Origin of the sequence: Nonomuraea salmonea (genome assembly GCF_042428605.1) — a bacterium.
GTDB lineage: Bacteria > Actinomycetota > Actinomycetes > Streptosporangiales > Streptosporangiaceae > Nonomuraea > Nonomuraea salmonea.
Genome location: NZ_JBHMCF010000011.1, coordinates 795,406 through 910,748, shown reverse-complemented (window position 1 = coordinate 910,748; position 115,343 = coordinate 795,406). Strand labels below are relative to the sequence as shown.

The following is a 115,343-nucleotide window of genomic DNA, read 5'->3' as shown; positions in this document are numbered from 1 at the left end:
ACCCGCCGCCCGGCGGCGTCCCCTGCCAGGAGGCGTGGGGTGGTGGGGTGGCGTGTGCTGGGCCTTCGGGGGGCGGCGTGGGTTGCCAGGTGGCGTGGGGTGGTGGCGTGGTGTGCCCGGAGCCGTCGGCGGGTGGGGTGGCGTGCCAGGGCGCGTCCGTGGTGGTCGTGGGGCGGGGCGGGGCGGTGGCGGCGAGGTCGTACAGGAGGCGGGCGGCCTCGGCGGCGGGCAGCCGCGCGCCCGGCTCGCGCCGCAGCAGCCCCATGACGATCGGCCCGAGCGCCCCGGCCCGCGCCGGCGGCTCGGGGTCGTCGCGCAGCACCGCCGCCACGGTCGCCGCCCACGAGTCGCGCTTGAACGGCGGCCGCCCCTCGACGGCCGTGTACAGCGTCGCGCCCAGCGACCACAGGTCGGACTCGGGCCGCGCGGGCTCGCCGTTGAGCCGCTCGGGCGGCATGTACGCGGGCGTGCCGACCAGCCCGCCCGTCGCGGTCAGCCCGGCCTCGGCCTCCATGGAGGCGATGCCGAAGTCGGTGAGCACCACCCGCCCGTCGTCGGCGAGCAGCACGTTCTCGGGCTTGACGTCGCGGTGCAGCACCCCGGTCGCGTGGGCGGCCCGCAGCGCGTCGAGCACCCGGCCGCCGATCACCGCCGCCTGCGCGGGACGCAGCGGGCCGTCCTCGGAGATCACCCTGGCCAGCGAGCGGGAGCGGACGAGCTGCATGACGATCCACGGCCGGCCGTCCTCCTCGACGACGTCGTGGATGACGACCACCGACGGATGGTCGAGCCGCCCGGCCGCCCTGGCCTCGCGGATGGTGCGGCGGTTGAGCTCGGCCCGCTTGGCGTCGCCGACCCCGGTGTAGCGGACCTCCTTGATCGCGACCGTACGGTCGAGCAACTCGTCGTAGGCCCGCCAGACCACCCCCATGCCGCCCTCGCCGATGGGCTCGACGAGGCGGTAACGATTGCTGACGTGCACGCCGCGCAGCCTACTTCGTCGGCGAGAACGTCGCGCAGAAGCCTTCGAAGAAGCGGAGGTCGTCCTCCCAGTGGCTGTTCAGGGTGTGCCAGTAGATCGCGTACGCCTTGCCGTCGTCGGCGATGAACCCCCGGTAGCGGATGCGGGACTTGCCCGTCTGCGTGGGCCAGATGAAGTCCCAGTCGGCCGCCGCCTTGCCGTACTTGACCTCCTTGATGCTGAGCTTCTTGTAGCCGCCGAAGCGGTTCTTCAGCCGCGACTCCAGCTTCTTCCAGCCCTTCAGCGGGTCCTTGCCCAGCTTGGAGGCCCGCTCGATGCGGACGTGCGCGTTGGGCGCCCCGCCGGGGCCCTTGTACTCGACGCCGCTGCCGACGATCCCAGAACGCTGCCACTCGTCCCAGCCCTTGGGCAGGCCGATGGAGAAGCCGAGCTTCTTGTCCGTGTGCATCTTCCAGCCGGACGGCAGCGCGGGTTTGGCCTCCTTGGTCTCCTCGGGCTCGGCCGTGGGGCTCTCCGCCTGGGTCGGGGACTGGCTCGGGGACGGGTCCTCCTCCTCGTCGGAGGGAGTGGCCGACGGGGACGCCGGGGGAGTCTGCGGAGCGGACTCGCTGGGCCCGGTCGGGACCGTGCTGGCGACCGCCGCCTGGGCGCCCTCGCCATCCGAGTCCTCGGGCGCGGAACGCAGGCCGAGATAGCCGCCCACGCCGGCGACCAGCAGCACGGCCACGGCCGCCGCGACGACCGTGATCATGCGCCGCGGCTCGCCCTTGGACGCGCTCAACGTCGACTCGCCGGTCGGCCCCGACGGCGGTTGCTGCGGCTCCACGGTCGGCGCCTGTGACAGGCGCACACCGGTCTCGGGAACGTTCTCAGCGGCGGGCGCGGCCTGCGAGCGGGCGCTCGCGAGGTTCGGGTCGGTGGGGGTGTCGTCCTCCACCGGCGCGTACGGCCGCCGCGCCTTGGCGGGGCCGGGCCGCTTCGGCTTCGAAGGCGCATGACCCTGCGCATGACCCTGCGCCTGACCCTGCGCCTGGCTCTGGGCAGGACGCTTGGCCGGCTCCGGCACCCGCAGCTCCTGCTCGGGCGGGAACTGCGCCGCGGGGAACTGGGCGGTGGGCGGCGCGCTCGGCTGCGAGAAGCCCGCGATGGCCGCCCGCAGCATGCGCTGCGTCTCCTCGTACGTCAGCCGCTGCACCGGCTCCTTGACCAGCAACCCCATGATCACGTCGGTCAGCGGCCCCACGTGCGTCGCGGGGTCGGGCTCGTCCGTCAGCACGGCGTGCATGGTCGCCAGCGCCATGCCGCGCTCGTGCGGCGAGCGGCCCTCGACCGCCGTGTAGAGGGTGGCGCCCAGCGACCACAGGTCCGACTCGCGCCGCGCGGGCAGGCCCTTGAGCCGCTCTGGCGCGATGAACGCCGGCGTGCCCGCCAGGCCCGTCACCGTGAGCTGCGTCTCGGTCTCCAGCGTGGCGATGCCGAAGTCGGTCAGCACCACCCTGCCGTCGTCGGCCAGCAACACGTTCTCGGGCTTGACGTCCCGATGCAGCACCCCCGCCTCATGGGCGCGGTGCAACGCGTCGAGCACGGCCAGCCCGATCTCCGCCACGCGCTTGGGCGGCAAGGGACCGTCCTGCTTGATCACCGCGCCCAGCGAGCGCGACTGGACCAGCTGCATGACGATCCAGGGCCGGTCGTCCTCCTCGATCACGTCGTGCACGACGATCACGTTGGGATGCTCGAACCTCGCCGCCGCCCTCGCCTCGCGCATCGTGCGCCGGTTCAGCAGCTGCACCTCCTCGCCCAGGGCGGCGGCGTACCTGACCTCCTTGACCGCCACCGTGCGGTCCAAGAGCTCGTCGTAGGCACGCCAGACGATGCCCATCCCGCCCCTGCCGATGGGTTCCTGCAGCTGGTAGCGGCCGGCGATGCGGCGTCCCTCCTGCTTGCGATCCGACATCAACGGCCTCAAACCCTCCTCTAGGCCAAGAAATACTCCCATAGGCAGGGATCATCGGCGACTCGCTCGAAGGCCAGTCCGTCCTGTGAGAAGTGCCGCCCAGCAGGTGGAGGCAGGGGTGTAAGGTTCAGATATGACTTGTCGTCGCTACGCGTTTACCGAGCCGGCTCCGGGAGAGCCGGTCGTCAGCTAGCGACCACCTGGAGTCGGCACGAGGCAGAGACCGTCGTCTCTGCCTTTTTTCGTTCCCCCGCCGGCTCCAGGGGCCGGCCGAATGAGGAGTCGGGATGTCATCGACTTTGGAGCGGCAGGCGCTCACGCTGGGCGGCCTGCCTGTGGGTGAAGGGCGCCCCGCGATCATCGCCACCCGCGTCAGCCTGCGCGGACGACAAACCCACGAGGCGACCTCGGCACTGCTCCGGGTTTCGCCCGCAGCGGGGCCTGACGGGCGGTCCGCCGGGCTGACTCCGGGGGTCACGCTCGTTGAGCCGGCCACCGCGGCGGACCTGCCGGCGATCGCCGCGCACGCCGATGCGGTCGTCGTGGGGGCGGCGTGGACGCGGGACATCCCCCTTGTCCGGGCGGCGGCCGGCACGGGGCTGCCGGTCGTCGTGGAGCGGCGGCCGGGGGCGTCACTCGAGGAGTGGCTGGGGCTGGCCGACTACTGCGCCGTCGAGGGCGACGGGCGGGTGATCCTGTGCGAGGGCGGGCGGCCCGATCTCGGCCTCGTACGCGCCGCGCGGACCGCGTCAGGGCGTCCCGTGCTCGTGGACGTCACCGGCGACCCGGAGCTCGCCGCCGCGGCCGTCGCCGCAGGGGCGGACGGGCTGGTGGCCGGCCCCGAGGGTCGCGCGCTCGCGGAGGAGGCCGTCACCGTCGCCGGCGGGCTGCTGCGCCCCGAGTCGCCCGCCACGCTGCCCGAGTGCCGCGCCGCTATCGACCGGGTGGACGCCGCCCTGGCCGCGCTGCTCGAACGCCGGGTGGAGCTGGCGGGCACCGTGCAGCGCATCAAGCCGGTGGGCGGCTTCGCAGGACGCGACATGGACCGCGAACGCGCCCTGGTCGCCAGAATGGCCAAGCGCGCCCCGTCACTCGGCGAACCCGGCCTCGCCCCGATCATGAACGCCGTCATCGAGGCCGGCCTCCACCTCGCGGAGCGCCGCACCGCCCCCCTGACCGCCCCCTGACCGCCCCCCGACCGACACGGTGACCCTGGTGGGTCAGCCGGGGGTGGGCTGGGAGAGCTGGAGGTTGTTCAGCGGGCGGCCGGGGCCGTCGGCGATCTGTTTGATGATCAGCTCGGCGAAGCGACGGTAGCCGTCGCCCGTCGGGTGGTAGCTGCGGGCGTTGACGCGCAGCTCGCCCACCTCCATGGCGAGCCCGTTCAGGTACGGCGCGGGCTGCCCGACCTCGTGCCCGCTGAACGCCTCGTAGGCGTCGACGTACTCGGCGCTGCCGGGGGCGCCGAACGCGGCGATCGTCCGGTCGAAGTCCTTCACCACGGACCCGACCGTGTCGTTGAGGCGCCGCGTCACGCCGTTGAGCCACCGCTGGTCGGCCGCGCTCAGGTTGTCGACGGTGTCCACCGGGTCCTGGGGGAACGGCCGCGGGTAGCCGAGCACGATCACCCGCGCCTGCGGGGCCCGCACGCGCAGCTCCCTGAGCACCCGCAGCACGCTCGTACGCAGCTCGTCGATGCGCCGGTTGACCGCGGTCTCCTGGTCGACGCAGGCCGACGACCACGGCAGCTTCACGATGCAGCCGGTCAGCACCTTGGTGAACCCGGCGTCGTTGCCGCCGATGCTGAGCGTGACCAGGCTGGCGCCCGGCCCGACCCGGCTGATCTGGGGCGGCTGGCCGTGCTGCCCGGCGAGGAGCTGGCGGGTGGTGGCGCCGCTGCAGGCGTAGAAGGCGGTGCCGCCGCCGAAGCGGTAGGTCTTGGCGACGAGCGGCACGTACGAGCCGGTGGCCCGGTGGCAGCGGTCGGCGCCCTCGTTGACCGGCTCCCTGTCGAGGTCGTAGACCCCCTCGCCGGAGGAGTAGGAGTCGCCCAGCGCCACGTAGGCGCCGCTCTGGGCGGCCTGTAAGGCGGTCAGGCGGGTCACCCGAGGCAGGTCGCCCGCGGGCGAGCCGGGCGGGCAGCCCGCGTCGAGCACCGCGCAGGCGAGCTTCGGATAGACCCCCAGGGGCAGGCAGGCCAGCGCGAGCGCCACGCCGATCGCGACCGCCGCTCCGGCCCTGATGAGCGACCCCCTGGTGCCGCGTTCAGCCTCGTCCAGCACGACCTCCCCGAGCGGCGACTCCTCACGACTGCGCCATCGAGACTACCCAGCCGATCACCGGGCCGGGTATGGCCCGGGCGGTCAGGCCCTGGGCACGGCGTCGCGACGGCGGCGTACCATCCGCCAGCCGAAGGCGATGCCGACGGCGAGCACCGGGATGAGGAAGAAGGCGACGAGCTGGTCCTCGTCGGCGAACGGCATCAGCAGCACCACCAGCGCGAGGAATCCGAGCGTCAGCCAGTTGGTGTAGGGGGAGCCGGGCATCGGGAAGGTGGAGCGGTGGCCGGAGCGGCGCAGGCGGATCTGGCACCACACCAGCACGCCCCACGTGGTGATGACGCCGAGCGAGGCGCAGGCGGTGGCGATGTTGAAGGCCCGCTCGGGCAGGAAGTAGAACAGCGCCACCCCGGCCAGCAGCATCGACGCGGTGAACACGATGCCGCCCATCGGCACGTGGCGGGAGCTGAGCACGCCGGTGAAGCCGGGCGCCTCCTCCTTCATGGCCATCGAGCGCAGGATGCGGCCGGTGGCGTACAGGCCGGAGTTGCAGGACGACAGGGCGGCGGTGATCACGACGAGGTTCATCGCGTCGGCCGCCCAGGGCACGCCGAGGCCGGCGAAGACGGTCACGAAGGGGGAGGTGCCCGCGCTGTAGGCGGTCCACGGCAGGACCATGCAGAGCAGCGCGACCGAGCCGACGTAGAAGATCGCGATGCGCCACACGACGCCGTTGATCGCGCGGGGCATGATCTCGTGCGGCCTGGCCGTCTCGCCGGCGGCGATGCCGACCAGCTCGATCGAGGCGTACGCGAACACGACCGACTGCAGGCTCATCAGCACCAGCGGGAACCCGGTCGGGAAGAACCCGCCGTGCGCGACCAGGTTGTGCGGCCCCGCGTCGCCCACCGCGAACACCACCAGCACCAGCCCCACGACCAGGAAGGCCGTGATGGCCAGCACCTTGAGCAGCGCGAACCAGAACTCCAGCTCGCCGAACAACCGCACCGACAGCAGGTTGACGGTCATGACGATGCCGAGCGCGATCAGCGCCGTCAGCCACTGTGGCCAGGCGGGCGCCCAGTAGTGGATGTACGCGGCGATCGCCGTCAGCTCGGCGATGCCGGTGAAGGCCCAGTTGATCCAGTACATCCAGCCGCTGGCGAACGCGGCCCATGGGCCGATGAACTCGCCGGCGTACTCGACGAAGGAGCCGGAGACCGGGCGGTAGAGCACCAGCTCGCCGAGGGCCCGCATGACGAAGAAGGCGGCCAGGCCGGCGGCGGCGTAGGAGAGCACGAGGCCGGGCCCTGCGGCGGCCAGGCGGCCGCCCGCGCCCAGGAACAGGCCGACGCCGATCGCCCCGCCGATGGCGATCATCTGGACCTGCCGGTTGCCCAGCGCCTTTCGGTATCCCTCGTCCGTCTCCGTGCGCACCGCGTCACTCCTCGACTACTTAAAGTGACTTCCGAGGGTATCGGGTGCGGCGGGTGCGGGCGGCTCCCGGCACGCCGTTCCCGAGGCCGCAGGACCTGTCGGTGGCGCGGATTAAAGTCGGATCCGCACGTCCGTTCAGCCGACTGGGAGGCGCGGTTTCATGTCGTCCAGTGACTCGTTCGTTCACCTGCACGTCCACACCGAATACTCGATGCTGGACGGAGCGGCGCGGCTCAAGCAGATGTTCGAGCTGGTCGGCGAGCTGGGCATGCCGGCGATCGCCATCACCGACCACGGCAACATGCACGGCGCCTACGACTTCTACAAGCAGGCCACGGCGGCCGGGGTCAAGCCGGTCATCGGCATCGAGGCCTATGTGGCGCCCGAGTCGCGCCACACCAAGCGGCCGGTGCTGTGGGGTGAGCCGCACCAGCGCAAGGACGACGTCTCGGCGGGCGGCCACTACACCCACATGACGATCTGGGCCCGCGACAAGACCGGCCTGCACAACCTCATGCGGCTGTCCTCGCGCTCCTACACCGAGGGCTTCGTGCGCAAGTGGCCCCGCATGGACGCCGAGCTGATCGCCGAGCACGCCGAGGGCCTCATGGCCACCACCGGCTGTCCCTCGGGCGAGGTGCAGACCAGGCTGCGGCTCGGCCAGGACGACGAGGCGCTCAAGGCCGCCGCGAAATATCAGGACATCTTCGGCAAGGACAACTTCTTTCTGGAGATCATGGACCACGGCCTCGACATCGAGCGCCGCGTCCGCGACGGCCTGACCCGCATCAGCCGGCAGCTCGGCATCCCGCCGCTGGTCACCAACGACTCCCACTACACCCACGAGTCCGACGCCGCCTCCCACGACGCGCTGCTCTGCGTCCAGACCGGCAGGCAGCTGTCCGACCCCGACCGCTTCCGCTTCGACGGCACCGGCTATTACCTCAAGAGCGCCGGCGAGATGCGCGCGGTCGACTCCTCCGAGCTGTGGGCGGAGGGCTGCCGTAACACGCTGCTGGTGGCCGAGAAGGTCGATCCAAGCGGGTTCTTCGAGCACAAGAACCTCATGCCGACGTTCCCCGTCCCCGACGGCATGACCGAGAGCGAGTTCTTCCGCAGGACCGTCTGGGAGGGCATGGCCCGCCGCTGGCCCGAGGGCTACGACGAGCAGCACCGCAGGCAGGCCGAGTACGAGATCGGCGTCATCGAGCAGATGGGCTTCCCGAGCTACTTCCTCGTGGTGGCCGACTTCATCATGTGGGCCAAGCGGCAGGGCATCCCGGTCGGGCCCGGGCGCGGCTCGGCGGCGGGGTCGCTGGTGGCGTACGCGATGGGCATCACCGACCTCGACCCGATCCCGCACGGCCTGATCTTCGAGCGGTTCCTCAACCCCGAGCGCGTGTCGATGCCCGACGTCGACATCGACTTCGACGAACGCCGGCGGGGCGACGTCATCCGCTACGTCACCGAGCGGTGGGGCGCCGACAAGGTGGCCATGATCGCCACGTTCGGCACCATCAAGGCCAAGGCCGCCATCAAAGACGCGGGGCGGGTGCTGGGCTACCCCTACGCGCTCGGCGACCGGGTCTCCAAGGCGTTCCCGCCCGCGGTCATGGGCAAGGACATCCCGCTGGCCGGCATCTTCGACCCCGACCACCCGCGCTACGCCGAGGCGGGCGAGCTGCGCCGCCTCTACGACGAGGACCCCGACGTCAAGGCCACGATGGACCTCGGCAGGGGCCTTGAGGGCCTGATCAGGCAGACCGGCGTGCACGCGGCCGGCGTGATCATGTCGCGCGAGGTGCTGACCGACCACGTCCCGATCATGCGCCGCGACTCCGACGGCGCGATCATCACGCAGTTCGACTATCCGACGTGTGAGACGCTCGGCCTGCTCAAGATGGACTTCCTGGGCCTGCGCAACCTCACCATCATGGACGACTGCCTCAAGCTGATCGAGTCCACGACGGGCGAGAAGGTCGACCTGACGGCGCTGCCGCTCGACGACCGCAAGACCTACGAGCTGCTGGCCAAGGGCGACACGCTGGGCGTCTTCCAGCTCGACGGCGGCGGCATGCGCTCGCTGCTGCGCCTCATGCGTCCCGACACCTTCGAGGACATCTCCGCCGCGCTCGCCCTCTACCGCCCCGGCCCGATGGGCGCCAACTCCCACACCAACTACGCGCTGCGCAAGAACGGCCAGCAGGAGATCACGCCCATCCACCCCGAGCTGGAGAAGCCGCTCGAGGACATCCTCGACACGACCTACGGCCTGATCATCTACCAGGAGCAGGTCATGGCCATCGCCCAGCGGGTGGCCGGCTACTCCCTGGGCGCCGCCGACCTGCTGCGCCGCGCGATGGGCAAGAAGAAGAAGGCGGAGCTCGACCAGCAGTACGCCTCCTTCGAGCAGGGCATGAAGGACAACGGCTTCTCCGGCGGGGCCGTCAAGGCGCTGTGGGACATCCTGCTGCCGTTCTCCGACTACGCCTTCAACAAGGCCCACACGGCCGCCTACGGCCTCATCGCCTACTGGACGGCCTACCTCAAGGCCAACCACCCGGCGGCCTACATGGCGGCGCTGCTGACCTCGGTCAAGGACGACAAGGACAAGTCGGCCCTCTATCTCCACGAGTGCCGCCGCATGGGCATCAAGGTCCTGCCGCCCGACGTCAACGACTCCGACTTCGACTTCACGCCGCGCGGCACCGACATCCGCTTCGGCCTGTCGGCCGTCCGCAACGTCGGCGCGAACGTGGTCGACGGCATCATCGCCGCGCGCAGGAGAAAGGGCCGCTTCACCGGCTTCTCCGACTTCCTGCGCAAGGTGCCCGCCGTGGTGTGCAACAAGCGGGTGATCGAGTCGCTGGTCAAGGCGGGCGCGTTCGACTCGCTCGGGCATCGGCGCAAGGGCCTGGTCATGGTGCACGAGCAGGCCGTCGACGCGATCATCGACATCAAGAAGAACGAGGCCATCGGCCAGGACTCGCTGTTCGGGGTGCTCGACGGGGGCGAGGACCAGACGTTCGACGTGCAGATCCCGCCGGGGGAGTGGGACAAGACCACGCTGCTGCAGTTCGAGCGGGAGATGCTCGGCCTCTACGTCTCCGACCATCCGCTGTTCGGCGTCGAGCACGTCCTGGCGGCGGGGGCCGACTGCTCGATCGCGGCCGTGCAGGACGACAGCCGCCCCGACGGGCAGGTGGTGACGGTGGGCGGCATCCTCAGCGGGGTGCAGCGCAAGATCACCAAGAAGGGCGACACCTGGGTGCTGACCCAGCTGGAGGACCTCGCGGGCTCGATCGAGGTGATGATCTTCCCGTCGGCCTACCAGCTGTGCTCGACGATCCTGGCCGAGGACGCGATCGTGTTCGTCAAGGGCCGCATCGACAAGCGGGAGGACGTCGCCAAGATCATCGCCATGGAGGTGACCGCGCCCGACCTCACCCAGGAGACGGGCGGTCCCGTGCTGGTCAGCCTGCCGCTGACGCGCTGCACGCCGCCCGTCGTGGGCCGGCTGAAAGAGATACTCACCACCCACCCCGGCACGTCCGAGGTGCACCTCCAGGTGCGCAACGGACCCAGGACGACGGTGCTGCGGGTGGACGACCGGCTGCGGGTCACGCCGTCGCCGGCGCTCATGGGCGAGCTCAAACAGCTCCTCGGCCCGGCCTGCCTCAACGCGTGAGCGGCCTTCGGCAACCCTCGCCGTCGCCCGCCCGCCACGCGTGGGGGAGGATCACCACGTGAGCGAACTGCACTACCTGACCGCGACCGAGCTGGCCCGACTGATCAAGACCAGGCAGGTGAGCGCCGTGGAGGTCCTGCGCGCCCATCTCGACCGCATCGACAAGGTCAACCCCGCCGTCAACGCCGTCGTCACCCTCGCCGCCGGCCACGCGCTCGAAGCCGCCGAGGCGGCCGACCGGGCACTCGCGGCCGGCGAGCCGACCGGGCCGCTGCACGGGGTGCCGGTCGCGCACAAGGACCTGCACGACACCGCCGGCATCCGCACGACGTACGGCTCGCCGCTGTTCGCCGAGCACGTGCCCGAGCAGGACGACCTGATGGTGCGCCGGCTGCGCGCGGCCGGCGCGATCACCGTGGGCAAGACCAACACCCCCGAGTTCGGCACCGGCTCCCACACGGTCAACGAGGTGTTCGGCGCCACCAGGAACCCCTACGACCTGTCGAAGTCGGCCGGAGGCAGCAGCGGGGGAGCGGCGGTCGCGCTGGCCACCGGCATGGTCGCGCTGGCCGACGGCTCCGACATGGGCGGCTCCCTGCGCAACCCGGCCTCGTTCTGCAACGTCGTCGGGCTGCGGCCGACGCCGGGGCGCGTGCCCGCGCCGTCCGACACGGCCGCCTGGTACACGCTGTCGGTGCCGGGGCCGATGGCGCGCACGGTCGAGGACGTCACGCTCATGCTCGGGGCCGTCGCCGGGTTCGACCGGCGCTCGCCGTACGCGATCAAGGAGGTGTTCGCGCCCGAGCCGGAGCAGGGCGTGGCCGGGCTGCGGGTGGCGTGGAGCCCCGACCTGGGCGGGCTGCCGGTCGATCCGCGCACGGCGGCGGTCACCGCGACGGCGCCCGCCGTGTTCGAGGGGCTCGGCGCCCGCGTCGAGCAGGTCGAGCTCGACCTGGAGGGCGCCGACGACGCGTTCAGGACCTACCGCGCCTGGTTCTACCTGCTGGCCCACGGCGACAAGAGCGGCCTCGGCCCCAACACCGCCTGGAACGTCGAGCAGGGCCGCAAGGTCACCGGCGCCGACCTGGCCGGGGCCGAGATCGCGCGCAGCCGCCTCTACCAGCGCATGGCCGCCTTCTTCGACACCTACGACGTGCTGATCGCGCCGGTCAGCCAGGTGCCGCCGTTCCCCGTCGAGCATCCGCACGTCAGCGAGATCAACGGTCACAAGCTGCCCGACTACCTGTCGTGGATGCGCTCGGCGTACTGGGTCAGCGTGCTGCACGCGCCGGCCGCGTCGGTGCCCGCCGGGTTCACCCCCGAGGGGCTGCCGGTGGGCGTGCAGATCATCGGGCGGCCGTTCGAGGACGCCAGGGTGCTGCGGGTGGCGCGGGCGTTCGAGCTCGCCACGGGCCACGGCAGGCGGCGGCCCGCGCTCTAGCGCCAGACGCCGGTGTGCGGGCCGCCCGGCTCGATCCCGCCGGGCTCGATCCCGTACGGCTGCCGCAGCGGCGACTCGCGGTAGCCGTGCATGCCTTCGAGCAGCGCGAAGAACCCCACGGCGAGCAGCGGCCAGCACACCAGCACGCCCTTGGCGGTCAGCTCCAGCGCGCCGGGGACGATCGACACCCCGGGCGCGGCGTTCGCCGCCACGGCGGCCTCCACCGTGACCGCCCCGATCGTGACGGAGGACCCGATCCAGAGCGTCAGGAACGCCGCCAGCACCCCGCCCGCGCAGAGCCCGAGCAGCACCGGCAGCATCCACCGCCGCGCGATGAACCAGGCGACGCCGCCGCACACCAGCCCGAGCCCGCCGGTGATCACCGCGAACCAGCCGTCGGCCGCGATCAGCGCCTGCGTGGTGGGGTCGGCGAGCACCGGCTCGCCCTGCCCGGCGACCTGGTAGGGGGCCCGGGGCGTCAGCCCTGACCAGAGCAGGCCGGCGGCGGCTCCGAGAGTGGCGAGAGTGAGGACAGTTACCGCGAATGCGCGTACTTCCCTCGCCACGCGACTCCCCCTCACATGTACGTCCGAATCAGCTTGATGGTATCTCCCGGTTAGGCTCACTTCGTGATTGCAGAAGAGGTCTGGCAGATAGAACCCTCCGGCCCGCTCCGGGGTGACGTCGAAGTACGCGGTTCCAAGAACGGCGTGTCCAAGCACATGGTCGCCGCCATGCTCGGCGACGGCGAGAGCAGCATCCACAACGCCCCCGAGGTCGGCGAGGTCGAGATCACCGCCGCCATGCTGCGCGCCCTGGGCATCGACGTCGAGATCTCCCGTACGGAGATCAGGATCGAGCGGGGCGCGGCGATCGAGCCCCGGGTGCCCGACGCGTTCACCGGCCTGAACCGCATCCCCATCCTCATGCTCGGCCCCCTGCTGCACCTGGCGGGTGAGGCATTTGTGCCGCTGGTCGGCGGCGACCCCATCGGGCGGCGGCCGGTCAACTTCCACGTGGACGCGCTGCGCGCCATGGGCGCCGAAGTGGAGGTGCAGGACGCCGGCATCTACGCCAAGGCGGGCCGGCTGCACGGCACCCGCATCGAGCTGCCGTACCCGAGCGTGGGCGCCACCGAGACCGTGCTGATGTCGGCGGTGCTGGCCGACGGCAAGACCGTGCTGAAGAACGCCGCCACCGAGCCGGAGGTGGTGGAGCTGGCGCTGTTCCTGCAGCGGATGGGGGCGCGGATCGAGCTGTCGCCCGACCGCAGGATCGTCATCGAGGGCGTCGAACGCCTGCGCGGCGCCTCCACCTGGCTGACCGGCGACCGCATCGAGGCGTTCTCCTACCTCGCGGCGGGGCTGATCACCCAGGGCGAGGTACGCGTGCACGGCTGCCCCCAGGATCGCCTGGTCACCGCCATCACCACGCTGGCCAGGATGGGCGCCAGGTTCGACATCAACGACGAGTACCTGTGCGCCACCGCGCCGCCCGAGGGCCTGCGCTCGGCGGCCGTGCAGACCGACACCCACCCCGGCTTCATGACCGACTGGCAGACGCCGCTCATGGTGCTGTTCACCCAGAGCCAGGGCATGTCCGTGCTGCACGAGACGGTCTTCGAGAACCGCCTGGTGTACGTGCCCGCGCTGCAGAAGATGGGCTGCGAGATCGAGGTGTTCGACCAGTGCCTCGGCGGCCCGGCCTGCCGCTACCACGACACCAACGCCCGCCACTCGGCGGTCGTGCGCGGCGTGTCCAAGCTCAGGGGCGCCGACGTGACGCTGCCCGACATCAGGGCCGGCTTCTCGGCCGTGCTGGCCGCCGCCGTCGCCGACGGGCCCTCCACGCTGCGCGGCGTGCACCACATCGAACGCGGCTACCACCGGCCGTTCGAGCAGTTCAGGTCCCTCGGTCTGAACATCCGCAGGCAACGGTAAAGAGCTCGCAGCCGGGCGTTTGCCGCTGATCGGGACGTCGTACACATCTGACGTGAGCGTACTCAGATCCATCGGGGCTCTCGGCCTGGCGGGGGCGCTGGGCGGGCTGCTGGCGGCCGCGCTGGCCGTCCCGGTGGTGAGCGGGGGCGGCCTCGCCGCGAAGAACGCCGTCAACACCTTCGTGGACCTGCCGCCCGCCCCGCGCGAGGAGCAGCTCGCCCAGGTGACCAGGCTGCTCGACAGGAACGGCCGGCCGTTCGCGCAGTTCTACGAGGCCAACAGGACGACCGTGCGGCTCGGCTCGGTCGCGCCCGTGATGCGCCAGGCCATCGTGGCGATCGAGGACGCCCGCTTCTACGAGCACGGCGGCCTCGACGTCAGGGGCACGCTGCGGGCGCTGCTCACCAACACCCAGGCGGGCGGCATCCGGCAGGGCGGCTCGTCCCTGACCCAGCAGCTCGTCAAGAACATCCTGGTGGAGAGCGCGCGCACCGACGCCGAGCGCGACAAGGCCCGCGCGCCCAACCTGGCCCGCAAGATCAACGAGCTGCGGCTGGCGCTCGCGCTGGAGCGCAAGTACCGCAAGGACGAGATCCTGGAGCGCTATCTCAACATCGCCTACTTCGGGGCGGGCGCCCACGGCGTGCAGGCGGCGGCCAGGCGCTTCTTCTCCACCTCCGCCGCCCGGCTCACGCTCACCCAGGCGGCCACGCTGGCGGGGGCGGTGCGCATGCCGTACTCGACCGATCCCTCGCTCGGGAGCGCGCACCGCGAGCGGCTCAAGGGGCGGCGCGACCTCGTGCTCGACCGCATGGCGGGGCTCAAGCTGATCAGCCAGCAGGAGGCGGCGCAGGCCAAGAGCTCGCCGCTCGGGCTGCGGCTGCGGCCCGAGCCAGGCGGCTGCGCCCAGTCCGAGTACCCCTTCTACTGCCTGTACGTCCAGCAGGAGCTGCTCACCAACCCCGTCTTCGGCAACACCGCCGCCGAGCGGCGCCGCCGCATGGCCAAGGGCGGCATGGTGATCAGGACCAGCCTCGACCCCGTCGCCCAGCGCGCCGCCGAGCAGGCCATCCGCCGGCACGTCGCGCCCGAGGACACCGAGGTGGCCGCCGAGGCCATGGTCGAGCCGGGGACCGGCCGCATCAGGGCGATGGCCGCGAGCAAGCGCTTCGGCCGCAACCCGGGCGACCGCAAGAACGGCCCCAGGACCACCTTCAACCTGCCGGCCGACGTCGCCCACGGGGGCGGGCAGGGCTTCCAGGCGGGCTCGACGTTCAAGGTGTTCACCCTGGCCACCGCCCTGCAGCAGGGCTGGCGCTTCGGCGACGGCTTCCAGACCCCTGGCGCCCTGTCGCCGTCGCAGGGCTACCGGAACTGTGACGGCCGCTCCGTCAACGACCCCGGCACGCGCATCACCAACGCCAGCGGCGAGGGCGACGGCGGGCCGCACAGCATCGAGACCGGCACCTGGAAGTCGGTCAACATCTTCTACATGATGCTGGAGCGCAAGGTCGGGCTCTGCAACGTCGTCAAGACCGCGAAGAAGCTCGGCGTCGTCAGGGCCGACGGGGCGCCGCTGCGGGAGGTGCCGACGTTCACGCTCGGCATCAACGAGATGGACCCGGTGACGGTGGCGGCCTCGTTCGCGGCCTTCGCGGCGCGCGGGCTCTACTGCCGGCCGCTCGCCATCGTGGAGATCACCGGCAGGGACGGGCGGCGTACGCACGTGCCGCCCTCGTGCGAGCAGGCCATCGAGCAGCGCGTCGCCGACGCCGTCAACCATGTGCTGACCGGCGTCTTCGACAAGGGCACCATGCAGGGGCAGAGCATCGGGCGGCCGGCCGCGGGCAAGACCGGCACCAACAACGGCTACACCTCCGCGTGGTTCGCCGGGCACACGCCCGACCTGGCGGCGGCGGTCAGCGTGGGGGACATCAGGGGGTCGTACAAGTTCCCGCTGCGGGGCGTGCAGATCGGTGACCGGCACTATGGGGCGGTGCAGGGGGCGTCGCTGCCGGGGCCGATCTGGGTGGAGTCGATGCGGCGGGCATTGCGCCGTACGGAGCCGCGCGGCTTCCCCAAACCCGACATGTCCCGCTTCGGCGGCGGCCACACGCCGGGCCTGGAGCAGGCCCTGGCCGACGAGGAACGCAGGGATCGCCGCACCCACCCGTTCCTGCGCCGCCACCGCCGCCTGTTCGAGTGGCTGATGGGCCAGGACGAAGTGATCTCCCCAAGGCAGGGCCGCACGGAGCTCACCTTCGACTGGCCCCCACGCGACCGCCACCGCCCGGCCACCCACACCCCGCCAGAGGTATCTCCGGGAAGGGCACCGGCTCCGGAACGGCCGCAGGCCCCTGAGAGGGCGCAGGCCCCGGCTCCCGCACGCCCGCCGGCCCGCTCCCAGCCGGCCCGCTCCCAGCCGGCCCGCCCCCAGCCGGCTGGGAGGGCGCAGGCTCCCGCGCGCCCGCCGGCTCGTCAGCCCGCCCGTCCCCAGCCGGCCCGGCAGGACGGCTCCGCCGGTCGCGTTCAACCGCGGGGGTCGGGGGAGGGCTCAAATCGTTCTCAGCCGTCTGGACGGTCACGCCCCGACGGTCAGGACGGCGCTCATCATCCAGGGCGTGATCGTCCCGGAGGGAACGGCGGGCCGCCGCACGCTCATCGGCCCGGGTGACGTGCTCTCACCCTAGGCGGGTTTGCCGATGGGGGCCGTCACGGCGCGGGTGAGGGTGATGAGGTTGGCGGGAGCGGTCTCGATCTGGAGGCCGCGTTTGCCGGCGGAGAAGTAGATCGTCTCGAAGTCGAGGGCTGAGGAGTCGACCACCGTGGGGAGCTGTTTGCGCTGGCCCAGCGGGCTGATGCCGCCGACGACGTAACCCGTGACGCGCTCGACCTTGGCGGCCTCGGCCATCGCGGCCCGCTTGCCGCCGAGCGCGCCGGCCAGCGCCTTGAGGTCGAGCTTGCCCGCGACGGGCACGACGGCCACGGCCAGCCCGCCCTCGACCTCGGCGACCAGCGTCTTGAAGATCCGCTCGTAGGGGACGCCGAGCGCGTCGGCGGCCTCCTCGCCGTAGGCCTGGGCGTCGGGGTCGTGGTCGTAGGGGTGGAGAGTGAACTCGGCCTTGGCCCTGGTCAGCGCCATGGTGGCCGGAGTGCCGCCCTTACCTTTGGGTTTGCTCACGACACCCCAGTGTAGCGAATCTACAATGTAAAGGCCCGGCCGGGGGTGTACCCGAACGCCTTCCTGAACACGTCGATGAACGCGCTCGCCGACCCCCACCCGCACCGGTGCGCGACCGCCGTCACCGGCACCCCGTCGGCCAGCAGCAGGAGCGCGTGGTGCAGCCGGAGCTGGGTGCGCCACTGGGGAAAGCTCATGCCGAGCTCGGCCCGGCACAGGCGGGCGAGCGTGCGCTCGCTGGTGCCGGCGCGGGCGGCGAGCCTGGCGAGGGTGCTGGTGTCGGCGGGGTCGCGGTGCAGGGCGGCGCAGACGGCGGCCAGCCGGGGGTCGCGCGCGGTGGGCAGGTGCAGGGGCTGCTCGGGGGCGCGCCGGAGCTGGTCGAGGAGGACGGCGAGGAGCCGGTCGCGCTCGGGCTCGGGCGAGGGAGGCTCGCCGGTGTAGGCGATGATCAGCTCGCGGAGGAGGGGCCCGACGGCGAGCACGGCGGGCCTGGCCAGGCGCAGCGGGTTGCCGGTGAGGCCGACGAGGCGCAGGTCGGTGTCGCCGTGGGCGCGGTGCTCGTGCACGGTTCCCGCGGGCACCCAGATGGCCCGGTTGGCGGGGGCGACCCAGGTGCCGGCGTCGGTGGTGACGGACAGGACGCCGCGGCAGGCGTACACGATCTGGTGGGTGTCGTGCCGGTGGGCGTCGATGCCGCCGCCCGAGGTCAGGGGACGGCGTCCGGTGGGGGCCTCGGGCAGGTGGCGGATTTCCGACATGATTTGGCATTTTATCGGAAGCGTGCCAGCGGCGTCCGCAGGAATCATCGAGGACGTGAAGCGGATCCCCATGCTCGCCGCCGGCCATGGCTGCGTGGACTTCTACCAGGGCGCGGTCCCGGCGCTCGTGCCGTTCCTGGTGGCCGGGCGCGGTTACGGGTACGTCGCGGTGTCCGGCATCGTGCTGGCCGCCACGCTGCTTTCGTCGATCGTGCAGCCGCTGTTCGGGGTGCTGACGGACCGGTGGCGGATGCCGTGGCTGATCCCCGTGAGCATGGTCGTGTCGGGGGTGGGGGTGGCGGCGGGCGGTTTGTCCGACTCGTACGCGCTGACCTGGCTGGCCGTGGCACTGTCCGGACTCGGCGTGGCCGCGTACCACCCGGAGGCGGCCCGCCTGGCGCGGATCGCGAGCGAGGGCGGCCACGTGCGGATGAGCTGGTTCTCCCTCGGCGGGACGCTGGGCTTCGCCTCGGCGCCGGTGCTGGTGACGCCGCTGCTGGCGGCGGGCGGCCTGGGCGCCTCGCCTTTCCTGGTGGTGCCGGCCGTGCTGGGCGCGCTGGTGACGTTGCCCGCGGTGCGTTCGCTGTCGGGCGGCGCGCGGACGCCGGGAGCGGCGGCGGCGGTGCGGGGGCGCGACGACTGGCCGGCGTTCGCCAGGCTGACGCTGGTGATCGTCTTCCGCTCGGTGGTGTACGTCGGGCTGAGCGCGTTCGTGGCCCTGCTGATGGGCGGGGGAGCGGCGGGGGCGGTGGCGCTGTTCGTGCTGTTCGCGGGCGGCGCGGTGGGCACGGTGCTGGGCGGCAGGCTGGCGGCGCGGTGGGGGCGGGTGCGGACGATGCGGCTGGCGTACGCGCTGGCCGTGCCGGCGGTCGCGGGCGCGGTGCTGGTGCCCGGCCCGGCCGCGTACGTCTTCGTGGCGGCCTCCTCGATCGCCCTGTACGCCCCGTTCTCCCTGCACGTCACGCTGGGCCAGGACCTGCTGCCGAGCCGGGTGGGCACGGCGGGCGGGGTGACGCTGGGCCTGGCGGTGAGCGTGGGCGGGCTGGCGAGCCCGCTGGTGGGCGCGATGGCGGAGGCGTCGTCGCTGCGGACGGCGCTGGCCTGCCTGATCGTCTTCCCGGTGCTGGCCTGGCTGCTGGCCCGCACGCTGAAGGAGCCCGTCGCCGAGGTCAGCCGTGGGTGAACAGCCGCAGCACGTCGGTGTTGTCGCGCTGCGTCGGGTCCAGCCTGGTCGAGGTGACGCGGGCGGCGAGCGCGAGGCGGCGCGGCGCGTCGGCGGCGACGTGCACGCGTGCCTTGATCCTGACCGGCCGCCCGGGACGGACGGCCGGGATGAGGCAGGTGGCCTGGCGGCGGGTGGGCGCGCAGGCGACGCCGTGCACGGCGGCCAGCGCGGCGCCGCGCGGCGCGGCGATCGTGACGGGCACCCGCATGGCGGCCATGAGCCCGCGCATGGTGACGGTGGCGGTGACGGTCGTGGTGCGGCCGCGCCTGACGGGCCTCCCGGGCCTGGCGGGGCGGCCCAGCCTGACCGACAGCGCGTCGTAGACGCCCTTGGGGTCGGCCTTGCCGACGATGGCGCCGTAGCCTTCGAGGTTGAGCGCGGTGGCGACGGAGTTGCCGTCGGCCTCGCCGTCTTCCTTGCCGGCCGAGAGCACGCCGACGAGGTCGCCGGTGTTCTTGAGGAACCAGGGGCCGCCGGAGTGGCCCTTGTGGAGGTGGCAGTTGTGCGTCTCCATGCGTCCGCTTCCTGCGGTCCGGCCGGTGGCGTTGGCGGCGAGCATGGTCTCCGTCCGGGCGACGCCGGCGGACTGCCGGGTCCTGCCGAGGCACCAGAGCTGGTCGCGCCCGTCGTACGGCTCCCTGCCGAGCAGCCCGGGATAACCGGTGGTGGCGATGGTGTGCCTGCCGCCCTGGTTGAGCATGGGGGTGAAGGCGCCGACGGCGTCCTGGAGGGTGCGCTCGCGCCTGCCGACCTCGATGAGGGCGATGTCGTAGCTGGAGTTCCAGTCGCCGCCGTGCAGGCCGGTGTAACCGTCGGGTTTCCAGGCGCGCCGGCCGCCCCACCGCCCGTACGGCTCGCGCCCCCGCAGGCCGGCGGCGCGCCCGTCGTAGGCGGGGATGAACAGGAAGTTGCGGTGCCACTGCCCGGTGGCGGTGCCTTCCGCGACGCTGTAGACGCAGTGGGCGGCGGTGGCGATGAGGAGCTCGCTGGCGGAGCGTACGACGGAGGCGGTGCAGGAGTCGGGCTGCCCTCCCGCGTTGACGAAGAAGAGCCGGCCGCTGATGCGGCTGTAGGGGACGGCGGTGTACGGCCTGCGGACGCGGGCGTAGCCGTTGACGTCGCCGCCGGGGGTGAGGCGCTTGGCGGCCGGGACGCTGAGGGGCGCGGCGGTGCGCGCGGCTCCCTTGGGGCTCTTCGGCAGGTCGGCGGCTCTGGCCTCGGCCTGTTTGGCGGCGGTCCAGTATTTGACGGCCTGTCGTGGACGCATGAGCGGCGAGGACGCGGCGCCCCAGACGGGCGGCGGGGCCTGGTGTTCGGTTTTCGCGGAGAAGAGGGGCGGCTGGTCGGCCGTGGCGGGCGGGGCGGCGAGCCCGGTGAATCCGGTGAGCCCGGCCAGCGTGGTGACGAAAGTTCTGCGCACTATGTCCCCCGAACCATTCGACATACCTTTTGGTCACTCTAAGTCACCATAAGGGGACGATGTGTGGCCAGGGGTGGCGTGTCGGGCATCAGCCCGCGGCGGCGTCGCCCTGGTGGGGGAGCAGTCCGGAGGTGCGGGCCTCGGCCGGCTCGCGGTCTGGGCGCAGCCCGCGCCACGAGGGGTGGCGCAGCCGGCCGTCACCGGTGACCTCGGCGTACTGGACCTCGCCGACCAGCTCCGGGCGTACCCAGTGGGCGTCGCGGGCGTGCTCGCGCGGCACCTCGTCGCCGAACGGGGGGCCGGGCAGCTCCAGCGGGGCCAGCCGGTCGCGCAGGTCGCGCAGCACCTGCTCGGTGAAGCCGGTGCCGACGTGGCCGACGAACCGCAGCCGGCCCGCGTCGTCGTACGCGCCGAGCAGCAGCGACCCGATCGTGCCCGAGCGCCGCCCGCTGCCCGGCTTCCACCCGCCGATGACCACCTCGGCGGTGCTGACGTTCTTGACCTTCGTCCATTCGCCGCTGCGCCGCCCCGGCCGGTACGGCGAGGCGAGCCGCTTGCACACGACCCCTTCGAGCCCGAGCTGCTGCGAGGACTCGAAGGCGCGCTGGGCGTGGTCGGGGAACCAGACGGGCACCTGCCACCGGTAGCCGGGCGTGAGCGTGCTCTCCAGCAGCTCGCGCCGCTCGGTGTAGGGCCGCGCGACGGTGGCGGCGTCGTCGAGGTGCAGGATGTCGAAGGCCATGTACGTCACCGGCACCGCCCTGGTCAGCGCGGCCACGGCGGCCGGGTTGCGCTGGTGCATGCGGGGCTGCAGGGCCTCGAAGCTGGGCCGCCCCGCGTCGTCGAAGGCGACGATCTCCCCGTCGATGACCGCGTCGTGGCCGCCGGTGGCGCCGGCCATGAGCTGGAGCTCGGGGTAGGCGGGGGTGATGTCCTTGGCGTTGCGCGACATCAGGCGGACGGCGCCGTCCTCGACGTAGGCGAGGGCGCGCACGCCGTCCCATTTCATCTCCACGGCCCAGCCGGGGCCCTGGACGGAGGTCAGGGTGCCGGCCTGGGCCAGCATGGGCGTGTAGACCGGCAGCCGGACCATGGTGCATGCCGTACCCCGCCCGCTTGATCGACAGTGGCGGGCAGGGGTCTACAGATGGTCAAGCGGCCTGTCTTCCGTGCGCTCCACGAGCTCGGCGAGGTCCACGCCGTGCTCGCCGAGCTCGGCGACGGTGGCGCAGTATCCGCGCAGGTAGGTGCGGCCGTTGACGCGGTGGGAGACACGCAGGAGCGGGCGATCGTCCAAGATGATCGCCTCGACGAGCAGGCCGTCGGGCCCGTGCCACTGTCCCATGCCGGTAAGGGTAAAGGTCCGGACATAATGGACAGATAATGTCGGACGCCGCCGCCGGCGGCCCGCTCCCGGCCCCGCGCCGCGCGGCAGCGGGATTTCGTGGGCAAAAATCACGCAACGTCACCTTGTGGTGCCCCAAAGTTTTTCTTGAAGAAGTGCGTTAGAGGGCGCGCCTGCGGGGCAGTGGAGTTTCCCCTGGCTTTCCCCGGCCGTGGCCGTACCCCCGTGACGGCCACGGCGCCGGCCCCGGCAGGCCCGGTCCGGGGTCATGACGGCCGCGAGGGGCGTGCGTCGGCGAGCGCCGCCCCCGCGGCCGTCGGCTCTTCCAGCGGGCGTCACTCGGGCGAGCAGCCTGTCCGCATGGTGGACACCGCCTGAATCGGAGCCCGGACTCCGTAGACTGTTGGGGTGATTTCCCGTATCGACATGCGCGGTTCCCTGCCGGCGAACCTGCGCGACGTGCTGCCCCGCGCCGAGCTCGACGTCGAGGCCGCCCTGGAGAAGGTGCGGCCCATCTGCGACGAGGTGCGCCATCGCGGGGCGGCAGCCGTACGGGAGCTGACCGCCAGGTTCGACGGTGTCGAGATCGCCTCCGCCCGCGTCCCCGCCGAGGCCCTGCGCGACGCGCTGGCCGGGCTCGACCCCCGCGTGCGCGCCGCGCTGGAGGAGTCGATCAGGCGGGCCAGGCTGGTCCACCGCGACCAGCGGCGCACCGACGCCACCACCCAGGTCGTGCCCGGCGGCACGGTCTCCGAGCGGTGGGTGCCCGTCGATCGGGTGGGCCTCTACGTCCCCGGCGGCCGCGCGGTCTATCCGTCGAGCGTCGTGATGAACGTCGTGCCCGCCCAGGAGGCGGGCGTCGGCTCCCTGGCGGTGACGAGCCCCGCGCAGAAGGAGTTCGGCGGCCTGCCGCACCCCACCATCCTGGCCGCGTGCGCGCTGCTCGGCGTGGACGAGGTCTACTCCGTGGGCGGGGCGCAGGCGGTGGCGATGTTCGCCTACGGCACCGAGGAGTGCGAGCCCGCGACCATGGTCACGGGTCCCGGCAACATCTGGGTGGCCGCGGCCAAGCGGCTGCTCAAGGGCCGCATCGGCATCGACTCCGAGGCCGGCCCCACCGAGATCGCGATCCTCGCCGACGAGAGCGCCGACCCCGTCCACGTCGCCGCCGACCTGATCAGCCAGGCCGAGCACGACACGATCGCCGCCGCCGTGCTGGTCACCACCAGCCCCGAGCTGGCCGACGCGGTCGAGAAGGAGCTGCCCGGCCAGGTCTCGGCCACCCGCCACTCCGAGCGCATCACCGAGGCGCTGAGCGGGCGGCAGTCCGGCATCGTGCTGGTGAGCTCGATCGACGACGGTCTCAAGGTCGTCGACGCCTACGCCGCCGAGCACCTGGAGATCCAGACCGCCGACGCGGCGGCCGTGGCGGCCCGGGTGCGCAACGCCGGCGCGATCTTCGTGGGCCCCTACTCGCCGGTCTCGCTCGGCGACTACCTCGCCGGGTCCAACCACGTGCTGCCCACCGGCGGTTGCGCCTGCCACTCCAGTGGCCTGTCGGTGCAGTCGTTCCTGCGCGGCATCCACGTCGTCGACTACACCCGCGAGGCGCTCGCCGGGGCGGCGGCCCACGTGTCGGTGCTGGCCGACGCCGAAGACCTGCCCGCACACGGCGCCGCGATCCGCGCCCGATTCGACTGGCGAGTGCCGACGGAGACCGCGTGAACCTCGACGACCTGCCCATCCGCGACGATCTGCGCGGCAAGACGCCCTACGGCGCGCCGCAGATCGACGTCCCCGTACGCCTCAACACCAACGAGAACCCCTACCCGCCCTCGCCCGCGCTGGTCGCCGACCTGGCCAGGGAGATCGGCGAGCGGGCCGGCGAGCTCAACCGCTACCCCGACAGAGACGCGACCGAGCTGCGCGCCGGCCTGGCCGCCTACCTCGGTCACGGCCTGACGCCCGCGCAGGTGTGGGCCGCCAACGGCTCCAACGAGGTGCTCCAGCAGATCCTCCAGGCATTCGGCGGCCACGGCCGCACCGCCATCGGGTTCGAGCCCTCCTACTCCATGCACCCGATCATCACCGGCGGCACCAGCACCGAGTGGATCAGGGCGACGCGCGAGGAGGACTTCTCGATCGACCCCGGCAAGGCGGTCGCCGCGATCGAGGAGCACCGCCCCGACGTGGTGTTCCTGACCTCGCCCAACAACCCGACGGGCACGGCGCAGCCGCTGGAGACCATCGAGGCTGTGCTGTCGGCGGCTCCCGGCATGGTGGTGGTCGACGAGGCCTACGCCGAGTTCGCCCGTGAGGGCACGCCGTCGGCGCTGACCCTGCTGCCCGCCCACCCGAGGCTGATCGTCACCAGGACGATGTCGAAGGCGTTCGCGATGGCCGGGACCCGCGTCGGCTACCTGGCGGCGCACCCGGCGGTGGTCGAGGCGCTGCTGCTGGTGCGGCTGCCGTACCACCTGTCCACGCTCACCCAGGCGGCGGCGCGGGTGGCGCTGCGCCACCGCGGCGAGCTGCTCGGCACGGTCGACGCGCTGCGCCGCGAGCGTGACGACACGGTGGCCTGGCTGCGCGGCAAGGGCCTTCAGGTGGCCGACTCCGACGCCAACTTCGTGCTGTTCGGGCGCTTCCCCGACCGGCGCGGGGTGTGGGAGGGGATGCTGGAGCGCGGCGTGCTCATCCGCGAGGTGGGCCCGCCCGAGTGGCTGCGTGTGTCGATCGGCACGGGCGAGGAGATGGCGGCCTTCCGCGCCGCCCTGGAAGGAGCAATGTGAGCCGCGTAGGTCGCGTCGAGCGTGTCACGAAGGAGACCTCGGTCCTGGTGGAGGTCGGCCTCGACGGCACCGGCCGGGTCGAGGTGGCCACCGGGGTCGGCTTCTACGACCACATGCTGGCGCAGCTCGGCAAGCACGGACTGTTCGACCTGACGGTCAAGACCGAGGGCGACCTCCACATCGACTCCCACCACACGATCGAGGACACCGCGCTGGCGCTGGGCGCCGCGTTCCGCGAGGCGCTGGGCGACAAGTCCGGCATCCGGCGGTTCGGCAGCGCATCGTGCCCGCTGGACGAGTCGCTCGCCCAGGTCACCGTCGACCTGTCGGGCCGCCCCTACCTCGTGCACACCGAGCCCGAGGGCATGGCGCCGATGATCGGCCCCGAATATGACACGACGATGACCCGCCACATCCTGGAGTCGTTCGTCGCGCAGGCGGCCATCTGCCTGCACGTCCACGTGCCCTACGGCCGCAACGCGCACCACATCGTCGAGGCCCAGTTCAAGGCGCTGGCCAGGGCGCTGCGCGAGGCGTCCGAGCTCGACCCGCGGGCCAGCGGGGTGCCGAGCACCAAGGGCGTGCTATGACCGACAACCTGCTCGCCGGGGTGATGGTGTTCATCGGGCTGTTCCTGGGCGGCGGTGTGTTCTCCCTGGCCAAACAGGGGCTGAAGATCGGCGCGGCGATCTGCGCGGTCGGCGCGGTGATGGCGATCACGGCGGGGGTGTTGTGGTGGTGAAGAAGAACGTCGTGGTGCTCGACTACGGCTCGGGCAACCTGCGCTCGGCCGAGCGTGCCCTGGCCAGGGCGGGCGCCGAGGTGACGGTGACGTCCGACGTGCGGGCCGCGCAGGAGTGCGACGGCCTGGTGGTGCCGGGCGTGGGCGCGTTCGCGGCCTGCATGGCGGGCCTCACGTCGGTGCGCGGCGAGCAGATCATCGGCCGCCGCCTGTCGGGCGGCCGGCCGGTGCTGGGCATCTGCGTCGGCATGCAGATCCTGTTCGCGCGCGGCGTCGAGCACGGCGTCGAGACCGAGGGCTGCGGCGAGTGGCCGGGCACGGTCGAGCGGCTGGAGGCGCCCGTGCTCCCGCACATGGGCTGGAACACGGTCAAGGCGCCCGCCGGCAGCGTGCTGTTCGAGGGGCTCGACGCCGACACCCGTTTCTACTTCGTGCACTCCTACGGCGTGCGCGACTGGGTGCTGCGGCCCGGCGACGGGTTCGCCGAGCCGGTCGTCACCTGGGCCGAGCACGGCGTGCCGTTCGTCGCCGCCGTGGAGAACGGCCCGCTCATGGCCACCCAGTTCCATCCGGAGAAGTCCGGCGACGCCGGAGCCGCCCTGCTGCGAAACTGGCTGAAGGCGCTGACGTGAGCAAGGAGCGTGCGCGCCGCAGGGCGGAGCGGGAGGCCGAGCGGGCGCGCGCGATCCGGGCCAACGAGGAGCGGCAGGCCCGCGCGGTCAGGCGCCGCGCCCTGCTGACCCGCCTGACGCCCCGTCCGATGGCACGGCCGGTGCGCTTCTACCGGCAGGGCGGCCTGCTCGCCCGCCGCCACCGTGCCCAGAACGCCGTGGTGGCGCTCGGCTTCCTGCTCGTCCAGGCGATCGCGTGGCTGGTGTGGGGGTCGTTCCCGATCAGCTTCGCGGTCCTGGTGCTGTCGGTGCTGTTCGTGCCCGTAGTCGTGACTCTCGCTTTCGACCGGAGGACCTGAATGTCTCTCACATTGCTGCCCGCCGTCGACGTCGCCGACGGCCAGGCCGTACGCCTGGTGCAGGGCGAGGCCGGCACCGAGACCGGCTACGGCGCGCCACTGGCCGCCGCGCTGGCCTGGCAGGAGGCGGGCGCGGAGTGGGTCCATCTCGTGGACCTCGACGCCGCGTTCGGCCGCGGGAGCAACCGGGAGCTGATCACCGAGGTGATCGGCAGGCTCGACGTCAACGTGGAACTGTCCGGCGGCATCCGCGACGACGACTCCCTGGCCGCGGCCCTGGCCACCGGCTGCAGGCGGGTCAACATCGGCACCGCCGCGCTGGAGAACCCGTCCTGGTGCAGCAAGATCATCGCCGAGCACGGTGACCGCATCGCGGTCGGCCTCGACGTGCGCGGCACCACGCTGGCCGCCCGCGGCTGGACCGAGGACGGCGGCGACCTGTGGGAGGTGCTCGACCGGCTCGAGGCCGACGGCTGCCCCCGCTACGTCGTCACCGACGTCACCAAGGACGGCATGCTCCAGGGCCCCAACCTCGACCTCTACCGCCGCATCCTGGCCCGCACCGACAAGCCCGTGGTGGCCAGCGGCGGCGTTTCCAGCCTGGATGACCTGGTCTCTCTCGCGTCCCTCGTCCCCGACGGACTGGAGGGCGCCATCGTGGGCAGGGCCCTGTACGCTCACGCGTTCACCCTGGAAGACGCGCTAGCCGCGGTACGCGTGTAGCTGTGCCGGGAGGGGGCGAGATGAGCATCAGCAGCATCGGCATGGAGAGCACCGGTTACCGGGTGTTCTCGGGCGGCATCTGGGAGGAGAAGTACGGTTACGCCCGCGCGGTGGTGGCGGGCGGGCGAGTGATCGTGTCCGGCTGCACGGCCACGGTCGACGGAGAGGTACGCCACGTCGGAGACCCGCATCGGCAGGCCCTGACCGCGATCGAGATCGCGCTCGAAGCCGTCCTGATGGGCGGCCTGACGCGTGAGGACGTCGTCATGGTCCGCTACTACGTGGTGGAGCAACGTCACTTCGACCCCGTGGGCAAGGCGATCCACGCGGTCTTCGCCAAGGTGCGCCCCGCGTGCACCGGCGTACGGGTGGCCGGGCTGGTCGACCCGAGAATGCTGGTAGAGATCGAGATCGAGGCACTGCGAACATGACCGTGGCGGTAAGAGTCATCCCCTGTCTCGACGTGGACGCCGGGCGCGTGGTCAAGGGCGTCAACTTCGAGAACCTGCGCGACGCGGGCGACCCCGTCGAGCTGGCCAGGCGCTACGACGAGGAGGGCGCCGACGAGCTGACCTTCCTCGACATCACCGCCTCCTCAGGGGAGCGCGAGACCATGCTCGACGTCGTGCGCAGGACGGCCGAGCAGGTCTTCATCCCGCTGACCGTGGGTGGCGGCGTGCGGTCGGCCGACGACGTCGACCGGCTGCTGCGGGCGGGCGCCGACAAGGTGTCGCTCAACACGGCCGCCATCGCCAGGCCCGAGCTGCTCACCGAGGCGTCCAGGCGGTTCGGCGCGCAGTGCGTCGTGCTGTCCGTGGACGCCAGGCGGGCGCCGGGGACGGCCAGCGGCTTCGAGGTGACCACCCACGGCGGGCGGCGCGGCACCGGCATCGACGCGGTGGAGTGGGCGGCCAGGGGCGAGGAGCTGGGCGCCGGCGAGATCCTGCTCAACTCCATGGACGGCGACGGCACGCTCGACGGCTACGACCTGGAGATGCTGCACGCGGTCAGGGCGGCCGTACGGGTACCGGTGATCGCCAGCGGCGGTGCCGGCCGCCTGGAGGACTTCCCTCCGGCCGTGGCGGCGGGCGCCGACGCGGTGCTGGCGGCCAGCGTGTTCCACTTCGGCACGCTGAAGATCTCCGAGGTCAAGGAGACGCTCAGGAACGCGGGCCACCCCGTCCGCTGAGCGGGCTCAGAACACCCGCAGGTGGTGGAAGAGCTCGTAGGAGGTGTCCTTGCCGGCGAACGCCGCGGCCTCGGACCGCTTGACGGCCAGATACGCGCTGCGCCGCAGCGGTCCGAGCGCCTCCATGAGCACCTCGTCGGCCTCCAGCGCGTCCAGCGCCTCGTCCAGTGAGGACGGCAGGCGCGGATAGCGGCCAGGCCGGGTGTCGGGGTCGACCTCCACCGCCTCGCCCGGGTCGAGCTTGCGCCTGATGCCGTCGAGGCCGGCGTGGATGACCGCGCCGAGCGACAGGTAGGGGTTGGCCGCCGAGTCGGACGGCTTCAGCTCCAGGTTGGGCTCGCCGCTCTCGCCCAGCGGGGAGCAGACGCGCACGGCGGCCTCGCGGTTGTCGGGGCCGTACACCGCGTACGCGCTCGCCCACATGCGCGGCGCCAGCCGGCGGAAGCCGTTGACGCTGCCGCAGGTCAGCGCCGTCAGGGCGGGCAGGTGGGCGAGCAGGCCGCCGATGAAGCCGTCACGCACCTCGTTGTCGGAGGCGAAGACGTTGCGCGTGTCGCTCCACAGCGACAGGTGCAGGTGGGCGCCGTTGCCGGCCTGGTCGGCCAGCGGTTTGGGGGCCAGCGAGGCCCACATCTGCATGCGCAGCGCCACGCCGCGCACGGTCTCGCGGTAGAGGACGTGGTTGTCGGCGGCGCGCAGCGCGGGCGCGTGGCGGATCGACAGCTCCTGCTGGCCGGGGCCGAGCTCGGGATGGTAGTGCTCGACGCGCAGCCCCTGTGTCTCCAGCGCGCGTACCAGCTTGATCGCGTAGTCGTGGGCGGTGTCGAAGCCGATCGCCGCGTAGCAGAGCGAGTCGTCGATCGGCACCAGCCGGTCGGGCCCGCCCGACGGGTCGGGCAGCCGGCGGCCGAGCGTGAACTCCGGCTCGAAGGCCGCCTCCAGCGTGTAGCCCTCGGCGCGCAGCTCCGCGACGGCGTCCTTCAGGAACGTGCGGGGGCAGGCCGCCCACGGGGAGCCGTCGGGCATGCGCAGGTCCGACAGCATCGCCGCGGCGCCGGGCGCGTACGGCAGCGGGACGTACGTGGTGGCGTCGGGCACGATGCGCACCTCACCCACCGGGCCCATGTGCTCGACCTCCTGCAACTGGTCGAGCATGTTCATCGCCATCATGGCCACCGTGTGGCCGATGCCCGAGCTGAGCCGCTCGGCCAGCCGGGACCGTGCCGCCGCCTTGCCGCGGATCACGCCTGCGTGGTCGGCGTACAGGAAACGGATCAGCTCGATGCCCTCGAGCTCGGCTCGTTCGAGGACGCGCCTGGCGGCGGCGTCGAGCTGATGAAGTCTGGTGCCGGTGAGGCGATCTGTCATCCTGTCTGCGTAACACGATTGGGCAGCGCGGGGAAGCACCTCACGCAGACAGAACCACCCGTCAGGTCAGCACACTCGAGAAGAACACCGCCAGCTGATTGGCTCCGTGGACGATTCCGTCGAACACACCGTTGACCGCGGCGGCGGCTTGGGCCGGCCGGGTGAACAGGTAGAAGACCACGAACGCGACAGCCACGTAGGTGATCACCTTCTTGACCTGCATGGGGGGCCTCCTGCAGTTCGTTCCCAGCCGTATATACCCGAGTCTGGGCGATCCTTAGGCATCTCTGAAGATGTACATGATCCTAACCGGGGGGCTTCTTTCCTATGCCATGGTAAGGGCAGCGGACGGCGCGCGAGCGCCTGCCCCGCCGGTTTTTCCGCGCATCCGAAACCCTCGGCCGCCCTGACCCGGGAAGGTCAGACGCCCAGGGTGGCCTCGCGCAGCGCGGCCACCGCGGCCGGATCCCCGGTGAGCTCCACCCGGGCGTGTTCCTGCCGCCCGAAGCAGAACATCAGCAGCTCCGCCGCCCTGCCGGTGACCTCGACCCGGGCGTGTCCCTTGGGGCCGCCGAGCACCACGCCGCCGCCGAGCCGGTGCAGCACCACGCCCACGGGCGACTTGCGCAGCATCAGCCGGGCGCCGGTGGAGACCCGCTTCCAGATGAGCCGCTCGAGGTCCTCGGGCAGCTCGCGCGGCTCCCAGCCCGGCTGGGCGCGGCGCACGTCCTCGTGGTGGACGAACATCTCCAGCGTGTTGACCGCCTCGTCGAGCGCGGGCAGCAGGCCGTAGACGCCGCCCGGCTTGCGGACCAGGCCGACCAGCTCGGGGTAGGGGTGGCGGTCCTTCAGCCGCCGCTGCACCGAGGCGGTGTAGCCGGCGAGCGGCTTGAGCGCGATGCCGCCCATGGCGTCGGGCCTGCGTTCGCGCAGCGCGAGGTGCGCGGCCAGGTCGTAGGTGGTCCAGCCCGTGCACAGGGTCGGCGCTTCGGGGCCGAGCCGGTCGAGCAGATCGCAGAGCGCGGTGCGTTCGCCACGAGCGTGAGTCACGTGATCAGCCTACCGCTGGGAATAACCGACTGATCGGGCGTGATAGTGACATACGTACAAACAACAGACATGAGAGGAAACCCACCGAGTGGCGAGCAAGGTCACCTCGGCCGTGATGCGTCAAGGACTCCGCGTCCTTGGGGTGGCCGTTCGCACCGAGAAGCTGGTTTTCACCCTTGCGGTGCTGGCCAGCGCCGTCTACGGCGGCATGACGGTCGCCTCCGCCTCCGCCCTCGGGTGGGCGTCCCAGAACGTGGTGCTGGCCGCGTTCGCCGACGGCGAGGTCGCCGCGGGCGCGATGTGGACCGGCGTGTTGCTCATCGTCGGCGCCGCGCTGCTCAAGGCGATCGGCGTGGCGGGGCGCCGCATCCTGGCCGGCGTCCTGCAGTACCGCATGCAGGCCCGCTCCCGCCGCGACGTCACCAAGCAGTACCTGCGGCTGCCGCTGGCCTGGCACCACCGGCACCCCACCGGGCAGCTGCTGTCGAACGCCAGCGCCGACGCCGAGGCCGCCTGGGCGCCGCTCGCGCCGCTGCCCATGGCCGTCGGCGTGATCGTCATGCTGGTCACCGCGGCGGTCGCGATGGTGGTGACCGACCCGGTGCTGGCGCTCGTGGGCTTCCTCATCTTCCCGGCCATCGCCGTGCTCAACCTGCTCTACCAGCGCAGGCTCAGCCCCCTGGCGACCCGCGCGCAGCAGCTGCGCGCCGAGGTCAGCGAGATCGCGCACGAGAGCTTCGACGGCGCGCTCGTCGTCAAGACGCTCGGCAGGGAGGAGCTGGAGACCGACCGGTTCCGGCGGCGCGCCCACGAGCTGCGCGACGCCAACATCGCCGTCGGCCGCGTACGCGGCCTGTTCGACCCCATGCTGGAGGCGCTGCCCACGCTCGGCGTGCTCGCCGTGCTGGCCGTCGGCGCGGCCCGGCTGTCCGCGGGCGCGATCGACCCCGGCGGCCTGGTGGAGGTGGCCTACCTGTTCACGCTGCTGGCCTTCCCCATCAGGGCGCTCGGCTGGGTGCTGGCCGAGCTGCCGCGCAGCGTCGTCGGCTGGCAGCGGGTGCAGGCCGTGCTCGACGCCGACGGCTCCATGGAGTACGGCACCGCCGCCGCCACGGCCTCCGACGCCCCCGCCGAGCTGAGCGTCAGCGGGGTCTCCTACGCCTACGGCGAGGCCCAGGTGCTGCACGACGTCACCTTCGACGTCCCCGCCGGGCGCACCGTCGCGCTGGTCGGCCCCACCGGGTCGGGCAAGTCCACGCTCGTGCAGCTCCTGGTGCGGCTGGTGGACCCCGACTCGGGGCGGGTGCTGCTCGACGGCGTGGACCTGCGCGAGCTGCCCTACGGCGCCGTGGCCGCCTCCGTGGCGCTGGTGCCGCAGCAGACGTTCCTGTTCGACGACACGGTACGCGGCAACGTCGCCCTCGGTGTCGAGGTCTCCGACGACGACGTCTGGGCCGCCCTGCGCCTGGCCCAGGCCGACGGCTTCGTCGGCCGGCTGCCCGACGGCCTCGCCACCCGCGTCGGCGAGCGCGGCGCCTCGCTGTCCGGCGGCCAGCGCCAGCGCCTGGCCCTGGCCCGCGCGGTGGCCCGCCGCCCTCGACTGCTCATCCTCGACGACGCCACCTCCAGCGTGGACCCGCAGGTCGAGGGCAAGATCCTGTACGGCCTGCGGGACGCCGCCGAGGCGTCCACCGTCGTGGTCGTCGCCTACCGGATGGCCACCATCGCCCTGGCCGACGAGGTCGTCTACCTCGACCACGGCCGCGTCGTCGACCGCGGCACCCACGACGAGCTGCTCAAGCGCTGCGACGGCTACCGCAACCTGGTGACCGCCTACGAGCGCGAGGAGGCCGAGCGCACCGCGATCGAGCTGTCGGACATCGACGCGGACATAGACATCGAGGAAGAAGGGGTCAGCGCATGACCGCGCAGAGCATCCACGGCAACGCCGAGCGCTCCGCGCTGGCCACGATCCGCCAGGGCCTGTCGCTGACGCCCGAGTTCCGCAAGGGCCTGCTCGGCACGCTGGCGCTGGCCGTGATCGCCACCCTGGGCAAGGTCATCGTGCCGGTCGCGGTGCAGCAGACCATCGACACCGGGCTCAAGAACGGCACTCCCGACGTCTCGTACATCACCAAGGCCGTGGTGATCTGCGCCGCCGCGGTGGTGCTGACGGCCCTTGCCGGGTACGTCATGAACGTCCGCCTCTACAAGGCCACCGAGTCCTCGCTCGCCACCCTGCGCGTCAGCGGCTTCCGCCACGTGCACGACCTGTCGGTGCTCACCCAGAACACCGAGCGCCGCGGCGCCCTGGTCTCCCGCGTCACCAACGACATCGACCAGATCAGCACGTTCATGCAGTGGGGCGGGTTGATGATCATCGTGTCGTTCGGCCAGCTCTTCGTGGCCACGGTGCTGATGTTCGTCTACTCCTGGCAGCTCACGCTGCTGGTGTGGGTCTGCTTCATCCCGCTGATGATCGCCCTGCCGCGCTTCCAGCGGCTGCTGTCGCGGGCGTACACGACCGTGCGCGAGCGCACCGGCGACATGCTGGCCGCGGTCAGCGAGTCGGTGGTCGGCGCCGCCGTCATCAGGGCCTACGCCTCCGAGCGGCGCACCGCCGAGCGCGTCGACCGGGCCGTGGACGCCAACAGGAAGGCCCAGGTTCGGGCGCAGACCATCGTCGGGTTCGTCTTCCCGCTGACCGAGATCGTGGCCGCGGTCGCCATCGCCGGCATCGTGCTGCTCGGCGTGCAGCTCGGCCTGTCGGGCGGCATCACGCAGGGCGAGCTGGTGGCGTTCCTGTTCCTCGTGACGCTGTTCGTCTCGCCGCTGCAGACCGCCACCGAGGTGCTGAACGAGGCCCAGAACGCGGTCGCGGGCTGGCGCCGCATCCTCGGCGTGCTCGACACCCCGCCCGACGTCGCCGACCCGGGCGAGCAGGGCGTGGTGCTGCCGCGCGGCCCCATCGAGGTGGCCTTCGAGGAGGTGCACTTCTCCTACCCCGGCGGCGCGCCCGTGCTGCGCGAGATCACGCTCGCCATCCCGCCGCGCTCGCGGGTGGCCGTGGTGGGGGAGACCGGCTCGGGCAAGACGACGTTCGCCAAGCTCCTGACCAGGCTCATGGACCCGGCGGCGGGCCGCGTCACCGTGGACGGCCACGACCTGCGGAACGTGCGCTTCTCCTCGCTGCGCGAGCGCATCGTCATGGTGCCGCAGGACGGCTTCCTGTTCGACGGCACGCTGGAGGACAACATCCGCTACGGCAAGCCGTCGGCCACCACCGAGGAGATCGAGCTGGCGCTGACCGAGCTGGGCCTGGCCGACTGGCTGGAGGGCCTGCCCGCGGGCCTGGCCACGCCGGTCGGGCAGCGCGGCGAGTCACTGTCGGCGGGGGAGCGGCAGCTCGTCGCGCTGGCCCGCGCCTACCTCGCCGACCCCGACCTGCTCCTGCTGGACGAGGCCACCTCCGCCGTCGACCCGGCCACCGAGGTACGCCTGGCCCGCGCGCTAGAAGGCGTCACCAGGGGACGCACCGCGATCTCCATCGCCCACCGGCTGTCCACCGCGGAGAACGCCGACGAGGTGCTGGTCTTCGACGCGGGCCGCCTGGTGCAGCGCGGCCCGCACGCCGAGCTGGTCGGCGCGCCCGGCGTGTACGCCGACCTGCACGCCTCCTGGGTGTCGGCGGCCCGCTCATAGGAGGGCGCTCCTATGAGGGCGGTCTGAGGAGGGCGTCAGAGGAGGGCGGTCAGAGGAGGGCGGCGGCCGGCTCGCGGTTCGGCGCGTCGCTCAGCAGCGCTGAGAACATCACCGTCGTGCCGGCCGGCCCCGACACGACCATCACCTGGTCGCACAGCATGCCGGTCAGCCACAGCCCCCGCCCGCGGAAGTCGAGCCCCTCGGGCGGGCGCCCGTCGCCCATCCACCCGGCGGGCAGCCCCGGGCCCTCGTCGCTGACCTCGCACCACAGCCGGCCGGCGTGCGACCACAGCCGCAGCCGGCCGTGACCGCCGCCGTGCAGGACCGCGTTCGTGACGATCTCGTTGGCCGCCAGCACGAAGTCCTCCAGGCCGCGGCCGGTCAGCCCCTCGGCCCTGGCGTGCTCGGTGACGGTCCTGCGCAGGAGCGTGATGCGGCCGCGGGCGAAAGCGGTGCAGAGCACCCGTCTACACATCGTCCGCCCGTCGTACGGCGATGTACTCGTCCGCCCCGATCAGCCGCAGCACCCGGGCCATCGGGTCGCGGCACAGCACCGTCGTCGTGCCGCGCGGCCTGGCCATCGCCGTCATCGTCAGCAGCTGGGCCGAGCCCGCGTCGATGAACTCGAGCCCGGCCGCGTCGATCACCACCTCGCCCGGCTCCTTCTCCAGCCGCTCGAGCAGGGAGGCGAACGCGGGCCTGTTGGTCAGGTCGACGTCGCCCCACACCCGCAGCCCCGACTCGGCGTGCGCGAAGCGCAGCAGCGCCTGCTCGGGGGAGATCGGGTGCACGGCGGCGGCGCGGTCGAGGGCGTCGCGGGGGAAGACGCCGCGGTCGTACTGGCAGACCGCCGCCAGCCAGCCCTCGCCGAACAGCTCGTTGACGGCCGCCTCGAACGCCTCGTGCCCCGGCACGTCGCCCAGCCCCCAGGAGGCGTCGACCAGCGCGTACACGCCGTGCCTGCCGTCCCTGCGCGCCTGGTCGCGGGCGTCGGCCAGCTCGGCGTGCAGCCGCGCGGGGTCGAGGAAGCCGTCGGTGAAGTGGGTGTCGGCGCAGGCCAGGATCTTGATCTGGCCGGCCTGCTCGGCGTCGGCGAACCCCGGCACCAGCGGCGCCAGCCACCCGCGCGTGCGCTCGGGGGTGTCGGTGTGGGTGATGATCACCACTTTGGTACGGCGGCGCAGGCCGTTCACCGTGAACGCCCGCGTGAGCGTCATCCGCTCCCGCTCGCCGTCGAACGGCAGGCAGACATGATCGCCCAGATCCGGATCCAGGACGGAGCCCGCGACGTGCACCACGATCCTGCCCTCCCCTAGCACGCGGTCGAGTCAGAAAGTACTCGCCCGGATGTGATCACGTACCGCATTCTCAGCAAAACGCACGGTGATCCGGTCCGGTCCGGTGTACGTTTTCGGCGGAGCCGCCCACGGGAGGGGTTATGAGGAGCATGGGCGTGGATGTGCTGGAGATGTCGCGACACCATCATGGGAGTTCGGTGGTGGTGAGACTGGCGGGGGAGATGGACGTCGACAATGTCTCCCAAGTGCGGAAATGTCTGGACGAAGCGGTCGCCGCTCACGACTCCAAACTCGTCGTGGATCTGACAGCGCTGACTTTCATCGACACCACCGGCCTCGGCGTGCTGGTGCGGCTGCTCGCCTCGCTGCGCGAGCGCGACCGTACGATGGCGCTCGTCGCCCCCGACGGCCAGGTGCTGCGCAGGCTCCGCAGGACGAACCTCGCACCGCTCTTCCCCATCTACGACACCCTCCCCGAGGCGCTCGCCTGACGGCGGGGGCGCGGCGGTGGCCTGGTTGAATGGCAGCATGTCCCTCGACCCGAAGATCGCCGCGCGGTTGAAGCGCAACCCCGACGGCCTGGTGCCCGCGATCACCCAGCAGTACGACACCGGCGAGGTGCTCATGCTGGCCTGGATGAACGACGAGGCCCTGCATCGGACGCTCACCACCGGCAGGGCCACCTACTGGTCGCGCAGCCGCCAGGAGCTGTGGGTCAAGGGCGGCACCTCGGGCAACGTCCAGCACGTCAAGTCCGTGGCGCTCGACTGCGACGGCGACACCCTGCTGGTCAAGGTCGACCAGGTCGGCGCGGCCTGTCACACCGGCGACCGCACCTGCTTCGACGCCGACCAGTTCGAGATCGTGATCGGCTGACACCATGCGCAGCGACAAGCGGGAGCTGTGGATCTGGGTCGCCGCGACCGCGCTCGGCTGCCTGCTGGTGCTCGTCGCGGCCGGGCAGGACTGGGCGCGGGTGCTCCAGAGCGGCGTGGCCGCGCCCACCGGCGGCGACCTCAGCCCCGTCCTCACCCCCGTGGCGCTGGCCGGGCTCGCCGGGGTGGTGGCCGTGCTCGCCAGCAAGGGCACCGGCCGCCGCGTCGTCGGCGCCGTGCTCGCCCTGTGCGGCGCGGGCGCCGCGGCGGCGACCTGGACGGCGCTCGGCGCGTCCAATGTCACCGGCTGGCTCGCCGAGCAGAACGCGCTGCGCGGCGCCACCGACGTGCCGTGGGAGACCGCGCCGCTGTGGCCCGCCGTCGCGGCGGCGGGCGCGCTGCTGATGCTCGCCGGCGGCGTCACCGCGATCGTGCGCGGCGCCCGGTGGGCGGGCATGTCCGCCCGCTACGACCGGGCCCAGGACACGCCCGGCGAGGCGAAGGCGCAGGTCACCGACGACAGGGCGCTCTGGGAGGCGCTCGACAGGGGCGACGACCCCACAGAAGGCCGCTGAACACGGCCCGATGTCGAAACCTCCACTGTTCTGAGTCCTTGTCTTCTTGGCAAAGAATTCCTCACTAAGCTGCCGTATCAACTCGCCACGAATGATTGAGGAGCCAGCTCATGAGCTACGGGGATCAGAGCGGTAGCGGCGGCTACGGCGCGCAACCACCGGGCGGCGGCTACGGGCAGCAGCCCGGCTACGGCCAGCAGCAGCCGGGCTACGACGGAGGCTATGGTCAGCAGGCCCAGAGCGGCGGCTACGGCCAGCAGCCCCCGAGCGGAGGTGGCGGGTACAACCAGCAGCCTCCCAGCGGCGGCGGAGGCTACGGTCAGCAGCCGCAGAGCGGGGGCGGCTATGGCCAGCAGCCGCAGAGCGGCGGCGGCTACGGTCAGCAGCCGCAGAGCGGCGGCGGCTACGGTCAGCAGCCACCCAGCTACCCGCAGGACCTCGGCTACGGCCAGATGCCCCCCAGCGGCGGCTACTCCCAGCAGCAGGGCTACGGCTACGACCAGCAGCAACAGGGCTACTACGGCGCGCCCCAGCAGCCCCGCTCCACCAACGGCATGGCGGTCGCCTCGCTCGTCCTCGGCATCATCGGCCTGGTCTTCTGCGGGCTCACCAGCATCCCCGGCGTGATCCTCGGCCACATCGCGCTCAACCGGATCAAGCGCACCGGCGAAGAGGGCTCGGGCATGGCCGTCGGCGGCCTGGTCACCTCCTACATCACCGTCGTGCTCTGGGTGCTGGGCTGGATCATCTTCGGCGGCATGCTGCTCTCGCTCATCGGGCTGAGCACCGCGGCCACCGCCACGTACGACTACTGAGCATCCAGGAAAGGCGGATACTGAGGACATGAGCCACGCGACAACCGAGCGGACCGGCACGCGGCGCCTGAAGGTCCTGCTCCCGCCGCTCGGCGTCGCGGCCGTCACCTGCTCGGCCTTCGTGGTCGCCGCCGTGGTCGACCCCAACGAGCCAGGCCACTACCCGACCTGCCCGTTCCTGTGGGTCACCGGCCTCTACTGCCCGGGTTGCGGCACGCTGCGCACCATGCACGCGCTGGCCCACCTCGACCCCGTGGCGGCGCTCGGCCTCAACCCCCTGCTGGTGGTCATGCTGCCGATCCTGCTGTTCTGGTGGGGGCGCTGGGTCGTGCGCGCGTGGCGGGGCAGGTCCATGAGCACCGCCGTGCCCCACCCGGCGTGGCTGTGGGCGTTCATCGTGGTCGTCATGGTCTACTGGGTAGTCCGTAATCTGCCTTTCGGGGCGTTCCTCGCCCCATAGGCGGGGACCGGTGGTGAGGGCGCCTCGCTGAGGCCGATACCATCGCAGGACAAGGCAGAGAGCGGACGCCGACGCGAACTCTCCGCCACACCCCCAGAAGCCGACCGGAGGGACCTCAGCGCGTGAGTGAGCGGACGGAAGGGCCGAGTGTCCTCGACGACATCCTCGACGGGGTGCGCGCCGACCTCGCCGCACGTCAGCAGGCCGTCTCGATTGACGAGCTCAAGCAGCGAGCCGAGCGGGCGCAGCCGCCCAGAGACGCCATGGCCGCGCTCGGGGGCGACCGCATCTCGGTGATCGCCGAGGTCAAGCGCTCCAGCCCGTCGAAGGGCGCGCTCGCCGCGATCGCCGACCCCGCCGCGCTGGCGGCCGACTACGAAGCGGGCGGCGCCCACGTCATCAGCGTGCTCACCGAGCGCCGCAAGTTCGGCGGCAGCCTCGACGACCTCGCCGCCGTCCGCGCCCGGGTCGACATCCCGATCCTGCGTAAAGACTTCATCCTCACCTCCTACCAGCTCTGGGAGGCCCGCGCCCACGGCGCCGACCTGGCCCTGCTCATGGTCGTCTGCCTGGAGCAGGAGGCGCTGGTCTCGCTCATCGAGCGCGCCGAGTCCATCGGGCTGACCCCGCTGGTCGAGGTGCACACAGAAGAGGAGCTCGAGCGGGCCGTCGCGGCCGGCGCGCGGGTCATCGGGGTCAACGCGAGAAATCTCAAGACACTCGAGGTCGACCGCGACGTCTTCGCGAAGATCGTGCCCAAGATCCCGGATAATGTCATCAAGATCGCGGAGTCGGGCGTGCGCGGCCCGCACGACCTGCTCGCCTACGCCAGGGCCGGCGCCGACGCCGTGCTGGTGGGCGAGAGCCTGGTCACCGGCAAGGATCCGCGCAAGGCAGTGGAGGCGCTGGTGACCGCCGGTGCTCATCCGTCGACGCGCCCCGACCACTCAGCAGAGGGATAGCAGTGGCAAACGAAGGCACCATCCTGACCGCCGCCGACCTGGCGGGCAACGGCGCGCACGGCGACGACCCCGACGTGCACGGCAAGTTCGGCATCTTCGGTGGCCGATACGTGCCCGAGGCGCTCATCCCGGCGCTCGACGAGGTGGCCGCGGTCTACGAGAAGGCCAAGAACGACGCGCAGTTCATCAAGGAGTTCGACCACCTGCTGCGCACCTACGCCGGCCGTCCCACCACGCTGACCGACGTGCCGCGCTTCAGCGAGCAGGCCGGCGGCGCGCGCGTCATACTCAAGCGCGAAGACCTCACCCACACCGGCGCCCACAAGATCAACAACGTGCTGGGCCAGGCGCTGCTGACCAAGCGGCTGGGCAAGAAGCGGGTCATCGCCGAGACCGGCGCCGGCCAGCACGGCGTGGCCACCGCCACCGCCGCCGCGCTGCTCGGCCTCGAGTGCGTCATCTACATGGGCGCCGTCGACTGCGAGCGCCAGGCGCTCAACGTCGCCAGGATGAAGCTGCTCGGCGCGACCGTGGTGCCCGTCACCAACGGCTCCCAGACACTCAAGGACGCCATCAACGAGGCGTTCCGCGACTGGGTGACCAACGTCGACACCACCCACTACCTGTTCGGCACCGTCGCGGGCCCGCACCCGTTCCCCGAGATCGTGCGCGACTTCGCGCGCATCATCGGCGTCGAGGCCCGCCGCCAGATGCTCGAGCTGACCGGCCGGCTGCCCGACGCGGTCTGCGCCGCCGTCGGCGGCGGCAGCAACGCCATCGGCGCCTTCCACGCCTTCATCGGCGACGAGGGCGTCCAGCTGCACGGCTACGAAGCCGCAGGCCACGGCCTGGAGAGCGGCGAGCACGCGCTCACCCTCACCGCCGGCTCGGTCGGCGTGCTGCACGGCTCGCGCACCTACGTCCTGCAGGACGACGAGGGCCAGACCATCGAGTCCCACTCGATCTCCGCCGGCCTCGACTACCCCGGCGTCGGCCCCGAGCACGCCTGGCTCAAGGACACCGGCCGCGCCACCTACCACGGCGTCACCGACGACCAGGCGATGGCCGCGTTCTCGCTGCTGGCCAGGACCGAGGGCATCATCCCCGCCATCGAGTCCTCCCACGCGCTCGCCGGCGCGCTCGAGCTGGGCCGCGAGCTCGGCCCCGAGGCGATCATCCTGGTCAACCTCTCCGGGCGCGGCGACAAGGACATGGGCACGGCCATGAAGTACTTCAACCTGTGACACCGCCGGCCCGCTGACGCCCGAAGGCTTCGGGCCGGGCGCCGAGCAGGGCATCATGGTGGGATTCGACCTTCGGAACGGACAGACATGACGACTCTTCAGACGGTCTTCGCCAAGGCGAAGGCGGACAACCGGGCCGCGCTCGTCGGCTACCTGCCCGCGGGCTTCCCGTCGAAAGACGGCGCCGTCGCCGCCGCCGCGGCCCTGGTGGAGGCCGGCTGCGACGTCATCGAGATCGGCCTGCCCTACTCCGACCCGCTCATGGACGGGCCGACCATCCAGGACGCGGTGCACCGCTCGCTCGTCAACGGCACCCGCATCGCCGACGTCATGCGCACCGTCGAAGGCGTGGCCGCCACCGGCGCCGCGACGCTCGTCATGACCTACTGGAACCCGATCGACAAATACGGCGCCGACCGGTTCGCCCGCGACCTCGCCAACGCCGGCGGCGTCGGCACCATCACGCCCGACCTGACGCCCGAGGAGTCCGAGCCCTGGCGCGCGGCCTCCGCCGCGGCCGGCATCGACACGGTGTTCCTCGTCGCGCCCAGTTCCACCGAGCAGCGCATCAAGGCCGTCGTCGACTGCTGCACCGGGTTCGTCTACGCCGCCTCGCTCATGGGCGTCACGGGCGCGAGGGAGACCGTCAACGTCGCAGCCCAGGGCCTGGTCGAGCGCACCCGCGCCCACACCGAGCTGCCCGTCTGCGTGGGCCTCGGCGTCGGCACCGGCGCCCAGGCGGCCGAGGTGGCCGGCTACGCCGACGGCGTGATCGTGGGCTCGGCCTTCATCCGCCGCATCCTCGACGCCCCCGACGAGGCGGCCGGCCGCGAGTCGATCGCCACCCTGGCCCGCGACATGGCGAAGGGCGTCCGCCGCTGACGCCTCGGCGCGGCCTGTACGGGGCCGCGCCGGGCCGATCGCTCCGCCACCCGGCTCTGGGCTGCGCGCGGCCGACCTGGCTCCGCCACCCGCGCCGGCACGCGTACCATCGGCTTGGCACGCCGCATCGGACGTGCGGCCACGGCCACCACCTTTGACGTGCGAGGGCCCGCCCCCACCGGTTGCGAGGTGCGGAGGCACCGGTCGGGCTCGTGCCGCTCGCGGTGGGGTGCGCTGTTGGCCTGCCTCCCGCCCCCCGGGCGAGGCTCGGCCGCCACCTCGCACGTGCTGACGCCCTGCGCGCCTTGCCGTCGTCCTTCGGTGCATGGCCGGCAGGGCTCGCCCTGCCCTCGCCCCAGGAGGGTGCGTTGCGCGCGCGTTCCTGACGTTCCGGACGGGGGATCGATCTTTGCCCGGTTGAGGGTGGGTTGCGGCGAACCTCCCAGTTCAGCGGCAGGATACGCGCTTAGCTGACGCTTATCCCGGACGTGATCGGATAGTCGCGGGTACTGTGCGCTTTCCGGCGCAGAGAAAGAGGAGAACACTAGTGGCCGCGTCACAATCGTCACTGATGGCGAGAACGGCGATACCCTGGGTGACGACCGTCGCCCGGCTGGTTCTGGGCGGGGTGCTGATCGCGGCGGGCGCGCTCAAGATCGGCAACCCGGCCGACTCCGTGGTCGCGGTCAAGGCGTACCAGCTGCTGCCGGAATCGATCGCCGTCGCGGTGGGCTACGCACTGCCCATCCTGGAGATCGTGGTCGGCGTGCTGCTGGTCGTCGGTCTGCTGACCAGGGCGGCCGCGGTGATCGCCGCACTGCTCATGTTCGCGTTCGTCTTCGGCATCGCCTGGGCGTGGGCGAACGGCCTGCGGATCGACTGCGGCTGCTTCGGCGGCGGCGGCCAGCTGGGTGCCGGACAGGAGCCGACCTACCTGCTCGACATCCTGCGCGACTTCGGCCTCGTGCTGCTCGGCGCGTGGGCCGTGCGCTTCCCGCCGGGCCGTTTCGCGCTCGACGGAGCTCTCGGTCTCGGGGGCGACAATGGTGTTGATGAGGGGGAGGACGAAGGATGAGCAAGGGCGAGCGCACCAAGACCAAGTCACAGTCCGCGCGCGACAAGATCAAGGCGCAGCAGGCCGCCCAGCGGGCCCGCGACAAGCGCCGCCGCATCGTGACGTACACCACCGCGGGCGTGGTCGCCGTGGCGGCCGTCGGCCTCGGTGCGTGGTACGCCGCGAGCACCTCGCGCTCCGAGGAGGCCCTCGGCGCCCTCGCGCCGATCACCGTGCAGTCCGACGGCACCGCGGTGATGGCCCAGAACGGCGTCACAGGGCCGGTCGTCGACATCTACGAGGACTTCCAGTGCCCGGCCTGCAAGGAGCTCGAGCGCGTCAGCGGCCAGACCTTCAAGAACCTCGCCGCCGAGGGCAAGGCCAAGGTCGTCTATCACCCGATCACGATCTTCTCGCAGGACCCGACGCGGGCCAACTCCGTACGCGCCGGCAGCGCGTCCCGCTGCGTCGCCGACGGCAAGCAGTGGATGGCCTTCCACGACCTGCTCTTCAAGAACCAGCCTCCGGAGACCGAGGAGGGCTTCCTGCCCGACCAGCTCAAGCAGTGGGGCAAGGACGCCGGCGTCGACACGCCCGGCTTCGACCAGTGCGTGACCAGCAACAAGAACGCCGACGCGCAGTTGGCGTACAGCAAGAAGGTCAGCGAAGAGCAGAAGCTCGATCACACGCCGACAGTGAAACTGAACGGAACAGAAATAGACAATCAGGTACTGTTCAGCCCGTCGCAGCTGCGTGATGAGATTACCGAGGCGGCCAAGTAGGCCCGCTTCCGCTACCCTCGCTTGACATGCCCCTAGCCTCGATTCCCAGCCCTTCAGAAGGGGTCTGGTATCTCGGAATCATCCCGATCCGGGCTTATGCGCTATGCATCGTGCTCGGCGTCATCGTCGCCGTCTGGCTGAGCGAGCGCCGCTGGCGCGCCCGCGGCGGCCAGGCGGGGACGATCGTGGACATCGCGGTTCCCGCGGTCATCTTCGGCCTGATCGGTGGCCGGCTCTACCACGTCATCACCGACTGGCAGACCTATTTCGGCAGCCGCGCGATCAAGGAGCCCTACCAGGCCCTGTTCATATGGGAGGGCGGCCTCGGCATCTGGGGCGCCGTCTCGCTGGGCGCGCTCGGCGTCTGGCTGGCCGTACGCAAACGCGGCCTGTCCATGAGCGCCGTCGCCGACACGGTCGCGCCCGGCATCGCCTTCGCGCAGGGCATCGGCCGCTGGGGCAACTGGTTCAACCAGGAGCTCTACGGCTCGCCGACCACCCTGCCGTGGGGGCTCGAGATCGACGTCGAGCACGGCGGCGAGCCCGGCGTGCTCTACCACCCGACCTTCCTGTACGAGTCGCTGTGGGACGTCGCGCTGGGTTTCCTGCTCATCTTCGCGGGGCGCCGCTTCGCGCTGCACCACGGCAGGCTGTTCGCCCTCTACGTCGCCGGCTACACGCTCGGCCGCTTCTGGATCGAGGGGCTGCGCATCGACCCGGTCGGCGGGGTCGATCACGCGGTCGAGTTCCTCGGGCTGCGCATCAACCAGTGGACCTCGATCGTGCTGTTCGTGCTCGCGCTGGTCTACTTCTTCGCCACCCGTAACAAGACGGGCGAGGAGATCGTGGCGCTGCCCGAGTCCGGCCCCGACGAGCCCGACCCGGCCCACGGCGCCGGCCAGGCCGACCCCGGCACGGGCGAGTCCTCGTCCACGACCACCGACTCTTCGTCCACGACCACCGAGGGCTCGTCCGGCGAGCCACCGTCCGGAGCCTCCTCGGCCGATGAGGCTGACGGCGACAAACCGTCCGGCACCGACAAGCCGGGCGCCGAAGCCTCCGCTTCCGACGCGTCGGGCTCTGACGCCTCCGCCTCTGACACGTCCGTTTCCGATGCTCCTGGCTCCTCCGCCGCTGGCGCGTCCGGCGCCTCCGCCTCGGTCGGCGCTGACCCGGCCGCGTCCGGGTCGTCGGCGCAGGGCGACGATGTCGTTTCTGCGGCGGCTCAGGAGGAGGGCGAGCAGGCGGGGCCCGTGGAGGCCGAGACCGTGACGAAGGAGAAGAACCCCCGATGAGCGATCGCGCGGAGGTCCACCACCACCATCGCGACGTCACCGGAGGCTGGCTACGGCCCTCGGTGTTCGGCGCGATGGACGGCCTGGTGTCGAACTTCGCGCTCATCGCAGGTGTGGCCGGCGGCAGCACCAACCCCAGGGTGGTCGCGCTCGGCGGCGTCGCCGGGCTGGCCGCCGGAGCCCTGTCCATGGCGGGCGGCGAATACGTCTCCGTCGCCAGCCAGCGCGAGCTGGCCCAGGCCGAGATCGCCGTCGAGCGGCGCGAGCTGGCCCACCACCCCGAGGACGAGCAGGCCGAGCTGGCCCAGACCTTCGTCGACAAGGGCGTGTCGCCCGCCCTGGCCGCCGAGGTCGCCCGCCAGATCTCCCGCAACCCCGAACGCGCGCTCGAGGTGCACTCCCGTAACGAGCTCGGCGTGGTGCCGGACGAGCTGCCGTCGCCGGTGGTGGCCGCCGTCTCGTCGTTCGTGTCGTTCGCGGTGGGGGCGGCGCTGCCGCTGCTGCCGTACCTGTTCGGGGCGCGCGAGCTGGTGATCTCCGCTGTGGTGTCCTGCTGCGCGCTGTTCGCCGCAGGGGCGCTGGTGTCGGCGGTGACCGCCCGCAGCTGGTGGTACTCCGGGCTGCGGCAACTCCTGGTGGGGGCGGTGGCGGCAGCGGTCACCTTCGCCCTCGGCAACGTCATCGAGGCGGCGGGGCTGTGATGGCCCGCCGACGCGCAAACCCTGGTTCCGGCCGCTCCGGCGGCGATGGCACCGGCCGCGGCCGCAACCGCTCCAACTCGCGCCGCTCTGCCACTGGCTCCGGCCCGGAGCCCGGCGTCGGCCCGGAGTTCGGGTCAGGATCTGAGTTCGGGTCCGGTTCCGAGTTCGGGTCTGGTTCTGGGTTCGGGTCCGGTTCTGGGTTCGGGTCAGGATCCGGATTCGGGTCCGAGTCCACGCCGGGGTACGGGCAGGGGCCCGGCGAAGGCGTCTGGCCCGGCGCAGGCGTTCCCGCCGACGGCCGTGACGGTGGCACCGGGGGCTTCGGGGGTTATGGCGTCGGCACGGACTACGTCGCCGGTGCGGGCGCGGGTCAGGGGGATGCCTACGGGGGCGCCGGGACGGGCGACGGCCGTGATGCTGGGGCACGAGGCAGGCGCAGCGCTGGAAGGCGCGGCAGCCGTGGCGCTCAAATGGAGGGCGGGCGCGGTGCTGAGGCGCGCGGCGGCGGTGCCGGGACGGGTGGCGGCGGTGCTGGGATGGGCGCCGACGGCGTTGGGACGGGTGCCGGGGGTGCTGGGATGGGCGCCGACGGCGTAGGGACCGGTGCCGGCGGCGCTCGGACAGGTGCTGGCGATGTCGGCCCTGGCGCTTGGTCGGATGCCGGTACGGTGAGCGGTCAGCGCAGCGACGGGTGGGAGGCCTTCGGCGACAGCCGGGGCCGAGGCCGTGGCCGTGGCAGGCGCGCCGCCGAAAACGCCCAACCCCTGAGCGATGCCCTGCCCGCCGGTGACGGCCGGTCGGGAACCGGCGGCTGGCCCGCCGACGACGCCCGGTCCAGTACTGGTGGTTGGCCTGCGAACGATGGCACCTCAGGCACCGGTGGTTGGCCTGCGGCCGATGGTGGTTCGGGTACTGGTGGTTGGCCCGCAGGTGACGGTGGTTCGGGCGCTGGTGGTTGGCCTGCGAGCGATGGCAGCTCGGGCACCGGTGGTTGGCCTGCGGGTGGTGGTTCGGGTGACAGTGGCGGTTGGTCCGCTGCTGATACAGGGGCCGGCACTGGCGGGTGGCGGGCCGGTGATGTGAGGTCTGTGAGTGATGGGCGCTCGGGTACCGGTGGTTGGTCGGCTGCGGACGGGCGGTCGGGTACCGGTGGGTGGCGGGCTGGTGATGTCGGGTCGGCGGGTGACGGCCGGCCCGTGTCCGATAGCTGGTTCGTTGATGACGGGCGGGCTGCTGGGGATGGTCGTTCCGTTGGTGAGGGGGTTCCGGAGGCGGGGGCTGAGGGTGGCAGGAGGTCGCGTTCGGGGGGTCGGCGGGCGCGTCGCCATGGGCAGTCTGCTGCGGGCGGCACCGATGCCGCTGGGTGGCCGATAGCGGGGGCGGGCACGCCTAGCGATGCCTGGTCGGCTGCCGGGACCGATCCCGGTAGGCATGGGGGTGGGGCTCGAAGTGGTGGCTGGGAGGCGGCCGACAGCGACAGGAAGGCGGCGTCCCGTGAGGAGAGCGGCCAGGCGGTAGCGGGGGCGGATGACATCTGGGGGTCGGCTCTTGAGGGCCGGGCCGAGGGTGAGGCGTCCAGGCGTTCTTGGAGTGGTCGTGGGCGCAGGGCCGCTCGCCGGGCCGAGCAGTCCGCGGCGTCGGCCGGCGGGGAATGGTCGGCGACCGGGCCGGACGAGGACGGGCGGGCTGCGTCCGGTCGTGGGCGGCGAGCGGCCACGGATGAGGGCGGCAGGTCTGCGGGTGGTGGTTCGTCGGCGCCAGGGCCGGAGGACGGTAGGCGTGCCGCTGCTGGTCGAGGACGCCGGCGTGCGAACGCGGACAGCGGTGCCCCGTCGGCGGCGGTCAGCGAAAGCCGGGGCCGGGGTGGTGTCGAAGGCGACCCCCTGGGCGGGGCTGGTGCCGGGAGTGACTCTTTCGGTCGGGCTGGTGCCGGGAGCGGCCCGCATGGTCGGGCTGGCGCTGGGAGTGACCCTCTTGGTTGGGCCGCCGGCGGGAGCGACTCCGTTGGTCGGGCTGGTGCTGGGAGCGATGCCGCTGTTGCTGAGGGTGATGGCCGGGCTGATGTCGACGGTGGTCGGGGGCGGGGTGCTGCCAAGGAAGGCCGCGGTCGGGGAGCTGCCAAGGGGCGGCGGGCGGCTGCGGCCGGTGAGGCGCCCGCTGATGAGGATGAGGACTTCTGGGGTGGTTCCGGCGCTGCGGATGATGAGGGTGGGCAGCGGCGGAGGCTGGGGTTCCGTGGCCGGGGGAAGGGTGATGGCGGGCGGGCCAAGGATGAGGTGGACTTCGGTTCGCGGGCGCGCGGTGGCCAGGATGACGAGAGTGGTCTTGGGTTGCCGCTGGAGGGGCTGTCCCGAGGTGGTAGGCGGGGGCGGGGCGCCGCGGCCGGGAGTGCGGCGAGTGGCGGCGAGGCGTCGGAGGGCGTGGCCCGTGGTGAGGATGACGGGAAGGGGCGGAAGCGGCGGCGGACGCCGCGTTCCGACTGGCAGTTCCCCGTCCTCACCGACATGGGCATGCGGCCTGAGCGGCAGCGGCTGCTGGTGATCATCTCCACGGTGGTCGCCGTGATCGTGGCGGGGGTCGGGTTCGTGACGGTGATCAGGTCGCTGGGCACGTACACGCCGGAGAGGCAGGCCACCGCGGCCGTGCTCGCACCGGACACGGTGCTGCCCAAGGTGTTCCACGGCTGGAACTCGCCCAAGCTGTTCGACCCCGTGGCCGAGCGTACGAAGGACGGGAAGGCGTTGACGGAGAAGGAGGTGTTCAGCCAGAAGGAGCTGACCGTCTCCAAGAAGCTCAAGCTGAAGCTCGCCGCCAAGAGACTCGACCGCGACTGCTCGCAGGCGTTGCAGGGCGCGGAGCTCGTCGAACTGGCCGCCGAAGCGGGCTGTACGCAGACCGCCCGCGGCCTCTACCTCAGCTCCGACGGCCGCTACGTGGGCCAGTACACGCTGCTCAACCTCAAGGACGCCCAGTCGGCGGGCGACCTGGTGGAGCAGCTGAAGGTGCTCTACCGGGGCGGCTGGGTGCAGCCCCTGACCTCCGGCAAGGCCGCCTTCCCGCCCGGCGGCTACTCCGAGGCGGGCGGCTACGCGCTCGGCCACTACGTCGGGCTGGTGTGGCTGGGCCGGGTGGACGGCGCCGAGCCCACCGCCAAGGACGACTACGTCTCGCTCACCCTCGCCCTGCGCGGGGCCGAGAAGGCGGTCTACCGTCGCGTCGTGTCGATCACGGGGCCGTCGTCCTGATGTCCCGGCGCGTGTTCCTGTCGCTGGTGGCCGCTGTGCTGGTCGTGGCCGTCGCCGTGGGCGGATGGATGTGGCTGGGCAGGGAGACGCCCCGGCCGTCCGCCCTGCGTACCGAAGCGACCTCCGCCTTCTACGCGGCCATCGACAGCCGCCAGAACGACGCCACCCCGCTCACCGCCGACGAGGTCTTTCCCTCCTCCGCCGAGACCCTGGGCACCCTGCGCCGGGTCGCGGCCGACACGTTCGCCGACTGCTCCGAGCTGCTCTCGGGCACCACGGCCGAGGGGTGCACGCAGGCGTTGCGGGCGACGTACCAGGGCGGGTCGGTGTCCGGTCAGTTCATCATCTTCAACCTGAGCGACGGGCAGGCGGCCGACGCGCTGGTGACAGACCTGCGCAAGGACGCGTTCGTACGGCAGGACATCCCCTTCGAGGTCGCCGGCAGCAGCGCGCAGGTTCGTGCGATGGGGCATTACGTGACGGTGAGCTGGGTGGGCGGCAAGGCGTCCGCGCAGGAACTGGTCACCGCCCTCATCGCTCTGGATGGGTTGGGACGGGTGGTCCAGAGCCGCATCGTGGCGGCGACGTAGGAGCTGCCGGTCCGCCCGCACGCGCGGCTTGGGTTCGCCTGCCCGCTGCGCAATGGGAGATGGACGGGCCAGGCGGAATCGAGGCGGGTGAGGCGGGTCACGGTGCCGCGCGATGAGGGCAGGGCATGGCTGGTGTTGATCCGGGGCGGACGGTGCCGGATGCTCAGGCCGGGCGTGGCGGGGTGCTCGTCTGCTGCGTGACGGGTGCCGGGCCGGGCGCGATGGTTGCCGGGCCAGACCCCACGGGCCGGGCCAGACCCGATGGGGGCGGGCGGGTCAGGTTGTGGTGGTGAGGGCGGTGACCGTGGTGGTGACGGCCGAGGGCAGCGCGGAGAGGTGGTGCAGCGGGGTTTCGAGGGGGGTCAGGGCGTCGGACCAGTCGGCGGCCTCGCGGATCAGGGCGCGGGCTTCGTTCTTGGTGAGGGTCGTACCTTGGGCGCGGGCGACGGCGATCAGTGCCTCCCGCCACGTGTTGGCGATCTTGGCGTGTCCGTTGTCGAGGATTCTGCGCAGCACCGCCTCGGCCTCCGCGGTGGGCTCGGGGCGGCGTACGGCGTCGTAGGCGGTCTCGGTCGCGTCGCGGACGTCGTACACGGTGGTGAGGACTTCCGGCAGGGGCGGCAGAGCCGCGCCTACGACGCGGACGTGAGCGGCGCGGGTGGCCAGCAGCAGGCGCGGGATCGCGGACTCCAGGCCGGGTGGCACGGAGACGGCCACCCGGGTCGGCGCGGTGGCGTGGGGCTTGGCCAGCCACGTCGAGAGCCTGACACGGGGCTGGGTGAGGTCCTTCGGCCACTCGCCGACCAGCAGGTCGGGCTCGAAACCGGCGAGTGACTCGGCCGGCGCCACCGACGGGCCCGCGCTCTCGATCGACTGCGGGCCCTGCGTGTAGATGGCGGTGGACTGGCGGGACAGGCGCGACTGCACGGCGGGGCGGGTCTTGCTGGTGGGGCGCAGGAGGTAGAGGTCGGCGGCCGAGCCGATGGCCTCCGCGCCGAAGTATCGGTTGAAGTCGGGGTAAACGGCCTCGTAGGCGAGGTTGAGCTCGGTCAGCTCCTGCTGGACCTTGAGCGCCAGCATCGGGGTACGCTCGCTCGCCCCGTACGCCAGCAGCACCCGCCCCTCGTCCCGCAGCCCCTCCACCGCGCGCGCCACGAACAGACCGATGCCCTCCGGCGTGTACGGCGGGTCGGTGAGCGCCAGGTCGTGGTCACGAGCCGAGGCGGGCAGGCCGAGCCGGAGGTCGGCCCAGCGCGTACGGACGCCGAGGCGCTGCTCGTCGATGTAGGCCAGGATGCGCTCGTCCACGTCGACCACCGTCACGTCCGTCTCCGGATGCACCAGCTTGACGGCCAGCGAGGTCAGGTCGTGGTCGCCCACGCACAGCAACCGGGTGCCGGGCAGCCAGAAGCGGGCGCCGAGCAGCAGCGCCCGCCGCAGCACGGTCTCGGGCGTGGCGGAGACGTGGTCGAGCACGTGGCGGGCGCGCGGCGCCTTGGCGATGAGGCCGGCGAGGCGGTCGAGCACGTGGGCGTAGTGAGGGACGAGATGCGCCACCGGGTCCTCCGGTGGCGGCGCCACGGCGATGAGGTCCTGGTAGGCGGGCGTGTCGATGAGAGGGACGCGCATCCGGTCACCGTCGTGCTCCAGCGTGAGCTCGCGGAGCAGGGCCTCGATGGTACGCCGCGACGTCGCGGTCTCCCTCACCAGGCCGGCCAGCGTCCACCACTGGCCGTCGCACAGCAGGGCCAGGGCGTGCCGCAGTCGCCTGCTGTCGGCCCTGGCCTCGGTGAGCAGCCGTTCCACCCCATCACGCTCCATGACCGAACCCTATCGGTGCCCCACCCCCAAGATCCCGCCCACGGCCGCCCGCCCGGTCGGAAAGGGGTCGATGACCGGTGGCCTCCGAACAAGGCGGCCCCCAGTGGCACGTGTGCTCCACCTGTGACGGTGGTGCCGGTGGGGTGTGGGTGACCGGTATCCAGGTTTCGGGCGTGGGTGAGGCCGGGGCCGGAAGCGGGGGAGAAGGGGCCGGTGGGGGGCTTGGGGCGGTGGGTGGGGGTGGGGGATGCGCGGGTGGGTAAGGGAAGTCGATCCGGGTGGCGGAAATCGGGGGGCTGAGCGGGAATTTCGCGGGCGGTGTCCGGGGTTTGGGATAGCGAGTTCGGATGTCGGGACGGCTGCCAAGGTTCGCAATGCGGACGCGGCGGGCACCATTCCGGCAGGGTGAGGTAACCTCTACCCACGATATGCAGCAGGGCCAACGTCGTCCCTCGCCTGTGCAGGAGTTTCAGACAGACGAAGACGACGGGAGGGATTCAATGCCTGCTGCCCACCTCGGGTTCCCCGAGCCTCAGGGTCTTTACCACCCCGCCAACGAGCACGATGCCTGCGGTGTCGCCATGGTCGCCGACGTCGCCGGTCGGCGTGATCACGGCATTGTGGTCAAGGCGCTGACGGCGCTGTGCAATCTCGATCACCGGGGGGCCAAGGGTAGCGAGCCGGACACCGGCGACGGAGCCGGGATCCTGACGCAGATCCCCGATGAGTTCTACCGGGCGAGCGTGCCGTTCACGCTGCCCGCGGCCGGTTCGTACGCGACCGGCATCGCCTTCCTGCCGTTCGACTCCGAGGCCAGGGCGGTCGCCGTCCGCCTGATCGAGGAGATCGCGGCCGAGGAGGGCCTGAGCGTGCTCGGCTGGCGTGAGCTGCCGGTCGACCGCGACCTGCCCGGCCCGAGCGCGCGGGCCGTGATGCCGCACTTCGCGCAGCTGTTCGTCGCCGACCAGGACGGCCGTGCCGGGCTCGAGCTCGACCGGCTGGCGTTCTGCCTGCGCAAGCGGGCCGAGCACGAGGCCGACGTCTACTTCCCCTCGCTGTCCTCGCGGACGATCGTCTACAAGGGCATGCTGACGCCCGACCAGGTCGAGCCGTTCTTCCCCGACCTGAGCGACGAGCGTTACGCGACGGCGATCGCGCTGGTCCACTCGCGTTTCTCCACCAACACGTTCCCGAGCTGGCCGCTGGCCCACCCCTACCGCTACATCGCCCACAACGGCGAGATCAACACGGTCAAGGGCAACCGCAACTGGATGCGGGCGCGCGAGGCGATGCTCGCCTCCGCCCACATTCCGGGCGATATTTCGCGACTTTTCCCCATCTGTGACCCGGATGGCAGCGACACCGCCAGCTTCGACGAGGCACTCGAGCTGCTCCACATGGGCGGCCGCAGCCTGCCCCACGCCGTGCTCATGATGATCCCGGAGGCGTGGGAGAACCACACGGAGATGGACCCGGCGCGGCGCGCGTTCTACGAGTTCCACTCCACGATGATGGAGGCCTGGGACGGCCCCGCCTCGATCACCTTCACCGACGGCACCGTCGCCGGCGCCGTGCTCGACCGCAACGGCCTGCGTCCAGGCCGCTTCTGGGTGACCGCCGACGGCCTGGTCGTGCTGGCCTCCGAGGCCGGCGTGCTGGACATCGCGCCGGAGGACGTCGTCCGCAAGGGCCGCCTGCAGCCGGGCCGGATGTTCCTCATCGACACCGCCCGCGGCAAGATCATCGAGGACGACGAGATCAAGGCCGAGCTCGCCGCCGAGCTCCCCTACGAAGACTGGCTGCACGCCGGGCTCGTCCGCTTCGAGGAGCTGCCCGCCCGCCAGCGCGAGATCCCCACCCACGAGGCGCTCGTCAAGCGGCAGCAGACCTTCGGCTACACCGAGGAAGAGCTGCGCATCATCCTGTCGCCGATGGCGCGCACCGGCCAGGAGCCGATCGGCTCCATGGGCACCGACACGCCCGTGGCCGTGCTGAGCGAGAAGCCGCGGCTGCTGTTCGACTACTTCACCCAGCTGTTCGCGCAGGTCACCAACCCGCCGCTGGACGCCATCAGGGAAGAGCTGGTCACCTCCCTGGCCAGCACGCTCGGGCCCGAGGGCAACCTGCTCGACCCGGGGCCCAGCTCCTGCCGGCAGCTCGTGCTGCCGTACCCGGTGATCGACAACGACGAGCTCGCCAAGATCATCCACATCAACGACGAGCACGACCTGCCGGGCTTCCACCCCTACGTGATCAGCGGCCTGTACGACGTCTCCGGCGGCGGCGAGGCCCTGCTGCGGCGGCTGGAGGAGATCAGGGCCGAGGCGTCCAGGGCGATCGCCGACGGCGCCCGCATCATCGTGCTGAGCGACCGCGGCTCCTCCGAGGAACGGGCGCCGATCCCGTCGCTGCTGCTGACGGGCGCGGTGCACCACCACCTCATCCAGGAGAAGACCCGCACCAAGATCGGCCTGGTCATCGAGACCGGCGAGGCCCGCGAGTGCCACCACATGGCGCTGCTCATCGGCTACGGCGCCGCCGCGATCAACCCCTACCTGGCGATCGAGACCATCGAGGATCTGGTCGACAGCGGTGCGCTCAAGGCCGACAAGCACAAGGCCGTGCGCAACTTGATCAAGGCGTACGGCAAGGGCGTCATCAAGGTCATGTCCAAGATGGGCGTCTCCACGGTGGCCTCCTACACGGGCGCGCAGATCTTCGAGGCACTCGGCCTGAGCCAGGAGGTCATCGACTCCTGCTTCACCGGCACCACCTCCCGTCTCGGCGGCGTCGGCTTCGACGTGCTGGCCGAGGAGGTCGCGCAGCGCCACCGCCACGCCTACCCGCGGGTGGAGAACCCGCACCGCAGGCTTCAGGTCGGCGGCGAATACCAGTGGCGGCGCGAGGGCGAGCCGCACCTGTTCAACCCCGAGACCGTCTTCAAGCTGCAACACGCCACCAGGACCCGCCGCTACGAGATCTTCAAGGAGTACACGAACCTCGTGGACTCCCAGGCGGAGCGGCTGATGACCCTGCGCGGCCTGTTCAAGCTGCGCAAGGGCACGCCGATCCCCATCGAGGAGGTCGAGCCGGTCGAGAGCATCGTCAAGCGCTTCTCCACCGGCGCGATGTCGTACGGATCCATCTCCATGGAGGCGCACGAGACGCTCGCCATCGCGATGAACCGGCTCGGCGGCAAGTCCAACACCGGCGAGGGCGGCGAGGACCCCGAGCGCCTGTACGACCCGGCCCGCAGGTCGGCGATCAAGCAGGTGGCATCGGGACGGTTCGGCGTCACCTCCGAATACCTGGTCAACGCCGACGACCTGCAGATCAAGATGGCGCAGGGCGCCAAGCCCGGCGAGGGCGGCCAGCTGCCCGGTCACAAGGTCTACCCGTGGATCGCGAAGACCCGCCACTCCACGCCCGGCGTCGGCCTCATCTCGCCGCCGCCGCACCACGACATCTACTCCATCGAGGACCTCGCCCAGCTCATCCACGACCTGAAGAACTCCAACCCGCGTTCCAGGGTCCACGTGAAGCTGGTCGCCGAGGTCGGGGTCGGCACGGTCGCGGCCGGCGTGTCGAAGGCGCACGCCGACGTGGTGCTCATCTCCGGCCACGACGGCGGCACCGGAGCCTCGCCGCTGACCTCGCTCAAGCACGCGGGCGCGCCGTGGGAGCTCGGCCTGGCCGAGACCCAGCAGACGCTGCTGCTCAACGACCTGCGCGACCGCATCGTGGTGCAGGTGGACGGCCAGCTCAAGACGGGCCGCGACGTCGTCATCGCCGCGCTGCTCGGCGCGGAGGAGTACGGCTTCGCCACCGCCCCGCTGGTGGTCTCCGGCTGCGTCATGATGCGGGTCTGCCACCTCGACACCTGCCCGGTGGGCGTCGCCACGCAGAACCCCGAGCTGCGCAAGCGCTTCACCGGCAAGCCGGAGTTCGTGGTCAACTTCTTCGAGTTCATCGCGGAGGAGATCCGCGAATACCTCGCCGAGCTGGGCTTCCGCTCGCTCGACGAGGCGATCGGGCACGTCGAGCTGCTCGACACGACGGCGGCCGAGGAGCACTGGAAGGCCAGCGGCCTCGACCTGTCGCCGATCCTGCACCGGCCCGAGCTGCCCGCCGGCACCGCGCTGCGCCGGCTCGTCGAGCAGGACCACGGGCTGGAGCACGCGCTCGACAACACGCTCATCCAGCTCGCCGAGGGCGCCATCGACGACGGCACCCCGGTGACGCTCGAGCTGCCCATCCGCAACGTCAACCGTACGGTCGGCACCATGCTCGGCTACCAGGTGACCAAGCGGCACGGCGGCAAGGGATTGCCCGACAACACCATCGACATCTCCTTCACCGGCTCGGCGGGCAACTCGTTCGGCGCGTTCATGCCGCGCGGGATCACGCTGCGGCTGACCGGCGACGCCAACGACTACGTCGGCAAGGGCCTGTCGGGCGGGCGCATCACGGTGCGGCCGCACGACGGGGCGCCGCTCGACGGCCACATCATCGCCGGCAACGTCGCCCTCTACGGCGCCACCTCCGGCGAGGTGTTCATCCGCGGCGTCGTGGGTGAGCGGTTCTGCGTGCGCAACTCCGGTGCGACGGCGGTCGTCGAGGGCGTGGGCGACCACGGCTGCGAGTACATGACGGGCGGCAAGGCCGTGGTGCTCGGCCCGACCGGGCGCAACTTCGCGGCCGGCATGTCGGGCGGCATCGCGTACCTGCTGGATCTCAAGCCCGAGCGGGTCAACCGCGAGATGGTCGCCATCGAGGCGCTCACCGAGGAGGACGCCGAGTTCCTCAAGGAGACCGTCGAGAAGCACTTCGCGGAGACCGGCTCGCCGGTCGCCAAGCAGCTGCTGGCCGACTGGGACGCGGCGCTGGCCAGGTTCGGCAAGATCATGCCGACCGACTACAAGAGGGTGCTGGAGGCCGCCGAGGCCGCCCGCATCGAAGGCAGGGACATCGACGAGGCCGTCATGGCGGCCGCGGTTCAGGGTTAAGGGAGGCGTACCGCATGGCTGACCCGAAGGGTTTTCTCACGCACGACCGGGAGCTGCCGGCGCGCCGTCCCGTGGACGTCCGCATCAGCGACTGGCGCGAGGTCTACCAGGACTTCTCCCAGGAGAAGCTGACCAAGCAGGCGGCCCGCTGCATGGACTGCGGCATCCCGTTCTGCCACAACGGCTGCCCGCTGGGCAACCTCATCCCCGAGTGGAACGACCTGGTCTACCGCACCGACTGGCAGGAGGCCATCGAGCGGCTGCACGCCACCAACAACTTCCCCGAGTTCACCGGCCGGCTCTGCCCGGCTCCGTGTGAGGCGGCGTGCGTGCTCGGCATCAACTCCGACCCGGTGGCGATCAAGCGGGTCGAGGTCGAGATCATCGACCGCGCGTTCGCCGAGGGCTGGGTGCGCCCGCAGCCGCCGGCCGTCAAGACCGGCAAGAAGGTCGCGGTCGTCGGCTCGGGCCCGGCGGGCCTGGCCGCCGCCCAGCAGCTCACCAGGGCGGGGCATGACGTGGTGGTGTTCGAGCGGGCCGACCGCATCGGCGGCCTGCTGCGCTACGGCATCCCCGAGTTCAAGATGGAGAAGCGGCACATCGAGCGCCGGCTCGAGCAGATGCGGGCCGAGGGCACCGAGTTCCGCACCTCCGTCAACGTCGGCGTCGACATCACCGCCGCCGAGCTGCGCGAGCAGTTCGACGCCGTGGTGCTGTCGGGCGGCGCCACCCAGTGGCGCGACCTGCCGGTGGCCGGGCGCCAGCTCAAGGGCATCTACCAGGCGATGGAATACCTGCCGCTGTCCAACAAGGTCCAGGAGGGCGACTTGCCCGCCTCGCCCATCTCGGCCGAGGGCAAGCACGTGGTGGTGATCGGCGGCGGCGACACCGGCGCCGACTGCATCGGCACCGCGATCAGGCAGGGCGCCGCGTCCGTCACACAGCTGGAGATCATGCCGCAGCCGCCCGCCACGCGGCCGGCCGGCCAGCCGTGGCCGACCTACCCGATGCTGTTCAAGATGGAGAGCGCCCACGAGGAGCTGGCCGAGGGCGGGGGAGCGCGCGTCTACGCGGTCTCCACCACCGAGTTCGTCGGCGACGACGACGGCAACGTGCGGGCCCTGCGCCTGGTCGAGGTCGAGGGGCCGCAGAACGGCTTCAAGCCGATCCCCGGCACCGAGCGGGAGATCCCGGCCGAGCTGGTCACGCTCTCCATGGGCTTCCTCGGGCCGGAGAAGGGCTCGCTGCTGCAGGACCTGGCCGAGGTCGCCGGTGACGGCTTCTACGACGCCAGGGGCAACGTGGCGCGCGACAAGACGTACATGTCGAAGGTCGACGGCGTCTTCGTGGCGGGCGACATGGGGCGCGGCCAGTCGCTCATCGTGTGGGCCATCGCCGAGGGTCGGGCCGCCGCCTCCGGCGTCGACCGGTTCCTGACCGGGGACACGGCGCTGCCGTACCCGATCCTGCCGACCGCGCGTCCGCTGGTCTGACCTGCTCGTTCTCCGGAGCGCCCGCCCTTGTGGCGGGCGCTCTGCTTTTTGCACACTCTGCATGCCTTGCAGGGTGTGCAAAAGGTGCGTACAGTGCAAGGCATGGAGAGTCCGCAGGAGCGGCGTGAGCGCCGCCGGGCCGAGAAGCGGCAGGCCATCAGGGTGGCCGCCGTCCGCATCGCGCTCGACCAGGGGCTCGAAGCCGCCACCGTGGAGGCGATCAGCGCGGCGGCCGACATCTCGCCGCGCACCTTCTTCAACTACTTCGCCTCCAAGGAGGAGGCGCTCGCCCCCGGCCCCATGTGGACGCCCGAGGAGTTCATCGGGCTGCTGCAGGAAAGGCCCGCGGACGAGCCCGCCTTCGAGTCGCTCAAGGTCGTGGCGCGTACGCTCGCCGCGCGGCTGCGGCCGATCATGGCCGACATGAAGCCGTTCGCCGAGCTGCGCAGGCGTCACCCCGAGCTGGCCGCCAAGGCCAGGGCCGTCGACGAGACGAAGCTGATGGAGAGCCTCTTCGGCGCCGTCAGCGGCCGTCCAGGCGTCACCAGCGCCGTGCACGCCAGGCTGCTCGTCATCGTCGCCTTCGGCGCGGCCATCTCGGCCGTGCAGGAGTCGCTGGCCGGCGGCGGCGCGGTGGAGGACCTGCTCGAGGAGGCGTTCACGCTGCTCGAAAACGGACTCTGACTCTCCTGAGGAAAGACAAGCGGCGACCGGGGTGGCACCCCCGATCGCCGCGGATCACTCCTGCCCTCTCGCGAAAAAGAAGCAAGGAGTCGACTCATGGTAGCGACAATCCCCCAGCAGTCCACCCCGAGGCGAACACTCTGGGTCAGCATGGGGTCACTCATCATCACCCTGTTCCTGGCCGCGCTCGACCAGACCGTCGTGGCCACCGCCATGCCCACCATCGTGGGGGAGCTGCACGGGCTTGAGAGCCTGTCCTGGCTGGTCACCGCGTTCGCCCTGACCTCCGGCATCGCCACCCCGCTGTTCGGCAAGCTCAGCGACATGTACGGCCGCCGCACCCTCTACCTCGCGGCCATCGTCCTGTTCGTCATCGGCTCGGCCCTGTGCGGCGTCGCCCAGTCGATGGGCCAGCTCATCGCCTTCCGCGCCTTCCAGGGCATCGGCGCGGGCGGCCTCATGGTGCTGACCATGACCATCGCCGCCGACCTCGCCACCCCCCGCGAGCGTGCCCGCTTCCAGGGCCTGTTCGGCGGCGTCTTCGGGCTGGCCTCCATCGCCGGGCCGCTCGTCGGCGGCTACCTCACCCAGCACATCTCCTGGCGCTGGATCTTCTACATCAACCTGCCGCTCGGCGCCGTCGCGCTGGCCGTCGCCTTCGCCGTGCTCAAGCTGCCCCGCCGCACCTCGCCGCACCGCGTCGACTGGCTCGGCGCCGCGCTCATCGCCGGCCTGCTGACCTGCCTGACCCTGCTCGCCTCCTGGGGCGGCACCGTGCACGCCTGGACCTCGCCCGTCATCATCGGGCTCGGCGCCGGCGCGGTGCTGCTGGCCGTGCTGTTCGTCCTCGCGGAACGCGCGGCGGAGGAGCCCATCCTGCCGCTGCGGCTGTTCCGCTCGGCCTCCTTCACCCTGCCCATCGTCACCGTCGTGCTCATGGCCACCGCGATGCTCGGCATGGCGACCTTCCTGCCCATGTTCCTGCAGCTCGCGCGCGGCGCCGGGGCGGCCGACTCGGGGCTGCTGCTGCTCCCGCTCATGGGCGGCATGATCGTCGCCTCCACGCTCGGCGGGCAGCTGGTGACCAGGCTCGGCCGGTACAAGTGGCTCATCGTGGGCGGGGCCGTCTGCGCCGGGATCTCCGGGCTGCTGTTCGCCACCATGGACCTCGGCACCGGGGCGGTCGCGTCGGGGGCGTACATGGTGCTGTGCGGGCTCGGGCTGGGCGTGATGGGGCAGAACCTGCTGCTCGCCGTCCAGACCACCACGCCCGCGGCCGACCGGGGCGCGGCCACCTCGGCCGTCACGTTCGCCCGTGGCGTCGGCGGCGCGGTGGGCGTGTCGGCGCTCGGCGGCGTCTTCGCCGCCGGCCTCGCGCCGGGGCAGGCCGCGCTCACCCCCGCCGCCGTCCAGGCGCTGCCCGAGGCCGTACGGCACGCCACGCAGCTGGCCTTCGCGGACGCGATCACCGGGGTGTTCGCGTGGACCGGGCCGATCATGCTGGCCGCCGCGGTGCTGCTGGCCTGGCTTCCTGACGTACGGCTGAGCCACCGCGACTGACACGCGCCTGAAGGGGCGAAGCGGGCTGGGGGATAGAGGTCCGCTTCGCCCACCATCAACCGAAATTTCACCACTCGGTTGCATCACTGGTTGACTGTCGGGAACATTCAGATTCTGCGGCATTCAGGCGTTGGGGGAACTATGCGGCGGCTCGCCTCTGGCATGACGGCGCTGGCCGCCGCGGTCACCCTCGCGGCCTGCTCCGCCACCGCCCCCCAGCCCGGCGAGGCCGCCCGCAAACCCACCCCGCAAGGCCAGGGACAGCCCGAATACCTCGTCTTCTACGAGCACGGCCGCGGGCGTGAGGCCAAGGCCGCCGTCGAACGCGCCGGCGGCACCACCGTCGCCGACAACACCAAGCTCGGCTACCTCCTCGCCGCCGGGGGCGACGGCGCCTTCCAGGCGGCCGTGGGCGGCGACCCCGCCGTCGTCGGGGTCAGCCCCGACCGCAGCATCGGGCGTACGGCATCGAAGCCCGTCACGCGAGCACTCCCCGACGAGCAGGCGTTCACCAAGCGGGCCGGCGAACCGCTCGCCCCCCGCCAGTGGGACATGCGCATGATCGGCGCCGACCGCGCCAACGCCAAGGTCCCCGGCAGCAAGAAGGTCCTCGTCGGCGTCATCGACACCGGCGTGGACGGCAAACACCCCGACATCGCCCCCAACTTCAACCGCGAGCTCAGCCGCAACTTCGTCACCGACCGCCCCAAGGACGACTACGGCGAGACCCTCGACGGCCCCTGCGAGGCCAAGAACTGCAAGGATCCCGTGGACGCCGACGACGACGGCCACGGCACCCACGTCGCCAGCACCATCGCCTCGCCCATCAACGGCATCGGCATCGCCGGCGTCGCGCCCGGCGTCCAGATCGTCAACATCAGGGCAGGCCAGGACTCCGGCTTCTTCTTCCTCAAGCCCAGCCTCGACGCCCTCACCTACGCCGCCGACATCGGCGTCGACGTCGTCAACATGAGCTACTACGTCGACCCCTGGCTGTTCAACTGCCGCGCCAACAAGTCCGACACCAAGAAACAGCAGCTCGAACAGCGCGCCATCATCACCGGCATGCAGCGCGCACTCGACTACGCGCGCAAGCGCGGCGTCACCCTCATCTCCGCCCTCGGCAACGGCTCCACCGACCTCGGCAACCCCAAGATCGACAAGCAGAGCCCCGGTTACCCCAAGGGCGACGAGAAGGAACGCACGATCGACAACTCCTGCATCAACGTGCCGGCCGAGTCCAAAGGCGTCATCTCCGTCTCCGCGCTCGGCCCCTCCGGCCGCAAGGCCGCCTACAGCGACTACGGCGTCGAGCAGACCGACGTCTCTGCCCCCGGCGGCGACGTGCTCGACGGGCAGGGCGTCAACGTCACCAGGTCCATCCTCGCCGCCGCGCCGGAACACGTGCTGCGCGCCGCGGGCCGCGTCGGCAAGGACGGCAAGCCCAAGGGCGCCGACGTCGTACGCGACTGCACCGGCGGCCCCTGCTCCTACTACCAGTACCTCGAAGGCACCTCCATGGCCGCGCCGCACGCCACCGGCGTCGCCGCCATCCTCATCAGCCGCTTCGGCAAGCCCGGCAAGGGCGGGCTCGAACTCGCCCCCGACACCGTCCAGGACCTGCTCTACAAGACCGCCACCCCCAAGGCCTGCCCCAGCCCGCGCGAGTACACCTACAACGCCTTCGGCACCAGCGAGAAACACCTGTGCCAGGGCGACACCGACGACAACGGCTTCTACGGTCACGGCATCGTGAACGCCTGGAAGGCGGCGACCGCGCAGCCATGATGTACCGCCTCCTCGCCGACGCCGCGATGGGGGTACATCTCGCTTCTCTCGCCTACCTGACCTTAGGCGGCTTCCTCGCCTGGCGCCGGCGCCGCACGATCTGATCCACCTCGCCGTCGCGGCCTGGGGAGTGCAGTCCGTCGTGACCGGCGTCGAATGCCCGCTCACACTCGTGGAAGACTGGGCACGTCGCCACGCGGGCGAGGCAGGTCTGCCCGCGAGCGGCTTCATCGACCACTACATCGAAGGCGTGATCTACCCGGAGGAGTACACGAACGTGGCGCGACCGGCGGTCGCCGTTCTCGTTCTGTTCTCATACGTCGGGTACGTTCTCCGTCGTCAGTGACTGCCAAGTGGTCTGTACCAATTAAGGTAGGACTCGTGACTCGTCGCGCGAAAATCGTCTGCACCCTAGGCCCCGCCACATCGTCCAAGGAACGCCTCCGCGAGCTCATCGCCGCGGGCATGGACGTAGCACGGTTCAACCTCAGCCATGGCAACCATGACATGCACAGAGAGGTGTACGACCGGGTCAGGGAGGTGGCGGCCGACCTCGGCCGCGGTGTAGGCGTCCTCGCCGACCTGCAGGGCCCCAAGATCCGTGTCGGCACCTTCGAGGAAGGCCCCGTCAGGCTCGGCTTCGGCGACGTCTTCACCATCACCGGCGAAGACGTCCCAGGAGACCGCGAACAGGTCTCCACCACCTACAAGGGACTGCCCAACGACGTCAGCCCCGGCGACACCATCCTCGTCGACGACGGCCGCCTCGTGCTCGAGGTCACCCGCGTCGACGGCGACCGCGTCATCACCCGGGTCGTCATCGGCGGCATGATCTCCGACAACAAGGGCCTCAACCTGCCCGGCGTCAACGTCAGCGCCCCCGCGCTGACCGACAAGGACGAAGCCGACCTGCGCTGGGCGCTGCGCACCGGCTTCGACATGATCGCCCTGTCGTTCGTCCGCCGCCCGTCCGACGCCGACGTGGTGCGCAACATCATGGAGCAGGAGGCCGTACGCCTGCCGCTGCTCGCCAAGATCGAGAAGCCGCAGGCCGTCGACCGCCTCCCCGAGATCGTCGACGCCTTCGACGGCATCATGGTCGCCCGCGGCGACCTCGGCGTCGAGCTGCCCCTGGAGCAGGTGCCGATCGTCCAGCGCCGCATCATCGAGCTGTGCCGCGAGAAGGCCCACCCCGTCATCGTGGCCACCCAGATGCTCGACTCCATGATGAACTCCCCGCGCCCCACCCGCGCCGAGACCTCCGACGTCGCCTACGCCGTCATGGACGGTGCCGACGCGGTCATGCTGTCCGGTGAGACCTCCGTCGGCAACTACCCGATCGAAGCCGTCTCCACGATGGACCGCATCGCCTGCGCCGCCGAGAAGTCCTCGCTGCACGCCACCCACACCCTCGAGCGCATGCCCGAGACCACCGGCGGCGCCATCGCCAGGGCCGCCGCCGAGGTGGGCGCCATCGTCGGCGCCAAGGCGCTCATCGCCTTCACCATGTCCGGCGAGACCGCGCGCCGCCTGGCCCGCTACCGCTCGCCCATCCCGCTGCTGGCCTTCACCAGCGCGCCCCACGTACGCGGGCAGCTCTCGCTGACCTGGGGCGTGGAGACCTTCCACGTGCCGTTCGTGCACCACACCGACGACATGGTGCGGCAGGTGGAGGCGTCGCTGCTGTCGCTCGGACGGCTGGAGAAGGGCGACAAGGTCGTCATCGTGGCCGGCTCGCCTCCCGGCACCCCCGGCTCCACCAACGCCCTGCGCGTCCACACCATCGGCTCAGCGGTCTCCCACGCCCACTGACCCCGCCCCGCCCAGCCTCTGGGCCTGCCGCCCGGGGCGGGGTTACGGCGGGCCCCGGGTGCCGACGCGCGGGGTCCGTGGCGAGGGCTTACGGCGGGCCCCCGGTGCCCGACGCGCGGGGTCCGTGGCGGGGGGGCTTACAGCGGGCCTCCGGTGCCCGACGCGGGGGTCCGTGGCGGGTGCTGGTGCGAAGGCCCGCGTGGGGCTCGGCGGGCGTCTTCGTGCCCGCCCGAAGAGGCCCGCGTGCGATTGGGCCGGCGGTTTTGCGCCCGCCCGATCAGCCTTACCGCGGTCCGGCGGCGCCTTCGCGCCCCGCTGGCCGGTCAGCGCGCAGCCGACCGGTCATCGGCCGCTCGGCGGAGTCTTGAGGCCGTTGCCGTCACGCATCGTGGCGGGCCGCCCGTTCGGCGGCCCACCAGGCATAGGCCGGGGTGTCAGTCGTTGGCGTGCAGGGCCGCGTTGAGCTCGACCTTGCCGCCCTGGCGCGGCAGCGCCTCCACCGCGCCCGTCTGTGAGTTACGCCGCAGCAGGATGCCGTTGGAGCCCGACAGCTCGGCCGCCTTCACCACGGTGCCGTCGGGCAGGGTCACCCGCGTGCCCGCCGTGACGTAGAGGCCGGCCTCCACCACGCAGTCGTCGCCCAGCGAGATGCCGAGCCCGGCGTTCGCGCCCAGCAGGCAGCGCTCACCGATCGAGATGACCTGCTTGCCGCCGCCCGACAGCGTCCCCATGATCGAGGCGCCGCCGCCCACGTCGGAGCCGTCACCGACCACCACACCGGCCGACACCCGGCCCTCGATCATCGACGCGCCCAGCGTGCCGGCGTTGAAGTTCACGAAGCCCTCGTGCATCACCGTCGTGCCGGACGCCAGATGCGCACCCAGCCGCACCCGGTCGGCGTCGGCGATGCGCACCCCGGAAGGCAGCACGTAGTCGACCATCCGCGGGAACTTGTCCACGCCGTAGACCGTCACCGGCCCCCGCCCGCGCAACCGCAGCCGCGTCCGCTCGAAGTCCGCCACCGGGCACGGCCCGAAGTTGGTCCACACCACGTTGGCCAGCAGGCCGAACAGGCCGTCGAGGTTCACCCCATGAGGGCGCACCAGACGCGCGGACAGCAGATGCAGGCGCAGGTAGACGTCGTGCGCGTCGGCCGGCGGCTCGGAGAGCTTGGCGATGCCGGTGCGCACCGCCACCACCTCCACGCCGCGCGCCGCGTCGGGGCCGGTCAGCTCGGCCAGCTCCCCGGCCTCATCGCCGGACAGCCGCCGCGTCCCCGCGGCCGGCGCGTCGCCCAGCTCGGGAGCGGGAAACCAGGTGTCGAGTACGGTGCCGTCAGCGGCGATGGTCGCCAGGCCGGTGCCGAAGGCACCGATCGAGGTCGGGTCGATAGCAGTCACGGGCCAAAAATACCGTTCTTGAGCTCAGCCCAGAGCGCCCAGGTCGGCCGACAGCCAATGTTCGGGCCGCATCCTGAACGTCACCAGCACATGGAGATCGGAACCCTGCACATATCCCGACACGGCGTCGGGCGGCAGATAACGGGACGAGATGCGGGTCAGATCCTCCAGCGTCGTCGGCCCCGACCGCACCACAGGGCCCTCCACCGACACGTACCGGTAGGTCGGGCTCGACCGCTGCACCAGCAGCGAGAACCGCCCCGCCTTCGCGATCAGCCTGGCCTTGATCGAGTCGCCGTCGGTCAGGAACCTGACCTCGCCGCCCGGGAGATAGTCGTACCACACGGGCACCGTCAGCGGCCCCCGCCCGTCACCCGACTCCACGGCCAGGCTCGCGATGTGCGGCTCCGCCAGGAACGCCTCCCGATCCGCCAGGCTCAACGGCATCCCACCCCACCCCCGTATTTCATCGATCGTGCAACGGCTATTCCCGCTGGGCGGGATCCCGAAAAGTCCCGACCCCACCATCCTTCACCCTTCCCTCCCTGACGCCTCCCACCCCACGAGCCCCACAGGAACGATCAGTATTTGGGCCCGACGTACCGATCGAGCACCTCCACCGCCTCCCGCCGCGCAACCGACAGCTCGTTGCGATTGTTGAACCGCCAGGCCACGCCGAGCAGGTCGAGTGCCTGGCAGCAGAGGGCCAGGATGTCGGCGGACTCGTTCTTGAAGTGGTAGCGGGGATAGGCGTACCAGCGGACGCCGCTGGGAAGCTCGCGCCGCACCCGGTTGAGGCCGCGGCAGCCGTCGGAGTGGATGAGCCCGCGCACGAACCGGCCCGGATGCGCCCGCACGATCTCCTCCTGCCAGCCGGCCAACCTGATCTCGCGCTCGTGCTTCCTGCCCGGGCCGTGCTGCGGGAAGAGACACGGCCAGTGCAGGGAGTAGCTGGTCACCTCCGTACACCCCTGGCGCTGTCGCCTACCTACCTTGGAGGCCGGCATGGTGTGCGCCATCGAACGGGCGGCTTCCTCGATCAGCCCTGGCCAGGTGTCGTCGCAGAAGATCGAGAGCCGGTGCACCGACCCGACGCGCACGATGTGCCCGTCGCCGAGATAGAGGCCCAGGAGGTGGGCGTAGGCGTGGGCGTCGAGCTCGCGGCCATGGCAGCGGGGACAGCCGTGGCCACTCGGGAAGTCGTCATAACGGGCGCGGCGCGCTCCGGTGCGCCACTTCTGGACGGCTCCGATCGACACGCCGCACGACTCCGCCACCTGACGGTCGGGCAGCCCTCGGGCCGACAGGCGCAGGGCACGGTCAACGGTTTCGCGAGGATGCACACGGCCAGTGTGGCGAACGTCACCGACAGTTTCGGTGCTGCTACGGTGGCGGCTGTGAGGGCCGGGGTGCCGGAAGCGGGATTCGAACCCGCACGCCCTTTCGAGCAGACGCTTTTGAGGCGTCCATGTCTGCCATTCCATCATTCCGGCTGGTATATCCGGACTTGTCCGGATCCGTGACGTACCTTACCGCCGATGCGATCGGTCGAGGGGCGCCAGCGTGGATCTAATCTACCGGACGTCTGTACTCTTCTGCTCGTGAGTACGCAGCGGCGAGTAGTGATCGCGGAAGACGAGGCCCTGATCCGCCTCGACCTCAAGGAGATGCTCCAGGAGGACGGCTACGTCGTCGTGGGCGAGGCCGGTGACGGTGAGCAGGCGATCCGGCTGGCCGACGAGCTGAAACCCGACCTCGTCATCCTCGACGTGAAGATGCCCGTGCTCGACGGCATCTCGGCGGCCGAGCGGATCACCGAGATGCGCATCGCCCCCTGTCTCATCCTGACCGCGTTCTCCCAGCGTGATCTGGTGGAGCGGGCCAGGGACGCCGGGGCGATGGCCTATCTGGTCAAACCGTTCACCAAGGCGGATCTGGTGCCGGCGATCGAGATGGCGGTCAGCAGGCATGACGAGATGGTGGCGCTGGCGGCCGAGGTGTCGAGCCTGTCCGAGCGGCTGGAGACGCGCAAACTGGTCGAGCGGGCCAAGGGCCAGTTGATGGCGCAGCACGGGTGGACGGAGCCGCAGGCGTTCCGGTGGATCCAGAAGGCGTCGATGGATCGGCGGCTGAGCATGCGTGAGGTCGCCCAGATCGTCATCGCGGACGCGGCGGACCGCTCCTGAGGCCGGAGCTCCTGAGGCCGGGACTCCCGAGGGGCGTCGGCCGGGCGCCGGCGTTCCTGAGCCGGGGCTTCCTGGTCCCGAGCGTCCAATGGGCCCGGGCCTTCGCGTGTCCGGTTTCATGCGTTCCTGAAGCCGGAGCGTGCGAGGGTCCCGGCCGGTGTCCGGCGAGGGTGTTCCGTGTGGGTTTCGGGGTGCTTCCGGGTGGGTTTCGGCCGGGCGAAGCGGGTGCCCGAGAATTGGGATGTAAGGGGCTCGTGGGGTGTTTTTTGGTCTGCGTCCGGAAATATCGTCGCTCGGACCTGCCTAGCGAGTCATGTCCGTAACTCTCCTGAAACAAACCATTACTATCAGTGTTTACGACATTACGAATTGGCATAAAAGTATCGGAAGAACTCCCCATTTCACCCCACAACGGGCATGCTGAGCCCGGTAAACCCAGCGAAGGCGATCGTCCCTTCGCTGAGATAGGGGGAGTCTCATCTTGATGAACCGCATTGCTCCGGCCGGCCGCGTCCTGGCGGTCGCGGCCGCGGCGAGCCTGGCACTGACGGCGTGTGGCAGTGACGGCGGCGACACGGCCGCGCAGGAGTCCGCCGCCCCCGCGACCTCGGCGGCCTCCTCGGCTCCGGCGGCGAAGGGCGACGGCACGCTGACGCTCGGCACGGTCCTGCCCCAGACCGGTTCGCTGGCCTTCCTCGGCCCGCCCGAGTTCGCGGGCGTGGACGCGGCGGTGAAGGAGATCAACGAGGCCGGCGGGGTGCTCGGCAAGCCGATCGACGTGGTGCACACGGACTCGGGCGACACCACCACGAACATCGCCTCGCAGTCGGTGGACAAGCTGATCGCGCAGAAGGCGGACGCCATCATCGGCGCCGCGTCCTCGTCGGTGTCGGAGTCGATCATCGACAAGATCACGGGTGCGGGCATGGTGCAGTTCTCGCCGGCCAACACCTCGGACAAGTTCACCACGATCAAGGACGACGGCCTGTACTTCCGTACGGCGCCGCCGGACAAGCTGCAGGGCCGGGTGCTCGGTGACCTGATCGCGGCCGACGGCAACGACACGGTCGGCATCCTCGCGATGCAGGACTCCTACGGCTCGGGCCTGGCCGACCAGGTGACGACGACGGCCGAGGAAGCGGGCGCGAGCGTGGTGGAGCGGGTCGACTACGACCCCAAGGCCGCGGACTTCTCGGCCGACGTCGCCAAGATCAAGGCGAAGAACCCGAAGGCGGTCGTGCTGATCGGCTTCGAGGAGGGCGCCAAGGTCGTCGCGGAGCTGGTCAAGCAGGGTCTGACCGCGGACAAGGTGAAGTGGTACATGGTGGACGGCAACATGTCGAACACCAACTACGAGAAGATGCCGAAGGGCACCCTGAAGGGCGTCAAGGGCACGATTCCGGGCGCCGAGGCGCCGGACGCGTTCAGGGACAAGCTCAAGGAGATCAACAAGGATCTCGACGACTTCACCTACGCCGCCGAGTCGTACGACGCCGCGACCCTGATCGCCCTGGCCGCGGAGGCCGCCAAGGACGACAGCGGCCGCTCCATCGCCGCGAAGCTGGCCGAGGTCAGCAAGGGCGGCGAGAAGTGCAAGAGCTTCAAGGAGTGCGTCGACCTGCTGAAGGCCGGCAAGGACATCGACTACGACGGCGTCAGCGGTCCCGTCGAGTTCGATGACAACGGTGACCCGCAGGTGGCCACGATCGGCGTCTACCAGTACGGGGACGACAACAAGTACCCGAGCAAGGCGATCGAGTACCGTACGGGCAATATCGCGGGCTGACCCCCCGGTTGACCGCCTCTCCCGCGCCGCGCCCGCGGGAGGGGCGGTTTTTCATTGCGGTTTCACTGCTGGTTTCACTGCTGGTTTCACTTGGTCTCAGTGCCGGTTCCGCTGCCGGTTCTCACCGTCGGTTCTCACTGCCGGTTTTCACTGCTGGGGCAGCCCGCAGGCGCGGGCGGCGTACTGGATGAGCCTGTCCTGCAGGGGTTTGGGCGGTGCGACGATGACGACGCGTTCGTCGCCGCCGTCGAGGGTGACGCGTACGGGGAACAGGAACGCCTTCTTGGCCTCGGCGAAGGCGTGGGCGTCGCAGCGGCCTGGGGTGAGGCGGACGGGCAGGCGTACCTGCCGCGCCTCCGCGTCGAGCGTGCCGAGCGGCTCTGCGTGTTCGACGATGTAGTGGGTGGTGCCGCCCATGGAGGTGAGGCGGACGACGCCGGGTCCGCGCCGGGTGACGACGAGGTCGCCGCGCATGACCGCGTCCGAGCCTGATCCGGTCTGTTTCCACTCGGGGCCGAACTCGATGGTCACGGCCTGCTTGACGAGGTGTTCCGAGCATTCGTCGCGCAGCAGCCTGGCCAGGAGGGGGTCGGGGTGCGGCACGGGGAAGGCGACGGCGCGCGGCGGCCGGTCGCCGGTGCTGACCCGGGCGATGACGGTGGCGGGCGCCACCTCGGGCAGGCCGGTGGGCAGGCAGTTGGCGGGGCCGTAGGTGAGGGGCAGGTCGGTGCGTGCGGTCTTGCGGATGGTGGCGTCGGCGCGCTGCGGTGGCAGGGTCTTGAAGGACGCCGTGACAAGTTGGACATCAGCGAAATAAACCGGTGTTTCATGAATATTTCGGACGGCCACTTGAAGGACGTGCACCGGCTCGTCCGAACGGTATTGGGCCAGCGAGACCGTGACCCCCGGCGGCGGTGCGGCCGGCCGCGGGGAAGCCGGCGCGGCGCCGGTGCAGCCCGCCGCGAGGAGCGCCGTCACGAGGGCGGGGGTTATGCGCTTCACCAGATGCACATTAAGCATCCTTACGCAGGTCCCGTAAGTTGAGGAGTGATTACGACTCCGCATCCAAGTGCCGACAGTTCCTCGGCGCATCTGGTTGGAGCATGCGACGATTTTGTACGTTTCCTGCATTCGATCGGGAACGCTCGGCGGTGCTGACGGATCCCGGCCTGGAATGAAGGAGACACTTCATGATCCGCATTGCTCCCGTGGGACGGGCGCTGGCTGTCGTGGCTGCCACCAGCCTGGCCCTGACAGCCTGCGGTGGTGGCGGTGACACCGCCACGCAGACTTCCGAGAGTGCCGCACCGGCCTCTTCCGCTCCCGCGGCGAAGGGCGATGGCACGCTCACCCTCGGCACGCTGCTGCCCCAGACCGGTTCGCTGGCGTTCCTCGGCCCTCCCGAGTTCGCAGGTGTCGACGCGGCGGTGAAGGAGATCAACGAGGCGGGTGGCGTGCTCGGCAAGCCCGTCGCCAAGTTCGACACCGACTCCGGCGACACGACCACGAACATCGCCTCGCAGTCGGTTGACAAGCTGCTTGCCCAGAAGGCCGACGCCATCATCGGCGCCGCGTCCTCGTCGGTGTCCGAGTCGGTCATCGACAAGATCACGGGTGCGGGCGTGGTGCACTTCTCGCCGGCCAACACCTCGGACAAGTTCACCACCATCCAGGACAACGGCCTGTACTTCCGTACGGCTCCGCCGGACAAGCTGCAGGGCCGCGTCCTCGGTGACCTGATCATCTCCGACGGCAACGACACCGTCGGCATCATGGCGATGCAGGACTCGTACGGCACCGGCCTGGCCGACCAGGTCCAGAAGACCGTCACCGACGGCGGCGGCGAGGTCGTCGAGCGCGTCGACTACGACCCGAAGGCGGCCGACTTCTCGGCCGACGTCGCCAAGCTCAAGGCCAAGAACCCCAAGGGCATCGTGCTCATCGGGTTCGAGGAGACCGCCAAGGTCGTCCAGGAGCTGGTCAAGCAGGGCATGCCGGCCAGCAAGCACAAGTGGTACATGGTGGACGGCAACATGTCGAACACCAACTACGAGAAGATGCCCAAGGGCACGCTGACCGGCGTCAAGGGCACCTACCCCGGCGCCGCCGCTCCCGACGAGTTCCGCGACAAGCTGCTCGCCGTCAACCCGAAGCTCGAGGACTACACCTACGCCCCCGAGTCGTACGACGCGGCGAACCTGATCGCGCTGGCCGCCGAGGCCGCCAAGAGCGACGCGGGCGTGGACATCGCCGCGAAGCTGGCCGAGGTCAGCAAGGGCGGCGAGAAGTGCACGAACTTCAAGGAGTGCGTGGACCTGCTGAAGGCCGGCAAGGACATCGACTACGAGGGCGTCAGCGGCCCGGTCGAGTTCAACGACGCCGGTGACCCGGCCGTCGCCACGATCGGCATCTACCAGTACGGCAACAACAACAAGTACCCGGTGAAGGCGCTGGAGTACCGCACCGGCAACATCGAGGGCTGAGCACCACCCGGCACTCGTCAGAGAAGGGCCCGGCCGTCACGGCCGGGCCCTTTCGCGTGCGCTCACGTGCAGCCGGCCACGATCTGGTCGGCGGCGGCGCGGTACTGCTTCAGCAGCGCCACCTGGCGCTCCCTGGGGACGTCGCTTTTGGACAGGCGGGCCGTGGTGAGCTCGACGGTCTCGGCGGCCGGCCGCAGCGAGCCGGGCAGCCGGTCGGCGAACTCCCGCGTGATGCCGTGGGCCTCGGCCAGGCGGCCGATGACGGCGTCCTCGAAGTCCTGCCGGTCCTCCTGGCCTCTGGGCTCCAGCATGAGGCCGGCGTACCCGATGGCCGAGACCACGCGCGCGCACGGGTCGTCGGTTGGGTCACCGCCGGTGCTGTACTTGGCCGAGGAGGACGCCGACTCCTGGCAGCCGACGAGGACGAGGGGCAGGACGAGCGCGACTGTCGCTAAACGGTTCACATGGCACATTGAAAGACGGGGAAGGGCTCCCGTGGGAGTCCCTTCCCCGTCTCGAAAGTGATCCGTTACGCCTTCGCGAGCGTGCCGAGGTACAGCTCGATGACCTTGGGGTCGTCGGCGAGCTGCCGCCCGGTGCCGGTGTAGGCGTTGCGGCCCTGGTCGAGGACGTAGCCGCGGTGGCAGATCTGCAGGCAGCGCCGCGCGTTCTGCTCCACCATGATCACGGTCACGCCCGCCTTGTTGATCTGCTGGGCCTGGATGAAGACCAGGTCCTGCAGCTTGGGCGACAGGCCCGCGGACGGCTCGTCCAGCAGCAGCACGGACGGCTCGGTCATGAGCGCCCTGGCCATCGCCACCATCTGCCGCTCACCGCCCGACAGGGAGCCGGCGCGCTGCTTGCGCCGCTCCTTGAGCGCGGGGAACAGCTCGGCCACGAACTCGAAGCGCTCCTTGAACTTCCCCGGCACCTGGAAGGCGCCCATCTCGAGGTTCTCCTCGATGGTGAGGCTGGGGAAGACGTTGTTGGTCTGCGGGACGTAGCCGACGCCCCGCGAGACCAGCGAGTGGGCCTTCATGTTCGTGATGTCCTCGCCCTTGAGCAGGACCGTGCCGCTGCGGATGTTGACCAGCCCGAACATGGCCTTCAGCAGCGTCGACTTGCCGGCGCCGTTGGGGCCGATGATGCCGATCAGCTCGCCCTGCTGGACGTACAGGTCGGCGCCGTTGAGGATGTTGACGCCCGGCAGGTAGCCCGCGATGAGCTCGTCGCAGCGCAGCACCGCGTCCTCGGCGCCCGCCAGGTGGTCGCTGCGGTCGGTGACGGCCCGCTCGGAGCCCGCCGGGGCCTGCTCCTCGATCTGCTCCTCGGCCTGTCCCTGGGGCGCTTCGTCGGCGCTCACTTCTGCGTCTCCTCTTCGATCTCGGCCTCCAGAGCCGCCTCGGCCTCGTGGAGCTGCGTCTCAAGGTCGCCTTCCGAGAGCGGCGCGTCGTGGTGGGCGCCCAGGTAGGCGTCGATCACGCGCTCGTCGGACATGATCGTCGAGGGCGGCCCCTCGGCGATCACCGCGCCCTGCGCCATGACGATCACCCAGTCGCTGATGTCGCGGACCATGTCCATGTCGTGCTCGACGAACAGCACCGTCATGCCCTGCTCGCGCAGGTCCTTGACGTGGCCGAGCAGCGACTGCGTCAGCGCGGGGTTCACGCCGGCCATCGGCTCGTCCAGCATGACCAGCTCCGGCCGGACCATGAGCGCGCGGGCCATCTCCAGCAGCTTGCGCTGGCCGCCCGACAGGGACCCGGCGAAGTCGTCGCGCTTGGCGTCGAGCTTGAAGCGGGCCAGCAGCTCCTCTGCCCGCTCGGTGATCTCCTCCTCCTGGCCGCGCCAGAAGGCCGGGATCATGGCGCGCCAGAAGCTCTCGCCCTTCTGGTGCTGGGCGCCCAGGCGCATGTTCTCCACGACGGTCAGCCGGGAGAGCGCCTTGGTGAGCTGGAACGTGCGCACCATGCCGGCCCGCGCGACCTTGTGCGCGGGCACACCGTTCATCGGCCGCCCGTTGAACGTCCACGAGCCCGCGTCGGCCGTGTCGAAGCCGGTGAGCTGGTTGAAGAACGTCGTCTTGCCCGCCCCGTTGGGGCCGATCAGCGCGGTGATGGAGCCGCGCTGGATCTCGACGTGCTCGACGTCCACGGCGGTGAGACCGCCGAAGCGGCGCACCACCTTGTCGACCACGAGGATGGGGTCCGGCTTGGGCACGCCGGGATCGCGGGCCAGGTCCTTGAACGCGGCCAGGGCGGCGGCCTTGCGGTCGCCTGGCGTCGTCTGGGTCTCAGCGTGCATCGATTGCTATCTCCCTCTTGTCACCAAAGATGCCCTGTGGCCGGAAGACGAGCAACAGGATGAGTCCGAGACCGACGAGGACGTAGCGCAGGGCACCGACCTGGTTGGTGTCGATGATGGTGATGTAGCCGGCGGCGACGGCCTCGCTGAGCACACCGTTCAGCAGGACGAGCAGCACCCAGAACAGCGACGCGCCGACGACCGGGCCGAGCACGCGCGCCGCGCCGCCCAGGATGATCATCGTGTAGAGGTAGAACGTCGTCTCCGTGCCGAACACGTCCGGCTGCACGGAGCCGTACGCCAGGCCGTAGATGAAGCCGCCCAGCGAGCCGATGACGCCACCGAGGATGAGCGCCTGCATCTTGTACGAGAACACGCTCTTGCCCAGGCTGCGCACCGCGTCCTCGTCCTCGCGGATGGCCTTGAGCACGCGGCCCCACGGGCTCTTCATCAGCAGGAAGACGATGAAGCAGCACAGCACGATGAGCAGCCAGCCGACGGTCAGCACCCACATCGAGCGGTTGTTGAAGAACAGCGGCACGGGCCCGAGGTTGAAGCCGTAGTCACCCTCGGGGTACGGGTTGAGCGCGTAGAAGCCGTCGCTGAAGCCGCGCTGGCCGTCGGAGCCGCCGAAGACGTCCTTGAACGTCACCGAGCGGAAGACGAGCCGGACGATCTCGGCGGCGGCGATGGTGACGATGGCCAGGTAGTCGGCCCGCAACTGCAGGGTCGGGATGCCGAGCAGGATCGCCAGGATGATCGCCCCGACGATGCCGACGCCGATGCCGATCCAGAACGGCAGGCCCATGACGGTGACCGTGACGGCCAGGCCGTAGCCGGCCACGCCCATGAACGCCGCCTGGCCGAAGTTGAGCAGGCCGGTGTAGCCGAAGTGGATGTTCAGGCCGATGGCGGCGAGGCCGTACAGCACCGTCTCCACGTTGACCGCGGACTTGATGGTGGTGCTGAGAATCGTGATCCAGTCCATTCTGATCCTCCCCCGATCAGCCGATCCGCTCGCGGCGGCCGAGGATGCCCTGCGGCCGGACGAGGAGCACGATGATGAGCACTGCCAGCGCGCCGACGTTCTTGAGCTCCGGCGGCACCCACAGCGTGGAGACCTGGATGAACAGGCCGACCACGAGCGAGCCGACCAGGGCGCCGAACGCGGTGCCGAGGCCGCCGAGCGTCACACCCGCGAAGATGAGCAGCAGGATCTCCTGGCCCATCGTGTACTTCAGGTTCTGGGAGAGCGCGAGCATGATGCCGGCGAGGGCGGCGATGGCGCCGCCGCCGGTCCAGATGATCCTGATGACCCGGTCGACGTTGATGCCGGAGGAGGCCGCGAGCGCCGGGTTGTCGGCCACGGCGCGGGCCGCCTTGCCGGTGCGGGTGCGCAGCAGCGCGAACCCGACGATGATCAGGACGACGAGCTCGATGCCCATCGCGACCAGGTTCTTGGGTGCGGCGGAGATGGGCCCGATCTCGATGCCGGGCTGGGCGGTGTACTGCGCGAAGGACTCGGTCTGGCCGCCGAAGAAGATCAGGAAGACGTAGCGCATGAAGAGCGCGACGCCGATCGAGATGATCATCATGGCGATGATGCCGGTGCCGCGCCTGCGCAACTGGCCCCAGAACAGGCGGTCCTGGAAGTAGCCGAGGACCGCCGCGGCGATGACGGCGATGAGCGCGGCGGGTATGAGATGCAGCCCCAAACCGACGTTGAAGCCGTAGGCCAGCAGAGCGCCCAGGGTGACCAGCTCACCGTGGGCGAAGTTGGTCAGGCCGGTGGTGCCGTAGATCAGCGACAGGCCGAGCGCCGCCAGGGCGATGATCAGGCCGAGGTTGAGGCCCTCGAAGGTGAGCTGCGCGGCCTGGGCCCAGAACGTGCCGGCGGCGCCGGCGTCCTCCTGCTGCTCCTGGCCGGGCGCGCCCTTGGGCTGGAGCGCGAACAGGACGGCCGAGCAGTTGCCCTCGTAGACGGTCGGCGTACGGGTGTTGTTGCCGCCGCGCACCTCCGCGTTCTGCGGGAGGGTGCTGGGGTCGAGGGCGACCTTGTATTTACCCGGCTCCTCGACCTGAACTTCCCACGTGCCCTCGGGATTGGTGGTGACCTCCTCGACGGGTTGCCCGCTTTCGGTGGTCACGGCGATTTTCACGCCGTTCACTGGCTGGCCTTGGAGTTTGAGCGTTCCCCTCAATCCCTGGCAGTCCGTCGGATCCGCGTGCGCGGGGCCGGCGAGCAGGAAGATGAGTCCACTCAGAAAGGCCGTGAACGCGATCACGGCTCTGCGCAATGGTGCTCCCTCAAGTAGGTCAAGGCGGGGTTGTGCCCCTCCATCTCGACACGCGCGCATCGCAGGCACAACTGGGATGCAATGGCGGGAGCTTATTGCGGAGACGCCCGTTTCAGTATCGTTCGTCACCAATTAGTGACATGTGTGTGTCAGTGATGTGAGCAAACAACACGGCAGGTCAGGGGCTAAATCGCGGTAGACGCCTGGCATCTTGAGGAAACGATCTCGTAACGATCGGAAGATGAAGATTGACGAGCCCGCGGGGGCGGCCGTTGGGGCCATGTCAGGCATCCCCGGCCGTACACGGGAGCACCCCGCATACGCGGGGCCGGACACGTTTTCTACTTGGCTTCCCCGCGGGCTCTGGTGAAGCAACCGTAGCGACCCGCGGGGGGCATGCGCAAAGGGTCGGACGAAGTGACGTAAGGGGCACTACGGTCAGGCGTCACGCAGCATGCAGGTGAGCCGCGAGGTGCACACCCTCCTGCCCTGCTCATCGGTGATCTCGATGTCGTACGTCGCCAGCGTCCTGCCTCCGTGCAGCCGGGTCGCGACCCCCGTCACCCAGCCAGAGCGGGCCGAGCGGTGATGGGTGGCGTTGATCTCGATGCCCACGGCGATCCGCCCGGCCCCGGCGTGCACGGCCGCGCCCACCGAGCCCAGCGTCTCGGCCAGCACCGCCGAGGCTCCGCCGTGCAGCAGCCCGTACGGCTGCGTGTTGCCCTCGACCGGCATGCGGCCCACCACCCGCTCAGGCGAGACCTCGAGGAACTCGATGCCCAGCCGGTCGGCGAGCGTTCCTTCGTGCATGTCGCCGAATATCGAGACGTCCATAGGGTCGGTCTGCGTCAAAGTGACGCCTCCACTCTTCCGAGCTCGGGTTTTCTGTCGGAGACGCAGACTAGGCTGCCTGTGTGCCGAAGAGTGAAGTGACCCCCAGCCGCCCGTGCCTGCTGCTGCTCGACGGGCATTCGCTGGCCTATCGCGCGTTCTACGCGCTCAAAGACGCCAACCTCATGACCACCGACGGTCAGCACACCGAGGCGGTCTACGGGTTCACCTCGATGCTGACCAACATCCTGCGCGACGAGCAGCCCACCCACGTCGCGGTGGCCTTCGACCGGTCGGAGCCGACGTTCCGCCACGAGGAATACGCCGACTACAAGGCCAACAGGAGCGAGACGCCCGAGGACTTCCGCGGTCAGATGCAGCTCATCTACGAGCTGCTCGACACGCTGCGCATCCCGCACCTGTCCAAGGCGGGCTTCGAGGCCGACGACATCATCGCCACCCTCGCCACCCGCGCCCGCGAGCAGGGCATGGACGTTTTGATCGTCACCGGCGACCGCGACGCGCTGCAGCTGGTCGACGAGCACGTCACCGTCCTGATGACCCGGCGCGGCATCAGCGACATGACCCGCTTCACCCCCGAGGCGGTCCAGGAGAAATACGGCCTGACCCCGCAGCAATACCCCGACTTCGCCGCGCTGCGCGGCGACCCCAGCGACAACCTGCTGAGCATCCCCGGCGTGGGGGAGAAGACCGCCGCCAAGTGGGTGCGCGAGTTCGGCTCGCTGACCGCGCTGGTCGACCGGGTCGACGAGGTCAAGGGCAAGGTCGGCGACAAGCTGCGCGAGCACGTCGCCCAGGTGCTGATGAACCGCCGGCTCACCGAGCTGCTGCGCGACGTCCCCGTCGAGGCCGAGCCGGGCGAGCTCGAGCAGGGCGCGTGGGACCGCGAGGAGATCAACAAGCTGTTCGACACCCTGCAGATCCGCGGCGAGCTGCGCGAGCGGGTGTTCAAGGTGCTCGGCACCGGCGAGCAGGAGCCCGAGCAGGGCTTCGAGGTCGAGACCGTGCTGCTCGGCCCCGACCGGGTGGCCGGCTGGCTCGCCGCGCTCCCCGAGGGCCGCGCCGGGCTCGCCTTCAAGGGCGCCTACGGCCGCGGCACCGGCCGCATCGACGCCGTCGCTGTCGCCTCACCCGACGGCACCGCCGCCTACATCGACCCCGTCAAGCTCACCGAGGGCGACGAGGCGGCCCTGCGCGCCTGGCTGGGCGACGAGACCAGGCCCAAGGCCGTCCACGACGCCAAGGGGCCCATCCTGGCCCTGTGGGCGCAGGGCATGGAGCTGCGCGGCCTCAGCTGCGACACCGCGCTGGCCGCCTACCTCGCGATGCCGGGCCAGCGCACGTTCGCGCTCGAAGACCTCGCCCGCCGCTACCTCCACCGCGACCTGCGCGCCGAGCACGAGGACAACGGGCAGGCCGCGCTGTTCGGCGACGACGAGGACGCCCCTGCCAAAGACCTCGCGCTGCGCGCCAGCGCCGTGCGCGAGCTGGCCGACTCCCTCGAGACCTTCCTGGCCGGCCGCGGCGGCACCCAGCTGCTCGGCGACGTCGAGCAGCCGCTGCTGACCGTGCTCGCCGAGATGGAGCGGGCCGGCATCGCCGTCGACAGCGAATACTTCGCCGCCCTTGAGGCCGAGTTCGGCGCCGCGGTCAAGCACGCCGTCGAGGAGGCCCACCGCTCGATCGGCGAGCAGTTCAACCTCGGCTCGCCCAAGCAGCTGCAGGAGATCCTCTTCGTCCGGCTCAACCTGCCCAAGACGAAGAAGATCAAGACCGGCTACAGCACCGACGCCGACCAGCTCGCCTGGCTCGCCACCCAGACCGAGCACGAGCTGCCCACGATCATGCTGCGCCACCGCGACCAGCAGAAGCTGCGCACCACCGTCGAGGGCCTCATCAAGGAGATCGCCGACGACGGGCGCATCCACACCACCTTCAACCAGATCATCGCCGCCACCGGCCGGCTGTCGTCGGAGAAGCCCAACCTCCAGAACATCCCGATCCGCACCGCCGAGGGCCGCCGCATCCGGCAGGGCTTCACGGTCGGCGAGGGCTACGAGACGCTGCTGACCGCCGACTACAGCCAGATCGAGCTGCGCATCATGGCTCATCTGTCGGGCGACGAGTCGCTGATCGAGGCGTTCGAGTCGGGCCACGACTTCCACCAGGCCACCGCCGCGCGCGTCTTCGACCTGCCGCCCGAGCAGATCGACGGCGAGCTGCGGGCCCGCATCAAGGCGATGAACTACGGCCTGGCCTACGGGCTGTCCGACTTCGGGCTCGCCGGGCAGCTCAACATCCCGGTGGCCGAGGCGCGGGCGCTGAAGGAGGAATACTTCCAGGAGTTCGGCGGCGTCCGCGACTTCCTGCACGCCATCGTCGCCCAGGCCCGCACCGACGGCTACACCGAGACGATCATGGGCCGCCGGCGCTACCTGCCCGACCTCACCAGCGACAACCGCCAGCGCCGCGAGATGGCCGAGCGCATGGCGCTCAACGCGCCCATCCAGGGCTCGGCCGCCGACATCATCAAGGTCGCCATGCTCAACGTGCGCCAGGCGATCCGCGAGGAGGAGCTGGCCTCGCGGATGCTGCTCCAGGTTCACGACGAGCTGGTGTTCGAGGTGGCGCCAGGCGAGCTCGACCAGCTCACCCAGCTGGTGCGCGACCAGATGAACGCCGCCTACCGGCTGCGGGTCCCGCTGGAGGTCTCGGTGGGCGTCGGCCGCACCTGGGAGGACGCGGGCCACTAGCCGCGAAAGCCGCGCTGTGGGCGGTTCTGCATTAATCTGTGGAGCCGTCATCACCGAGCGGGCGGGAGTTTCGTGCGGTCATCAGCGTCCCTCACGCGGATCATCGTCGTCGCGAACGCGGTGGTGATCACGATCGCCGTCATCGGGCTCGCCCTCATGCCGGGTGAGCCGCGCCCGCACGCCAGGCCGCAGGCCGGCGCCACCGTCCAGGGCAGCGCCGAGCCGTCCGAGCCCACCCCGGTCGGGCAGCCGCCCGGGGTGGTGTCCACGCCCGAGTTCGCCAAGCAGGTGCGCGCCAACGAGGCGGGGCTGGTGCCGGTGCTGATGTACCACCGCATCCTCGCCAAGCGGCGCGCCTCGCTCGACCGCACGCCCGCCCAGCTCAGGAAGGAGCTGGAGAAGCTGGCCGAGCGCGGCTACGTCCCGATCACCGCGGCCGAGTTCGTCAGGGGCGAGATCAGGGTGCCGGCCGGCAAGTTCCCCGTGGTGCTGACGTTCGACGACGGGCATCCCAGCCACTTCGGGCTGGGCCCCGACGGCCGGCCGCTGCCGGACACCGCCGTGGGCGTCATCCAGGACGTCGCCGCCCGGCACCCGGGCTTCCGTCCTGTGGCCACGTTCTGGATCAGCAAGGAGCCGTTCGGGCTGCGCGAGCACGACGCGCAGGCGGCGGCCGTGCGGTGGCTGACCGACCACGGCTACGAGGTGGCCAACCACACCTGGAGCCACCCCGACCTGCGCACGCTCAAGCGCAAGAAGGTCAAGGAGCAGATCGTCCGGCTGGAGCGGCTGCTGAAGAAGCTCGGCGCGCCGCCGTCCCAGACCATGGCTTTGCCGTACGGGTCCCTGCCCAAGGGGAAGAAGCCCGCCAGGACCGGCTCCTGGGACGGCACGCGTTACGATTTCGCGGGCGTGTTCCTCGCCGGGGCCGAGCCCTCGCTTTCGCCGTACGCGAAAAAGTTCGACCGCGGGGCGATCCAGCGCATCCAGAGCAACGGCAAGAAGGGCGAGTGCCGCAAGTGGTGCTCCCAATACTGGCTCGATTGGCTGGACCGGCATCCCGGCAAGCGCTACGTCAGCGACGGCGACCCCGACCGCATCTCCATCCCGGAGAAGGTTCGAGGTAATATCATCGCCAAGCGAGGGCTCCAGGTCATCGCCTATTGACGTCCCGCCGGATTGACCCCGTGGCGTTGGTCTCATATGCTGATCGCTGCGCTGTGGGCTCGCGCGCGCCTCAGACGGAGCGGGCTCGCGCTCGGTCACGTCGATGTCGTAATTCCTCGGCTTGATGCGGAAGAGGGCCTGCCGCGCATCCGCCACATCGACATCCTGTCCGCGTTCGGAGCAATTCCACACATGACGTCCAGCACTGAGGCCACCTCGAGCACCCCGCAGGTAGCGGTCAACGACATCGGGTCCGAGGAAGCCTTCCTCGCGGCGATCGACGAGACCATCAAGTACTTCAACGACGGCGACATCGTCGAGGGCACCGTCGTCAAGGTCGATCGAGACGAGGTTCTTCTCGATATCGGCTACAAGACCGAGGGTGTCATCCCCTCGCGCGAGCTTTCGATCAAGCACGATGTCGATCCCGCTGACGTCGTGGAGGTCGGCGAACACGTCGAGGCCCTCGTTCTCCAGAAGGAGGACAAGGAGGGCCGCCTGATCCTGTCCAAGAAGCGTGCTCAGTACGAGCGCGCCTGGGGCACGATCGAGAAGATCAAGGACGAGGACGGCATCGTCACCGGCACGGTCATCGAGGTCGTCAAGGGTGGTCTCATCCTCGACATCGGCCTGCGTGGCTTCCTCCCGGCGTCCCTGGTCGAGATGCGCCGTGTCCGCGATCTGCAGCCGTACGTCGGTCGCGAGCTCGAGGCCAAGATCATCGAGCTCGACAAGAACCGCAACAACGTCGTCCTCTCGCGCCGCGCCTGGCTCGAGCAGACGCAGTCCGAGGTTCGCCAGACGTTCCTCAACACCCTCCAGAAGGGCCAGGTCCGCAAGGGCGTCGTGTCCTCGATCGTCAACTTCGGTGCGTTCGTGGACCTCGGCGGCGTCGACGGTCTGGTCCACGTGTCGGAGCTGTCCTGGAAGCACATCGACCACCCGTCCGAGGTCGTCGAGGTGGGCCAGGAGGTCACGGTCGAGGTCCTCGACGTCGACATGGAGCGCGAGCGCGTCTCCCTGTCGCTCAAGGCCACCCAGGAAGACCCGTGGCAGCAGTTCGCCCGCACCCACCAGATCGGCCAGGTCGTGCCGGGCCGCGTCACCAAGCTGGTGCCGTTCGGTGCGTTCGTCCGGGTCGAGGAGGGCATCGAGGGCCTGGTCCACATCTCCGAGCTGGCCGAGCGCCACGTGGAGATCCCGGAGCAGGTCGTCCAGGTCGGCGACGAGATCTTCGTGAAGATCATCGACATCGACCTCGACCGTCGCCGCATCAGCCTCTCGCTGAAGCAGGCCAACGAGGGTGTCGGCACCGAGGTCGAGTTCGACCCGACCCTCTACGGCATGGCGGCCACGTACGACGATCAGGGCAACTACATCTACCCCGAGGGCTTCGACCCGGAGACCGGGGAGTGGCTCGAGGGCTTCGACAAGCAGCGTGAGGAGTGGGAGCGGCAGTACGCCGAGGCCCAGCAGCGCTTCGAGGCTCACAGGAAGCAGATCGAGGAGGCCCGCAAGGCCGAGGCGGAGGCCGGCGAGGCCGCTCCCTCGTCCTACAGCGGCGAGACCCAGCCCCAGCAGGGTGGCTCCTCGTCGGCTCCGGCCAGCGGCGCGCTCGCCTCTGACGAGGCGCTCGCCGCGCTCCGCGAGAAGCTCGCGGGCGGCCAGAGCTGACGCCCCGCACCGGGCGCCGGCCGCCTGAGGCGTGACCTTCACGCCAGGTGGCGGCCATCAGCAGTGGGAAGGCCCCGCACGGTTCTCCGTGCGGGGCCTTCCGCGTGTCCCGGCCCTTCTCGGCCAGGCCCGTCGGGTGGCGCCCCCGCCCGTGGCCGGTTGCCGGGGCGCTTGGTGTGCGCCGGCTTCGGCGGCGGTCCGGCGAGCTGCGCCTCCGCTCGTGGCCGGTTGCCGGGGCGCTTGGTGTGCGCCGGCTTCGGCGGCGGTCCGGCGAGCTGCGCCTCCGCTCGTGGCCGGTTGCCGGGGCGCTTGGTGTGCGCCGGCTTCGGCAGCGGTCGGTCGGGTGGTGTCTTTCGCCGGTCCTGGCCTCGGTCGCGGCTCGTCGTGCGATGTCCTCGCGGGGCTTTTCCTGGCCGCGCTAATGCGGAACGACCCTTGCCGCGTTCGTCGTTAGCGTGCCGGGCATGGAAGAGATCACCGCTTTTCGTATCGATATCCCGCAGGCCGACCTGGACGAGCTGCGCGAGCGGGTGCGCAGGACCCGGTGGGCGGGGGCGCTGCCGGGGGGGTGGGACCGCGGCGTGCCCGTGGACCATCTGCGGGAGCTGGCCGCGTACTGGGCCGGCGGGTTCGACTGGCGGGCGCAGGAGGCCAGGCTGAACGCGTTCGCGCAGTACACCACCGTCATCGACCGGCAGCGGGTGCATTTCCTGCACGTACGCTCGCCGGAGCCGGGCGCCGTGCCGCTGATCATGACGCACAGCTGGCCGAACTCCGTCGCCGAGTTCCTCGACGTCATCGGCCCGCTCACCGACCCGCGCGCCCACGGGCTCGACCCCTCGACCGCCTTCCACGTCGTGGCCCCGTCGCTGCCCGGGTTCGCGTTCTCGCCGTTCCCCGAGCCCGCCGACCCGCGGCCGTGGAGCATCGACCGGGTGGCGCGCACGTGGGCCGAGCTGATGCGGCGGCTCGGCTACGACCGGTACGTCGCGCACGGCAACGACGCGGGAGCGCTCGTCACGCCGCGCCTGGCCGCCCTCGACAGCGAGCACGTGATGGGCGCCGTGATCACGGCCGGGCTCGGCGTCCCCACGGGCGAGCCCGGCGAGCTGGACGGGGCCGGCCCTGAGGACCTCGCCCTGCTGGAGGAGATGGGGCGGCGCATGGCGGGCGGCAGCGGCTACGGGCCCTACCTGGCCGCCCGGCCGCAGACCCTGGCGTACGGGTTCGTGGACTCGCCGGTGGCGCAGCTCGCGTACCTGGTGGAGCGGTTCAGGGAGTTCGACGGGTGGGAGTCGAGGGCCGAGCCCGTCGACAGGGACCTGCTGCTCACCAACGCCAGCCTGTACTGGCTGACCGGCACCGGCGGGTCGTCCTCCTGGCCGTACTACGAGGGGGCGGCCGGGCTGCCCGTCGACCAGAAGGAGGTGCCCACCGGGGTCACCCACGGCGGGCCCGAGGTGCTGCGGCGGATCGCCGAGCGCGGCAACGACATCGTCTACTGGGGCCGCGGCGAGAGCCCCAGCCACATGGTCGCCATGGCGTCGCCCGCCTCGCTCGTGGACGGTATAAGGGAGTTTTTCCACATCCTGCAGCGGCGGGACGGAGATTTTACCTGAGGGTCTTTGCAAGCCTGTGACCTGCGCCGGTGGGCGCTGGGAGACTGGGCGGCGCTTGGTGGCTGCGACTCTCGGGAGCGATCTGCGTGGGCATGGTTCAGCCGGTCATCAGGGCGGCGGCGGGCCTCACGACCGCCGCCGTCCTCGCCAGCGCCGTCCTCGCCAGCGCCGTCCTCGTCACCGCCGTACCGTCCGCGTCCGTGGCGGCCGCCGCCACGGCCGGCGCGCCGGATCCGGTGGACGAGCGGGGCGGCGGCTTCTGGGCGGGCCGGCCCGGCGAGCCGGACGGCCCGGCGCTCGGGCGGGTGCGGTGGCGGGAGTGCGGCGACGGGCTGAGGTGCGGGAAGCTGTCCGTGCCGGTGGACTGGAAGCGGCCATCCGGGACGCGTACGGAGATCGACCTCGCCTGGCTGCCCGCCCGCGACCCCGCACGCAGCCTCGGCCCGCTGGTCGTCAACACCGGGGCGGGCTCCACCGTCCAGGACGTGCGCGCCAGGCCCGACACGGTGAGCGAGCTGGCCCGGTGGTTCGACGTGGTGCTGGTGGAGTCGCGCGGGATCGGTGACAGGGGGAGCGCGGCCATGGTGCGCTGCTCGGTGCCGCCGCCCGACCCCCGGCGGCTCCAGATCGCCTCTGGAGAGGCCGCGTGGCGCTCCTACGCCCGTCACAACGCCGCCTACGACAGAAGCTGCCGGATCGCGGCCGGGCCCGCCTACGACGGCCTGACGGCCTGGCAGGTGGCACACGACCTCGACGCCCTGCGCGACGCACTCGGCCGGCGCCGGCTGCGCTACTTCGGCAACGGCTACGGGGCGGTGTACGGGCAGGCGTACCTCGAGCTGTTCCCCGGCCGCGCCGGGCGGATCTACCTGGAGGGCGTCCCCGACCATTTCCAGCCCGGCCTGGGCCGCCGCCTCATCGCCCACGCGAGGGCGGCGGAGCGCCGGTTGCGCTACTTCCGCGACTGGTGCGTCAACCACCTGGCCTGCCCCCTGGACGGCGACGCCGTCGAGGTCCTGGACGACCTCCTCGCCCACGGGGCCGGCGGCGCCGATCCGGGCGGCGGCACACAGCGCACGGCTTCGCCCGGCGAACTGCTCCTGCCCGCGAACCCGGGCCCGTCCTCCGGCCCTCGTGAGCTGATGGCAGGCTCGCCCGACGGTCCCGGGCTGGACGCTCTGCTCGGCGAGACGCCGCTCAAGGCGGGCCCCGGGCTCGGCGAGCTGCTCGGCGGAGGACCGTCGGTCGTCGCCGGCGGTTCGGCGGGCGGGCGATCGTCCAAGGCAGGGTCAGGGGTCGTTCCCGGCAGGCGGGCGGTGGACGAGCGGCGCGTCGTCGCGGCCGTGCTCGCCGGGCTCGACCCGAAGCGGTGGCCCGAGCTGGCCAGGGCGCTGGCCGCCGCCGAGGAGGGGGACGCGCGGGCGCTGCTGGCGCTCGCCGACGTACGCCGGGCCGGCGCGCCCGCCACGGTCTCCCGGGCGATGCACTGCCACGACTTCATGCCCGACGTGCCCGATTACCGGACCTTCCTGCGCATGGAGGCCAGGCTGCGTGAGGTGGCTCCCCGGGTGGGCTGGCTGACCGGCCGCTACGAGGTCGGCAGGTGCCTGGGGCTGCGGGCCCGTCCGAGCTGGCCGCCCCACACCCCGCGACTCGACCGGTCCCGCCTGACCGGCGCCGAGACGTCCGCGCCGGCCGGAGGCGAGGGCCGGCCCTCCTCGGGAGACGCCGGTGACCGGCCGGCGCGGACCGGCAGCGACCTCGGGCCCAGGGCCGGCGGCGGCCAGGAGACCGGCGTCACCGGTCCTGCGGTGCCTCGTGACGGCGGAAGCGGCCGCCCGGAGCCGGGCCCGGCGAGCTCCGTGGTGCCGAGTGACGACGGTGACCGGGCGTCGGTGCTGGTCGGAGTGGGGCGGCTGGATGTGGTCAGTCCGCCTGCCCCGGCGGCGCGGCTGGGGCGGCGGATCCCCGGTGCGGTGGTGTTGTGGCACGGGGACGGGCATGACGCCTATCTGCTGCAGGGAGCCGGGAAGCTGCGTGCCGCCTGCCTGCGGGCCCGGGTGCACGACTTCCTCGTACGCGGAAAGCCGCCCAAGGCGCGCACGTCGTGTCCCGGCGAGCTGACGGCGGGGGCCGGGCGCGGGGAGTAGGCTGCGGCGGGTGGTGATCGAGCGGGCGGTGCCCGATGACGCGGGCGAGGTCCTGACCCTGCAGCGGGCGGCCTACCTCAGCGAGGCGCAGCTCTACGGCGACCCCTACATCCCGCCGCTGGTGGAGTCGCTGGAGCAGATGCGCAAGGTCATCGAGGGCGCGGTCGTGCTGAAGGCGGTCGAGTCGGGGCGCATCGTCGGCGCCGTACGCGGGCGGCTCTCCGGCGCCACCTGCCTGGTCGGCCGCCTCGTCGTGGCCCCTGACCTGCAGGGCAGGGGCATCGGCACGGCCCTGCTGCGCGCCCTGCACGAGCAGGTGCCGGAGGCGAAGGCGTTCGACCTGTTCACCGGTCACCTGTCCGAGGGCAACCTGCGGCTCTACCGACGGCTCGGCTACCGCGAGACCCACCGCGAGCGCATGGACGACCACCTGACCCTCATCCACCTCCGTATGACACCGGAGCCGGCGGGCGGAGAATGAGCTGCGCATGACGCCGGAACGTGGCGGGGGGAAGTGTGCTGCGCATGACGCCGGAACGTGGCGGGGGGAAGTGTGCTGCGCGTGACGCCGGAGCCGGCGGGCGGGGAGTGAGCTGCGCATGACGCCCGGATCCGGCCGCGTGAGATCCGGGCGATAGGCTTTCCGACGTGTTGAAGATCGGGCTCACCGGCGGCATCGGCTCCGGGAAGAGCGAGGTGTCCAAGCGACTCTCGGCCAGGGGCGCGATGGTGATCGACGCCGACCTGATCGCCCGTGAGGTGGTCGAGCCCGGCACGCCGGGGCTGGCGCGGGTGACGGAGACGTTCGGCGACGGGGTGCTGCGCCCCGACGGCTCGCTCGACAGGGAGAAGCTCGGCTCCATCGTCTTCACCGACTCCGAGAGGCTGGCCGCGCTCAACGCGATCGTGCACCCGCTGGTGGGAGAGCGGGTCGCGGAGCTGCAGCGGGGCGCCGGCGACGACACGATCATGGTGTACGACGTGCCGCTGCTGGTGGAGAACAACCTGGCCCCCATGTACGACGTCGTGATCGTCGTCGACGCCCCCGACGAGCTGCGCATCCGCCGCCTGGCCGAACACCGCGGCATGGCGGAGGCCGACGCCCAGGCCCGCATCGCCGCCCAGGCGAGCAGGGACGAACGCCTGGCCGCGGCCGACATCGTGATCCCCAACGACGGCTCACTCGAGGAGCTCGACGCCCGCGTCGCCGAGGTCTGGGACGACCTTTTGCGCCGCGCCGCCGTGGGTTGACGACATGACATCCGTCCTTGACGATCAGGAAGATCGTCGTGTGGGTGCCGGCACCCCTGGCCCCGCCTCTTGACCTTCGGCGCCTTGCCGGTGGTCAGACCTGGCCGATCCCGCCGTCGACGGGCAGGTCGATGCCGGTGACGAAGCTCGAGTCCGCGGAGGCCAGGAAGAGCGCCGCGGTGGCGATCTCGTGCTCGTCGCCGAGGCGGCCGACGGGCACCCGCGAGGCGATCTGCTCCTTGAACCCCGGCGGGAGGTCCGCGAACGCGGCGGTGTCGATCGCGGCGGGGCTGAGGACGTTGACCCGGATTCCGCGCTGCTTCAAGTCGGTGGTCCAGGTCCGGGCGAACGACCGCAGCGCCGCCTTGCTCGCGGCGTAGACGGTCGTTCCCGGATCGCCCTTGTCCGCGGCGCCCGACCCGATGAGCACGATCGAGGCTCCGTCGGACAGCAATGGCAGCAGTTTCTGCACGGTGAAGAACGTCCCGCGCACGTTCACCCCGAACACGGCGTCGAACGACTGCTCGGTCACGTCGCCGATGTGCTCGTTCCACGTCCAGACGCCGGCGCTGGCGATGAGCACGTCCACCCGGCCCGCTTCGACCGCCACGACCTCGGCCAGGCGGGCCGCGTCGGAGATCTGGCCGACGTCGCCGAGCACGCCGGTCACGCCATGGCCGATGGCGGCCACCGCCGCGTCCAGCCGGTCCTGGCGGCGGCCGGTGATGACCACGTGCGCGCCCTCCTGGACGAACAGCTTCGCCGTCGCCAGCGCCAGCCCGGAGGTCGCGCCGGTGATCACCGCGACCTTCCCGCCGAGTTTGGCCATGTCGCTCTCCTTGTCGCAGAAAATGAGCATGCTCTCATTTTTCGGTGCTGCTCACTCTAGCGAAGTTGAGAGCATCCTCAAAGTTGAGACCTGTCGCACCTTGCTACGGTGACCTCATGCCTGCCACGGGGAACCCGCTGCCCGCTCGCCGGGATGCCCGCCGCAACCGCGAGCGGCTGCTCGAGTGCGCCCGGCGCGCGTTCGCCGAGCAGGGCGCGCAGGCCGCCCTCGACGGCATCGCCCGCGAGGCGGGCCTGGTGGTCGGCACCCTCTACCGGCACTTCCCGGCCCGCCTCGACCTGCTGTGCGCGGTGCTGGAGCCGAAGCTGCGCCACGTGATCGAGGAGATAGAGGCCGCGCTCGGCCTGGAGGATCCGTGGCACGCCTTCCGCAGCCTGCTCGAAGTCCTGTGTACGGCCCAGGCCGGGGACCGGGCGTTCGCCGACTTCCTGGCCCGGCGGTTCCCCGGCGACGACCGCACCGAGACCGCGCACAGCGAGATCTGCGCGCTCGCGCAACGGGTGCTGGGGCGGGCGCAGGCGGCCGGCGTCGTCCGCCCGGACGTCACCGGCGCCGACCTCTTCCTGCTGTTGTGGGCGAGCAGCACGGTAGCCGAGGCCACCCGGCACGCCGCCCCGTCCCTGTGGCGGCGCCACGTTCACCTGGCGCTGGACGGGTTCCGGGCGCCGGACCGGCTCGACCTGGGAGAACCAGCGTGGGACGCGGAGCGGCTCTGCCACGCGATCGCCACCGGGCCGTCATGGCAGCCATGACGAGGCTTGCGATCGTGGGTCCGCTGGTCAGTGAGTCTTCGTTGGGTTCCGCTCACGGAGAGGCTTACGCCGGATTCCGATCGATCTCAGTGTCGCGTGCGGCGAGCCGGGCGAGCGCGGCGGCGCTGGGGCTGCCCGGTCGCGCGGTGTAGATCACCATCCGCAGATCGGTGCCGGGCAGCAGCAGAGTCTGGCAGTCCAGCTCCAGGGCGCCCAGCTCGGGGTGGTGCAGGTGCTTGCGCAGCGTCGGTATGGGGCGTACCTCGTGGTTGCGCCAGCCGGCGGCGAAGTCGGGGCTGTGCGCGGCGAACTCGTTGACCAGCTCGCCAAGTACGCGTTCGGCCGGGTACCGGGCGCTGGCTGTGCGCAGCTGGGCGGCGGCCTGCCGGGCGTATTCGCCCTGCGCGCCGTCGGCGGCCGAGCAGAGGGTGCCGTCCAGCCGGATGGACAGCCGTACGGCGTTGCGTTCCCCGGCGGGCAGCGATCCGAAGTCGGTGATCAGGTCGGCTGCCGCGTCGTTCCAGGCGACGATGTCCTGGCGTTCGTCGGTGAGGTAGGCGGGCACCGGCCCGAGCCGGTCCAGCAGCTCGCGGGCGAAGGCGGGCACCGGCGCCCGGCCGGTCTGCGGGGCGGGCGGGGCCTGCCCGGCCAGCCGCGCCAGGTGCTCGCGCTCGGCGTCGGTGAGCCGCAGTGCCGTGCCCAGCGCGGCTATGACCTGCGGGGACGGATGCGGAGCGCGGGCCTGCTCAAGTCGTTCGTAGTAGCTGGTGGAGACCCCGGCCAGCGTGGCCACCTCTTCGCGGCGCAGGCCGGGAGTACGGCGGGCGCGGCGGCCCGGCGGGTGGACGGCCGTGGCCGGCAGCTGGTCCGGGCGCAGCGCCTCCCGCCGGCGACGGAGAAAGTCGGCCAGTTCAGCTCTGCTCACCCGTCCAGGCTGCCACAGTGGCGGCCGCCTTAGCCACGGACCAGGGGTCCGGGGCTTACCCGTCCGTTCCGCGGCGCCCGGATCCGTGGCCAGGCTGGCATGACCACATTTCACGGGACACCGGAGGACGAACATGCCACGCACTCCTGAGGAGACGATCCGCCGACTGCTGGATCTGCTGCTGGCCAAGGATATGGATGCCATCGCCGATCTGTGGGCGGAGCAGGGCACCAGCGAGTTCCCGTTCGCTGCGGGGGACGCGCCGCGGCGGCTGGCGGGGCGGGATGCCGTCCGTGACTATCTGGCCGGATATCCGGAACGGATGGACGTACGGGAGATACCTGTAGTGACCGTGCATCACACGCAACGGCCGGACACCATCGTGGTGGAGTTCACCGCGCACGGGTACACCGTGCGCACCGGCGAGCCCTACCGCATGGACTACATCTCCGTGATCACGGTCCAAGATGGCCTGATCACGCACTACAGGGATTACTGGAGCCCGCTGGCCGCCGCCTCGGCGACCGGGACGCTGCCCGAGTTGCTCGGCTCGCTGCGCTCGGGGGCCGCCCGATGAGCGGCGTGCTGGTCACCGGCGGCACCGGGAAGACCGGCAGTGTGCTGGCGAAGCTGCTGCGGGGCAACGGCGTACCGGTCCGGGTGGCCGCTCGCAACCCCTCCGCCGGGGATCCTGACGCGGTCCGGTTCGACTGGAACGACCCGGGCACGCACCGGGCCGCACTGCACGCGATGGACCGCGTTTATCTCGTGCCTCCGGCGAACGCCGTGAATCCGATGCCGCTGGTTGAGCCGTTCCTGGACGAGGCGGAGCGGCTCGGCGTGCGCCGCGTGGTGCTCCTCGGCTCCGCCATCGTGCTGCCGAACGCCCCCGGCGCGCTTGAGCTGGCCGCACGGGTACGGACCCGGCCCGGGTGGGTCGTGCTGCGCGCGTCCGGGTTCATGCAGAACTTCCTGCCCCCGCATCCGCTGGGCGAGCGGCTCCGGCGGCACGGCGAGATCCACACCGCGGCCGGTGGCGGCCGGCTGGGCTGGATCGACGCGCGCGACATCGCGGCCGCCGCCTCCGCCCTGCTGACCGACCCCGATGACGGGTCCAGCGACAGGCCCAGCGACAGGCCCAGCGACAGGCCCAGCGACAGGCCCAGCGACAGGCCCAGCGGAGGGCAGGGCGAGCGGCCCAGCGAGAAGCGGGGTGAGTGGCCCAGGCACGGGCCGGCTGACCGGCGCGACTACCTGCTCACCGGGCCGAAAGCGTTGAGCTACCGGGACGCGGCGGCGATCATCACCGCCCGCACCGGCAGGCCGATTCAGGTGCTGCCCGTCGAAACCGACGAGCTGGCGGCCGGTTACCGGGCCGCCGGCATGCCGGCCGAATTCGCCGCCGCCCTTGCCGCCGTGGACGCCGGCCTGAGCGCCGGCCGGGACGACCTGGTCAGCACCGCGGTGCTGGACCTGACCGGCCGCCCGCCCCGCTCCTTCGACGCGTTCGTCCATGACCACGCGTCCGAGTGGGCAAACGGCGTGGCGCACTAGCCCGGTTCTTCGCAGGTAGGTGACCGCTGTCGCCGGCTGGACCTCGTCCGACAAGCAGCGGGCGGCGTAGACGGTACGGCGGATCATGCCGCTGATCTCCGGAAACCCGGTCTCGGGCAGCACGGTGATCGGCATGGACCGCATCGAGGTGTTCTAGAAGGGCGCGTCGAGCGGCACCTGCCGCACCCCCGGCAGGTACGCGTCCAGCTCGCCCAGCTCGAACCGCGACATCCCGACCACGTGCCAGAACTGCCCGCCCGGATCGCCCTGCAGCTTGTAGCGGCCGTCGGGCGCCAGGGCCGCCCACCCCTCGGGCAGCCCCAGCAGGGTCGCCCGCCGCGCGCCGCCCTCCCAGAGGATCACCACGCCGTCGTCGCCCGCGCTGGCCAGCAGCTCGGAGCCGGGCGCCGGGCTGAAGGCGACCGACCAGACGCGGCGGTTGTGGCCTGACAGGGTGTGGCGCAGGTCGCCGCCGGCGGCGTCGTAGACGCGGACGAGCGTGTCGTCGCCGCCGGTGGCCAGCAGCGAGCCCGCCGCCCCGAACGCCGCGCTCCACAGCCGCCCCTCGTGCCGCAGCGTGTGCACCAGGCGCGGCGCGTGGCCGGGGGGCAGCTCCCACACCAGGGCGCGCCCGTCGTTGCCGGCGCTGACCAGGAAGCGGCCGTCGGGGGAGTAGGAGACGGAGTAGACCCGGTCGCTGTGCCCCTCCAGGACGGCCACCCGGCGGCCGGTCGGCAGGTGCCAGACCCTGACGAGCGTGTCGTCGCAGCCGGTGGCCACGTGGTCGCCGTCGGGACTGAACGCGATCGAGCGCACCCGCCCGCGATGCTCGGTCAGGTTGCCCGCCAGCCGCCCGGTCGGCCGGTACCACAGGCGGACGGTGTCGTCGTCGTTGGCCGTGGCCAGCAGGTCGCCGGCGGGACTGAACGCCTCGGCCCACACGTGCTCGGTCTCGGCGTTGAGCTCGCGCTCGTAGTCGCCGGTCGAAGCGTTCCAGAAGTGCACGCCGCCGTCGTTGCTCGCGGTGGCCAGCACCGGCCCGGCGGGGGAGAAGGAGGCCGAGATGAGCCGGTCGTTGTGGCCGGTGAACTCGCGCAGCCGGCGGCCGGTGCGGGGCTCCCACAGGCGTACGGTGCCGTCGTTGCCGCTGGTGGCCAGCAGCGAGCCGTCGGCGCTGAAGGCGACCGAGGAGATGCGGCGGCCGTGGCCGCGCAGCACCCGCTGGCACTGGCCGCTGTGCGGGTCCCACAGGCGTACGGTGCCGTCGTTGCTGCTGGTGGCGAGCTCCTGGCCGTCGGGGCTGAACACGAACGGCCACACCGAGCTGCGGTGCCCGGTCAGCTCGACCCTGTTGCCGTCGCCGAGCCGCTGCAGGCGTACGACGCCGTTGGCGTCGCCGCTGGCCAGGATCTGCCCGCCGGGGCTGAAGGCGACCTGGTAGACGCTGGTCGCGTGGGTGGTGTGCACGCCGCGCTCCTCGCCCGACGGCGACCACAGGCGGACGGCGCCGGCGGTGTCGCCGCTGGCCAGCAGCGAGCCGTCGGGCGCGAACGCCAGCGAGTAGACGCTGCCGGTGTGGCCGGTCAGCTCGTGCAGGCGGGTCCAGGTCGCGGTGTCCCACAGGCGTACGGTGCCCGCCTCGTCGCCGGTGGCCAGCAGCCGGCCGTCGGGGCTGTGCACGGTGCGGAAGACGCTGCCGCGGTGCTCGCCGAGCGTCTCCTTCATCTGCCCGGAGCCGAGGTCCCACACGCGGACGGTGCCGGCCGCGTCGCCGGTGACGAGGGCGGAGCGGCCGAAGGAGGCGGTGTAGACGGGCGCCCGGTGCCCGGTCAGCTCGTGCACGAGGCGGCCGGTGGCGCTCTCCCACACGCGGACGACGCCGTCGCCGCCGCCCGCCGCCACCAGGTCGCCCGACGCGCTGAGCCGCAGCGGCCAGACGCCGTCGGGATGGCCCTCCAGGCGGCGCAGCGGCTCGCCGGTCAGCGCGTCCCACAGCAGCACGACGCCGTCGCTCGCGCCGGTGGCCATCAGCTCGCCGGCGAACGCCACCGCGTAGACGCGGCCCCGGTGCCCCTGCAGCGTGCGCACGGGCGCGCCGCCCACGCACAGCAGCACGCCGCCGTCCTCGTTGCCGACCGCGAGGGTGGCGCCGTCGGGGCTGTAGGCGATCGGCTCGGGCAGGCGGCTGGTCTGGAAGTGGTAGCCGTACGGGACGCCGATGCCGGCGGGCGCGAACTCCACCTCGACCGGCTGTCCTGGCACCACGGCAGCGCCCGGCAGGTGCGGCAGCGTGCCGGTGACGTCGATCAGCGTGGCGCGGTGCCAGCGGGCGCCCTCGACGGCCGCGTCGCTCAGGTCCACCTGCGCCAGCCGCGCCCCCGACAGGTCGGCGCCGCGCAGGTCGGCCCCGGTGAGCTGGGCGGCGTCGAGCCTGGCGCCGGTCAGGCGGGCGTCCTTCAGCACGGCCCTGGACAGGTTGGTGCCGACCAGCGTCGCCTCGGACAGGTCGGCGCCGGTCAGGTCGACCTCGCGCAGGTCCCTGGCCGACAAGTCCTCGCCCTTGAGGTTGGCGCCGCGCAGGTCGGCGCGGGCGGGCGTGCGCAGCCGGGCGGAGATCTTGACGGCGTTGGCGCGGGAGACGTCGTCGGCCGGCGGGTGGTTCACCCAGGTGCGCAGCGCGCGGACGTCGGCGAGGTCGCACAGGAACTCGACGGTCAGCGCCGACAGCGGCCGGCGCGACAGCAGGACCGGATCGTCCATGGTGGCGGCGATGCGGCGGGCGATCAGCCACTCCATCACCGAGGTGTGGATGAACCCGAACATGCCCTCTTCCGTGCGCACGAGGAGGCTGCCCGACCCCATGCGGAACGCGGCGTGCGCGGCCGACAGCTGCCCGTCGGCCAGGTCGGTCAGCGTCTCGCCGATCTCGGTCAGCTCGTCCATGCCGAGCAGCGCGTCGCCCGACTCCCACAGGCGCACCGCCAGCGCGGTCACCGCCCGCCACAGCTCCTCGACGCTGAGCCCGCCGGTCGAGCCCGGCACCTTGGCCCGCCGCTCCTCGAAGGCCAGCCAGGAGGTGAGGATCTCCTCGTACAGCAGGGCGGGGCTGATCGTGTGGCGGGCCTCGGCGACCGTACGCAGGCGGTCGGCGTCGAGGTCGGCGATGAAGCTCAGCATGCGCGGGTTCTGGGCCAGCGCGAGCAGGTCCTCCATCTCCCGCATCAGCGCCATGCGTGCCCCGGCCTCGGCGTCGTCGCCGAACCTGTTGGCGAGGTAGGAGCTGATCTGGTCGGGCGCGAAGTTCTCCACGCCGAGCACCCGCCGCTGCGGCAGCACGCCCACCATCTCGCCCAGCGAGGTCAGCACCTGGCTGTGCGACTTGAAGTGCTGGGTGCGGCTGGCCACCACGATCTTCGCCTTGTCCTCGGCCGCCGACAGCAGCGTGGCCAGGTGGTCGGCCGCCCGGTCGTAGGTCAGCCTGGTCACCAGCTCGTCGAACCCGTCGAACAGCAGCACGATGCGTCCCTGCCTGAGCAGGTAGCGGAACGCCTTGAGGTCGATGACCTCCTCGCCGTGGCTCGCCAGGTGCGCCGCCACCAGCGCGTCGACCGAGTGCGCCTTGTCGAGCGCGCGCAGCTCGATGAGGATCGGCGTCAGGTGGGGCAGCTCGGCGGGGATGCGGCGGGCCAGCTCGCGCAGCGCGAACGTCTTGCCGTGGCCGAAGTCGCCGAGCAGCAGCAGGAAGCGGCCGTGGTCGGCCGACAGCAGCCGCATCATCTCGTCGGTCAGCCCGGCCCTGACGGCGCTGCCGGGGCGGTCGAGCTCGCGGTAGCGCTGGGGGACGTACAGGCCGGGCGGGTAGCGGCGGTCGGAGGCGAGCCGCGCGGTCTGCTCGGTGACGTAGCCGCTGAGGTCGAGCAGGCCCTGGAACTCGGTGAAGCTGCGCAGCCGCACGCCCTTGCGCATCAGCTCGTCGCGGACCGCGCGCGGCGCGGGCGGACCCTGGTAGACCAGCTCGGCCGCGAGCCCGGCGGCGTGGGCGGTGCGGACGAAGCCGTCGGCGCTCTCCACGGTGGGCTCGCCGGCGTACGCGCCGATCATGGTCTGCCGGACGAACCCGTCCTCGGGGTGGGTAACCACGAGGTGGGCGTCGAACCTGCGGATCCTGGCCCGCTCGTGGCGGGCCTCGCACACCTCGGCGATGCGGTCGAGCAGCAGCTCGACGGGGCTGGGCGCGCGCTGCTCCGGCTCGGGCGCGGGCGGCGGCGCGGGCGGCGTCTGCCCGGTGAACGTGGTCTGCGCGGCCCGCCACCTGGCCCTGACCCGCTCGGGCGTGCCCTCGTCGGGCAGCCACGTGCGCAGCCCGTCGGGGCCGATCTCGATCACCTGGTGCCGGCCGGCGCGCGGCGCGGCCACCCGGCCCTCGGCCGCGGTGCCGGTGCCGCCGTGGAAGAGCAGGTTGAGCCGGCGGCCGAGCAGCCGTTCGTACGTGGCGGCGTCGCGCAGCTCGGCCGGCGGGTGACCGATCGCGCCGAGCCGCAGCCACCCGCGCTCCTCGTACGGCCGCAGCCGCTCGGCGAACCACGCCGCCTGCGCCTCCCCGATCAGCGCGTACGCGTCGCGCTCCAGGTGGCTCATCGCCATCGTCGAGTTGAGCCCGGCCACGACCACGCGCAGGTCGGGCACCTCGAACAGGCTCCACGGCTGCCCGCCGTCGAACACCCGGTCGTCGAGCCCCTGGTAGACCTCGCCGAACAGGGTGGCGAAATGCCGCCACTTGGGCCAGTAAGGAGGCTGCGGGCTGACGTCGTCGGCCTCGCAGGTCATGAAGTAGGCGCTGGCGGCGGCCTTGGTGACGTCGCGCGGGCCGGGCAGCAGGACGAGCCGGTGCGGCTCGAGCCCGAGCAGCAGCCGCAGGTCGGTGACGAACCTGGTGGCCTGGCCGAACTGGCCGAGCGTGCCCGACTCGGTGAGGTCGCCCGCGACGACCATGAGGTCGGGGCGTGGCATGCCGCGGTCGTACATGGCGGTCAGGTCGGCCCAGATGCGGGCCTGCATGTCCTCGGGCGTGAACGGGTCGCCGGGCTCGGGCAGCCCCCGCCCGAAGCGGGGCCCGCCGATGTGCAGCACGCTGATCGTCTCGCGCCCCCGCCCGCCCGCGGCGGACGGCGGGAACGTGGGCGCGGTGACCGGCGTGCGCCTGGCCCTCGGCCGCTCGGCGGGCGCCGGCAGCGTCGGCACGGGGACCGGCCTGCTGGTGCCGTCGGGGAAGGCGGGCGCGGCCTCGGGCTTGGCGCGGCCGGCCAGCGCCTCTCCGACCCGGCCGAGCAGCAGCGCCCTGGCCTGGCCAGGGTCGGTGACGCCGAGCAGGTCGACCCAGGTGATCGTGGACAGCAGCCCTTCGAGCGGCACGTCCTCCAGGCGGATGGTGACGAGCTTGTTGGACGGGTTGTCGGGGTCGGCGCGCAGCGCGGCCTGCCACTCCATGCGCCCGTAGCGGGAGCCGAGGTAGTTGCGCGAGAGCACGGCGACGACGAGCCGCGCCTCGCTGACGCCGCGGTCCATGAAGTCGATGAAGTTGGTGCCCGGCACGAAGTCCCACGCCTGGATCATGGTCTTGTAGCCCGCCGCCTCCAGCTCCCAGGCGATCCAGGTCGCCCAGGCCGTGTCGGCGGGGGAGTAGCTGACGAAGATGTCGGTCGGCCTGCCGTCACGTGCCATTTCCTCAGTATCCCCTGTGGCATCGGCGATTTGCAGTCCGTGTGCGATCATCGTCGGGTGTTGCGGCGTCTTGGCGTACTCGACTGGATCAGGATCGGCCTGCTGATCCTGGGGCTGGTCTTCGTGGCCACCGGGCTGCTGCCCTGGCACGCGGCCGTCGAGAGCCTGAGCGAGATCGGCCCGCTGCTGATCTTCCTGGTGGCGATCATCGTGGTGGCGGAGCTGACCAAGGAGGCGCAGGTCTTCGACGCGATCGCGGCGCGGATGGCGGTGCTGGGCCGCGGCAACTACGTCGCGCTCTTCTTCCTCTGCACGGCCTTCGCGTCCTTCGTCACGATCTTCCTCAACCTCGACACGACGGCCGTCCTGCTCACCCCCGTCATGCTCGCCCTCGCCCCCCGCGCCCGCATCGCCGCGCTGCCCCTGGCGATGACCACGATCTGGCTGGCCAACACCGCCAGCCTGCTGCTGCCGGTCTCCAACCTCACCAACCTGCTCGGCATGCGCAAGATCGGCCTCAGCACGCAGGAGTTCGCGGCCCGCATGTGGGCTCCGCAGATCGCCGCGATCGCGGTGACGATGGTGTTCCTGTGGGTGTTCTTCTGGCGCCGCGGCGAGCGCCGCGACCTGCGCTACACCCCGCCGGTGCTGGAGCCCGTCGGCGACCGGGTGCTGTTCGGGGCGGCCGCGGCCGGCTGCCTGCTGTTCATCGTGCTGCTGCTGGTCGGCGCGCACGTCGCGGTGGCCGCCTGCGCCGCGGCCGTCGTCGTCGTGGCCGCCTTCGTGCTGCGCGCCCGCGAGCGCCTGACCTGGCACCTGATCCCGTGGCAGCTCGTGATCTTCGTGACCGGGCTCTTCCTGGTGGTGCCGACGCTCAGCGGGCACGGCCTGTCGGCGCTGATGACCTGGCTGATCGGCACCGAGAGCGACCCCTACCGCACCGCCGCCGTCGGGGCCGGGCTGTCCAACCTGATCAACAACCTGCCGGCGTACAAGGCGGTCGAGACCGTCATCCCGGCCGCCGAGCAGGACCACCTGCTGGCGCTGCTGGCCGGCACCAACGTCGGGCCGGTCATCACGCCGTGGGCGTCGCTGGCGACGCTGCTGTGGTTCGAGTCGTGCCGCCGCCACGACGTGGCCGTGCCCATGCGGCGCTTCCTGCTCATCGGCGCCGGCCTGGCCGTCGTGGGCACGGCGGCGACGGTGTGGGCGCTGGTCACGTTCGGCTGACTCACGCGGCTGACTCACGCGGCTTACTCAGGCGGCGACGGGCTCGTAGGCGCCGGCCACCGCGGCCAGCGCCCACCGCATGCGGGGGGCGTACGTCTCGGGGTGGTCGCCGGCCTCCTGCGCCACGTACGCGGCGCACCACGACGGGTCACCGCCGCACGCGCACAGCCGCTCGTCCACGGCCGAGCGGATCTGGGAGGGTGACAGCTCGTCGGAGGGCTGCAGGGGGGTGACGAAGAGCACCTGCGCCAGCTCGGTGGTGGTGATCATGTCGGGCTCCTCTCCGCGGTGCGCCGGGTTCCGGCGTCACTTGAGTAGACCGCGCGGAGCGGCGTAACTCATCGCAGAACGACACACTGCGTGCGCGCACTTCTCCTCATTGGAGGAGCGCGAGCAGCCCCGGCAGGGCGCGCGGGTGGGCCGCCACGTAGCTGCGCACGTCGGCGGCGCCCCTGACGCACTCGTCGTACGGGCCGCCGTCGAGCGCCCTGATCTCGATGCCCGCCTCCTGCGCGAGCAGCGCGCCCGCCGGCAGGTCCACCACGCCGGTGCGGTAGCCCACGATGCCGTCGATGTCGCCGCGGGCCAGCATCGCCCACGACAGCAGCGGCGTCCACAGCTGCAGCACCCTGCGGGCGTTGAGGTCGAGCGCCGCCTTCAGCCTGAGCACGGTCGGGTCGTCCCTGGCGATGCCGTAGCCCTGGATCCAGGCCAGCAGCGGGCCGTGCGGGCTGGGCGCGTACGGGGCCGACAGCCGCCCCCCTGACGAGGCCAGCGCGCCCCCGCCCCTGACGGCCGACCACGTCTGTCCAGAGACCGGGTCGTGCACCACGCCGAGCTGCGGCAGCCCGGCCCGGCACAGCGCCACGCCCACCACGTACGCGGGCAGCCCGATCGCCACGTTGTTGGTGCCGTCGAGCGGATCGACCAGCCACGTCCACTCGCCGCCCGCGGAGCCGTTCAGCCCCGACTCCTCGGCGATCACCGCGTGCGAGGGGAAGGCCGTCAGGATCCGCTCCAGCAGCAGCTTCTCCGAGGCCAGGTCGAGGTCGGTCACCATGTCGCCGGCCGTGCCCTTGGCGTGCACGCGCAGCGCGCGCCTGGTGCCCTCCCTGATCAGCGCCCCGGCGGCCTCGGCGGCTTCGACGGCGACCGTGCGAGCGTGATCCAGGTCCATCGGCGTTGCCCTCTCAGGTGAGATGCGCGGTGATCAGCCGGACGGCCAGCGCCGTCTCGTCGGCGTCGAGCGGCTGCCTGGCCACGTGGTGCGCGCCGCCGCCGAGCGGGCCGAGCGACAGGTCGCGGCCACCCGGCCGGCCTCTGCCGAGCGCGATGGTGGCCGCCTCGCCGTCCTCCGGCACGACGCTGCTGTGGAAGCGGTCGGCGGCCAGCGTGTACGTCTCGCCCGGCCCGAAGACCTCCACCAGCCCCGTCGCGTGCCGCACGGTGCGGCCGGTGGGCGAGATGCGGTCGCCGTCGGCCCCGCTCACCACCTCGTAGACGCGGTGGGTGGCGTCGGCGCCCGCGTCGGTGACGACCGCGTGCACGTTGCGGACCTGGCCGTAGAGCACGTGGCTCTCCAGGTCCCAGCTGTGGCAGTGGATCTGCGAGGTGGTGGTCTCGGCGTGGGCCAGCGCCTTCGACCACACGTGCAGGCACACGCCGTCGCCGCCGTCGCGCTCCAGCGGCAGGCAGACGAACCCGAGCGGGTGGCGCACCGCGGTCAGGCCGGGCCGCGCCAGCTCCGCCAGGGCCCACGACCTGGCGCGCCCCTCGGCCACCGCCCTGCGGACGAGCCGGCGGCTCATGCGTACGGGTCCACGGCGCGCAGCGCCTTACGGGCGATGTCGACGACGTCGTGCCCGTTGTAGGACTTGGGCAGGGGCAGCCCCACACGCTCGAACAACTCCTGCACCTCCTCGATCGTGGGCTCGTCGCTCAGCGGCACCTTCCTGTACATCTCCAGCGGCACCCGCCGCGCCTGCTCGAAGCTCAGCCGCAGCTCGGTGTCGCAGTTCTCGTAGTAGAAGGTGTCGGCGAGCGCCGTCATGGCCTTGTTGGGGTCCTCGACCGTCATGATGAGGCGGCTGGAGGACAGGTCCCAGCGGAACGTGGTCATCGTGGACGACAGGCCGACCCCGATGTCGAGCAGGCCGTAGCGCTGCCGGTGCCAGAAGGCGGCCAGGACGGTCGCGTACGACTCCTTCCTGACCCGGTCGGTCGTCCACGTCTCGCCGGTGCCGTCGGGCGTGTCGGACAGCGAGCGGCGGTAGTGGGCGTACGTCTCGCACACCTCGAGGTCGGACGGGTCGATGACCTCGACGCGTACGGTGAGGTGGCGCTTGTCCCTGCGGGCGGCGGCCACGCACTGCGGCAGCGTCACGGCCCGCAGGTAGGTGCCGGTGCCGCCCTTGAACAGCCAGCGCGCGGTGTCGCGCCTGGCCTCGGCGTGGCACTGGGCGATCTCCTGCCTGCTGCCCAGCACGCGGACGAGCTGCAGCGCGTCGAGCGCGTGGCGGGTGCTGTGGGCCAGCGTCTCGATCTCCTCCAGGCGGGCCAGCCGGATCGGCAGCTCGGCCAGCGCGCCCGAGGTGATCGTCCGCTCGACGGGGGCCTGGCGGGCGCGGTCGCGCAGCAGCGCGGTGGCCACCAGCGCCATGATGACCAGGGACGACGAGTTCACCAGCTGCGTCTGGATCTTGTCGCCCTCGCTGCCGAAGATCTCCGGCGGCATGATGCCGAGCACGCCGACCACGAAGGCCAGCGCGAGCGCGATGGCGCCGTCGGCGTTGCGCGCCGCCCATGGGGCGGTCCGTCGCAACGCCGCCTTCAACCGTCCCATGCGCCCCGCCCCGCCCGTGCCGACGATCAGTCAGTGCCCGTCGTCATGGTAACGACCGCACCTGGTGGCTGCCAGGTCACGCGGAGACGGAAACCCCTGGCCGCACGGGGATATCGCCTCGCCTCCGGCGCGAGAGCGCCCGTAGGATCCGGGAACATGATCACGGATCCCGCTCTGATGTCCTACTACGAGCGCGGCGGTGAGCGTACGCGGTTGCGCGAGGGTCGCGGCCGGCTGGAGTTCTGGCGCACGCGCGACGTGCTGCTGCGCACCCTGCCTCCGGCGCCGGCCCGCGTGCTCGACGTGGGCGGCGGCACCGGCGTGCACGCCGAATGGCTGGCCGCCGAGGGCTACGAGGTCGAGGTGATCGACCCGGTGCCGCTGCACGTGAGCGAGGCGGCGGAGCTGCCCGGCGTGACCGCCCGCCTCGGCGACGCTCGCGACCTGCCGGTCCCCGACGGCGATGCCGACGCGGTGCTGCTGCTCGGCCCGCTCTACCACCTGCCCGAGCGCGCCGACCGGCTGCGCGCGCTGCGCGAGGCCCGCCGCGCCGTCCGGCCCGGCGGGATCGTGGCCGGAGCCTTCATCAGCCGGTACGCCGCGCTCCACGAAGGCGTGCGCCTCGGGCTCCTCCTCCAGGAGGAGGGGCGCGCGGCCGCTCGCACCGCGATGGAGACGGGCGTCATGATCTCCACGAACCCCTTGGGCGGGTTCCGCGGCTATCTGCACGACCCCGGCGACATCCCCGGCGAGTTCACCGCCGCCGGGTTGCCCGAGCCGCGCCGCTACGGCGTGGAGGGCGCGTTCGGGCTCTACGGCGACGTGGACGACTGGCTGGACGACGACGGGCGGCGCGAGCTGCTGCTCGACGCCGCCCGGCAGATCGAGTGCGAGCCGTCACTGCTGGGGGTCAGCGGCCATCTGCTCGCCGTGACCCGGGTTCAGAACGCCTAGAACCAGCCGCGGCGGCGGGCCATCTGCTCCAGCCCGCGCTGCAGGGCCGCGTCCGCCGCCTGCGGCGGCTCGTCGTAGCGCACGGTGAACCGGTTGTACGCGTCATGGCTGGAGGTCAGGAAGCCGCCCCGCTTGTCGGCCTCCAGGATGACGTCCATCTGCCGCGGCCCGGCGATGAACGTCAGCTCCAGCTCGTTGAAGTGGCGCCGCCACTGCCCGCCCGCGTAGTACTCGATCTCCTGGAAGAACGGCATCGTCGAGCCGTACAGCGTGCCGCGTTCCAGGTCGGCCTTCTTGAACTGGAAGCCCAGCCGGTCGAGTGCCCCGAGCACGTGGTCCTGGGCCGGGAGCGGGCCGACGTACAGCGGGTCGAGGTCGCCCTTGTCGAGCGCGCCCGCGAGCGCCAGCTCCGTCTGCACGCCCAGCTTCATGCCGTGCAGCGGATGCCCGGCGATCGCGCTGATCGGCGTCTCCCACGGCATCGCGATCTCGAACGGCTGCTGGTGCTGCGCGCCCGCCGCGAGCTGGAACGTCCCGGCCACCTGCTGGCGCAGGAAGCTGTAGCTCGTCTTGTACTCGTTGTCGCCCGACTCCACCTCGACCACGGCGGTCAGGTCGATGTGGATGCCCTCGACCTTGTAGTCGGAGTTGCCGCCACGGAAGTGGACGACGCCGCGCAGCGGCCCGCCCGGCTTGACGCTCGTGTCGGTCAGCACCGTGTCGACCTCGACGCCCGCGCCGAACGCGGCCATCAGTTTGCGGAACACCATGGGGTTCTCCTAAGCGGAAGGTGAGTGGCCGTTCACGTTTCCCGCCCCCGTCCCCGAGATGCGGGGGAGCAGCTGGGCGAGCAGGAGGGTGCTGAGCGCGGAGTCCGACTGGCCCTGCTGGGTCCTGACGACCAGCGGCTGCGGCGCGTTCTCCGCGAGCTTGGCGCCGACGTCGAGGCGCCTGCGGGCCAGCTCGTACTGCAGCACGGCCCGGTTGTCCCGGTACGACTCGGCCAGTCGCCGCAGCGCCTTGGCCTCGTTCTCGGCGGCGGTCAGCTCGGCCCTGCCGCGCGCCTCGATCTCCCACGTCACGCGCTGCGCCTCGGTCTCCTGCTCCTCCAGCATGCGCGCCACGTCCTTGCGCGCGGTATTGTAGGCGGCCTTGACCTCGACCACGCGGGCGTCACGGGTCTTCTTGGAGCGCTCGATCTCCATCAGCAGGGTGTCGATGCGGCGCTTGCGGGTCAGCTCCCACTCGCGCTCGTAGGCCGACAGCTCCTTGGCGACCTTCTCGCGGGTGGCCAGGTGCTGCTGGTACTGGTCGGGCAGCTGCACGTCGGGGATGTTCGCGCCGGTGATGCGCACGCCGTAACGGCCGAGCTGGCGGTTGAGCGCGTCCTGCATGTCGCCGACGTCGGAGCCGCGCAGGTCGTACGCGCGCTCGGTGTTGACGCGGCGGCTGCGCTGCCTGATGGCGTCCTGGACGGCGCTGGACAGCACGAGGTCGAAGTTGCCCGCCCCGATCGTGCGGACGAACGCGACCGGGTCCACGATCCTGAACTTGAGGAAGAACTCGATCGACTTCAGCGGCACGTTCTCGGCCGTGGGGCAGGCCACGATCGGCGCCGAGTACGGGATCTCCGTCGAGGTGTCCACCACGGCGTCCACCCGGTCCCACGGCAGCCACAGGTAGTGGCGGCCGGGCGGGAGGGTGCCGGTGATGGCGCCCCAGCGGCTGCGCACGCCGGTGGTGCCCTCCTCGATCTCGATGATGGCCTTGCGCCACATCGTGAGCAGCGCCAGCAGCAGGGACACCAGCGCCGCGAACGCCGCGATGAGCGTGAAGTCGGTCATCACGGCCATGCCGGCGAAGTAGATCGCCAGGAACACCAGCGTCATCCACGCGAAGCCGCGCCGGTCCTTCGGGATGACGACCGGCACGAGCTGGCCCTGCTCGCCGCCGCGCAGGAGCTGGCGGATCTCACTCCAGGAGGCCAGCGACTCCTTGATCTTCGAGAATTCCCTGCTCATCAGATGCCACTCCCAGGCTGCTCTCCGTGGTGCTTACCGCCCGGCAGCAGCCGCTCGACGGTGCTCTCGAGGTCGGTGTCCGGCTCCGGCGTGTGCGGCGGCTCCTCCACGCCGGCCGCGGTCTTCTGCAGCAGGCCGGAGATCTCCCGCTCACGGTCGCGTACGCGGGCCGCGATCTCGTCGAGCCTGCCCCGGATGGCGGCCATGTCCTCGGCGGAGAACAGCGCCGCGTCCTTGCCGCCCACGAGCTGCTGGGCGAGGACCAGGAAGTCGATGTCGGTCTCTTCGCCCACCTGCACCACCTGCGGCAGCCGGGTCGCGACGGACTCCAGCTTGGCCAGCAGGTCCTGCTGGAAGCGGTAGTCGAGGATCTCGGGAGCCTCGGCGGCCGACAGCGCCCTGATGTCCAGCGCCTGCGCCTCCAGGAGCGCGGCGTTGGCGTTGGCCGTGGACTCCGCCTCGACCAGGCGCTGCCTGGCCTGCGCGGTCGCCTGGTGGGTGGCGCGTTCGAGCGCGGTGTCCATGCGGGCCTGGTAACCGGCGATCTCCGCCTGGATGGCGCTCAGCGTCTCCTGCAGCCCGGCCAGCTCCTTGACCAGATCACCCTCGTTCTGCTCCTTGCGCAGCTGGAGCTCGTACTCGTAGGTGTAGGCCTCCTTGGCGACGCGCACCATCTCGGGCGCGGCCAGGTCCATGCGGTACTCCTGGCTGGACGGCTCGGCGTGCGTGATGTTCACGTCGGTGAGCCGTACGGCGGGCAGGAACTGCTGGTTGAGGCTCTCCAGCATGCCGAGCGTGCTCTCGCCGACGAGGTCGTAGATCTCCTCGGCCCGCTGGGCGTAGATGAGCGAGCGGGTGACCTCGCTGATGGCGTTCTGCAGCTTGGACTGGAAGCCGCTGACCGAGCCGAGCACGAAGATGAACTCCGCCGGGTTCTCGATCCTGAACTGCAGGAACAGGTCCACGCTCGCCTTGACGCCCTGCTGGGTGGGCGCCTCGCTGATCGGGGCGTTGAACGGGTACTCGCGCGTGGTGTTGACGATGTAGCTGACCCGCTTCCACGGGTTGAACAGCGTCACCCGCCCGGGGTCGGCGATGTGCACCAGCTTGCCGAACTGCGTGATGAGCGCCTTGCAGCCCTCGGGCACCATCACCACGCTGCGCCGCCACCACAGGAACGCGGCGGCCAGCACCAGCACCACCCAGTAGTGGGGGCCGAAGACCATGTCGGCGTTCGGGACGATGTTGCCGAGCGCGCCGATGAGGCCGAGCAGCACGAGGATGCCCAGCGGCACGATCACCTTGGCGGTGCTGCCCTTGGGGATCACCACCGGCGAGATGACGTGCATCCCGTCCTCGGTGAAGCTGCGGTTGACGATCTCGCCGGCCTCGTTGAGCGAAGCCGTCCTGGCTTCGATGACGGTCCCGAGCGAGGGGCCGCCGTCGCGGGCCGCGGCGAAGTCGTGCGGGTTCAGCGCGAAGCCCTGGCCGCCCTGACCGCCCTGGCCGCCTTGGCCGCCCTGACCACCCGGCCCGGCCTGGCCGGTGTACTGCCCCACGGCCTGGCCGACGGCCTGGCGTACGTCACCCCCTTGGGCCACCGCCTGGGCTACGCCCCGTCCTGCCTGGATCAGTGCCTCTCTGGGTCGTGACATGAAACCTTCCTTTTCCGCTACAGGCGGATTCGACCGTATCGGCTACTGCTTACGGTTCGCTTGCAATGTGATGCCATATGGGTATTGCTGGCTGTAGCGGGAGCGCGACGATCGGCGATCACCGGCGGCGTTCATCGGCCACCCCGGGGCTTCGCGGCGATGCCCTGCCCCGCCGTTCAGGGGAGTGGCCGCCCTGACCGTTTCTGTCGGTGGGGCCGCCTACAGTGGCAACATGCGACCGGTCACTGATTTGCAGCGGAAGGTGGCGCCCTTCGAGGTCGTCACCGAGATGACTCCTTCGGGCGACCAGCCGACGGCCATCGCCGAGCTGGAGCGCCGCGTCAAGGCCGGGGAGAAGGACAGCGTGCTGCTGGGCGCCACCGGCACCGGCAAGACCGCCACCATCGCGTGGCTGATCGAGCGGCTGCAGCGGCCCGCCCTGGTCATGCAGCCCAACAAGACGCTCGCCGCGCAGTTCGCCAACGAGCTGCGCGAGATGCTGCCCAACAACGCGGTCGAATACTTCGTCTCCTACTACGACTACTACCAGCCTGAGGCGTACGTCCCGCAGAGCGACACCTATATCGAGAAGGACTCGTCGATCAACGACGAGGTCGAGCGGCTGCGCCACTCGGCCACCAACTCGCTGCTCACCCGCCGCGACACCATCGTGGTCGCGTCGGTGTCGTGCATCTACGGCCTGGGCACGCCGCAGGAATACGTCGACCGCATGGCCCGCCTGCGCGTCGGCATGGACATCGACCGCGACCAGCTCCTGCGCCGCCTGGTCGACATGCAGTACACCCGCAACGACCTGGCCTTCACCCGCGGCACGTTCCGGGTGCGCGGCGACACCATCGAGATCATCCCGAAGTACGAAGAGCTGGCCGTGCGCATCGAGATGTTCGGCGACGAGATCGAGAAGCTCTCGACCATGCATCCGCTCACCGGCGAGGTCATCACCGAGGACGAAGAGCTCTACATCTTCCCCGCCTCCCACTACGTCGCGGGCGAGCAGCGCATGGCGGCGGCCGTGGCCGGCATCGAGGCCGAGCTGGCCGAGCGGCTGTCCGAGCTCGAGCGGCAGGGCAAGCTGCTGGAGGCGCAGCGGCTGCGGATGCGCACGACGTACGACATCGAGATGATGCGGCAGATCGGCACCTGCTCCGGCATCGAGAACTACTCGCGCCACATGGACGGCCGCGAGCCGGGCAGCGCGCCCAACACGCTGCTCGACTACTTCCCCGAAGACTTCCTGCTGGTCCTCGACGAGTCCCACCAGACCGTCCCGCAGATCGGCGCCATGTACGAAGGCGACGCCTCCCGCAAGCGCACGCTGGTCGACCACGGGTTCCGGCTGCCGTCGGCGCTCGACAACCGGCCGCTGAAGTGGGAGGAGTTCCTGGAGCGCATCGGCCAGACCGTCTACCTGTCGGCCACGCCCGGCCCCTACGAGCTGGGGCGGGTCAAGGGCGAGGTGGTCGAGCAGGTCATCCGCCCGACCGGCCTGGTCGACCCCGAGATCGTGGTCAAGCCCACCAAGGGCCAGATCGACGACCTCGTCCACGAGATCCGCGAGCGGGCCGAGCGCGACGAGCGCGTGCTGGTCACCACGCTGACCAAGAAGATGGCGGAAGACCTCACCGACTACCTTCTCGAGCTCGGCATCCGGGTCCGCTACCTGCACAGCGAGGTCGACACGCTGCGCCGCATCGAGCTGCTGCGCGAGCTGCGCGTCGGCGAGTTCGACGTGCTGGTCGGCATCAACCTGCTGCGTGAGGGCCTCGACCTGCCCGAGGTGTCGCTGGTGGCCATCCTCGACGCCGACAAGGAGGGCTTCCTGCGCTCGGAGACGTCGCTGATCCAGACCATCGGCCGGGCCGCCCGTAACGTGTCGGGCCAGGTCCACATGTACGCCGACAAGGTCACCCCCTCCATGGAGCGGGCCATCGACGAGACCAACCGGCGCCGCGCCAAGCAGATCGCCTACAACGAGGCCAACGGCATCGACCCGCAGCCGCTGCGCAAAAAGATCGCCGACATCCTCGACTCGCTGCAGCGCGAAGACGCCGACACCCAGCAGCTCATGGGCGGCGGCCGCCAGCAGTCCAGAGGCAAGGCCCCGGTCCCCGGCTTCGCCGCCCGCCAGGCCGGCCAGCACGCCAAGGCGATCGCCGGCGAGATGCCACGCGCCCAGATGGAATCCCTGATCGAGTCGCTGACCGAGCAGATGCACCAGGCCGCCGCCGACCTCCAGTTCGAGGTGGCCGCCCGCCTCCGCGACGAGATCAAAGAACTGAAGCGCGAACTCCGCGACATGCGCGAAGCAGGCGTCCAGTAGGAAAACCAGGCGTGAGGCGGCCCTGCACGGGGCGGCCTCACGCGAGCCGCACCACGTGAAGCGACCCCGCCGGGATGCGGCGGCCCGCAAGCAGCGGCGTCCCCGTGAGGCGGTGTTTCCGTGAGGCGGTGTTTCCGTGAGGCGGTGTTTCCGTGAGGCGGAGTTCCGTGTGGCGGAGTCTCTGCGCGGCGGTTCCCGCTCGAAGGAGGCCGTGAGGCGGGCCCCGGCGTGGCGACCCGCATCTCGACTTGCGCTCATGCGTTCACGGGGACCCGCATGTCGGCTTGCGCTCACGCGGACCCGCGTTTCGGTCTGCGGCTCACGTAGGCCCGCGTGAGGTGAGGGAGCGGCTGTGGGGTGGCCTGTGACCTGCGGGAATGCTTTACCTTCTGGGGGGCAGCGTTCAGGGTATGAACAAGTCGATCATCGGTGCCGTGGTCGGTGCCACGGTGCTCGCAGGAGGCTGCGGCGCCGTGACGAGCGAGGCGGAACGACTGACCGTACGTTCCTCGCCGACCCTAGGCACGCCCACCGCCGTTCCCACCGACAGCCCGGCTGACAGCCCGACCGGCACACCGACCGGCACACCGACCGGCACGGAGACCGGTGAGGGGACCGGCAGTCCCGCGCCGGGCGACGCCCAGGCCAGCCTGGAAGGTCTCAAGCAAGCCGGGCAGGCGGCGATCGCGGCGGTGCCCGGCTCCAAGGTCATCTCCATGGAGAGCGAGGAGAACGGCCGCCGCTGGGAGGTCCAGGTCGTCGGCGAGGACGGCACCGAGCACCAGCTGGACGTCGAGGGCGGCAAGGTCGTCAACGGCCCCACCACCGAGGAGGACGACGCCGACGACAAGGCCAAGCACCGCGAGCGGTTGACCGCGGCCAAGCTCGACTACGCCCAGGCCGCCGACAAGATCGTCGCCGCGGTCCCCGAGGGGCGCATCACCGAGCTGAACCTGGACGACGAGCAGGACAAGACCGTCTGGGAGTCCGACGTGATCACAGCCAACGGCACCAAGCAGGAAGTCGCCATCGACGCCGCAACGGGTGAGGTCACCCGCAAGAGCGGCTCCACCTCCTGACCACGGCCCCCGAAACCAACCCCCAACCCCTCACCCCGCAAGTCACCTCCCAGCCGCCCGCTTACCCACGGCAGGACCGCAGCCAGAGGACTGACCCCTCCACCGCTGGTCCGCTGCGTGGCGGGGCGCCTCAAGGTCGTCTTCGCTACTGCCGGCCCCCTTTGTGGCGGGTTGCGCCCGGAGTCGCTCGCTATCGCTGGTTCCTCCCGCGTGGCGGGTTGCCTGAGGGTCGACTGCAGTGCCGGTGGCCTCCTTTGTGGTGGGTCTGCCCGGGGCGGTCTCGCTATCGCGGATCTCCTGTGTGGCGGGTCCCTTGTGTGGCGGGTTTCCTGGGGATCAACCTCACTTCCGCTCGCTTCCTTCGTAGCGGGGCGTGCCTAGGGCCTGGTGAGGGAGTCCAAAGTGGCGAGGGTGGTGTGGAGCCAGGTCAGTTCGGCTTGGGTGGTGGCGTGGGCGATGGTGAGGAGGCCCTGGCGGAAGGGGTCGGGGAACTCCTCGGCGGCCATCGGGCGGGGGCCGTCGTAGAAGAAGCTCGTTGGTTGTTCCAGGAAGGCCAGGCGTCTTCTGAGGACGTTCGCCTGGTCCTTTGGGTTGTTCAGGTGCCGGAGGAAGGCCAAGAGCGTGAACCAGCGGTTTTCGTCGCTGATATCGAGGTCGGCCGGGTCGCGGAGGCGGCGTTCGAACTCTTCCTGGCCTTCCTGGGTCAGATAGAGCATGCGGCGGGGGGCTGCGGCGGCGCCTGGCTCGTCCTTTCTATGCAGCCAGCCGGCCGTGGCCAGGCGTTTGATCGCGGGGTAGAGGGTGCCGTCGGCGACCGGGCGTACGTGGCCCATCAGGGCGGCCACCCGCGTACGCAGGTCGTAACCGTGCAACGGCTGATCCCTGAGAAAACCCAGGATGGCCAGCTCCAGCATGCTTCCGATCATACCTCGGCATCGATATATATTGAGACCGATACACGAGGAGAGCCTTCATGCACGATGCCATCGTCCACCCGGGCGGCGCCCGCATCCGCTGGGTCGAGCTGCCGGGCGCGGAGCCGGCCCGCGTCTACGTTCACGGCCTCGGCGCCACCTCGGCCCCCTACTACGCGGAGGTCGCGGCCCACCCGCTGCTGCCGCGCCACCGTTCCCTCCTCATCGACCTGCTCGGGTTCGGCATCAGCGACCGGCCGCAGGACTTCTCGTACACGCTGGAGGCCCACGCCGACGCCCTCGCGGAGGCGTTGCACAAGGCGGGCGTGGAGGGCGCGTCGATGATCGCGCACAGCATGGGCGGGGCCGTCGCCATCGTGCTGGCCGCCCGCCACCCCGGCCTGGTGGCCGACCTGGTCCTGGTGGACGCCAACCTCGACCCCTACCCGGCGACGCCCGTACGCCCGGGCACCAGCGGCATCGCCGCCTACGGCGAGGAGGAGTTCGTGTCGGGCGGCTGGAAGGAGGTGCGCGACCGGGTGGGGCCGCACTGGTGGTCCACGATGCGCCTGGCCGACCTGCGCGCCCTGCACCGTACGGCGGTCAGCCTGGCCCGGGGCAGCACACCGGCGATGCGGGAGCTGCTGGCCGGGCTGACGATCCCGCGCGCCTTCCTGTTCCCCGAGGGTGACGAGCCGGCCGGGGCCGAGGAGCTGCGGGCGGCCGGGGTGCGGGTGGTGGGCATCCCGGAGTCGGGGCACAACATCATGCTCGACAATCCCGAGGCGTTCGCGCGCACCCTCAAGACTCTCCTCCCCGCGTGAGACACGAGTTCCAGCGGGACCTCCTCGCGTGAGACACGAGTTCCAGCGGGACCTCCTCGCGTGAGGCGCGGGATCCGGCGGGACCTCCTCGCGTGAGGCGCGGGATCCGGCTTGTCCTCCCCGCGTGGGGCGCGGGATCCGGCGGGACTCAGCGGGTCGGCGGCCGCCCCCGCCATGTCAGGGGAGGTCTTTGCGTTCCTGCATCGTGCGGCGGTAGAGGTCGTCGATCTCGTCGAGGGGGTCGGGCGCCTGGCGGCGGGCCTCGATCTCGAGGTCGGTGCGCTGGCCGAGGTCGGCGATGCCGGCGCCGGTGTGGTGCACCTGGTCGCTCAGCAGGTCGGCGCGCAGGCGGGCGCACATGGCGGTCAGCGTGGCGTGGTGCTGGCGCAGCCGGTCGAGGGTGGCGTGGTCGACGTAGGGGGACAGGCGGCGCTGCTGGGCGTACATGCCGAGCTGCTGGTCGTGCACGTCGGCCTGGGCGGTGAGGTCGGCGAGCAGCCGGGGCAGCTCACCGAGCCCCCAGCCCTGACGCTGGGCCTGCTCGACGGCCTGCCGGGTGAGCGCGACCTCGCGGCGCAGGTCGAGCCGGAGCCGCTCGACCTCGGCGGCGTCGCCGGCGCCCATGGCGTTGACGTGGGTGGTGATGCGGGAGGTGGCCTCCCTGGCCTTGACCGCTGCCTTCTTGCCCAGCTTGACCAGCAGCCAGATGCCCAGCCCGCCCAGAAGCAGGAGGAACGCCAGGACCACAAGGACGACGACTAGGAACTCGCTGATCTCCGCCACCTCCTGCTCGGTGCTGCTGCTTTGAAGGATAGTGCCGATCGGGCGCGCCGCGCGATGAGCGTGCTGAGCAAGCCCTTGATCGGGAGCGGGCGCTGTGCTGACATGGCGGCAGGGATCACCCTCACGAAGGGGCGGGGCAGGCGTGCTGGACGGCAAGGTCGTCATCATCACCGGCGGGGCGAGGGGCATGGGAGCGGCGACCGCCCGGAGGTGCGCGGCGGCAGGCGCCCGCCTCGTGCTCACCGACGTGCTCGCCGAGGAGGGCGCGGCCACCGCCGGGGAGCTGGACGCCAGGTTCATCGCCCACGACGTGACGAGTGAGGACGCCTGGGCGGCCGTGGTGGAGGAGACCGTGGACGCGTACGGGCGGCTCGACGGCCTGGTCAACAACGCCGGCATCGCCACCGCCCAGCTCATCGAACAGCAGTCACTGGCCGACTTCGAGCGGGTCATCCAGGTCAACCTGACCGGCACGTTCCTCGGGCTCAAGGCGGTGCTGGGCGCCATGCGGGCGTCGGGCGGCGGCGCGATCGTCAACCTGTCGTCGGTCGCGGGGCTGTTCGCGCTGCCGGGCACCGGCGGGTACGGGGCGTCGAAGTGGGGCGTACGCGGGCTCACCAAGATCGCGGCGGTGGAGTTCGCCAAGGACCGCATCCGCGTCAACTCCGTCCATCCCGGGATGATCGTCACCCCCATGACGCTGCCGCTGGGCGCGGTGTCGGGGGAGGGCACGTTCCCGCTGGCCCCGGCCGGGCGGTGGGGCGAGCCGGAGGAGGTCGCGGAGGCGATCGCGTTCCTGCTGTCCGACGCCGCCTCGTACGTCACCGGCGCCGAGCTTGCCGTGGACGGCGGATGGACGGCGGGCGAGGTCGCGCTGGCGCCGAAGATCGGAGGCTAGGTGCCGTACGCGCAGGTCGGACCCGACGTCAGGCTCTTCTACACCGACGACGGCGACGCCATGAGCGCGCCGCCGCTGCTGCTCGTGCACGGCTGGGGCACCGACTCCCACCAGTGGTCCTGGCACATCGACGCCCTCGCGGAACGGCACCGCGTCATCGCGGTGGACCTGCGCGGCCACGGCTACTCGTCGGTCCCCGAGACCGGCAACACGCCGCGCGCGATGGCCGCCGACCTCGACGCCCTGCTCGGCCGGCTCGGCATCCCGCAGGTCGTGGCCGTCGGCCACTCCATGGGCGGCCAGGTGGTCTCGATCCTGGCCGTCGAGCATCCGGAGCGCGTACGGGCACTCGTCACCCTCGACCCCGGCTACGGCATGAGCGCCGAGATCGCCGCCGGGTTTCCCCGCATGATCGCGGGCCTGCGCGGCGAGCGGCCGCACGAGGCCGCCGAGGGCATCGACGAGTGGTGCACCAACGCCGCCACCCCCGCCCTCATCAGGCGCTGGCACAAGCGCCGCCTGTACGGCATGCCGCCGCACGTGCTGGCGGAGGCGTTCGAGGCCATGTTCGTCACCGGGGACGCCATCGGGGTGCGCCCGGCCAGCGACGACTACCTGGCGCGCAGGCGGTGCCCGGTGCTGTCGATCTGGGCCGATCAGGGGCGCGCGCAGTGGGAGAGCGGGCTGCTCAAGGACCCGGCGTCGGCGGTGCTGTGCTGGGAGGGCGCGAGCCACCGGCTGCACGAGGAACGTCCCGAGGACTTCGTGACCGCCGTGGAGGGCTGGCTGCACCGCTTATGAAGCCGCCCAAAAACTGCCCAAAAACCGCCCAAAGGCCGCCTCTGAGGCCCCATCTGGAGGCCGGCTCTGAACCCGCCTCTAGACCCGTCGAGGCGGGCGAACCTCTCGCCGGCGGGCGCGGACCCGGCGTACCCGGCGGATCAGCAGCCAGGCGAGCACGGCCAGCACCAGCAGCGCGACGATCACCAGCACGGGCGCGAACACCGCGACCAGGCTCATCCCGATCGATCCGGCGTCCTCGGCGGTGCTCAGCACCGGCGCGCCGAACCCGGCCGTGCCCGCGTTGACCACCGGGCGCACGAGGGACTTGACCGCGTGGACGGCCAGCGCCGCCACGATGCCGATCAGCCACCCCGCCCACGGATTCTCGGTCATCCACGCGGAGCGCTCGAACTCGGCGGCGGCCGCGGTGGCGGAGAAGACCACGCCGCCGGAGGCCGGGCGGATCACCGTCTGGATGGTGTCGTTGACGCTGTCGATCGCGGGCACCTTGTCCAGCACGAGTTCGGCGGCCAGGAGCACGGCGATGATCGCGAGCACGCCCCAGTTCGACAGCCAGGCGTAGCCGTCGGGCAGGCGTACGGCGTCGGTGACGTTGGCGAGCACGCCCACGACCAGGAGGGGGATGTAGGCGTTGAGGCCGGCGGCCGTGGACAGGCCCAAACCGGTCAGAGCGGCGAGCATCCCCCTAGTCTGCCCCTCAGTCCGGCCTGGCTGCCTCGTCCATGAGGTCGCCGAGCGCGCGATCGGTGAATTCGGTCAGCGCCCGGTCGTACTTCTCCATGCCCCACGACCAGAAGTCGAAGTCGATGGTGTCGTTGGCGCCGTCCTGGATGGAGGCCCACAGCGTCCAGCCGTACTTGGACATCAGGCCGAGCAGCCGGGCGCGGGCGATCTTGTGGCGCAGGCGGCGGCCGTAGTAGGCGGTGACCAGCTCCTCCAGGTGGCCGGGCGGCAGGTCGGACTCGCTCCAGACGTTGCCCAGCTCGAAGCAGGCGTCGTTGTTGCCGGAGTATTCGTAGTCGATGAGCCACAGGCGTTCGCCGTCGTCGAGGATGTTGCCGGGCAGCAGGTCGTTGTTGCACGGCACGGTGCCCTCGTCCCTGACCGCCAGGCAGGCCCTGATCCGGGCGACGACGGGCATGAAGTCGAGATAGCGGGGCGGCAGCCGGAAGCCGCGCTCGCGGACGATCGCCAGATAGCGCCGCTGCACGTCGAACATGTCGAAGTCACGGACGAACCGCGGGCCCGCGTGCAGCCGTCGGCACGCCTCGGCCACGCGGGGCAGGTTGGCCGGGTCGTGCAGGTCGGCCTCGGTGAACGTGCGCGCGGGGACGTACCCCACCACCAGGACGCCCAGGTCGGGCAGATAGTCGTGCACCGGCGCCCCGACCCCCGCCGCTGCCGCGGCGAGCGAGTTGGCGTGCTCGGCGTCCCTGTCGATGGCCAGCAGAGCGCCGTCGCTGGCCTGCACGCGCACGACGTACGCGCCACGCGGGGTGGTGACCTTGTAGTTGTGGTTGGTGAGCCCGCCGGGCAGCTCCTCCACGGAGCGCGGCACGCCGGACAGCAAGGGAATGCGATCGAGCACCTCGGGCGCGGCCATGCTCGATGCTAGCTCCGCCGCCCTAAACGGTCTAGACCTTTTAAAGGTACGCGGGTTAGCCTCGCGACCATGAGCGACTCGGCCCGCATCGTGATCATCGGCGGCGGGGTGGGCGGCGCGTCCGTCGCCTACCACCTCACCCAGCTCGGCGAGCGCGATGTGGTGCTGCTCGAACGCGACGCGCTGACCAGCGGCTCCACCTTCCACTCGGCGGGGCTCGTCGGCCAGCTGCGCGCCGACCCCACGCTGACCAGGATGAACCAGTACTCCGTCGAGCTCTACCGCACGCTCGACGCCGGCTGGACCGAGTGCGGCGGCATCAAGCTGGCCTCCACGCCCGAGCGCATGGAGGAGATCCGCCGCCAGATCGGCTGGGCGCGCACGTTCGGGCTGCCGCTGGAGGAGATCTCGGTGGCCGAGGCGGTCGAGCTGTTCCCGCTCATGGACCCCGAGGGCGTCGTCGGGGCCGCGTACCTGCCGACGGACGGGCAGATCGATCCGTCGCAGCTCTGCTACGCCCTGGCCGAGCGCGCTCGCGCG

General features: G+C 71.4%; 100 protein-coding genes and 1 tRNA gene (2 of these 101 only partly in view). 60 read left to right on the top strand and 41 right to left on the bottom strand.

Translation table 11 applies throughout. The annotated features are described in order from the left end of the window. Together ACFFR3_RS14575 and ACFFR3_RS14570 are read right to left on the bottom strand one after the other, a co-directional pair. On the bottom strand, positions 1-982 hold the 5' portion of the coding sequence (locus ACFFR3_RS14575; protein WP_379483269.1) for a protein kinase domain-containing protein. It extends 818 nt beyond the left edge of the window; 982 of the gene's 1,800 nt are visible here — the first part of the coding sequence; it begins with the start codon at positions 980-982; the stop codon falls past the left edge of the window. 10 nt (positions 983-992) lie between these two features. After that, on the bottom strand, positions 993-2,939 hold the full coding sequence (locus ACFFR3_RS14570) for a serine/threonine-protein kinase (protein ID WP_379483268.1): 1,947 nt from the start codon (positions 2,937-2,939) through the stop codon (positions 993-995). Between the two features lie 287 nt (positions 2,940-3,226). On the opposite strand from ACFFR3_RS14570, the gene ACFFR3_RS14565 reads away from it, so the two are divergent. After that, on the top strand, positions 3,227-4,126 hold the full coding sequence (locus ACFFR3_RS14565; protein ID WP_379483267.1) for a chorismate mutase: 900 nt from the start codon (positions 3,227-3,229) through the stop codon (positions 4,124-4,126). Positions 4,127-4,159: 33 nt separating this feature from the next. Here the strand turns inward: ACFFR3_RS14565 and ACFFR3_RS14560 are convergent, their stop codons facing one another. Continuing rightward, on the bottom strand, positions 4,160-5,221 hold the full coding sequence (locus ACFFR3_RS14560; protein WP_379483266.1) for an SGNH/GDSL hydrolase family protein: 1,062 nt from the start codon (positions 5,219-5,221) through the stop codon (positions 4,160-4,162). A gap of 81 nt (positions 5,222-5,302) precedes the next feature. Then, complete coding sequence (locus ACFFR3_RS14555) at positions 5,303-6,655, bottom strand: amino acid permease (RefSeq protein ID WP_345401383.1); 1,353 nt, start codon at positions 6,653-6,655, stop codon at positions 5,303-5,305. A 160-nt stretch (positions 6,656-6,815) separates the two neighbouring features. On the opposite strand from ACFFR3_RS14555, the gene dnaE reads away from it, so the two are divergent. Together dnaE and ACFFR3_RS14545 are read left to right on the top strand one after the other, a co-directional pair. Beyond that, positions 6,816-10,343, top strand: coding sequence for a DNA polymerase III subunit alpha (gene dnaE / locus ACFFR3_RS14550; protein ID WP_379483265.1), 3,528 nt, complete (start codon positions 6,816-6,818; stop codon positions 10,341-10,343). Between the two features lie 58 nt (positions 10,344-10,401). Then, positions 10,402-11,784, top strand: a complete 1,383-nt coding sequence (locus ACFFR3_RS14545; protein WP_345401386.1) for an amidase — start codon at positions 10,402-10,404, stop codon at positions 11,782-11,784. On the opposite strand, the gene ACFFR3_RS14540 is transcribed toward ACFFR3_RS14545, so the two are convergent. After that, complete coding sequence (locus tag ACFFR3_RS14540) at positions 11,781-12,350, bottom strand: hypothetical protein (RefSeq protein ID WP_364366103.1); 570 nt, start codon at positions 12,348-12,350, stop codon at positions 11,781-11,783. The two genes, ACFFR3_RS14545 and ACFFR3_RS14540, sit on opposite strands and share 4 nt — an antisense overlap. Before the next feature lie 63 nt (positions 12,351-12,413). Between ACFFR3_RS14540 and murA the strand changes: the two genes are divergently transcribed. Beyond that, positions 12,414-13,724: a UDP-N-acetylglucosamine 1-carboxyvinyltransferase gene (gene murA, locus ACFFR3_RS14535; protein ID WP_364366106.1), complete on the top strand. Its 1,311-nt coding sequence runs from the start codon at positions 12,414-12,416 to the stop codon at positions 13,722-13,724. 52 nt (positions 13,725-13,776) lie between these two features. Further along, positions 13,777-16,398: a transglycosylase domain-containing protein gene (locus ACFFR3_RS14530; RefSeq protein ID WP_379483264.1), complete on the top strand. Its 2,622-nt coding sequence runs from the start codon at positions 13,777-13,779 to the stop codon at positions 16,396-16,398. A 12-nt stretch (positions 16,399-16,410) separates the two neighbouring features. Here the strand turns inward: ACFFR3_RS14530 and ybaK are convergent, their stop codons facing one another. Then, positions 16,411-16,866: a Cys-tRNA(Pro) deacylase gene (ybaK, locus tag ACFFR3_RS14525; protein ID WP_379483384.1), complete on the bottom strand. Its 456-nt coding sequence runs from the start codon at positions 16,864-16,866 to the stop codon at positions 16,411-16,413. 59 nt (positions 16,867-16,925) lie between these two features. After that, the gene (locus ACFFR3_RS14520; protein ID WP_364366112.1) at positions 16,926-17,663 is read right to left on the bottom strand and encodes an AraC family transcriptional regulator; all 738 of its coding nucleotides are present in this window, start codon (positions 17,661-17,663) and stop codon (positions 16,926-16,928) included. Positions 17,664-17,718: 55 nt separating this feature from the next. On the opposite strand from ACFFR3_RS14520, the gene ACFFR3_RS14515 reads away from it, so the two are divergent. Further along, positions 17,719-18,846: an MFS transporter gene (locus ACFFR3_RS14515; protein WP_379483263.1), complete on the top strand. Its 1,128-nt coding sequence runs from the start codon at positions 17,719-17,721 to the stop codon at positions 18,844-18,846. Here ACFFR3_RS14515 and ACFFR3_RS14510 read toward each other — a convergent pair. The 3 genes from ACFFR3_RS14510 to ACFFR3_RS14500 all read right to left on the bottom strand — a co-directional run bounded on the left by ACFFR3_RS14510 (position 18,833) and on the right by ACFFR3_RS14500 (position 21,653). After that, on the bottom strand, positions 18,833-20,308 hold the full coding sequence (locus ACFFR3_RS14510; RefSeq protein ID WP_379483262.1) for a trypsin-like serine peptidase: 1,476 nt from the start codon (positions 20,306-20,308) through the stop codon (positions 18,833-18,835). The genes ACFFR3_RS14515 and ACFFR3_RS14510 overlap by 14 nt on opposite strands. A gap of 88 nt (positions 20,309-20,396) precedes the next feature. After that, positions 20,397-21,401, bottom strand: coding sequence for a non-homologous end-joining DNA ligase (gene ligD / locus ACFFR3_RS14505; RefSeq protein ID WP_379483261.1), 1,005 nt, complete (start codon positions 21,399-21,401; stop codon positions 20,397-20,399). 48 nt (positions 21,402-21,449) lie between these two features. Next, positions 21,450-21,653 carry a hypothetical protein gene (locus tag ACFFR3_RS14500; protein WP_345401409.1) on the bottom strand — a complete coding sequence of 68 codons (204 nt, stop codon included), beginning with the start codon at positions 21,651-21,653 and terminating at the stop codon, positions 21,450-21,452. Between the two features lie 408 nt (positions 21,654-22,061). Here ACFFR3_RS14500 and hisD point away from each other — a divergent pair, with 408 nt between their 5' ends. From hisD to hisF, 9 genes are read left to right on the top strand one after another with little or no spacing between them, the layout of a single operon-like run. Then, positions 22,062-23,378: a histidinol dehydrogenase gene (gene hisD / locus ACFFR3_RS14495; protein WP_345401412.1), complete on the top strand. Its 1,317-nt coding sequence runs from the start codon at positions 22,062-22,064 to the stop codon at positions 23,376-23,378. Beyond that, the gene (locus ACFFR3_RS14490; RefSeq protein WP_345401415.1) at positions 23,375-24,445 is read left to right on the top strand and encodes a histidinol-phosphate transaminase; all 1,071 of its coding nucleotides are present in this window, start codon (positions 23,375-23,377) and stop codon (positions 24,443-24,445) included. The genes hisD and ACFFR3_RS14490 overlap by 4 nt, the downstream gene beginning before the upstream one ends. After that, positions 24,442-25,035, top strand: coding sequence for an imidazoleglycerol-phosphate dehydratase HisB (gene hisB / locus ACFFR3_RS14485; protein ID WP_345401418.1), 594 nt, complete (start codon positions 24,442-24,444; stop codon positions 25,033-25,035). Before ACFFR3_RS14490 ends, hisB begins: the two co-directional genes overlap by 4 nt. Then, positions 25,032-25,187: a CG2302 family histidine operon protein gene (locus ACFFR3_RS14480; protein WP_364366130.1), complete on the top strand. Its 156-nt coding sequence runs from the start codon at positions 25,032-25,034 to the stop codon at positions 25,185-25,187. Before hisB ends, ACFFR3_RS14480 begins: the two co-directional genes overlap by 4 nt. After that, complete coding sequence (gene hisH / locus ACFFR3_RS14475) at positions 25,184-25,819, top strand: imidazole glycerol phosphate synthase subunit HisH (RefSeq protein WP_345409696.1); 636 nt, start codon at positions 25,184-25,186, stop codon at positions 25,817-25,819. Before ACFFR3_RS14480 ends, hisH begins: the two co-directional genes overlap by 4 nt. After that, on the top strand, positions 25,816-26,157 hold the full coding sequence (locus ACFFR3_RS14470; protein ID WP_364366133.1) for a hypothetical protein: 342 nt from the start codon (positions 25,816-25,818) through the stop codon (positions 26,155-26,157). The genes hisH and ACFFR3_RS14470 overlap by 4 nt, the downstream gene beginning before the upstream one ends. Beyond that, a complete protein-coding gene (gene priA / locus ACFFR3_RS14465) occupies positions 26,158-26,880 on the top strand; it encodes a bifunctional 1-(5-phosphoribosyl)-5-((5-phosphoribosylamino)methylideneamino)imidazole-4-carboxamide isomerase/phosphoribosylanthranilate isomerase PriA (protein WP_345401424.1) in 723 nt (240 codons plus the stop codon). It begins immediately after the preceding gene. Positions 26,881-26,900: 20 nt separating this feature from the next. Next, positions 26,901-27,311, top strand: coding sequence for a Rid family hydrolase (locus ACFFR3_RS14460; RefSeq protein WP_345401427.1), 411 nt, complete (start codon positions 26,901-26,903; stop codon positions 27,309-27,311). Next, on the top strand, positions 27,308-28,069 hold the full coding sequence (gene hisF, locus ACFFR3_RS14455) for an imidazole glycerol phosphate synthase subunit HisF (protein ID WP_345401430.1): 762 nt from the start codon (positions 27,308-27,310) through the stop codon (positions 28,067-28,069). The genes ACFFR3_RS14460 and hisF overlap by 4 nt, the downstream gene beginning before the upstream one ends. 6 nt (positions 28,070-28,075) lie before the next feature. Here the strand turns inward: hisF and ACFFR3_RS14450 are convergent, their stop codons facing one another. From ACFFR3_RS14450 to ACFFR3_RS14440, 3 genes are all read right to left on the bottom strand, one after another. Continuing rightward, positions 28,076-29,437 (bottom strand): glutamine synthetase family protein, encoded by a 1,362-nt coding sequence (locus ACFFR3_RS14450; RefSeq protein WP_364366140.1) that lies wholly within the window; start codon positions 29,435-29,437, stop codon positions 28,076-28,078. Between the two features lie 61 nt (positions 29,438-29,498). Then, positions 29,499-29,660, bottom strand: a complete 162-nt coding sequence (locus ACFFR3_RS14445; protein WP_345401436.1) for a hypothetical protein — start codon at positions 29,658-29,660, stop codon at positions 29,499-29,501. A 197-nt stretch (positions 29,661-29,857) separates the two neighbouring features. Beyond that, positions 29,858-30,487, bottom strand: coding sequence for a TIGR03085 family metal-binding protein (locus ACFFR3_RS14440; RefSeq protein ID WP_345401439.1), 630 nt, complete (start codon positions 30,485-30,487; stop codon positions 29,858-29,860). A gap of 115 nt (positions 30,488-30,602) precedes the next feature. Between ACFFR3_RS14440 and ACFFR3_RS14435 the strand changes: the two genes are divergently transcribed. Beyond that, positions 30,603-32,411: an ABC transporter ATP-binding protein gene (locus ACFFR3_RS14435; RefSeq protein WP_345409698.1), complete on the top strand. Its 1,809-nt coding sequence runs from the start codon at positions 30,603-30,605 to the stop codon at positions 32,409-32,411. Then, entirely contained in the window at positions 32,408-34,189 is a 1,782-nt protein-coding gene (locus tag ACFFR3_RS14430) for an ABC transporter ATP-binding protein (protein WP_345401442.1), read from the top strand. The genes ACFFR3_RS14435 and ACFFR3_RS14430 overlap by 4 nt, the downstream gene beginning before the upstream one ends. A 49-nt stretch (positions 34,190-34,238) precedes the next feature. On the opposite strand, the gene ACFFR3_RS14425 is transcribed toward ACFFR3_RS14430, so the two are convergent. Both ACFFR3_RS14425 and ACFFR3_RS14420 read right to left on the bottom strand, forming a co-directional pair. Further along, a complete protein-coding gene (locus ACFFR3_RS14425; RefSeq protein ID WP_379483260.1) occupies positions 34,239-34,652 on the bottom strand; it encodes an ATP-binding protein in 414 nt (137 codons plus the stop codon). A 4-nt stretch (positions 34,653-34,656) separates the two neighbouring features. Then, positions 34,657-35,487 (bottom strand): MEDS and STAS domain-containing protein, encoded by an 831-nt coding sequence (locus ACFFR3_RS14420; RefSeq protein WP_345401448.1) that lies wholly within the window; start codon positions 35,485-35,487, stop codon positions 34,657-34,659. A 140-nt stretch (positions 35,488-35,627) separates the two neighbouring features. On the opposite strand from ACFFR3_RS14420, the gene ACFFR3_RS14415 reads away from it, so the two are divergent. The 15 genes from ACFFR3_RS14415 to ACFFR3_RS14345 all read left to right on the top strand — a co-directional run bounded on the left by ACFFR3_RS14415 (position 35,628) and on the right by ACFFR3_RS14345 (position 48,967). Continuing rightward, positions 35,628-35,978 carry an STAS domain-containing protein gene (locus ACFFR3_RS14415; protein ID WP_379483259.1) on the top strand — a complete coding sequence of 117 codons (351 nt, stop codon included), beginning with the start codon at positions 35,628-35,630 and terminating at the stop codon, positions 35,976-35,978. Positions 35,979-36,015: 37 nt separating this feature from the next. After that, a complete protein-coding gene (hisI, locus tag ACFFR3_RS14410; RefSeq protein ID WP_379483258.1) occupies positions 36,016-36,363 on the top strand; it encodes a phosphoribosyl-AMP cyclohydrolase in 348 nt (115 codons plus the stop codon). Between the two features lie 4 nt (positions 36,364-36,367). Beyond that, a complete protein-coding gene (locus ACFFR3_RS14405; protein ID WP_345401451.1) occupies positions 36,368-36,937 on the top strand; it encodes a Trp biosynthesis-associated membrane protein in 570 nt (189 codons plus the stop codon). A gap of 110 nt (positions 36,938-37,047) precedes the next feature. After that, a complete protein-coding gene (locus ACFFR3_RS14400) occupies positions 37,048-37,752 on the top strand; it encodes a DUF4190 domain-containing protein (protein WP_345401454.1) in 705 nt (234 codons plus the stop codon). A gap of 28 nt (positions 37,753-37,780) precedes the next feature. Next, positions 37,781-38,212, top strand: a complete 432-nt coding sequence (locus ACFFR3_RS14395; RefSeq protein ID WP_364366159.1) for a DUF2752 domain-containing protein — start codon at positions 37,781-37,783, stop codon at positions 38,210-38,212. Between the two features lie 122 nt (positions 38,213-38,334). Further along, complete coding sequence (gene trpC, locus ACFFR3_RS14390) at positions 38,335-39,174, top strand: indole-3-glycerol phosphate synthase TrpC (protein ID WP_345401460.1); 840 nt, start codon at positions 38,335-38,337, stop codon at positions 39,172-39,174. Positions 39,175-39,212: 38 nt separating this feature from the next. Next, a complete protein-coding gene (gene trpB / locus ACFFR3_RS14385; protein WP_345409700.1) occupies positions 39,213-40,418 on the top strand; it encodes a tryptophan synthase subunit beta in 1,206 nt (401 codons plus the stop codon). Positions 40,419-40,505: 87 nt separating this feature from the next. Further along, a complete protein-coding gene (gene trpA / locus ACFFR3_RS14380) occupies positions 40,506-41,300 on the top strand; it encodes a tryptophan synthase subunit alpha (RefSeq protein ID WP_345401463.1) in 795 nt (264 codons plus the stop codon). 571 nt (positions 41,301-41,871) lie between these two features. Next, a complete protein-coding gene (locus ACFFR3_RS14375) occupies positions 41,872-42,375 on the top strand; it encodes a MauE/DoxX family redox-associated membrane protein (RefSeq protein ID WP_355431813.1) in 504 nt (167 codons plus the stop codon). After that, positions 42,372-43,136, top strand: coding sequence for a DsbA family protein (locus tag ACFFR3_RS14370; RefSeq protein ID WP_345401466.1), 765 nt, complete (start codon positions 42,372-42,374; stop codon positions 43,134-43,136). Before ACFFR3_RS14375 ends, ACFFR3_RS14370 begins: the two co-directional genes overlap by 4 nt. Before the next feature lie 110 nt (positions 43,137-43,246). Continuing rightward, complete coding sequence (lgt, locus tag ACFFR3_RS14365; protein ID WP_417629300.1) at positions 43,247-44,431, top strand: prolipoprotein diacylglyceryl transferase; 1,185 nt, start codon at positions 43,247-43,249, stop codon at positions 44,429-44,431. Next, on the top strand, positions 44,428-45,132 hold the full coding sequence (locus tag ACFFR3_RS14360; RefSeq protein ID WP_364366167.1) for a VIT1/CCC1 transporter family protein: 705 nt from the start codon (positions 44,428-44,430) through the stop codon (positions 45,130-45,132). The genes lgt and ACFFR3_RS14360 overlap by 4 nt, the downstream gene beginning before the upstream one ends. A gap of 459 nt (positions 45,133-45,591) precedes the next feature. Further along, on the top strand, positions 45,592-45,729 hold the full coding sequence (locus ACFFR3_RS14355) for a hypothetical protein (protein ID WP_345401475.1): 138 nt from the start codon (positions 45,592-45,594) through the stop codon (positions 45,727-45,729). A 1,823-nt stretch (positions 45,730-47,552) separates the two neighbouring features. Next, on the top strand, positions 47,553-48,377 hold the full coding sequence (locus tag ACFFR3_RS14350; RefSeq protein WP_379483257.1) for a hypothetical protein: 825 nt from the start codon (positions 47,553-47,555) through the stop codon (positions 48,375-48,377). Continuing rightward, the gene (locus ACFFR3_RS14345; protein ID WP_379483256.1) at positions 48,377-48,967 is read left to right on the top strand and encodes a hypothetical protein; all 591 of its coding nucleotides are present in this window, start codon (positions 48,377-48,379) and stop codon (positions 48,965-48,967) included. Before ACFFR3_RS14350 ends, ACFFR3_RS14345 begins: the two co-directional genes overlap by 1 nt. A gap of 276 nt (positions 48,968-49,243) precedes the next feature. Here ACFFR3_RS14345 and ACFFR3_RS14340 read toward each other — a convergent pair whose 3' ends face one another. Next, a complete protein-coding gene (locus tag ACFFR3_RS14340) occupies positions 49,244-50,788 on the bottom strand; it encodes a bis-aminopropyl spermidine synthase family protein (protein WP_379483255.1) in 1,545 nt (514 codons plus the stop codon). Positions 50,789-51,288: 500 nt separating this feature from the next. Here ACFFR3_RS14340 and gltB point away from each other — a divergent pair, with 500 nt between their 5' ends. From gltB to pyk, 7 genes are all read left to right on the top strand, one after another. Next, a complete protein-coding gene (gltB, locus tag ACFFR3_RS14335) occupies positions 51,289-55,794 on the top strand; it encodes a glutamate synthase large subunit (RefSeq protein WP_364366185.1) in 4,506 nt (1,501 codons plus the stop codon). Positions 55,795-55,808: 14 nt separating this feature from the next. Continuing rightward, positions 55,809-57,287 carry a glutamate synthase subunit beta gene (locus ACFFR3_RS14330; RefSeq protein WP_345401487.1) on the top strand — a complete coding sequence of 493 codons (1,479 nt, stop codon included), beginning with the start codon at positions 55,809-55,811 and terminating at the stop codon, positions 57,285-57,287. Positions 57,288-57,389: 102 nt separating this feature from the next. Continuing rightward, on the top strand, positions 57,390-57,971 hold the full coding sequence (locus ACFFR3_RS14325) for a TetR/AcrR family transcriptional regulator (RefSeq protein WP_345401490.1): 582 nt from the start codon (positions 57,390-57,392) through the stop codon (positions 57,969-57,971). Between the two features lie 150 nt (positions 57,972-58,121). Next, entirely contained in the window at positions 58,122-59,531 is a 1,410-nt protein-coding gene (locus ACFFR3_RS14320) for an MDR family MFS transporter (RefSeq protein ID WP_364366189.1), read from the top strand. A 141-nt stretch (positions 59,532-59,672) separates the two neighbouring features. Next, on the top strand, positions 59,673-61,319 hold the full coding sequence (locus ACFFR3_RS14315; RefSeq protein ID WP_379483254.1) for a S8 family peptidase: 1,647 nt from the start codon (positions 59,673-59,675) through the stop codon (positions 61,317-61,319). A gap of 142 nt (positions 61,320-61,461) precedes the next feature. Then, positions 61,462-61,665 carry a DUF2784 domain-containing protein gene (locus ACFFR3_RS14310; protein ID WP_345401499.1) on the top strand — a complete coding sequence of 68 codons (204 nt, stop codon included), beginning with the start codon at positions 61,462-61,464 and terminating at the stop codon, positions 61,663-61,665. 35 nt (positions 61,666-61,700) lie between these two features. After that, a complete protein-coding gene (gene pyk / locus ACFFR3_RS14305; protein WP_364366196.1) occupies positions 61,701-63,131 on the top strand; it encodes a pyruvate kinase in 1,431 nt (476 codons plus the stop codon). Between the two features lie 434 nt (positions 63,132-63,565). Here the strand turns inward: pyk and dapD are convergent, their stop codons facing one another. The 4 genes from dapD to ACFFR3_RS14285 all read right to left on the bottom strand — a co-directional run bounded on the left by dapD (position 63,566) and on the right by ACFFR3_RS14285 (position 66,024). Next, positions 63,566-64,531, bottom strand: a complete 966-nt coding sequence (dapD, locus tag ACFFR3_RS14300) for a 2,3,4,5-tetrahydropyridine-2,6-dicarboxylate N-succinyltransferase (protein WP_364366198.1) — start codon at positions 64,529-64,531, stop codon at positions 63,566-63,568. Between the two features lie 24 nt (positions 64,532-64,555). Further along, a complete protein-coding gene (locus tag ACFFR3_RS14295; RefSeq protein ID WP_345401508.1) occupies positions 64,556-64,978 on the bottom strand; it encodes a pyridoxamine 5'-phosphate oxidase family protein in 423 nt (140 codons plus the stop codon). Between the two features lie 134 nt (positions 64,979-65,112). After that, on the bottom strand, positions 65,113-65,874 hold the full coding sequence (locus ACFFR3_RS14290; RefSeq protein ID WP_345401511.1) for a helix-turn-helix domain-containing protein: 762 nt from the start codon (positions 65,872-65,874) through the stop codon (positions 65,113-65,115). Between the two features lie 67 nt (positions 65,875-65,941). Continuing rightward, positions 65,942-66,024 (bottom strand) — tRNA-Leu (locus ACFFR3_RS14285). Positions 66,025-66,153: 129 nt separating this feature from the next. Here ACFFR3_RS14285 and ACFFR3_RS14280 point away from each other — a divergent pair. Both ACFFR3_RS14280 and ACFFR3_RS14275 read left to right on the top strand, forming a co-directional pair. Continuing rightward, entirely contained in the window at positions 66,154-66,717 is a 564-nt protein-coding gene (locus tag ACFFR3_RS14280; protein WP_345409702.1) for an ANTAR domain-containing response regulator, read from the top strand. A 484-nt stretch (positions 66,718-67,201) separates the two neighbouring features. Continuing rightward, the gene (locus ACFFR3_RS14275; protein ID WP_345401514.1) at positions 67,202-68,503 is read left to right on the top strand and encodes an ABC transporter substrate-binding protein; all 1,302 of its coding nucleotides are present in this window, start codon (positions 67,202-67,204) and stop codon (positions 68,501-68,503) included. 147 nt (positions 68,504-68,650) lie between these two features. Here the strand turns inward: ACFFR3_RS14275 and ACFFR3_RS14270 are convergent, their stop codons facing one another. Then, a complete protein-coding gene (locus ACFFR3_RS14270) occupies positions 68,651-69,505 on the bottom strand; it encodes a hypothetical protein (RefSeq protein ID WP_379483253.1) in 855 nt (284 codons plus the stop codon). Between the two features lie 188 nt (positions 69,506-69,693). On the opposite strand from ACFFR3_RS14270, the gene ACFFR3_RS14265 reads away from it, so the two are divergent. Continuing rightward, positions 69,694-70,986 (top strand): ABC transporter substrate-binding protein, encoded by a 1,293-nt coding sequence (locus ACFFR3_RS14265; protein WP_379483252.1) that lies wholly within the window; start codon positions 69,694-69,696, stop codon positions 70,984-70,986. A 62-nt stretch (positions 70,987-71,048) separates the two neighbouring features. On the opposite strand, the gene ACFFR3_RS14260 is transcribed toward ACFFR3_RS14265, so the two are convergent. The 6 genes from ACFFR3_RS14260 to ACFFR3_RS14235 form a co-directional block, all read right to left on the bottom strand. After that, on the bottom strand, positions 71,049-71,450 hold the full coding sequence (locus tag ACFFR3_RS14260) for a hypothetical protein (RefSeq protein ID WP_345401526.1): 402 nt from the start codon (positions 71,448-71,450) through the stop codon (positions 71,049-71,051). A 65-nt stretch (positions 71,451-71,515) separates the two neighbouring features. Further along, positions 71,516-72,349, bottom strand: coding sequence for an ABC transporter ATP-binding protein (locus ACFFR3_RS14255; RefSeq protein WP_345401529.1), 834 nt, complete (start codon positions 72,347-72,349; stop codon positions 71,516-71,518). Further along, a complete protein-coding gene (locus tag ACFFR3_RS14250) occupies positions 72,346-73,290 on the bottom strand; it encodes an ABC transporter ATP-binding protein (RefSeq protein WP_345401532.1) in 945 nt (314 codons plus the stop codon). Before ACFFR3_RS14250 ends, ACFFR3_RS14255 begins: the two co-directional genes overlap by 4 nt. Next, positions 73,280-74,278 (bottom strand): branched-chain amino acid ABC transporter permease, encoded by a 999-nt coding sequence (locus tag ACFFR3_RS14245; protein WP_345401535.1) that lies wholly within the window; start codon positions 74,276-74,278, stop codon positions 73,280-73,282. Before ACFFR3_RS14245 ends, ACFFR3_RS14250 begins: the two co-directional genes overlap by 11 nt. Before the next feature lie 16 nt (positions 74,279-74,294). Continuing rightward, on the bottom strand, positions 74,295-75,437 hold the full coding sequence (locus ACFFR3_RS14240) for a branched-chain amino acid ABC transporter permease (protein ID WP_345401538.1): 1,143 nt from the start codon (positions 75,435-75,437) through the stop codon (positions 74,295-74,297). Positions 75,438-76,025: 588 nt separating this feature from the next. After that, positions 76,026-76,397, bottom strand: a complete 372-nt coding sequence (locus tag ACFFR3_RS14235) for a PaaI family thioesterase (protein WP_345401541.1) — start codon at positions 76,395-76,397, stop codon at positions 76,026-76,028. 104 nt (positions 76,398-76,501) lie between these two features. Here ACFFR3_RS14235 and polA point away from each other — a divergent pair, with 104 nt between their 5' ends. From polA to coaE, 7 genes are all read left to right on the top strand, one after another. Further along, entirely contained in the window at positions 76,502-79,192 is a 2,691-nt protein-coding gene (polA, locus tag ACFFR3_RS14230) for a DNA polymerase I (RefSeq protein ID WP_364366209.1), read from the top strand. A 72-nt stretch (positions 79,193-79,264) separates the two neighbouring features. After that, the gene (locus tag ACFFR3_RS14225; protein ID WP_379483251.1) at positions 79,265-80,359 is read left to right on the top strand and encodes a polysaccharide deacetylase family protein; all 1,095 of its coding nucleotides are present in this window, start codon (positions 79,265-79,267) and stop codon (positions 80,357-80,359) included. A gap of 192 nt (positions 80,360-80,551) precedes the next feature. Beyond that, the gene (gene rpsA / locus ACFFR3_RS14220) at positions 80,552-82,033 is read left to right on the top strand and encodes a 30S ribosomal protein S1 (protein WP_345401550.1); all 1,482 of its coding nucleotides are present in this window, start codon (positions 80,552-80,554) and stop codon (positions 82,031-82,033) included. 464 nt (positions 82,034-82,497) lie between these two features. Continuing rightward, complete coding sequence (locus tag ACFFR3_RS14215) at positions 82,498-83,652, top strand: epoxide hydrolase family protein (protein WP_364366213.1); 1,155 nt, start codon at positions 82,498-82,500, stop codon at positions 83,650-83,652. Positions 83,653-83,744: 92 nt separating this feature from the next. After that, positions 83,745-85,802, top strand: a complete 2,058-nt coding sequence (locus ACFFR3_RS14210) for an alpha/beta hydrolase (RefSeq protein ID WP_379483383.1) — start codon at positions 83,745-83,747, stop codon at positions 85,800-85,802. A 13-nt stretch (positions 85,803-85,815) separates the two neighbouring features. After that, positions 85,816-86,283 (top strand): GNAT family N-acetyltransferase, encoded by a 468-nt coding sequence (locus ACFFR3_RS14205; RefSeq protein ID WP_364366975.1) that lies wholly within the window; start codon positions 85,816-85,818, stop codon positions 86,281-86,283. 167 nt (positions 86,284-86,450) lie between these two features. Then, entirely contained in the window at positions 86,451-87,053 is a 603-nt protein-coding gene (gene coaE, locus ACFFR3_RS14200) for a dephospho-CoA kinase (RefSeq protein ID WP_364366215.1), read from the top strand. Between the two features lie 94 nt (positions 87,054-87,147). Here coaE and ACFFR3_RS14195 read toward each other — a convergent pair whose 3' ends face one another. Next, positions 87,148-87,912 carry an SDR family oxidoreductase gene (locus ACFFR3_RS14195; protein WP_345401560.1) on the bottom strand — a complete coding sequence of 255 codons (765 nt, stop codon included), beginning with the start codon at positions 87,910-87,912 and terminating at the stop codon, positions 87,148-87,150. A gap of 86 nt (positions 87,913-87,998) precedes the next feature. Here ACFFR3_RS14195 and ACFFR3_RS14190 point away from each other — a divergent pair, with 86 nt between their 5' ends. Next, positions 87,999-88,655 (top strand): TetR/AcrR family transcriptional regulator, encoded by a 657-nt coding sequence (locus ACFFR3_RS14190; RefSeq protein ID WP_345401563.1) that lies wholly within the window; start codon positions 87,999-88,001, stop codon positions 88,653-88,655. Between the two features lie 64 nt (positions 88,656-88,719). Here ACFFR3_RS14190 and ACFFR3_RS14185 read toward each other — a convergent pair whose 3' ends face one another. Continuing rightward, positions 88,720-89,580 carry a helix-turn-helix transcriptional regulator gene (locus ACFFR3_RS14185; RefSeq protein ID WP_345401566.1) on the bottom strand — a complete coding sequence of 287 codons (861 nt, stop codon included), beginning with the start codon at positions 89,578-89,580 and terminating at the stop codon, positions 88,720-88,722. Positions 89,581-89,713: 133 nt separating this feature from the next. On the opposite strand from ACFFR3_RS14185, the gene ACFFR3_RS14180 reads away from it, so the two are divergent. Next, entirely contained in the window at positions 89,714-90,157 is a 444-nt protein-coding gene (locus tag ACFFR3_RS14180) for a nuclear transport factor 2 family protein (RefSeq protein ID WP_364366220.1), read from the top strand. Then, complete coding sequence (locus ACFFR3_RS14175; protein WP_379483250.1) at positions 90,154-91,134, top strand: NAD(P)H-binding protein; 981 nt, start codon at positions 90,154-90,156, stop codon at positions 91,132-91,134. Before ACFFR3_RS14180 ends, ACFFR3_RS14175 begins: the two co-directional genes overlap by 4 nt. Positions 91,135-91,287: 153 nt before the next feature. Here ACFFR3_RS14175 and ACFFR3_RS14170 read toward each other — a convergent pair whose 3' ends face one another. Next, positions 91,288-96,855, bottom strand: a complete 5,568-nt coding sequence (locus ACFFR3_RS14170) for a WD40 domain-containing protein (RefSeq protein WP_379483249.1) — start codon at positions 96,853-96,855, stop codon at positions 91,288-91,290. A gap of 57 nt (positions 96,856-96,912) precedes the next feature. On the opposite strand from ACFFR3_RS14170, the gene ACFFR3_RS14165 reads away from it, so the two are divergent. Next, the gene (locus ACFFR3_RS14165) at positions 96,913-98,085 is read left to right on the top strand and encodes an ArsB/NhaD family transporter (protein ID WP_379483248.1); all 1,173 of its coding nucleotides are present in this window, start codon (positions 96,913-96,915) and stop codon (positions 98,083-98,085) included. 27 nt (positions 98,086-98,112) lie between these two features. Here the strand turns inward: ACFFR3_RS14165 and ACFFR3_RS14160 are convergent, their stop codons facing one another. From ACFFR3_RS14160 to ACFFR3_RS14145, 4 genes are all read right to left on the bottom strand, one after another. Beyond that, a complete protein-coding gene (locus ACFFR3_RS14160; protein ID WP_364908965.1) occupies positions 98,113-98,355 on the bottom strand; it encodes a hypothetical protein in 243 nt (80 codons plus the stop codon). 106 nt (positions 98,356-98,461) lie between these two features. Further along, positions 98,462-99,262 (bottom strand): inositol monophosphatase family protein, encoded by an 801-nt coding sequence (locus ACFFR3_RS14155; protein WP_379483247.1) that lies wholly within the window; start codon positions 99,260-99,262, stop codon positions 98,462-98,464. A gap of 13 nt (positions 99,263-99,275) precedes the next feature. Next, a complete protein-coding gene (locus ACFFR3_RS14150) occupies positions 99,276-99,893 on the bottom strand; it encodes a hypothetical protein (RefSeq protein ID WP_345401584.1) in 618 nt (205 codons plus the stop codon). Continuing rightward, the gene (locus tag ACFFR3_RS14145; protein ID WP_345401588.1) at positions 99,890-100,927 is read right to left on the bottom strand and encodes a hypothetical protein; all 1,038 of its coding nucleotides are present in this window, start codon (positions 100,925-100,927) and stop codon (positions 99,890-99,892) included. The genes ACFFR3_RS14150 and ACFFR3_RS14145 overlap by 4 nt, the downstream gene beginning before the upstream one ends. Before the next feature lie 156 nt (positions 100,928-101,083). On the opposite strand from ACFFR3_RS14145, the gene ACFFR3_RS14140 reads away from it, so the two are divergent. Then, positions 101,084-101,881, top strand: coding sequence for a class I SAM-dependent methyltransferase (locus tag ACFFR3_RS14140; protein ID WP_379483246.1), 798 nt, complete (start codon positions 101,084-101,086; stop codon positions 101,879-101,881). Here ACFFR3_RS14140 and ACFFR3_RS14135 read toward each other — a convergent pair. The 3 genes from ACFFR3_RS14135 to ACFFR3_RS14125 are packed head-to-tail and all read right to left on the bottom strand — an operon-like array spanning position 101,878 to position 105,557. After that, positions 101,878-102,651 (bottom strand): sporulation protein, encoded by a 774-nt coding sequence (locus ACFFR3_RS14135; RefSeq protein ID WP_364366236.1) that lies wholly within the window; start codon positions 102,649-102,651, stop codon positions 101,878-101,880. The two genes, ACFFR3_RS14140 and ACFFR3_RS14135, sit on opposite strands and share 4 nt — an antisense overlap. 9 nt (positions 102,652-102,660) lie before the next feature. Beyond that, the gene (locus ACFFR3_RS14130) at positions 102,661-103,902 is read right to left on the bottom strand and encodes an SPFH domain-containing protein (protein WP_364366238.1); all 1,242 of its coding nucleotides are present in this window, start codon (positions 103,900-103,902) and stop codon (positions 102,661-102,663) included. Continuing rightward, entirely contained in the window at positions 103,902-105,557 is a 1,656-nt protein-coding gene (locus ACFFR3_RS14125) for an SPFH domain-containing protein (protein ID WP_364366240.1), read from the bottom strand. Before ACFFR3_RS14125 ends, ACFFR3_RS14130 begins: the two co-directional genes overlap by 1 nt. A 232-nt stretch (positions 105,558-105,789) precedes the next feature. Between ACFFR3_RS14125 and uvrB the strand changes: the two genes are divergently transcribed. Then, the gene (gene uvrB / locus ACFFR3_RS14120) at positions 105,790-107,898 is read left to right on the top strand and encodes an excinuclease ABC subunit UvrB (protein WP_345401594.1); all 2,109 of its coding nucleotides are present in this window, start codon (positions 105,790-105,792) and stop codon (positions 107,896-107,898) included. Positions 107,899-108,308: 410 nt separating this feature from the next. After that, positions 108,309-108,977: a PepSY domain-containing protein gene (locus tag ACFFR3_RS14115; protein WP_379483245.1), complete on the top strand. Its 669-nt coding sequence runs from the start codon at positions 108,309-108,311 to the stop codon at positions 108,975-108,977. A gap of 377 nt (positions 108,978-109,354) precedes the next feature. Here ACFFR3_RS14115 and ACFFR3_RS14110 read toward each other — a convergent pair whose 3' ends face one another. Further along, positions 109,355-109,891: a PadR family transcriptional regulator gene (locus tag ACFFR3_RS14110; protein ID WP_379483244.1), complete on the bottom strand. Its 537-nt coding sequence runs from the start codon at positions 109,889-109,891 to the stop codon at positions 109,355-109,357. Between the two features lie 59 nt (positions 109,892-109,950). Between ACFFR3_RS14110 and ACFFR3_RS14105 the strand changes: the two genes are divergently transcribed. Further along, positions 109,951-110,715, top strand: coding sequence for an alpha/beta fold hydrolase (locus ACFFR3_RS14105; protein ID WP_364366246.1), 765 nt, complete (start codon positions 109,951-109,953; stop codon positions 110,713-110,715). A 177-nt stretch (positions 110,716-110,892) separates the two neighbouring features. Here ACFFR3_RS14105 and ACFFR3_RS14100 read toward each other — a convergent pair whose 3' ends face one another. Continuing rightward, positions 110,893-111,498 (bottom strand): hypothetical protein, encoded by a 606-nt coding sequence (locus tag ACFFR3_RS14100; protein ID WP_364366248.1) that lies wholly within the window; start codon positions 111,496-111,498, stop codon positions 110,893-110,895. Positions 111,499-111,640: 142 nt separating this feature from the next. Here ACFFR3_RS14100 and ACFFR3_RS14095 point away from each other — a divergent pair, with 142 nt between their 5' ends. Beyond that, complete coding sequence (locus tag ACFFR3_RS14095) at positions 111,641-112,396, top strand: glucose 1-dehydrogenase (RefSeq protein ID WP_364366250.1); 756 nt, start codon at positions 111,641-111,643, stop codon at positions 112,394-112,396. Next, positions 112,397-113,197: an alpha/beta fold hydrolase gene (locus ACFFR3_RS14090; protein WP_379483243.1), complete on the top strand. Its 801-nt coding sequence runs from the start codon at positions 112,397-112,399 to the stop codon at positions 113,195-113,197. A gap of 78 nt (positions 113,198-113,275) precedes the next feature. On the opposite strand, the gene ACFFR3_RS14085 is transcribed toward ACFFR3_RS14090, so the two are convergent. Both ACFFR3_RS14085 and ACFFR3_RS14080 read right to left on the bottom strand, forming a co-directional pair. After that, on the bottom strand, positions 113,276-113,881 hold the full coding sequence (locus ACFFR3_RS14085) for a DUF4126 domain-containing protein (RefSeq protein WP_345401612.1): 606 nt from the start codon (positions 113,879-113,881) through the stop codon (positions 113,276-113,278). A gap of 16 nt (positions 113,882-113,897) precedes the next feature. Further along, positions 113,898-114,803, bottom strand: coding sequence for a choline kinase family protein (locus ACFFR3_RS14080; RefSeq protein WP_379483242.1), 906 nt, complete (start codon positions 114,801-114,803; stop codon positions 113,898-113,900). A gap of 69 nt (positions 114,804-114,872) precedes the next feature. Here ACFFR3_RS14080 and ACFFR3_RS14075 point away from each other — a divergent pair, with 69 nt between their 5' ends. Further along, positions 114,873-115,343: the 5' portion of a GcvT family protein gene (locus ACFFR3_RS14075; RefSeq protein WP_379483241.1), read on the top strand. It continues 1,899 nt past the right edge of the window; 471 of the gene's 2,370 nt are visible here — the first part of the coding sequence; its start codon is at positions 114,873-114,875; its stop codon lies off the right edge, out of view.

Excerpts from the sequence above, each read along its gene's own strand:
- ACFFR3_RS14435 (WP_345409698.1), top strand. The coding sequence starts at position 30,603 with ATGCGTCAAGGACTCCGCGTCCTTGGGGTGGCCGTTCGCACCGAGAAG.
- ACFFR3_RS14500 (WP_345401409.1), bottom strand. The coding sequence starts at position 21,653 with ATGGGACAGTGGCACGGGCCCGACGGCCTGCTCGTCGAGGCGATCATC.
- ybaK (WP_379483384.1), bottom strand. The coding sequence starts at position 16,866 with ATGGCGCTGACCAGGGCCAAGGCCGAGTTCACTCTCCACCCCTACGAC.
- ACFFR3_RS14125 (WP_364366240.1), bottom strand. The coding sequence starts at position 105,557 with ATGTCACGACCCAGAGAGGCACTGATCCAGGCAGGACGGGGCGTAGCC.
- ACFFR3_RS14320 (WP_364366189.1), top strand. The coding sequence starts at position 58,122 with ATGGGGTCACTCATCATCACCCTGTTCCTGGCCGCGCTCGACCAGACC.
- ACFFR3_RS14570 (WP_379483268.1), bottom strand. The coding sequence starts at position 2,939 with ATGTCGGATCGCAAGCAGGAGGGACGCCGCATCGCCGGCCGCTACCAG.
- gltB (WP_364366185.1), top strand. The coding sequence starts at position 51,289 with ATGCCTGCTGCCCACCTCGGGTTCCCCGAGCCTCAGGGTCTTTACCAC.
- ACFFR3_RS14430 (WP_345401442.1), top strand. The coding sequence starts at position 32,408 with ATGACCGCGCAGAGCATCCACGGCAACGCCGAGCGCTCCGCGCTGGCC.
- ACFFR3_RS14105 (WP_364366246.1), top strand. The coding sequence starts at position 109,951 with ATGCACGATGCCATCGTCCACCCGGGCGGCGCCCGCATCCGCTGGGTC.
- ACFFR3_RS14245 (WP_345401535.1), bottom strand. The coding sequence starts at position 74,278 with ATGGACTGGATCACGATTCTCAGCACCACCATCAAGTCCGCGGTCAAC.
- ACFFR3_RS14195 (WP_345401560.1), bottom strand. The coding sequence starts at position 87,912 with ATGCTCATTTTCTGCGACAAGGAGAGCGACATGGCCAAACTCGGCGGG.
- ACFFR3_RS14080 (WP_379483242.1), bottom strand. The coding sequence starts at position 114,803 with ATGGCCGCGCCCGAGGTGCTCGATCGCATTCCCTTGCTGTCCGGCGTG.
- ACFFR3_RS14460 (WP_345401427.1), top strand. The coding sequence starts at position 26,901 with ATGAGCATCAGCAGCATCGGCATGGAGAGCACCGGTTACCGGGTGTTC.
- ACFFR3_RS14325 (WP_345401490.1), top strand. The coding sequence starts at position 57,390 with ATGGAGAGTCCGCAGGAGCGGCGTGAGCGCCGCCGGGCCGAGAAGCGG.
- ACFFR3_RS14145 (WP_345401588.1), bottom strand. The coding sequence starts at position 100,927 with ATGGGACGGTTGAAGGCGGCGTTGCGACGGACCGCCCCATGGGCGGCG.
- ACFFR3_RS14415 (WP_379483259.1), top strand. The coding sequence starts at position 35,628 with ATGAGGAGCATGGGCGTGGATGTGCTGGAGATGTCGCGACACCATCAT.
- ACFFR3_RS14180 (WP_364366220.1), top strand. The coding sequence starts at position 89,714 with ATGCCACGCACTCCTGAGGAGACGATCCGCCGACTGCTGGATCTGCTG.
- ACFFR3_RS14155 (WP_379483247.1), bottom strand. The coding sequence starts at position 99,262 with ATGGACCTGGATCACGCTCGCACGGTCGCCGTCGAAGCCGCCGAGGCC.
- ligD (WP_379483261.1), bottom strand. The coding sequence starts at position 21,401 with ATGGTCCGGCTGCCGGTCTACACGCCCATGCTGGCCCAGGCCGGCACC.
- ACFFR3_RS14520 (WP_364366112.1), bottom strand. The coding sequence starts at position 17,663 with ATGTCGGAAATCCGCCACCTGCCCGAGGCCCCCACCGGACGCCGTCCC.
- ACFFR3_RS14275 (WP_345401514.1), top strand. The coding sequence starts at position 67,202 with ATGAACCGCATTGCTCCGGCCGGCCGCGTCCTGGCGGTCGCGGCCGCG.
- ACFFR3_RS14130 (WP_364366238.1), bottom strand. The coding sequence starts at position 103,902 with ATGAGCAGGGAATTCTCGAAGATCAAGGAGTCGCTGGCCTCCTGGAGT.
- ACFFR3_RS14110 (WP_379483244.1), bottom strand. The coding sequence starts at position 109,891 with ATGCTGGAGCTGGCCATCCTGGGTTTTCTCAGGGATCAGCCGTTGCAC.
- ACFFR3_RS14330 (WP_345401487.1), top strand. The coding sequence starts at position 55,809 with ATGGCTGACCCGAAGGGTTTTCTCACGCACGACCGGGAGCTGCCGGCG.
- ACFFR3_RS14210 (WP_379483383.1), top strand. The coding sequence starts at position 83,745 with ATGGTTCAGCCGGTCATCAGGGCGGCGGCGGGCCTCACGACCGCCGCC.
- ACFFR3_RS14445 (WP_345401436.1), bottom strand. The coding sequence starts at position 29,660 with ATGCAGGTCAAGAAGGTGATCACCTACGTGGCTGTCGCGTTCGTGGTC.
- ACFFR3_RS14295 (WP_345401508.1), bottom strand. The coding sequence starts at position 64,978 with ATGCCGTTGAGCCTGGCGGATCGGGAGGCGTTCCTGGCGGAGCCGCAC.
- ACFFR3_RS14375 (WP_355431813.1), top strand. The coding sequence starts at position 41,872 with ATGGCGAGAACGGCGATACCCTGGGTGACGACCGTCGCCCGGCTGGTT.
- rpsA (WP_345401550.1), top strand. The coding sequence starts at position 80,552 with ATGACGTCCAGCACTGAGGCCACCTCGAGCACCCCGCAGGTAGCGGTC.
- ACFFR3_RS14265 (WP_379483252.1), top strand. The coding sequence starts at position 69,694 with ATGATCCGCATTGCTCCCGTGGGACGGGCGCTGGCTGTCGTGGCTGCC.
- ACFFR3_RS14170 (WP_379483249.1), bottom strand. The coding sequence starts at position 96,855 with ATGGCACGTGACGGCAGGCCGACCGACATCTTCGTCAGCTACTCCCCC.
- ACFFR3_RS14135 (WP_364366236.1), bottom strand. The coding sequence starts at position 102,651 with ATGGTGTTCCGCAAACTGATGGCCGCGTTCGGCGCGGGCGTCGAGGTC.
- ACFFR3_RS14480 (WP_364366130.1), top strand. The coding sequence starts at position 25,032 with ATGACCGACAACCTGCTCGCCGGGGTGATGGTGTTCATCGGGCTGTTC.
- ACFFR3_RS14315 (WP_379483254.1), top strand. The coding sequence starts at position 59,673 with ATGCGGCGGCTCGCCTCTGGCATGACGGCGCTGGCCGCCGCGGTCACC.
- ACFFR3_RS14160 (WP_364908965.1), bottom strand. The coding sequence starts at position 98,355 with ATGATCACCACCACCGAGCTGGCGCAGGTGCTCTTCGTCACCCCCCTG.
- ACFFR3_RS14235 (WP_345401541.1), bottom strand. The coding sequence starts at position 76,397 with ATGCACGAAGGAACGCTCGCCGACCGGCTGGGCATCGAGTTCCTCGAG.
- ACFFR3_RS14190 (WP_345401563.1), top strand. The coding sequence starts at position 87,999 with ATGCCTGCCACGGGGAACCCGCTGCCCGCTCGCCGGGATGCCCGCCGC.
- ACFFR3_RS14450 (WP_364366140.1), bottom strand. The coding sequence starts at position 29,437 with ATGACAGATCGCCTCACCGGCACCAGACTTCATCAGCTCGACGCCGCC.
- ACFFR3_RS14340 (WP_379483255.1), bottom strand. The coding sequence starts at position 50,788 with ATGGAGCGTGATGGGGTGGAACGGCTGCTCACCGAGGCCAGGGCCGAC.
- ACFFR3_RS14345 (WP_379483256.1), top strand. The coding sequence starts at position 48,377 with ATGTCCCGGCGCGTGTTCCTGTCGCTGGTGGCCGCTGTGCTGGTCGTG.
- ACFFR3_RS14250 (WP_345401532.1), bottom strand. The coding sequence starts at position 73,290 with ATGCACGCTGAGACCCAGACGACGCCAGGCGACCGCAAGGCCGCCGCC.
- ACFFR3_RS14140 (WP_379483246.1), top strand. The coding sequence starts at position 101,084 with ATGATCACGGATCCCGCTCTGATGTCCTACTACGAGCGCGGCGGTGAG.
- trpA (WP_345401463.1), top strand. The coding sequence starts at position 40,506 with ATGACGACTCTTCAGACGGTCTTCGCCAAGGCGAAGGCGGACAACCGG.
- ACFFR3_RS14085 (WP_345401612.1), bottom strand. The coding sequence starts at position 113,881 with ATGCTCGCCGCTCTGACCGGTTTGGGCCTGTCCACGGCCGCCGGCCTC.
- ACFFR3_RS14115 (WP_379483245.1), top strand. The coding sequence starts at position 108,309 with ATGAACAAGTCGATCATCGGTGCCGTGGTCGGTGCCACGGTGCTCGCA.
- priA (WP_345401424.1), top strand. The coding sequence starts at position 26,158 with ATGTCTCTCACATTGCTGCCCGCCGTCGACGTCGCCGACGGCCAGGCC.
- ACFFR3_RS14405 (WP_345401451.1), top strand. The coding sequence starts at position 36,368 with ATGCGCAGCGACAAGCGGGAGCTGTGGATCTGGGTCGCCGCGACCGCG.
- uvrB (WP_345401594.1), top strand. The coding sequence starts at position 105,790 with ATGCGACCGGTCACTGATTTGCAGCGGAAGGTGGCGCCCTTCGAGGTC.
- ACFFR3_RS14175 (WP_379483250.1), top strand. The coding sequence starts at position 90,154 with ATGAGCGGCGTGCTGGTCACCGGCGGCACCGGGAAGACCGGCAGTGTG.
- ACFFR3_RS14400 (WP_345401454.1), top strand. The coding sequence starts at position 37,048 with ATGAGCTACGGGGATCAGAGCGGTAGCGGCGGCTACGGCGCGCAACCA.
- ACFFR3_RS14565 (WP_379483267.1), top strand. The coding sequence starts at position 3,227 with ATGTCATCGACTTTGGAGCGGCAGGCGCTCACGCTGGGCGGCCTGCCT.
- ACFFR3_RS14150 (WP_345401584.1), bottom strand. The coding sequence starts at position 99,893 with ATGAGCCGCCGGCTCGTCCGCAGGGCGGTGGCCGAGGGGCGCGCCAGG.
- hisI (WP_379483258.1), top strand. The coding sequence starts at position 36,016 with ATGTCCCTCGACCCGAAGATCGCCGCGCGGTTGAAGCGCAACCCCGAC.
- hisF (WP_345401430.1), top strand. The coding sequence starts at position 27,308 with ATGACCGTGGCGGTAAGAGTCATCCCCTGTCTCGACGTGGACGCCGGG.
- dnaE (WP_379483265.1), top strand. The coding sequence starts at position 6,816 with ATGTCGTCCAGTGACTCGTTCGTTCACCTGCACGTCCACACCGAATAC.
- ACFFR3_RS14215 (WP_364366213.1), top strand. The coding sequence starts at position 82,498 with ATGGAAGAGATCACCGCTTTTCGTATCGATATCCCGCAGGCCGACCTG.
- ACFFR3_RS14395 (WP_364366159.1), top strand. The coding sequence starts at position 37,781 with ATGAGCCACGCGACAACCGAGCGGACCGGCACGCGGCGCCTGAAGGTC.
- ACFFR3_RS14370 (WP_345401466.1), top strand. The coding sequence starts at position 42,372 with ATGAGCAAGGGCGAGCGCACCAAGACCAAGTCACAGTCCGCGCGCGAC.
- ACFFR3_RS14360 (WP_364366167.1), top strand. The coding sequence starts at position 44,428 with ATGAGCGATCGCGCGGAGGTCCACCACCACCATCGCGACGTCACCGGA.